This window comes from Paracoccus sp. L-17 (genome assembly GCF_056857655.1).
The window spans coordinates 54,666-168,318 of sequence record NZ_JBSXNM010000035.1 but is presented as its reverse complement, the minus strand read 5'-3'; the positions used below and the strand labels follow the sequence as shown (position 1 = coordinate 168,318).

Genomic DNA, 113,653 nt, shown 5'->3' with positions numbered 1-113,653 from the left:
CCTTGCGCGCGCTGGACGTGTTGAATTCGGCCGATCTGCTGGCCGCCGAGGACACGCGGGTAATGCGGCATCTGATGGCGATTCACGGCATTCCGCTGCGCGGCCGCCGGGTGCTGTCCTATCACGACCACAATGCCGAAAAGGCCCGCCCCGCGCTGATGGCGGCACTGGCCCGGGGCCAAAGCGTCGCCTATGCCTCGGATGCGGGCACGCCGCTGGTGGCGGATCCGGGCTACCGTCTGGCGCGCGAGGCCGCCGAAGCAGGCGCGCGGGTCCATGCGATCCCCGGCCCCTCGGCGCCGCTGGTTGCGCTGAGCCTGTCGGGCCTGCCCAGCGACCGGTTCCTGTTCGCGGGCTTTCCGCCCCATGCCAAGGCCGCGCGCGCCGCCTGGCTGCGGCAATGGGCCGGCGTGGATGCCACGCTGATCCTGTTCGAAAGCCCCAGGCGCGTTAAGCAAACATTGGCAGAATTGTGCGAGATTGACGCGAATCGGGTTACAGTGGTGGCAAGGGAACTGACCAAGAAGTTCGAAGAGGTGATCCGGGGCCGGGCGGAGGATCTGGCGGTCGATCCGCGGCTGGACGGGCTGAAGGGAGAGGTGGTCATGCTGCTGGACAGGCCAACAATGCGCGAGGCCGGCGAAGACGATCTGCGCGCGGCCCTGTTGCAGAGGCTGAGCCGAATGAGTGTGAAGGATGCCGCGCGCGAGGTGGCCGAGGAATTGGGAATGCCGCGGCGGGATGTGTATCAGTTTGCGCTGGCTCTGGGCGCTAAAGGGGAATGATGCTGGATATGGGGCTGGCCTTTGCGCAGCCATCAAGGCCCGGCCCACGGCGCGAACGCGGGCGCCGGGCCTGTCTGTCGGGTGCCATGGCGGAACAGGCGGTGGCGCGCAGACTGCGCGCGAAGGGATTTGAAATCCTGGCGGAGCGCTGGCGCGGGGCGGCGGGCGAGATCGATCTGATCTGCCGCGACGGCGACTGCGTGATCTTCGTCGAGGTCAAGCAGGCTGCCACCCATGAGGAGGCGGCATCGCGGCTGGGCGCGGGGCAGCAGGGCCGCATCTGCCGGGCGGCCTGTGACTATTGCGAAAGGCTGCCCCTTGGGCAACTGACCGAGATGCGTTTCGATGTTGCCCTGGTCGATGGTCAGGGCCGGGTCGCGATCCTTGAAAACGCCTTCGGCGACTGCTTCGCCTGAGACTTGCATCCGCCCGGTCGCCGCGCGACAAGCGGGCAAGCAAGGTCAGGGGATGCCGATGAGCCTTTATGTCGCGTTGCAGATGGATCCGGTTCAGCATGTCTCGGTCGATGCCGACAGCACCTTCCGGATCGGGCTGGAGGCGCAGGCGCGCGGGCATCGGCTGTTTCAGTATACCGTCGACCAGCTGCGCTATGACGAGGGTCGCGTGATCGCACGGGGCCGGCCCGTCAGCCTGCGCAGGAAACAGGGCGAGCACGTGACATTCGGCGATTGGGACGAGGTGGATCTGCGCGATTTCGACGTGGTCTGGCTGCGCCAGGATCCGCCTTTCGACATGGCTTATGTGACGTCGACGCATCTGCTGGACCGGGTGCATCCCGGCACATTGGTCGTGAACGACCCGTTCTGGGTGCGGAATTGCCCCGAAAAGCTGATGGTTCTGGATTTTCCCGATCTGACGCCGCCGACCATGATCGCGCGTGACCTCGCGGCCTTCCGCGCGTTCCGGGCACGCCACGGCGAGATCATCGTCAAGCCGCTTTACGGCAATGGCGGCGCCGGGGTGTTTCATCTGAAACCGGGCGATCCCAACCTGTCCGCATTGCTGGAAACCTTCGCCGGCATCAACCGTGAACCGATGATCGCGCAGAAATATCTTGCCGCCGTCAGCCGGGGCGACAAGCGCATCATCCTGGTCGATGGCGAACCTGTGGGCGCGATCAACCGCGTTCCGCAGGAAGGTGAGGCGCGGTCGAACATGCATGTCGGAGGGCGCGCCGAAAAGATTGGTCTGACCGCGCGGGAACGCGAGATCTGCAAGAGGATCGGTCCGATCCTGCGCGAAAAGGGGCTGATCTTCACCGGCATCGACGTGATCGACGGTTGGCTGACCGAGATCAACGTGACTTCGCCCACCGGCATTCAGGAACTGGAACGGTTCGACGGAATCAATGCCGCCGAGGCGATCTGGGTCGCGATCGAGCGGCGCTGGCGGAACGCTGAGGCCGTGGCAGGGGGCGTCCGCGCCTCACCCCCGAAGGTATCTGGAAAGAGCGTGGGGGCTCAGCCGCCCGCGACAAAGGGCAGGCGATAGCTGATCGCCTCGGCCAGATGCGGAGTCCGGATATCCGCCGACCCGTCGAGGTCGGCGATGGTGCGGGCGGTGCGCAGGATGCGGTGATAGCCGCGCGCGGTCAGGCCCAGTTTTTCGGATGCCTTGACGATCAGGGCGCGGCCTTCCTCGTCCGGCGTCGCGATCTGGTCGAGGATCGCGCCGGAGGCATCTGCATTCACACGCAATTTCTCGTGATTCTGAAATCGACGCGCCTGGATTTGACGTGCGGCGGCCACGCGGGCAGCAATGTCGGTCGATCTGTCTCCGGTCGGGGGCAGTTCAAGATCCAGGAAGCTGACGGCCGGAACCTCGAGGCGCAGATCGAAACGGTCCATCAGCGGGCCGGAGATTTTTCCCAGATAATCGGCGCCGCAATTCGGCACCCGCGCACAGGCGCGGGCGGCATCGGCCAGATAGCCGCAGCGGCAGGGATTGGCGGCCGCGACCAGCAGGAAACGGCAGGGATAGCGGACATGGGCGTTGGCGCGGGCAACGACGATCTCGCCGGTCTCGATCGGCTGGCGCAGGGTTTCCAGGACCGGTCGTGGAAATTCCGGAAATTCGTCCATGAACAGCACGCCGTTATGGGCAAGGCTGATCTGGCCGGGCTTCGCGCTGCGGCCGCCGCCGACAATCGCGGGCATCGAGGCCGTGTGATGCGGTTCGCAGAAGGGCGGATGGCGCAGGATGCCGCCATTGTCCAGAATGCCCGCCAGCGAATGGATCATCGAGGTTTCCAGCGCCTCGGCCGGGGACAGCGGCGGCATGATACCGGGCAGGCGGGCGGCCAGCATGGATTTGCCCGCGCCGGGAGGGCCGACCATCAGCAGGTGATGGCGGCCGGCGGCGGCGATTTCCAGCGCCCGCTTGGCCCGTTCCTGGCCCTTGACCTCGGACAGGCAGTTGGTCGCGGGGCTGGCCTCGATCAGGCCGGGCCGGGCGCGCGCCAGCGGCGCGCGGTCGGTCAGGTGATCGACCACCTCGCGCAGATTGCCGGGGGCGAGGACCGGCACGGCCTCGACCCAGGCCGCCTCGGCGCCGCAATCGCGAGGACAGATCAGGGCGCGGTCGTCCTCGGCCGCGGCCACGGCGGCGGGCAGGGCGCCCGCGACCGGCACGAGACGCCCGTCCAGCGCCAGTTCGCCCAGGGCAACGCAGCGGGCCAGTTCCTCTTTCGGGACGATTTCCAGCGCCGCCAGCACCGCCAGCGCGATGGGCAGGTCGAAGTGCGATCCTTCCTTCGGCAGGTCGGCGGGCGACAGGTTCACCGTCAGCCGGCGGTTCGGAAGTGCGATCGAAAGCGCGCCGAAGGCCGCCTTGACCCGTTCGCGCGCCTCGCTGACCGCCTTGTCGGGCAGGCCCACGATGCCAAAGCCCGGAAGACCGGCCGCGACCGAACATTGCACCTCGACCAGACGTGCCTCGACGCCTTCGAAGGCGACCGAATAGGCGATCGCGACCATGTTTCCCCCTGCGCTTGCCGGCAAGGGTTAACGCGGTGTCGATTAAGGATTGGTTAACAGCGGCGCTTTCCTTGCGGCAGGCCCGCGCCGGGTCTATCTGTTCCAGCGAACCTGCGAGGGCGAGATGACCGGCAAACGCATCCTTCTGATCATCGGCGGCGGCATCGCGGCCTACAAGATCCCGCAGCTGATCCGGCTGATCCGGGGCGAGGGCTGGACCGTCAGCCCGGTCCTGACCCGCGCGGGTGCAGAATTCACCACGGCGATGACGATTTCGGTCCTGGCGGGAGAGGCGGTTCATGACGGCCTGTTCGACATCGCCAAGGAGGCCGAGATCGGGCATATCCGGCTGACCCGTGACGCCGACCTGGTCGTCGTCGCGCCCGCGACGGCGGATCTGATGGCGAAGATGGCCCAGGGGCTGGCCGACGATCTGGCCTCGACGCTGCTGCTGGCATCCGACAAGGGGGTGCTGGTCGCGCCCGCGATGAACGTGCGGATGTGGAATCATCCCGCGACTCAGCGCAACCTGGCAGTCTTGCGCGCGGATGGCGTGGCGGTGATCGGGCCGGATGAGGGCGACATGGCCTGCGGCGAACACGGCCCGGGACGAATGGCCGAGCCCGAGGCGATCATGGCCGCGATCCGGGCCAGGCTGGATACCGGACCGCTGCTGCTGGAACCGCAGGCCCAGGTCGCCAGGGGCGTGCTGGCGGGGCGGCATGTGATCGTGACCTCGGGGCCGACGCATGAACCCATCGACCCGGTGCGCTATATCGCCAATCGCTCGTCGGGGGCGCAGGGGGCGGCGATTGCCGGGGCGCTGCGCGATCAGGGCGCGCGGGTCAGCTTCGTGACCGGACCGGCGGCGGTGCCGGCGCCCGCCGGGGTTGATGTGATCCGAATCGAGACCGCGCGCGAGATGCGCGACGCGGTCGAGGCGGCCTTGCCCGCCGATGCCGCCGTGATGGCCGCGGCGGTGGCCGATTGGCGGGTGGTCAATGCCGTCCCGCGAAAGATGAAGAAGGACGGATCCGGGCGTCCTCCGACCCTGGATCTGGCCGAGAATCCCGATATCCTGGCCTGGGTCAGCGGGCTGGACGGGCGGCGTCCGAAACTGGTCGTGGGCTTTGCCGCCGAGACGGATGACATCGTGGCCCATGCCACCGCCAAGAGGCTGCGCAAGGGCTGCGACTGGATCGTTGCGAACGATGTCAGCGATGGCACCGGGATCATGGGGGGGACCGAGAACGCGGTCACGCTGATCGACGAGACGGGCGCCGAGGAATGGCCCCGTCTGGGCAAGGACGAAGTTGCGCGCAGGCTGGCGCGGCGGATCGCCGAGGCGCTTGCATGAGGGATTACCTGGACTGGAACGCGACCACTCCGCTGCGCGGCGAGGCGATCGCCGCGATGCGCGAGGCGATGGAGATTTCGGGCAACCCGTCCTCGGTCCATGCCGAGGGCCGGGCCGCGAAGATGGCGCTGGAAAAGGCGCGCGAACAGGTGGCGGCGGCCCTGGGGGCCGAAGGGGCGGATGTGGTCTTTACCTCGGGGGCGACCGAGGCGGCGGCGATGGTCCTGGCCGGGCAGGGGATCGCCTGCGCGGCGGTGGAACACAGCGCGGTCAAGGTCTGGTGCGATCCGGTGCTGGCGGTCGATGGCGAAGGCGTCGTGACCGTTCCCGACCCCGCGCGGGCCAGTCTGCAACTGGCCAATAACGAAACCGGCGTGATCCAGTCGCTGCCCGACGGGCTGGCCAGCAGCGATCTGACCCAGGCGTTCGGAAAGGTGCCTTTTGCGTTCAACTGGTTGGGTGTCACCGCAGGCTTTGTCAGCGCGCACAAGCTGGGCGGGCCGAAGGGCGTCGGCGCGCTGATCGTGAAGAAGGGCACCGATGTCCAGGCGATGATTCGCGGCGGCGGGCAGGAACAGGGACGCCGGGCGGGCACCGAGAACCTGATCGGCATCGCCGGATTCGCCGCGGCGGCGGCGGCGGCGCAGAAGGATCTGGCTGCGGGCGAATGGGACCGTGTGGCCGCGTTGCGCGACGCGCTGGAGACGCGGCTGCTGCAGATCGCGCCCCGGGCCCGTATCGCCGGAAAAGGCGCGCGACGGTTGCCGAACACGACCTGCATTCTTACATCTGGGTGGAAGGGCGAAACGCAGGTCATGCAGATGGATCTGGCAGGCTTCGCGATCTCGGCGGGCTCGGCCTGTTCGTCGGGCAAGGTCCGGGCCAGCGGGGCCTTGCAGGCCATGGGTTACGACGACAAGGCGGCGCAATCGGCGATCCGGATTTCCATCAGTCCGGCTTTGGTCGAGGATCAGGTGAACCGATTTGCGGATGCTTGGGAAAAGGCGTATTCACGCTGGCGCGAACGGAATGGCTGAGTGAAACGCTTGGCCGCAGGAAGGATAGAGGATGAACCAGACCACCGATCTTGACGTCCGCGAGGGTGTGGACCGCGAAACGGTCGAGACTGTCCAGAACATGGGCAGCTACAAATACGGCTGGAACACCGAGATCGAGATGGATTACGCCCCCAAGGGGGTGAACGAGGATATCGTCCGTCTGATTTCGGACAAGAACGGCGAGCCCGAATGGATGACCGAGTGGCGGCTGGAGGCGTTTCGCCGCTGGCAGACCATGTCGGAACCCCGCTGGGCAATGCTGAACTATCCCCATATCGAGTATCAGGATCAGTATTACTATGCCCGCCCCAAGAGCATGGAGGTGAAGCCGAAATCGCTGGACGAGGTCGATCCCAAGCTGCTGGCGACCTATGAAAAGCTGGGTATCCCGCTGAAGGAACAGATGATTCTGGCCGGCGTCGAGGGTGCCGAGGCGGTGCCTGCCGAGGGCCGCAAGGTCGCTGTGGACGCGGTCTTCGACAGTGTCAGCGTCGGCACCACCTTCAAGGACGAACTGGCCAAGGCCGGCGTGATCTTCTGTTCCATCAGCGAGGCGATCCGCGAGCATCCCGAGCTGGTGAAGAAATATCTCGGCTCCGTCGTGCCGCAATCGGACAATTTCTTCGCGACGCTGAACAGTGCGGTCTTTTCGGACGGCAGCTTCGTCTATGTTCCACCGGGCGTGCGCTGCCCGATGGAATTGTCGACCTATTTCCGCATCAACGCCGAGAATACCGGTCAATTCGAACGGACGCTGATCATCGCGGACAAGGGATCTTACGTCAGCTATCTCGAAGGCTGCACCGCGCCCAAGCGCGACACCAGCCAGCTTCACGCGGCGGTTGTCGAAATCGTCGTCCTGGAGGATGCCGAGGTCAAGTATTCAACGGTCCAGAACTGGTTTCCCGGCGACGAGGATGGGAAGGGCGGCATCTACAACTTCGTCACCAAGCGCGCCGATTGCCGCGAGGCCCGTGCCAAGGTGATGTGGACACAGGTGGAAACCGGTTCCGCCATCACCTGGAAATACCCGTCCTGCATCCTGCGCGGCGAGGAAAGCCAGGGCGAATTCTATTCCATTGCCATCGCCAATAACTGGCAGCAGGCCGATACCGGGACCAAGATGATCCATCTTGGCAAGAACACCCGCTCACGCATTGTTTCGAAAGGGATTTCAGCCGGTCAGGCGCAGAATACCTATCGCGGCCTGGTGTCGATGCACCCGCGCGCCACCAACAGCCGCAATTACACCCAGTGTGACAGCCTGCTGATCGGCGACAAATGCGGCGCCCATACCGTGCCCTATATCGAGGTCAAGAACACTTCGTCCCGCGTCGAACATGAGGCGACGACCAGCAAGGTCGATGACGATCAGCTGTTCTATTGCCGGTCGCGCGGGATGGACGAGGAAGAGGCGGTCGCGCTGGTCGTGAACGGTTTCTGCCGCGAGGTGTTGCAGGCCCTGCCGATGGAATTCGCCATGGAAGCGCAGTCGCTGGTCGCGATCTCGCTTGAGGGCTCGGTCGGCTAGTCCGCCGCCTACAGGAATATGACGATGGTGCCGGCTGCGGCACCGCAGCCACCGTCTGATGAGGAAAAAATGCTGAAGATCGATAACTTGCACGTCAAACTTGAAGAAGAGGACAAGCAGATCCTGAAGGGTCTGAGCCTCGAGGTTCCGGCCGGTCAGGTCCATGCGATCATGGGGCCGAACGGGTCGGGCAAATCGACGCTGTCCTATGTCCTGTCGGGCCGCGACGGCTACGAGGTGACGGACGGCTCGGCCAGCCTCGACGGCGCCGATCTGCTGGACATGGAGCCCGAGGAGCGCGCTGCCGCCGGCCTGTTCCTGGCGTTTCAATATCCCGTGGAAATTCCGGGCGTCGGCAACATGACCTTCCTGCGCACCGCCGTGAACGCGCAGCGCAAGGCGCGCGGCGAGGAGGAAATGACTTCGGGCGAATTCCTCAAGGCCATCCGCGAGAAGGCCAGGGAATTGCAGATCGACGCCGAGATGCTGAAACGCCCGGTGAATGTGGGTTTTTCCGGCGGCGAGAAGAAGCGCAACGAGATCCTGCAGATGGCGATGCTGGCGCCGCGCATGTGCATCATGGACGAGACGGATTCCGGCCTTGACGTGGATGCGATGCGGCTGGTCGCGGACGGCGTGAATGCCTTGCGCAGCCCCGACCGCAGCTTTCTGGTCATCACTCACTACCAACGCCTGCTGAATCACATCCAGCCCGACATGGTTCATATCATGTCGAAAGGTCGCATCGTGAAAAGTGGTGGTCCTGATCTGGCCTTGCAGGTCGAGGAAGATGGCTATGGCGACCTTCTGGCGGAGGCCGGCTGATGGCTGACGTGGCGGTCAAGACCAAGGAGGTGACGCCGCAGGTCAGCGGCGCGCCGAAGGCCGAGGATGCGTTGCAGGCGCGGCTGGCGGCGCTGGATCTGCCCGCGGGCGGCTTTACCGCGGCTGCGCGCCGGGATGCGCTGGCGCGGTTGCGCGCCATGGGTCTGCCCGGCCCGCGCGATGAATATTGGCGCTATACCGATCCGGCCACGTTCAGTGCGGCGAAGGCCGGGGCGATCGGGATGGAAGCGGACGAAGGACCGGACGGACCCTTGTTCGACGATCTGGACCGGTTGAAGATCGTTTTCGTGGACGGGATCTTTGACGCCGATGCCTCGGACGATCTGGCGCTGGACGGGATCGAGATCGCGTCGCTGTCGCAGGCTGACGGGTCGGGCGAGCATTGGGCGGCCGACCTCTATGGCAGCCTGGAATCGGCCGGGCAGAAGCCCGTCGCGCGTCCCTTTGCGGCGCTGAATACGGCGGCGGCGAAAGACGGCGTGCTGATTCGCGTGACCGGAAGGCCGTCACGTCCGATACATCTGATCTATCGCCGCAGGGACGAGGCGGCCGACGCGACCTGGCATCACCTTGTTCGTGTCGAAGCGGGTGCCGAGGCGACGCTGCTGGAAACCGGCATGGCCGGCGCGCGCACGAATGGCGTGATCGAGGCCGATCTGGCCCGGGGCGCGCGGCTGCATCATGTCGCCGCCCGGCGCGTGGGTCACGAGGCCGTGGGTCTGTCACATATCTTTGCCCGCGTGGCGGCCGAGGCGCAGTTCAAGAGCTTTACCCTGTCGGTCAATGGAACGCTGATGCGGCACGAGGGCGTGATCGAGTTCGTCGGTGACGATGCGGTCGCCCATATCGCCGCGGCGGTTCTGGGCGATGGCAAAAGCGGCCGGTTCCATCATGACGACACCATCTTCATCACCCACGGGGCCGAGCGCTGCGAAAGCCGCCAGGTCTTCAAGAAGGTGCTGAAGAACGGCGCCGTGGGCGTTTTCCAGGGCAAGATTCTGGTCAGGCCCGGCGCGCAGAAGACCGATGGATACCAGATCAGCCAGGCGCTGCTGCTGGACGAACGCAGTCAGTTCCTGGCCAAGCCCGAGCTTGAAATCTATGCCGACGACGTTGTCTGCTCGCATGGATCGACGACCGGTGCGATCGACGAGGAGGCGATGTTCTATCTGCGCTCGCGCGGGGTGCCGAAGGATCGTGCCATCGTATTTCTGGTCCTGTCGTTTCTGGCCGATGCGTTGCAGGAGGTCGAGGATGACGGGTTGCGCGGCCAGATCAACGATCGGCTGGAAGCGTGGCTGACCCGGCACGCGACGCAATGAGGCGCGGCGGCATCCTGCCGCGCATCCTGCAAAGCTGGTGGGCGCCGCGCCGGGTGGTCCGCGGCCTGTCGGACATGCCCGAGCGTGTGAAACTGATCGTGCTGATGGCCGCAATGCTGATTTTCCTGATCGCGCAGGCCCCGGCCCACGCCCGCGCAGCGCAACTGGACCCCTCGGTGCCGCTGGAGGCGCGAATCGGCGGGTCTCTGCTGGCGGTCATGTTCCTGATGCCGCTTCTGGCCTATGCTGTGGCGGCGCTGGTGTCTTTGCTCTCGCGATTCTTTCCCAGGCGGCTGACCCCCGAGGATTCGCGGCTGGCCCTGTTCTGGGCGCTGCTGGCGGTTGCGCCGGCGATGCTGCTGGCGGGTCTGGTTGCGGGACTGATCGGGCCGGGACCGGCGCTGATCGTGACGAACGGCTTGACCGGAATCGGTTTTCTGGTGATCTGGGGCGCCGGCATGGTGGCTTTGGCGAGGAAAGCATGAATTTCGACGATCTGAAGCAACTTTTCGGTCTGACCTTCCGCGATCCGGACGGTGCGGCGGTCATGCTGATCCGCAGCGGGCTGCCGATGCCGGTCCGGTGGATGGCGCTGATCGTGGCGGTCTCTGTCTCGGCCATCCTGTCCTGGCTGTCGGCACAGCTTTTCGTCGTGCCCGAGGCCGAGGCGCAATCGATCATGACCATCAGTTCGCAGCCCCTCGTGATGGCCGGGCTGCAACTGGGTGCGATCGTCCTGGCCTCGCTTCTGATGACCGGCGTCGGGCGCATGTTCGGCGGCGAAGGCCGGTTCGAGGACGCGCTGCTGCTGACCGTCTGGATCGAGATCGTTCTGCTGGTCGTGCAACTGGTGCAGGTGGCGCTGTCGCTGCTGTCGCCCACGATCGCGGGCTTCCTCGGCCTGGCCGCGATCGTGCTGTTCCTGTGGCTGACGGTGCGCTTTACCAAGGTGCTGCATGGTTTCCGCAGCCCGCTGAAAGTCTTTCTGGGCCTGGTTGGCACCGCCTTCGTCGCGGGCTTTGCGCTGTCCTTCCTGGCCGCCGCCTTCGGGTTGATGCCGGATATGGCGCGATGACGTTCGATGTCGCAAGGGTCCGCGCCGATTTCCCCATCCTCGGCACCCAGGTCAACGGCCGCCCGCTGGTCTATCTGGACAGCGGCGCCAGCGCCCAGAAGCCGCGTCAGGTCATCGACGCGATCAGCCGCGCCTACGAGGGCGAATATGCAAATGTGCATCGCGGGCTGCATCACCTGTCCAACCTTGCCACCGACAATTACGAACGGGTCCGCGCCATCATCGCCCGGTTTCTGAACGTCCCGCGCGAGGACGAGATCATCTTTACCAGCGGCTCGACCGAGGGGATCAATCTGGTCAGCTATGGCTGGGCCGCGCCGCGCCTGCGGGCGGGCGACGAGATCGTCCTGTCGGTGCTGGAACACCACGCCAATATCGTGCCCTGGCATTTCCTGCGTGAACGGCAGGGCGTGGTTCTGAAATGGGTCGAACCGGAACCCGATGGCAGTTTGCCGCCGGAAAAGGTGCTGGCCGCAATCGGTCCGAAGACACGGCTGGTCGCGGTCACCCATATGTCCAACGTGACCGGAACCATTGTCGATGTGGGCGCCATCGCGCATGGCACCGATGTGCCGGTGCTGGTCGATGGCTCGCAGGCGGCGGTGCACATGCCGGTCGATCTGTCCGCGATCGGCTGCGATTTCTACTGCATCACCGGACACAAGCTCTACGGCCCCTCGGGATCGGGCGCGATCTGGATCCGGTCGGACCGGCAGGCCGAAATGCGCCCGTTCATGGGCGGGGGCGACATGATCCGGACGGTGACCCGCGAGGCGGTCGACTACGCCGATCCGCCGCTCCGCTTCGAGGCCGGAACGCCCGGCATCGTCAACCAGATCGGTCTGGGCGCTGCGCTGGAATACCTCATGGATCTGGGCATGGACAACATCGCCGCGCATGAACGGATCCTGCGCGATCATGCCCGCGACCGGCTGCGCAGCCTGAACTGGCTGAACGTGCAGGGGGACGCGCCGGGGAAGGGGGCGATCTTCTCGATGACGATGCAGGGCGCGCATGCCCACGATATCTCGACCATTCTCGACAAGAAGGGCATCGCGGTCCGCGCCGGCAGCCATTGTGCCATGCCGCTGATGGACTTCTACGGCATCAACGCCTCGGCCAGGGCCAGCTTCGCGATGTACAACACGACCGGCGATGTGGACGCGCTTGTCGAAGCTTTAAGCTTCTGCCGCGAGCTTTTCGCCTGATTCTTGCAAAGTTCCGGTCCGTCGCCAAAGATCGCCCGACATGTCTTGCGGTGCCGCGGCGAAATCGGGCATCGCTTGCGTCAACCCGAAGAGGAGGCAGCCACCATGTCCGAGATTCTGGTTCTTGGCGCCGGCATGGTCGGGGTCACCACCGCGCTGGCTTTGCAGGAACGCGGCCACGACGTGATGATCGTCGACCGCAACGCGCCGGGCCGCGAGACAAGCTATGGCAATGCCGGCCTGATCCAGACCGAGGCAGTCGAACCCTATGCGATGCCGCTGGCGCCCGGCGCATTGATCCAGATCGCGATGGGGCGGGGCTATGACGTCAAATGGAACATTCCCGGATTGCTGTCGCAAGCGGGCGCGGTTTGGGCCTATGCCCGCAATTCGCTTCCCGCGGCCCACAAGCGCGCCTCGCAGGTCTGGGGCAGGCTGATCCGGCAATCGACCGACCGACATGGCCCCCTGATCGCGGCCGCGGGCGCCGACAACATCATCCGCCGGGACGGCTATATCGAGATCCACCGCACGCCCAGGCGGATGGACAAGGCCCGCAAGGCGGCCGAACGTTTCCGGACCGAATTCGGCGTCGAGGCGAAATTGCTCGACGGCCGCCAATTGCGGGCGCTGGAACCCTCGATCAAGATCGCGGTCGAAGGCGCCACCCACTGGAGCGACAGCTGGAACTGTTCCGATCCCGGCGGGCTGGTGGCGCGCTATGCGGCGCTGTTCGAAAAGCGCGGCGGGCGGATCATCAATGGCGACGCGGGCGATCTGCACCGCAAGGGCGCGGCGTGGATCGCCGACGAGGGCGAAGGTGAACACGCCGTCGTGGCGCTTGGACCCTGGTCGCCGATGATGCTGGCGCGTTTCGGGCTGAAGGTGCCGATGGTCTACAAGCGCGGCTATCACCGTCACTACCACATGGATGCGCCGCCCCATCACCCGATCGCGGATTTCGGCAATTCCGTCGTGATGTCGCCGATGCGGCGCGGCCTGCGCATCGCGACCGCCGCCGAACTGACCAGCCATCCCCGGCTGCTGCCGCCGCAATTGAGCCACGGCGAAGAAGCCGCGAAGGAATTGTTCGACATCGGCGCCCCGGTCGAGGCCGAACCCTGGACCGGCCGCCGCCCATGCATGCCCGACATGCTTCCGGTCGTGGGTCGCGTCCCCGATCAGCCCAATCTCTGGGCGCATTTCGGTCATGGCCATCAGGGCTTCACCCTGGGGCCGGTCACCGCCGAAATCCTTGCGGATCAACTGAACGGTGGCCATGGCTGGCCGGAACTGCAACCGGACCGTCTGAAACGATGATGGGGCCCGGCTTCTTCGTTGTCCAAATACCCGCGGGGGTGAATTGGCCGCAGGCCAAGAGGGGGCGGACAGCCCCCGCCTGATGCAAACCATCCGCGCCCCGGTTGACTTTCGCGCCCGCGCCCACACCTTGTGACTCTGCCTCAGGAAGGGTCGTCCATGGGCCACAACAATACCAGCGCGCCCGTCGCGCGTTTCCCCGAAGTGACCCGCCCCAAGCTCGAGGGCGGAAGGCGTTTCGTCATGCACAGCGAATTCCGGCCCGCCGGCGATCAGCCGACGGCGATCGCGGAACTGGCGCGGGGCGTGACCGAGGGCGAACGCGATCAGGTGCTGCTGGGTGCGACGGGCACCGGCAAGACCTATACCATGGCCAAGGTGATCGAGGAGACGCAGCGCCCGGCGATCATCCTGGCGCCGAACAAGACGCTGGCCGCGCAGCTTTACGGCGAATTCAAGGGCTTCTTTCCCGAAAACGCGGTCGAGTATTTCGTCAGCTACTACGATTACTACCAGCCCGAAGCCTATGTCGCGCGCAGCGATACCTATATCGAAAAGGAATCGCAGATCAACGAGGCGATCGACCGCATGCGCCACAGCGCCACCCGCGCGCTTCTGGAACGCGACGACGTGATCATCGTGGCGTCGGTCAGTTGCATCTACGGCATCGGCTCGGTCGAGACCTATTCGGCGATGACGCAGGACATGGTGGTCGGCGAAAGCTATGACCAGCGCGAATTTCTGGGCCAGCTTGTCGCGCAGCAATACAGGCGTCTGGACGCGGCGTTCCAGCGCGGCGGCTTTCGCGTGCGCGGCGATGTGGTCGAGGTCTGGCCCGCCCACCTGGAAGACCGCGCGTGGCGGTTCGATTTCTTCGGTAACGAGTTGGAGTCGATCACCGAATTCGACCCCCTGACCGGGACCAGGGCGGACACGTTCCGCCAGATCCGGATCTATGCCAACAGCCACTACGTGACCCCGCGCCCGACCATGCAGCAGGCGATCAAGGGCATCAGGAAAGAGCTGCACGACCGCCTGAAGCAGCTTCAGGACGAAGGCAAGCTGCTGGAGGCGCAGCGGCTGGAACAGCGCACCAATTTCGATCTGGAAATGCTCGAGGCGACCGGCGTCTGCAACGGGATCGAGAATTACAGCCGCTACCTGACCGGCCGCGCGCCGGGCGAACCGCCGCCCACCCTGTTCGAATTCATCCCCGACAATGCCATCGTCTTCGCCGATGAATCCCATGTCAGCGTGCCGCAGATCGGCGGCATGTATCGCGGCGACTTCCGGCGCAAGTTCACCCTGGCCGAACACGGGTTCCGCCTGCCATCCTGCATGGACAACCGGCCCCTGAAATTCGAGGAATGGGACGCGATGCGCCCGCAATCGGTCTTCGTCAGCGCCACCCCCGCAACGTGGGAGATGGACCAGACCGGCGGCGTCTTCACCGAACAGGTGATCCGCCCGACCGGGCTCTTGGACCCGCAGATCGAGATTCGGCCCGTCGAGATGCAGGTGGACGATCTGCTGGACGAGGTGCGCCGGGTCACGGCGGCAGGCTATCGCACGCTGGTCACCACGCTGACCAAGCGGATGGCCGAGGATCTGACCGAATACCTGCACGAACAGGGTATCAAGGTCCGCTACATGCACAGCGACATCGACACGATCGAGCGGATCGAGATCCTGCGAGACCTCCGTCTCGGGGCTTTCGACGTGCTGATCGGCATCAACCTGTTGCGCGAGGGGCTGGACATTCCCGAATGTGGGCTGGTGGCGATCCTGGATGCCGACAAGGAAGGCTTCCTGCGCTCGGAAACCTCGCTGATCCAGACCACGGGGCGCGCGGCGCGGAATGTCGACGGCCGCGTCATCATGTATGCCGACCGCATCACCGGCAGCATGGAACGCGCCATCGCCGAGACCGAGCGGCGGCGCGAGAAACAGATCGCCTATAATCAGAAACACGGCATCACCCCCCAGACCGTGCGCAAGAATGTCGAGGATGTTCTGGCCGGGCTGTGGCAGGGCGATACCGATCAGTCGCGTATCACGACCAAAGTCGACAAGCCGATGGTCGGCGCCAATCTTCGGACCCATCTGGAGGCGCTGCGGACGCAGATGCGCAAGGCGGCCGAGAACCTGGAATTCGAGGAAGCCGCGCGTCTGCGCGACGAGGTCAAGCGACTCGAGGCGGTCGATCTGGCGATCTCGGACGATCCGCTTGCGCGTCAATCCGTCATCGAAGAGGCGGCTGCCGCAGCCGTCGGCTCGTCCGGCCGTTCGACCGCCGGCCGCGCCGGCCAACGCGGCGGAAACAAGCGATCGAAGCGGCGGCGCTGAGGCCGGGATAGATGCCGCGCCGCCGCTGCGACCCTTTGGATCGACGAACTGGAGTCGGATCCCGGCCCTGCGGTGCAGGAATGTCAGGCGGGGTGGCGTGACGGGGCGGTGCCATGGGCAGCAAGACGATGGCTGTTTCGGGTGAGAACGCCGCATCCCCGGCGGCGTTGGCAAGAGGATGACAGCAAGGGAAAGCCGATGCGAATGTTCACGATCCTGACGACTGCCGCGGCCATCGTGGCGCCCACTCTGGTAATGGCGTCTTCGGACGAAGCCTGGGACGAATTCCGCACCGATGTCCGCGATGCCTGCAGGGCGCTTGTCGATGCCCCGGAAGGCGCCGACGTCGCGATCGAGGTCAACCCGTTCGGGTCGGAAAGCTATGGCGCGGCGCTGGTCACGGTGGCCTACGAAACCGGAACGGACCGGATGATCTGCATCTACGACAAGCGGGACAAGAGCGCCCAGATGACCGCGCCCTTCCACCCTGGGAATGCCGCGCCCTGACGGGCCGCATCCGCCCTTTCGCAAGGGCAGGTCCGAAGGGGCTGGCACGGCATGATCGTGGATTGCTTCTGCGGCGCGATGGCCAGGCCGGCCTTCCCGGGTGCAATGGGTGATCTTCCATGCGCCGGATGTCGCGGCCCGAGGCAATCTCTTCGGTGCCCGCGTGGCGCGGATGGGACTGTCCCTGCGCACCGCCCCCGATGCGCCGACGCCCGCGCGGATCGCGGTGCGTCGCAGGGCTTGATCCGGGGCGGCGCATTGGCGATAAGCGGCGAAAGACATGTCGCCGGAAAGGTTCGATCCATGCGCGTCCGTATCTACCAGCCTTCCCGCAACGCGATGCAATCGGGATCGCGCAGCAGGGGATGGGTGCTGGAATTTCCGCAGGCCGACCCGCGCGAGATCGACCCGCTGATGGGCTGGACCAGCAGCGACGACACCCAGAGCCAGGTTCGCCTGCGCTTCCAGACCCGCAAACAGGCCGAGGATTATGCCCGCGACAAGGGCCTCGATTACGTCGTTCATGAGCCTCAGAAACGCGCGCCCAACATCCGCCCGCGCGGCTACGGCGAAAATTTCGCGACAGACCGCCGCGCGCCCTGGACGCATTGACGCCGTTGCAGATCGAGGCAAGGTTGGCCCCGCTGACGCAAGGTCGTCGGGAGCAACAAGGATCTGCAGGACCGCCTTTTTATTTCTGAAACAAGACGATATAAAACATATACCCAAATGCGTGGACACCTAAAGGTGTTTGTAGGATGTCTCTTTTTGTCGATAATGGCGGGGTGATTGGCAAAAACTGGCAATATCAGGCGAGATGCGACCCGTCCATGGCTGTCTGTCAGTATATCCTTTTCAGATTTTGGAAGGCCGTCTTGAGCCGGAGGCAGGTTCAGCGATAACGCGATTCGCTAGCATGGGGCGTTGGGATCACGGGGTCGGGGCGCATAATGCCTTGGCGGCGTGGCAGAGGGCGCGGGCCATGCGGCGTTCCTTCTGCTCTGCGGTGGTGATTTGCCGGCCGAACTAGGCGGCGATCAGCGCGGGAACCATGGGCCAGTTGCCGTGGTCCACTGGCGAGGACGTGATGGACGGGGACGACATCGACGTTGCCGCCTGCCTGCGCATCATCTTCCTGGGGACGTGGAGCAAGGACAAGAGCGTCAGCATCACCGTCGAGAGGGCGGGCTGATGCGCGGGCAGATACCGAACAGCTTCCAGCGCCATGCGCTGGAGCACTTGCCCGGTGCCGTGATGACAGGCAACTGGGTCAACTGGCGAGGCCAAGCGGTCATGTCATGGGCCGAAGTGGACAGGCTCGCCAAGGATGCTACACTGGCAGGGAAAGGAGGCCACACACATGAGTGAGAGAGTTCCGCCGACTGATGCGCAGCAGCAGATCTCGGCCTATGACCGGCAGCTTGCGGAAATAGACAAGCTTTTGGGCGAGGCCCGCAATTACAAGGCCGAGGCCCGCTGGTATGTATGGGTCGTGGCCAGCGGGGGGACGCTGGCAATCGTCGCCTTCGCCAAGCTGTTCCTCTAGCCTCACCAACGACAGCACATCATGGAGCAGCCCGCCCCTGCGAGGGGGCGGGCTGTTTCGTCGTGCGCTGTGCACGATTGCGAAGGAGACCAAGCAATGAAGATCACACTTTCCGACACCAAGCTGTTCGCCGCTGCCACCACGTCATGGCGGGGCCAGGGGATGGGCGCATGTATCTGATGACCGAAAGGTCTGGGGATCGCCTGCGTGACGGGCGCGTGTTCGGGTTCCGCCCGAAGGAAAGCATCTGGCATCTGAAGGACGTGGTCGAGAAGGCGGGGATCGAGCATGTCCCGCCCCATGCCAGCGGCCGGCACACGTTCGACTCTCGGTTGAATGAGAAAGGCTGATCGGCCAACGAGACATCGGTCATGTCCAAGGCGTGGTGTATCTGAGGCGGCCATCGGGTTTGTCGGTAGGGTCGGGTTGCGACGGCCAACCTGAACCGAGGGATGACCCCGATGACCAAACCCGTGACGGACCTGAGAGAGCTCGTAGAGAAGAGCGGCGATCCTCGACCTTCTCCGACGTCACCTCGAGTCCGAGCTTCTTCTTCAGCGCCCGGCCATCGCGCCTCGGACCGTGTGCGATTTATGCCGATGCCCGGATTATGCCGATGTAGATCTGTAAGCTGTTGTTTCTGTAGGAGTTCGCTGTGAAGGGCTCGGCATAATCAGACGGCTTCGAGGAAGGCGAGGAGTTTGTCTGTTGGCCGGAAGCGGCCGGGTTTCGCCGTGATTGGGGTCGTCCTTTCGATAGTGCGTTCCTTGCTCTGCAGATCCGCGTGCAAGTAGATCTGGGTCGTTTCGATTTGTTCGTGACCAAGCCAGAGCGCGATCACCGAGGTGTCGATCCCGGCGCGCAGCAGGCGCATTGCTGCGGAATGCCGCAGCACATGCATGGTCACCCGCTTGTGCGCCAGAGACGGACAGACCGCCGTTGCGTCCGCGACATACTTGGCCAGCCGGCTCTCAACCGCATCGCGGCTGAGGGTGCGTCCGGTGCGTGTCGGGAACAGCGAGTCCACGGGCCCGCCTGCGCGCTCGGCGATCCAGATTCGCAAGACGGCGACGGTGCCCGAGGTGAGCGGCGTGATCCGCTGCTTTCGCCCCTTGCCGGTGCAGCTGACATGCGCGCCGGCCCCGAGATGGAGGTCGGAGCAATTGAGCCCGATCAGTTCGGACGCCCGAAGGCCCGTCTGGACGGCGAGGCCGATGAGCGCCGTGTCGCGCCGCCCGGTCCAGGTCGCCCGGTCCGGCGCGGCCAGCAGGGCGTCGATCTCTGCCTCGGTCAGCCAGGTCACCAGCCGTCGCTCGAAGCGTTTCGGCGGGATTGCCAGCACCCGTTCGATGGTTGCGGCGTGTTCGGGATGGCGCAGGGCGGCGTAGCGGAACAGGGAGCGGATCGCGGCCAGTCTTGCGTTGCGGGTGCGCACCCCGTTCTGTCGTTCTCGCTCCAGATGGTCGAGGAAAGCGCCGATCAGGAGCGCATCGAGATCGTCGATGTCGAGCTTTCCCGGTGCCTTGCCGTGCCGCTCCGACGCGAAGACCAGGAGCAACCGCAGCGTGTCGCGATAGGCTTGAACCGTGTTCGGGCTGACCTGGCGCTGGCGGATGAGGCGGTCGGTGAAGAATGCCTGTAGGGTCGTGGCGAGCGTAGTCATGCGTCACCCGCCAAGTGGCGCTCGAGCCTTTCGCCGACCAGTGCCAGAAGTTCTGGCGCGGCCGACAGGTACCAGTAGGTGGCGCCGGGATCGGCATGACCAAGATAGGTGGACAGGATCGCGAGGCGGGAGCCGGGTCGTCTGTCCGGTAGTCGTCTGCGATGGTGCTGACGGCGAAGCTGTGTCGAAGATCGTGGATCCTGGGTCGGCATACTGCGGAACGCGGAACGATGGCGCAGTGATGCAGGAGCTTGTGGAAGACCCAGTGCACGGTTCCATAGCGCAGCCGTTTGCCGCGCGAGCTGATCAGCAGGACCGGCGGGCCCTCAGGACGGGGTCGGTCATCGAGGCGCAGATAGGCGTCGAGGGCTGCGACGGCCGTCGGGTGCAGCGGCAAGGCACGCGCCTTGTCGAACTTTCCGTGCCGGATCGTCACCATGCCGCCGCTCGCGTCGAAGTCGCCCTGATCGAGGCCGATTGCCTCGCCGATCCGCATGCCGGTCACCGCCAGCAGACCGATCAAGGTCCGGTAGGTCGCCTAGGGGGCGGGCGGCGGCGTCGGATCGCGGGAGACCATCGCGACATGTTCGAGCCTGCCGGCCGCGCCACTGAGGATGCGATCCCGCACCTGCCGGAAGCTCGGGTCGTAGCGCCGCTGGAAGCCCAGCATGCAGGCGATGCCGGTCGCTTCGACCGATTGGGTGGCTTCAGCCACCTGCGCGAAATCGAGGCTGACGGGCTTTTCGCAGAACACCGCCTTTCCCGCCTCGGCCGCGCGCAGAAGAAGCGGGGCGTGACTGTCGGTCGAGCTTGCGATGATGATGCCGTCGACCGTGGCGTCTGCGAAGACGGTATCGGCGTCGGTCAGACTCGCACCGGTGCGTGCTGCAATCTCTTCCGCGTGCGGGCCCGCGACCGGATCGACGATATAGGAAAGGCTCGCGCCGGGCGATGCCGCGGCGTTGAGCGCGTGAACCTGGCCGATGCGGCCCGCGCCGAAACAGGCGAGTTTGATCATGAGGGTCCTCCCTTCGTCGCGGCCGTTCTCCTCCGAAAGCCACCTGTCGCCTCTTTACGATTGCCGTCGTGGGGGCGATACATCGGCATTGATGAAATCTCATGAAGCGAGGCGTCATGAGATCGAAGGCGACCGCGCGCGATGTCGCCCGGGAGGTAGGCGCGTCGCTGGCGACCGTGGACAGGGTGCTGAACAATCGCGGCGGCGTCGCGCCCGAGAAGGAGCAGCGCGTGGTGCTCGCGGCGCGGCGTCTGAAGCTCGACCGTGCGCTCGATTTCCGCGCCGCGCGCACGCTCCGCATCGGTATCTTCGTGCAGCCGCCGTCGAATCCGTTTCACGCGGCGTTGGCCGAGGCGGCCGAGTGCCATAACCGGGGTCCAAATCCGTTCAACTTCGAGTTTTCGGTGCTGCATGTCGATCCTGGCGCACCGAACTGCACGGCGCGGACGATCCGAGAAATCGCCGGCCGCTTCGACGCCTTGATCATCTGCGCAGCCGAAGATCCCGAGATCGTCGTTGCCCTTCGCGGCTTTGCGGCGACGGACAAGCCCGTGGTCGCGCTCGCCACGGATTTCGGACCAGACGTGCTCCATATCCACGTAGGACCGGACGACTACCGCGCCGGGATGCTTGCCGGACACCTGATGGGCCGGTTCCTGAGCCGTGAGGGCGGCAAAGTGCTTGTCGTCGCCGGGATGAGCCTCATGGTCGGGCAGAGACAGCGGCGTGAAGGCTTTCGGGCCGCAATCGCCGAGGGCTTTTCCGCAATCCAGATCGTTGGGGAGGTCGAAAGCGGAGAGAACGGCGAGAAGGCCGGGCTGCTTGTGGCGCGGACGCTCTCGCGACATCCGGATCTCCGCGGTATCTACAACGCCTCGGCGGATGCTGCCGAGATCGCCGAGGCGCTGGCCCGTGTGCAGGATCGGGGCCGCCGCGTCTTCATCACGCACGGGCTGACCGAGGATCGTCGCCGCCTGCTGCGCGCCGGCGCCATCGATGCGATCATAGATCAGAACCCCGAACTCGAGTTGCGCATTGCCCTCGAGGCGCTGGCCGAACGTTTCGGACGCCTCGAGACCGGCCCCGAGACCACGATCACGCCCGTCTGCATCCACACATGCGAAAATTGCTGACCGAGCGACCTGTTTTCCTTGCGGCTCTCTCCGCATCAGCACTAAGCTGCTTTTGCATCAGGAGTGATTGAATGTCATCAAGACCGACCATCAAGGACATCGCTGCCGAAGCCGGCGTAAGCACCGCCACGGTGGACCGCGTCCTCAACGGACGGGTGCAGGTGCGCGAGGAGACGGTGCGCAAGGTTGCCAACGCAGCGCACAGGATCGGGTACCACGCAACGGGTCTCATCGATCAGCGGCTCGTTCCGACCATGCCGAAGATGACGTTTGGTTTCGTGCTGCACAAAGGGAAGCAGGAATTCTATCGGAATTTCGCGCGCGAGATCGAACAGGCGGTCGCAAATCGCCGCGATATCCACGGCAAAGCCCTTGTCCGCTTCGCCGCCGACCAGAACCCGGAAAGCTTCCTGCAGGAAATCGACGCGATATCCGGGGAGGTCGATGCGCTGGCGAGTTCCGCCGTCAATCACCAGAACATCAATCGCGAGGTCCAGCGTCTGCAAGGTCAGGGAATTCCCTGCTTTGCCCTGCTGAACGATTTCGCCCAAGGCGTCCGCGCGAATTATCTCGGGCTCAACAACATGCAGGTCGGCCGGATCGCCGCGTGGCTTATTAGTCATACTCAGAGCGAGCCGGGCAAGGTTGCCGTCTTCGTCGGCGGCAGCCGCTGGCACGGCCATCAACTGCGCGAGACTGGGTTCCGTAGCTATCTGCGCGAAAGCGCGCCCGATTTCGCCGTCGTCGACACGCTCGTGAACCTCGAGACGCGCACCGTCACCCACGAAGCGACCATCGACCTTCTCGCGCGCCATTCCGATCTGCGTGGAATCTACGTGGCCGGCGGCGGGATGGAGGGTGCCATCGCGGCCCTGCGCGAGGTTTGTCCTCCTGGGAAGGTGTCTCTCGTGGTGAACGAACTGACCGAGGAAAGCCGCGCCGGACTGGTGGACGGCTATGTCACGATGGTCATTGCGACGCCCCTCGCGCAGCTTTGTGCCGACCTGGTCGAGATGATGTTCAACGCGGTGCGCACAGGGTCTTCCGAGACCCCCGGCCAGCACTTCCTGGAACCCAGGCTCTATTTGCCGGAATCGATCTGAGCGACTTGATTTTATTACATCATATAGGCGGTTGAAAAATACGGCATAAATGATGTAAAATACATCGTTATGATTGACCGAATCTTCTCCCTAGTGTCATGAATGCCCGTGCTAAGGAGGCGTGGGGCTGAACCCACGGGCAAGGGGGAGGAGCCCGCGACAGGACCGCGTCTGACGATGCGGTTGCGGGTCGCTGAACTGGTGAGGACAAGCTCCGCTCCGACCTGAGGGCCATCCGCCTCCAAAGCACTTAACTTGCCGTTTGAGCGGCGAACCCGGCCGATCGGGAAAATCGGCTGGACACCACACGTGGGAGGAGACCCCGAGATGAAGAAGCTTTTCGCCGCCACCACGCTGGCGACCCTGATGTCCACATCTGCCATGGCAGAAACGATCGGCGTCTCGATGGCGCTGTTCGACGACAACTTCCTGACCGTTCTGCGCAACGGCATGATCGAGCAGGCCGAGGCGATGGATGGCGTCGATATTCAGGTCGAGGACGCTCAGAACGACGTGGCGCGCCAACTCGACCAGATCAAGAACTTCGTCGCCTCGGGCGTCGACGCGATCATCGTCAATCCGGTCGATACCTCCGCCACACAGGCGATGTCCGACGCGGCCGAACAGGCAGGCATTCCGCTCGTCTACGTGAACCGCCAGCCAGTCAACGTGGACACGCTACCCGACAACCAGGCCTTCGTCGCTTCCGACGAGCGCGAATCCGGCACGCTCGAGACCGTCGAGATCTGCGATATCCTCGCCGCTGCGGGCAAGGATCCGGCGAACGTTTACATCATGATGGGTGAGCTTTCTAACCAGGCTGCCGTTCAGCGCACCCAGGACATTGACGACGTGATCGCCAACGATCAATGCGCCGTCGAACTGAACGTCATCGACCGGCAGACCGCCAACTGGTCGCGCGACGAGGCGCAGGATCTGATGACCAACTGGCTCTCGACCGGCGAGCCCTTCGATGCCCTCATCTCGAACAATGACGAGATGGCGATCGGCGCCATTCAGGCCATGAAGGCGTCCGGCATCGCGATGGAGGATGTGGTGGTCGGCGGCATCGACGCGACCCAGGACGCACTTCTGGCCATGGCCGCCGGTGAACTCGATGTCAGCGTTTTTCAGGATGCTGCGGGCCAAGGCGCAGGCGCGCTCGACGCGGCGCTGAAGCTGGCCCGCGGAGAGGACGTGGACCAGAAGGTCTATGTTCCGTTCCAGCTCGTCACGCCGGAAAACATGACAGAGTTCACCAGCAAGAACTGACTGCCGCGCAGGGCTCCGGGACAGCGTTTAGTCACGTCCCGGAGAGCCGAGCATTCCGAAGTTCCTTCAAGGGAGTAAAATCCGCCAAATGGCCGACTCGTCGCATGGAACCGGCGGCCTGACCTTCGACATTTCGAAGCGCAGCCTGCCGCCCGAAGCCGGGGTCGCGATCGCCCTGGTTCTGATCGTCATCGTTTTCGAGCTTCTCGGACGATTGCTCATGAACGACAGCTTCCTGTTCAACACGCGCGAGAACGTGAGCGGCATCTTCAACCAGGCGCGACTGGAGATCATCATTCTTCAGGTGTCGATCATCGGCATCATCGCGCTCGGGGTCACCCAGGTGATCATCACCGGCGGGATCGACCTGTCGTCCGGCTCGGTGGTCGGAGCCACCGCGATGATCGCCATGAGCTTCGCGCAGGTCAGCGAAATCAACGGCCTCGAAAACACGCGGGCCGTCTTCTTCGATCAGGGTCTCGTCGACCTCCCGATCATCGTCCCGCTCTTCGTTGGCATCATCTGCGGACTGATCGCCGGGGCAATCAACGGGTTGCTCATCGCCTATACCGGTATCCCGCCCTTTATCGCCACGCTCGGCATGATGGTTTCTGCGCGCGGTGTGGCGAAGTGGTGGACCGCCGGCCAGCCGGTCTCCTTCCCCACGGAGAGTTACGCCGAGATCGGCGCGGGCATGATGCCGGTCGTCATCTTCATCCTCCTCGCCATGCTGTTCCACCTGCTTCTGCGATACACCGTCTACGGTAAGCACACATATGCGATCGGGTCGAACGAGGCCGCGGCGCGGATGTCCGGCATCAAGGTCGCCCGCCACAAGGTGCTGGTGTACACGATCGCAGGACTTCTTGCCGGGGTTGCCGCGCTGGTCCTGAGTTCCAAGAACCTGACCGCGCAGGCTGGTATGGGCACGATGTACGAACTGGACGCCATCGCGATGGCCGTCATCGGAGGCGTGTCGCTGTCAGGGGGGCGCGGCTCGATCCCCGGCACCGTTCTCGGAGCGCTGATCTTCGGCGTCATCATCTCCGGGTTCACGTTTCTCAGGCTCGACGCCTACTACCAGGAAATGGTCAAGGGCGCGATCATCGTCGGTGCCGTGGTCCTGGACCAGTGGCGGCAGCGCCGTTCCGCGGCTCGTAGATAAGGGAGGACGATATGGCCAGCGACATCCAGACCAATCTTGCCGGGGCAGAGGCCCCGTATTCGGAACAGCCCCTTGGCGACGTTATCCTGAAAACCGAGGGCCTGACCAAGTACTATGGCGGCGTCCACGCCTTGGTCGACTGCAACTTCGAGATCCGAAAGGGCGAGCATGTGGCGATCATGGGCGACAATGGGGCGGGGAAATCCACCTTCGTGCGCCAGATCACCGCGGTGGAACAGAGAACGGCCGGCAAAGTCTGGTTCGACGGACAATATGTCGAGTTCGATGGTCCTCTGGCAGCCCGCGAGGCCGGCATCGAGACGGTGTTCCAGACGCTCGCGCTCGCCGATCATCTCGACGTGCCGGACAACCTCTTTCTTGGCCGCGAAAAGACGTTTTGGAACTGGCTCGGGCCTTTCCGGGCGCTCGACTACAAGGGCATGCGCGAGGCGACGCGGCAGGGGTTGGAAAAGACGGGCGTGAAGATCCCGAACCTGTCGAACACGATCCAGAACATGTCCGGTGGTCAGCGGCAATGTGTGGCCATCGCCCGGACGGCCACTTTTCACTCGAAGCTCACCATCATGGACGAGCCCACTGCAGCGCTCGGCGTGCAGGAGACCGCGCAGGTGGAAAATATCATCCGCACGCTGAGGGAGCAGGGCGAGCCGCTCATCCTCATCAGCCACAACATGCGGCAGGTGATGGATCTCTGCGACCGGATCGTCGTCTGGCGGCGCGGCCGCGTCGTCGCGAACCTCCGCAAGAAAGAGACCGACGGCCAGGACGTGGTCGCCTACATCACCGGCGCCAAGACGCAGCCGGAATACGCGGACGCCGCCTGATTTCACCTCAACGGCCGGACCGAGATGTCCGGTCGGCCTGACCACCCGCCCGCGGCAAGACCCTGCGCCCTGCCAATGGCCGCCTGCACCCTGGAGGCACCCGAAATGAAGATCGCCCTCGACCCGTTCATGCACCGCCACCTCAGCCTCGAGGAGCTGCCTTCGAAGGTGGCCGAGCTTGGCTATGAACATATCGAACTCAGCCCGCGCGCAGATTTTCTCGAATGGTTCAAGGCGCCGCGCGTGTTCCCTGACCGCATCAAGCGGTTCAAGAAGGCGCTATCCGACGCCCAAGTAGAGGTCGCGACGCTCTTGCCCATGTATCGCTGGGCCTCGAACGACGAGGAGGAACGGAAGGCAGCCGTCCGCCACTGGAAACGCGCCATCGAGATCGCCGTGGAAATGGGCGTCGACACGATGAACAGCGAATTCGGCCGTGGCCCTCATCCTGACAAGGGCACCTGCTACTGCTGCCGCACCGGCAGCATGATCGAGGCCTGTGAGGACGCGTGGTGGCGATCAATGGAGGAACTGGTGCCGGTCCTGGAGAAGGAGGGCATCCAACTCAATATCGAACCCCATCCCGAGGACTGGGTCGAGACGTTGCAGCCGTCGGTGGACCTGATCCGCACGGTGAGTTCGAAGAACGTGCGCTTTCTCTACTGCACGCCGCACACCTTCTATTTCGGCGACGACACCGTGGCGATGCTGCGTGAATGCGCCGACGTGCTCGCACATGTCCACATCGCGGACACGTTCAATCACAAGGCCAGCTCGGGCCTTCGCTACATCATCAATCCGCCCGGCTCGTCTGCGCGCGTCCACCAGCACCTGAACATCGGTCAGGGCGAGGTGCCGTGGGACGATTTCTACAAGACTCTCGCCGAAATCGGTTTCGACGGGATCATGACCGCCTGCGTCTTCGCCTGGGAAGAGAAGGCCGACGAGAGCGGCAAGTTCATGCGCGCAGAGATGCAGCGCCTCATCGACAAGCATTTCAACTGAGGATCACGGAATGACCATTTCTCAGACCATCTCGGCCGACACCGGCACCCGGCTTGTCCGCATCGGTGTCATCGGCACCGGCATGATCGGCACCGACCATACCCGCCGCATCCAGGAGGTCCTGACCGGCGCCGAGGTCGTGGGTCTGTACGACTACGCGCCTGCTAACGCCGAAAAGCTCAAGGGCGCGCACGCGCCGAACGCGCAAATCTTCGATAGTGGCGAGGCGCTGATCGCGTCGGACGACATCGACGCCGTGCTTGTCTGCTCGACCGGTTCCACGCACGAGCAATATGTTCTGGCGGCGATCGCGGCCGGCAAGCCGGTGTTCTGCGAGAAGCCGCTGGCCACGACCGCCGAGGCCGCGAAAGGCATCGTCGATGCCGAGGTGAAGGGCGGCAAGCGCCTGGTTCAGGTCGGCTTCATGCGTCGCTTCGACCAGGGTTACAACATGCTCAAGCGCACGATGGAGGAAGGGCTGGGCGAACCGCTCATGATCCATTCCTGCCACCGCAATCCGGCCGTGCCCGAGCAATACGTGACGCCGATGGCGATCCACGACACCTTCATCCACGAGATCGACACGTTCCGCTGGCTTCTGGACGACGATTTCGTCTCGGCGCAGGTCATCTTTCCGCGCAAGACAAAGCACGCCCATGCCAAGGTCGCGGACCCGCAGATCGTGCTGCTCGAGACCTCGAAAGGGGTGCGGATCGACTGCGAGATCTTCGTCAACTGCCGCTACGGATATGACATCCAGTGCCAGATCGTCGCCGAGGAGGGGGTCGCGAACCTGCCCGAGCCGATGGCCATCGCCACACGCAAGGAGGCGCGCCTGGGTCAGTCGATCCTGACCGACTGGAAGGACCGGTTCAAATCCGCCTTCGACGCCGAGCTTCAGGACTTCGTCGATCGCGTGCCCGGCGGCACCACCGGCGGCCCGTCCGCATGGGACGGCTACGTCGCGGCGATCTCGTCCGATGCCTGCGTCGAGGCGCAGGAGACCGGCAAGATCGTGGACATCTCGCTGCCGGCGCGCCCGGCGCTCTACGATTGAGGGGCTCTCGTCATGGAATTTGCAATCAACCACATCTCGGCGTCGAAACTGTCGGTTCAGGATTTCTTCGCGATGGTCCGGCGTCTCGGCGCGGACAAGGTCGAAATCCGCAACGACATTCCCGACGTGATGAACACGGTGGCGCCCGAGGACATCAAGGCGGCGGCCGAGGCGGCGGGCGTCACGATCCTGTCGATCAACGCGCTCTATCCCTTCAACGTCTGGTCCGGCGATCTGCCGGCCCGGGCCGAGAAGATGGCCGACTATGCCGCAGCTTGCGGCGCCAAGGCGCTGGTGATGTGCCCGCTGAACGATGGCACGAAGGTGTCGCGCAATGACCTGGTCGAGGCGCTGAAGAACATGGCGACCATCCTGCGTGAGCGGGGCCTGACCGGCCTTGTCGAGCCTCTGGGCTTCCCGATCTCGTCCATGCGCTCCAAGGCCGAGGCCATCGCGGCCATCGAGGCGGCGGACGGCGCGGACGTCTACAAGCTGATGCACGACACCTTCCACCATCACCTCGCGGGCGAAACCGAGTTCTTCCCCGAATGGACCGGACTCGTACACATCTCGGGCGTGACCGACCCGGACGTGACCGTGGACGACATGCTGGACGCGCATCGCGTGCTGGTCGATGGCAAGGATCGGCTGGAGAACATCCCGCAGCTCAAGGCCCTTTTGGCCGCCGGTTACGACGGCCCGATCTCCTTCGAGCCCTTCGCCGAGGAGGTTCACGCCCTTGACGATCCCGAAGCGGCGTTGCGCGAAAGCATCGGTTTCGTGTCCGCGGGGGTAAAGGAAACCGCGTCGGCTCAGTGATCGGTGCGGACAGGCCGGGCGATATCCTCCTCCCAATATCGCCCGGCCACCCGATAGACGAATGAAGGAAATGCGGACATGAAGACCCTTGACGTCATCACAATCGGTCGGTCCTCGGTGGACCTCTACGGCGATCAGATCGGCGGACGGCTCGAGGATATGGGGTCGTTTTCCAAGTATATCGGCGGCTCGCCCACCAACATCGCCTGCGGGACGGCGCGGCTGGGCCTTAAGTCGGCCGTCGTCACTGGCGTCGGCGACGAGCATATGGGCCGCTTCATAATCGAACAGCTGGCCCGCGAGGGCGTGAACACCGATGGCGTGAAGGTCGATCCCGACAGGCTGACGGCGCTTGTCCTTCTGGGCATCCGCGACCAGGAGCGGTTCCCGTTGATCTTCTACCGGTCTGACTGCGCCGATATGGGCCTGACCGAGGACGACATCGATGACAGTTTCATTCGTAGCGCCCGCGCGGTGGTGGCGACCGGCACCCACCTTTCGCATCCCAAGGTGGAGGCAGCAACGCTCAAGGCGCTGAAGATCGCTCGTGAGGCCGGGCTGCAGACCGCGCTCGACATCGACTACCGACCGAACCTCTGGGGTGTCGCCGGTCACGGCGAAGGCGAGAGCCGCTTCGTCGAAAGCGCGGCGGTCACGGCCAAACTGCAGGAAAGCCTGCATTACTTCGACCTGATCGTCGGCACGGAGGAGGAATTCCACATCGCCGGCGGCTCGACCGACACGATTCAAGCGCTGCGCGCGGTGCGCAAGGTCTCGGGCGCGACGCTCGTCTGCAAGCGCGGTCCGATGGGGGCGTCGGCCTTCGTAGGCGACATTCCGGACAGCCTCGACGAGGGCCAGACCGGCCCGGGCTTTCCCATCGAGGTCTTCAACGTGCTGGGGGCCGGCGACGGCTTCATGTCGGGGCTGCTGAAGGGCTGGCTCGATGGCGAGGACTGGCCCACGGCGCTGAAATACGCCAATGCCTGCGGGGCTTTCGCTGTCTCCCGTCACGGCTGCACCCCGGCCTATCCGTCGTGGGAGGAGCTTCAGTTCTTCTTCGAGCGCGGCATCGTGCGCCCCGACTTGCGAAATGATGTTGACCTCGAACAGGTCCACTGGGCCACGAACCGCGCGGGCGACTGGACCTCGGTCAAGATCTTCGCCTTCGACCACCGGGTGCAGCTCGAGGAGATGGAGGGATACACCCTGGAGAAAGGATCGGCATTCAAGGAGCTGTGCCTTGATGCGGCGCTGCGGGTGCAAGACGGGCGACCCGGCTTCGGCATCCTTTGCGACAACCGCATCGGCCGCTCGGCCTTGCACAAGGCGTCGGGCACCGGGCTCTGGATCGGCAGGCCGACGGAGCTTCCGGGGTCCCGTCCCATCAAGTTCGAGCCGGAGCTGGGGGACGATCTCGGCGGCCTGCGCGAATGGGCCAAGGAGAATGTCGTGAAGCTTCTGGTGTTCTGCCACCCGGACGACGACGAAAAGACGGCAGGGATGCAAGTCGCACGGGTCAAGCGGCTCTTCACGGCCGCGCGGCGCAACAGCCTTGAATTCCTGCTCGAGATCATCCCGTCGAAGGTCGGGCCGGTCGATGACGAGACCTCGGCGACGCTGATCCAGACGTTCTATGACGCGGGGGTTTATCCCGACTGGTGGAAGCTCGAGCCGTTCAGGACCAGGTCCGCCTGGCACAACGCCGTCGACGCGATCGAGCGCAACGACCCGCGCACGCGCGGCATCGTGGTGCTGGGCCTCGACGCGCCCGAGGCCGAGCTGGCCGAAAGCTTCCGGCTCGCGGCTTCGTTCCCGCTGGTCCGGGGCTTTGCCGTCGGCAGGACCGTCTTCGGTCAGGTTGCCCGCGACTGGATGGCGGGCCGGATCGTCGACGCCGACGCCGTCGCGACCATGGCCGACAATTACGCGCGGCTCTGCCGCATCTGGGACGAGGCCCGTGCGGGCCTGATGGAGGAGGTGGAAGCATGACCGCAACGATCAAGCTGACGGCCGCGCAGGCCATGGTGAGATGGCTCTCGGTGCAGCTGACTGAAGACGGTGAGCGTTTCGTCGAGGGTGTCTGGGCGATCTTCGGACACGGCAATGTCGCGGGGGTCGGCGAGGCGCTGCATCGCTTCCGGGAAGTCATTCCGACGTGGCGCGGCCAGAACGAGCAGACCATGGCCCATGCCGCCATCGCCTATGCGAAGACCAAACGACGGCGGAAGGCGATGGCCATCACCTCCTCCATCGGGCCGGGTTCGACCAACATGGTCACCGCCTGCGGGCTAGCGCATGTGAACCGACTGCCGGTCCTCATGATCTGCGGCGATGTCTTCGCCAACCGTCGCCCCGACCCGGTGCTGCAGCAGATCGAGGATTTCGACGACGGCACGGTCTCGGCGAACGACTGCTTCCGCCCGGTCGCGCGCTATTTCGATCGCATCTCGCGGCCCGAACATCTTCTGACCGCGCTGCCGCGCGCGATGGCGATGATGACCGATCCGCAGAATTGCGGCCCTGCCGTGCTCGCCTTCTGCCAGGACGTGCAGGCCGAGGAATTCGACTACCCAGAGGACTTCTTCACGCCGCGCACATGGCGAATTCGGCGGCCGGAACCCGATCCGCGCGAGGTGGCCGACGTCGCCCGGATGATCGCCGAGGCCGAGTGCCCGGTGATCGTGTCGGGCGGTGGCGTGCTTTATTCCGGGGCCGACGAGACGCTTCGGACCTTCGCCGAGACGCACAACATTCCGGTGCTGGAAACCCAGGCCGGCAAGGGCGGCATCGTCGCGAGCCATCCACTGAACTTCGGCTCGCCGGGCGTGACCGGATCGGGCTGCGGTAACGAACTGGCAGCAAAGGCGGACCTGGTCATCGGAGTGGGCACGCGGTTCCAGGACTTCACCACCGGCTCGTGGACGGTTTTCGGCCGCGAGGGGCGCAAGCTCGTGTCGATCAACCTGCATCCCTATGACGCCTCCAAGCACCTTGCGACGCCGCTCGTCTCCGACGCGAAGGTCGCGCTCGAGAAGTTGACTGCTGCACTCGGTGATCTGCGCTTCGACGCGCATGACCCCTCGTCACGCGAGGACTGGATCGCCGAGGTCGGCCGCGTCACCGCGGCGCCGGAGCCCGACACGAACGCGTTGCCCACCGACGCACAGGTGATCGGCGCGGTGCAGCGCGTCGCGACCGACGAAACCGTGGCGATGTGCGCCGCCGGCACAATGCCCGGCGCTTTACAGGTGCTCTGGCAGGCTGCGCAGGGCGGCTATCACTTGGAATACGGCTATTCCTGCATGGGCTACGAGATCGCCGGCGCCATGGGCATCAAGCTCGCCGCGCCGGAGAAGGAGGTCATCTGTTTCGTCGGCGACGGCAGTTACATGATGGCCAATTCCGAGCTCGCCACCGCCGCCGCCCGCAAGGTGCCCTTCACGGTCGTTCTGACCGACAACTCGGGCTATGGCTGCATCAACCGGCTGCAGATCGAGTGCGGCGGGGCCGAATTCAACAACATGTACAAGGACAGCGACGTCTGGCCGAAGATCGACTTCGTCGCGCATGCCGCCGCAATGGGCGCCCATGCGGAGAAGGCCGCCGATATCGCGGATCTGGAACGCAAGATCGTCGAGGCCCGCAGCCGCGACGTGCCGAGCGTGATCCTGATCGAGACCGACGCGGTGCCCGGAACCGGGGCCGGTGGCCACTGGTGGGATGTCGCCGTGCCCCAGACTGGCGGACCCGAGCGGCTCGAAAACGCCCGCCGCCGCTACAACGCCAACGCGGCGCTTCAGAGAACCTTCAATTGATCTGTCCTTCGGGAGACACACCATGATCCTTTACGGCACGAACCCCATCGCGTGGTCCAACGACGACGACTGGTCGATTGGCGATCACCTGAGCCTCGACGACTGCCTGAGCGATTGCCGCGAGATCGGTTTCGACGGCATCGAGAAGGGGCACAAGATGCCCGGCGACGGCACGGAGCTGAAACAGGCGCTCGGAGCCTTTGGCCTGCGGTTCGCCGCGGGCTGGTTTTCGACCAACATCCTGACGAACGACATCGAGACCGAGAAGGCCCGCCTGAAAGAGTGGATCGCGTTCACCAAGGCGGCCGGCGGCGACCACATCAATGCCTGCGAGTGTTCGAACACGGTGCATGGCAGCGACGGAACCCCGGTGAACGTCCGCCCCATCATGACGGACGCCGAATGGGACCGCTTCTCGAAGGGCTACGAGGCGCTGTCGGCCTATGCGCACGAGCTTGGCGTCAAGATGGGCTATCACCACCATATGGGCACGATCATCGAAAGCGCGGCGGATATCGACCGCTTCATGGAGATGGCGGGCCCCGAGACGCGCCTTCTGCTCGATACCGGTCACGCATGGTTCGGCGGTGCCGATCCGGCCGAGGTTGCGCGGAAATACATGGGCCGCGTGAGCCACATTCATTGCAAGAACGTCCGCCCCGATATTGCCAGGCAAGTTCGCGAGCAGGGTCTGTCCTTTCTCGAAGGCGTGCGGCGCGGGGCCTTCACCGTGCCGGGCGACGACGAGGGCGCGGTGGACTTCGCGCCCGTTTTGAAGATCGCGGCCGAGCACGGCTACGACGGCTGGCTCGTGATCGAGGCGGAACAGGACAGCGCGGTGCGCGACCCCAAGCATTATCAAGCTCTCGGGCTGCGTTCGCTGAAGCGGATGGCGGCAGAGGCCGGCCTCGACACCGCACATGAAGCTGTTTGATCCCGACCACCCCTTCCTCGCCCCCGCCTGGCGGCGGGGGCTGATCGTCGCGCTTTGCCTGGGCTGGGCGATCTTCGAGTTGATCACCGGCGCGGTGTTCTGGGCGATCCTCTTCGGCGCGCTCGGGCTCTGGTGCCTCTACGAATTCTTCCTGTCCCCCAGGGCCCGGGCGCGGGGACGCGACCGCGAGGACGAGCGATGACCGATCTGCAAAGAAAACCCTTCGGCACGCATGGCAAGGTCCACGAGATCACGCCGCAATCGGCGGGCTGGCGCTATGTCGGCTTCTCACTCTACCGCCTGCGTGCGGGCGAGACGGCCGCCGAGGCGACGGGCGATCGCGAAGTCATCCTGGTGATGGTCGAGGGCAAGGCCGCCATCACCGGCGCCGGTCAGGACTGGGGCATATTGGGCGAGCGGATGAACGTGTTCGAAAAGACGCCGCCCCATTGCCTCTACCTGCCGAACGGCACCGACTGGCAGGCAGTGGCCGAGACCGACTGCGTGATCGCGGTCTGCTCGGCGCCCGGACAGGGCGGTCACGAGGCACGCCGCATCGGACCGGACGGCATCACCCTCACCGAACGCGGCAAGGGCACCAATACCCGCCACATCAACAACATCGCGATGGAAAACGAGGATTATTGCGACAGCCTGCTGGTAACCGAGGTTTTCACGCCCGCAGGCCACTGGTCGTCCTATCCCAGCCACCGCCACGACGAGGACGACTTCCCCCGCATCACCTACCTCGAAGAGACCTATTACCACCGGCTGAGCCCGGCCTCGGGGTTCGGCATCCAGCGGGTTTATACCGATGATGGCGGGCTCGACGAGACCATGGCGGTCTCGGACGGCGATGTGGTTCTGGTGCCCCGCGGACACCATCCCTGCGGCGCGCCTTACGGATTCGAGATGTACTACCTCAACGTGATGGCCGGACCGCTGCGCAAGTGGCGCTTCGTGCCAGCGCCGGAAGTCGAGTGGATCATGCAAGGCGACGCATGAAGCCGAAGACGTCAGGCGCGAACGAACAACCTGCGTTCTGCCCGCGCGGTCTGGTCGAGGAATTCGACCACCGCTTGCACCCGGCGGTCCGTCTTGAGGTTCTCGTGCCAGACCGTCCAGTAGCTGCATTCCACGCGGACCTCCGGAAGCAAGGGTTCGAGATCCAATCCGGCAACCATGAAATCGTGCAGCACTCCGATCCCAGCGCCCATGCGAACCGCCTCGACCTGGCCGATCGCGGTCGCCACCTCGATGGTCGATCGCCAGTCCGCGAGAATGTCCGAGGCATAGTTCAGTTCGGGCGTGTAGATCAGATCCTCCACGTAGCCGACAAGCTCGTGCCGGGCAAGATCCGCAACGCTGTCCGGCCGCCCCCGACTCGCGATGTAGCCTGTCGATGCGTAAAGCCCGAGCGTGTAGTCGGTCCCGCGCGGGCCGCGATCGGCGAGAGAGCAGAGGAACTCGTCCCAGAAGACCTCTGCCTCGCTGGGGCTGGACGGCGATGCCAAGAACCTCTCTGCGGCCGTCCAGGTTGACGGCGACCGCCACTATGGCCGCGACTCTGGCGATCCGGCCGCCACGCCGCACCTTGATGTAGGTGGCGTCGAGCCAGAGGTAGGGCCATTCGCCTTCAAGGGGCCGGCCCAGGAATGCATTGACCCGTTCATCGATCTCGCCGCAAAGCCGCGAGACCTGGCTCTTGGACACGCCGGTCATGCCCATGGCTTTGACCAGATCCACCGAGCGGGTCGAGAGTCCTTGGACATAAGCCTCCTGAATGACCGCCGTCACGGCCTTTTCCGCCGCTCTGCGGGGCTCCAGGAACTCGGGGAAGCACGTGTCCTTGCGCAGATTCGGGATCATCACGTCGACCCTCCCGGCGCGGGCCTCCCAGGCTCTGGACCGATAACCGCTGCGGTGGTTCACACGGTCGTCGCTGCGTTCGTGCGCCCCGGCGCCGCACAGCTGGTCGACATCCAGCGCCATGAGGCGGTCGGCCGCGAACCCGAGCATCTCGGCAAGCAGGTGGATGTCGGATGTCTCCGACAAAAGCGCGCGCAGCGCCGCGGTCTCTGATAGGCTGTCCTTGGTCATGGTTGATCTCCTCGGTCAAAGGTCGGGTCGGCAAACCAAACCTTGGCCGAAGAACAGCCGTGGCCGCCAAGCGACCCGCACGGACCTCGCTTCGCTACGCGAAGGCTCCGCGCTGCCCGCGCTACCTGCGGGAACTACACCAACTGTCGGGACACCACTTGTGCAAGGATCGACCATAGTCCATTTCGCTGTGTCTACCCCGTCACAGGTGCCCGAAAATCGACCGTAACTCCCCCCAAGGCGCTTACACCTGTTGGTATTTTTGTTGGTGTCGACGTAATTTCCTCTTTTTTCAATGCTGTCGCCTTCCCTACGGGCTGCCACCGTCACCTCTTTTTCCTCCGCGCCTCGAACAGCCTGTTGCTGTTTGTGCCGCATTGAACGCGCTGATGTGCGGCATGAGCGGCTTGGAAACCGGCTCAGCAATCGGGTCGGCGCTGTTCTGCATGATTTGCATAGCCGCCAATCGCTTGCCGGATCGGGTGAATTGCGGGTGGTTTTCGGTTGACTTCGGGCGGGCGGCGGCTAAAAGGCGGGCTTCAAACGAATTCCACGGGGTTTGCGCCGCGCTTTCCCCGAAGCAGGAGCAGTAACCATGGCGAAGCCGACGACCATCAAGATCCGGCTGAACTCGACCGCCGGGACCGGCCACTTCTATGTGACCAAGAAGAATGCCCGGACGATGACCGAAAAGATGACCGTTCGCAAATACGATCCGGTCGTGCGGCAGCATGTCGAATACAAGGAAGGCAAGATCAAGTAGCGATCATGCCTGTTGCCCGGGGCCAAGCCCGACTTCGATAGAAGCCGTCAGGCGCCGCGCGTCGGGACGTCCCGGAATTCGTCCGGAAACCGGAAGGGTGTTGCGATTGCGCGATGCCCTTTTTCCGTATTCCGCGCGGCAATTCCGGCCACGGGTGGCGGCGGTTGTTCAGCGGTTGGCCGGGAACCGGGCATCGGCGCCGCTATCCGGCCTCGCGAACCCGCTCCTCGACCACCTCGAAAGGGACCGAGGGCTCGTCCTTGGCTGCGCGGATGACCAGCGAGGTCTTGACGCTGGCCACATTCGGGGCCGCGGTCAGGCTGTTGGTGAGAAACCGCTGGAACGTGGGCAGATCGGGCGAGACGCATTTCAGGATGAAATCGATCTCGCCGTTCAGCATGTGACATTCGCGCACCAGCGGCCATGCCTTCACCAGCGTCTCGAAGGCCGAAAGGTCGCGTTCCGATTGCGCCGCAAGCCGGACCATCGCGAAGACCTGAACCTCGAAACCCAGTTCGCGGGGGTCGATATCGGCGTGGTAGCCGCGGATATAGCCCATCTCTTCCAGCGTCCGGACACGCCGCAGGCAGGGCGGGGCCGAGATGCCCACGCGACGCGCCAGTTCGACATTGGTCATCCGGCCATCGGCCTGCAATTCGGCCAGGATCTTGCGGTCGATGTCGTCCAGTCTCGCGCCTGCCATGCTGCTCTTTCTTGAAACGGGTTCCGGCGTTGCAGGAAACTACAATGCGGCCCGCGTTTACGCAACATTCTTTCCGGCCTCGGCCATGTTGCACAAGCCGAACCAAGGGATTACCTGATGCCTCAAATCGAAAGCGGGGCGCAAGATGAGTGATGACACGCATGTGAAACTTCTGATCATCGGGTCGGGACCGGCGGGCTATACCGCGGCCGTCTATGGTGCCCGCGCGATGCTGAACCCGATGCTGATCCAGGGGATGCAGCCGGGCGGCCAGCTGACCATCACCACCGAGGTCGAGAACTGGCCGGGCGAGACCGAAATCCAGGGTCCCGACCTGATGGTGAAGATGGAGTCCCATGCCAGGGCGATGGGCGCCGAGGTCGTCACCGATATCGTCACCAAGCTGGATCTGGGCCGCCGGCCTTTCACGGCCGAATGCGACAGCGGCGCGCGGATCACGGCGGATGCGGTGATTCTGGCGACCGGCGCACAGGCGCGCTGGCTGGGGCTGCCCAGCGAGGAAAGGTTCAAGGGGTTCGGCGTCAGCGCCTGCGCGACCTGCGACGGGTTCTTCTATCGCGGCCGCGAGGTGCTGGTCGTCGGCGGCGGCAATACAGCGGTCGAGGAGGCGCTGTTCCTGACCAAATTCGCCTCGAAGGTCACACTGGTCCATCGCCGCGACAGCCTGCGGGCAGAAAAAATCCTGCAAAACCGGCTATTCAAGAACCCGAAGGTCGAGATCGTCTGGGATCACGAACTGGCCGAGGTGACGGGGACCGAGAACCCGCTGGGGGTCAGCGGCGCCGTGCTGACATCCGTCAAGGATGGCGGGACGCGGCGGATCGCCGTGGACGGGGTTTTCATCGCCATCGGCCATGCGCCGTCCAGCGAACTTGTCAAGGACCAGCTTGACCTGCATTCCGGCGGCTATGTGAAGGTCGAGGCCGGGTCCACGCGGACCTCGATCCCCGGCGTCTTCGCGGCGGGCGACCTGACAGACCACATCTATCGGCAGGCCGTGACCAGCGCCGGAATGGGCTGCATGGCGGCGCTGGACGCCGAAGCCTGGCTGGCCGAACGTGACGAGGCGGGCGAACCCGATCCGGCCGGCGCCGAACTGCCCGAACAAGCCCCGGCCGGGTGATCTGCTGGCTTGCCTGCGGGTATCGTCGGTCAGGCGGCGGGACGCGCCCCTGCGCTGTTGGCGCGAAAAGTGCGGGCCCAGGTTGAAACTTGCCTGCGGGGCGGCTAAGCGCGACGGGTTCGTAGCCGGCCGGTTCTCGGCTGCCTGCCCACTTTCGTTCAGCCATCCGAGCCCTTGCACATGACCCATCCGAACCAGACGCCGATCCCCGAGCTTTATGTCTCGCCCGAAGCCGCCGCCGCATTGAAGGACGAGGCGGGCCACATGCCCAGCTGGGATCTGACGCAGCGCCAGATCTGCGATCTGGAACTGCTGATGAATGGCGGCTTCAATCCGCTGAAAGGGTTCATGACCCGGGCCGATTACGACGGTGTTGTCAGCGAGATGCGGCTGGCCTCGGGGGCGCTGTGGCCGATGCCCATCAACCTCGATGTCAGCGAGGCCTTCGCCGAAGGGCTGGAGCCGGGCACCGACATCGCGCTGCGCGACCAGGAAGGCGTCATCCTGGCGATCATGTCGGTCACCGACAAATGGCGGCCGAACAAGGCACGAGAGGCCAAAGAGGTCTTTGGCGCCGATGATCTGGCCCATCCGGCGGTGAACTATCTTCACAATGTGGCGGGGCCGGTCTATCTGGGCGGTCCGATCAAGGGCCTGCAGGCGCCGACCCATTACGATTTCCGCGGTCGCCGCAACACTCCCAACGAATTGCGCACCATGTTCAAGAAGCTGAACTGGCGGCGCGTCGTCGTGTTCCAGACCCGCAACCCGCTGCACCGCGCGCATCAGGAACTGACCTTCCGGGCCGCGAAAGAGGCGCAGGCCAACCTGATGATCCACCCGGTCGTCGGCATGACCAAGCCTGGCGACGTGGATCACTTTACCCGCGTCCGCTGCTACGAAGCGGTGCTGGACAAATATCCGCAGGCCACGACCACGCTGTCGCTGCTGAACCTGGCGATGCGGATGGGCGGCCCGCGCGAGGCGGTCTGGCACGGTCTGATCCGCGCCAATCACGGCGCCACCCATTTCATCGTCGGCCGTGACCATGCCGGCCCGGGCAAGAACAGCGCGGGCGAGGATTTCTACGGTCCCTACGAGGCGCAAGATCTGTTCCGCAAGTATCAGGACGAGATCGGCGTCGAGATGGTCGATTTCAAGCATATGGTCTATGTGCAGGAACGTGCCCAATACGAACCCGCCGACGAGATCGAGAAAGGCGTGACCGTCCTCAACATCAGCGGCACCGAACTGCGCCGCCGCCTGCGCGAGGGGCTGGATATCCCGGATTGGTTCAGCTTTCCCGAAGTGGTGCGCGAACTGCGCCGCAACTCGCCTCCGCGCGCGCAGCAAGGTTTTACGGTGTTCTTCACCGGCCTCAGCGGCAGCGGCAAATCGACCATTGCCAACGCGCTGATGGTCAAGCTGATGGAGATGGGCGGCCGTCCGGTCACGCTGCTGGATGGCGATGTGGTCCGCAAGCATCTGTCCAGCGAGCTTGGCTTTTCCAAGGAACATCGCGACATCAACATCAAGCGGATCGGCTATGTCGCCTCCGAGATCAGCAAGAACGGCGGGATCGCGATCTGCGCGCCGATCGCGCCCTATACCGCCACCCGCCGCGCCGTCCGCGAAATGACCGAGGCCTACGGCGCCTTCGTCGAAATCCATGTCGCGACCGATCTGGAAGAATGCGAACGCCGGGACCGCAAGGGGCTCTACAAGTTGGCGCGTGAGGGAAAGATCAAGGAATTCACCGGGATTTCCGATCCCTATGAAGAGCCGCAAAACCCGGAATTGCGCGTCGATACCAAGGATCGCGACGTTGATGGATGCGCCCATCAGGTGCTGCTGACGCTGGAAAGCATGGGATTGATCGGGCTGAACTGAGGCGGGCGCGGTCCGGCCATTTCACGGATTTCCGACGGCCGCATCAGGGTTTCGCGGCCGTCGCATCGATGCAAGTGGCGAATGTGGGGAGCAGACATCTTGTCCGGCCTGGTGATTTCCCTGACGACCATTCCGCCGCGTCTGCCGCGAATCCGGCCGACGCTGCTGGATCTGCTGAATCAGTCGGCGCCGGTGGACGAGATCCGGCTGTATCTGCCGCGGCGCCACCGCCGGTTTCCGCTGGCCGAAGCCGAGATTCCCGATTTGCCCAAAGGTATCCGGCTGATCCTGGTCGACGAGGATTTCGGACCCGCGACCAAGGTTCTGCCGGCCGCGCGGGATCTGGCGGGGCAGGATGTCGAACTGATCTTCTGCGACGACGATCAGGCCTATGATCCCGATTGGGCAGGCTGGTTCCTTGAGGCGCGCAGGCAGCATCCCGACGCCTGCCTGGTTCAGAAGGGATACAATCTCGAGGATCGGCCCGAAGGCACGAAATACTATCCGCGCCACGATCCCGCCCACCAGCCGCGCGCGCAGCGTTTCCGGCGCGACCTGCGCTATCGCCTGCGGCGCGCGGCAAGTCTGGGAACGTGGCGTAAAAAACCCTTTGTCAAAAGTGGCTATCTGGACATCCTCGAAGGCTATCGCGGTGCGATGATCCGTCCCGATTTCCTGCCTGCCGAGGCGTGGGACATCCCCGAGACGTTGTGGATGGTTGACGATCCCTGGCTGTCGGGCCATCTGTTGCGCAATGGCCATCCGATCTGGCTGATCGCCGAAGCGCCACAGCCGACCCGCAGCCACGACGCGCGGCTGCTGGACGGGCTGAAACATTTCGTCGACAACGGATGCGATCGGCGCCAGGCCGATACCATGGCGATCGAGTATTTCCGCCGCCGCTATGGTCTGTGGCCCGATGGCAAGCCGCCGCAGCAGGCACCGGACGAATTGCCGCCACGTCCCGCCTAGGGTCGGGTGGCGGCGCAAAGCGGGCCCGGTCCATGGGTCAGGTTCCTTGCCGAAGGCATCGAAAGGACAGGGCATGACGGATCGCGACGCCGCCACGACGCAGGACTTCAATCCCTGGGTGGCGACGATCCTGCTGCTTCTGGGCAATTTCATGAACCTGCTTGACATCACCATCGTGAATGTCGCGCTGCCTTCGATCCAGCGCGATCTGATGGCCTCGGCCAGCCAGATGGAATGGGTCTCGGCGGCCTATGTGCTGGCCTTCGCGGCCGGGCTGCTGCCGTTCGGCCGGTTCGGCGACAAGCTGGGCCGCAAGCGGCTGTTCCTGTGGGGCGTGGGGCTGTTCACGCTGGCATCGGCGGTTTGCGGGCTGGCCCGCGACATGCCCATGCTGATCGGATCGCGCGCGGTCCAGGGCCTGGGCGGCGCGATGATGGTGCCGCAGGTGATGGCGATCATGCATGTGATCTTTCCGCCCGACGACAAGGCGCGGGCCTTTGCGCTGTCCGCCGTCGTGATCAGTCTGGGGGCCGTGACCGGGCCGCTGCTGGGCGGCGCGCTGATCACGGCCGATCTGTGGGGACTGGACTGGCGGCCGATCTTCCTGGTCAATCTGCCGGTCGGCGCGCTGGTGATGGTGCTGGGCGGCCGCCTGATCCCGGCGCTGGATCCCGACCGGCAGATGAGCATCGACTGGCCGGGCGTCGGCCTGTTCGGGCTGACCATCACCATGATCGTGCTGCCGGTGATCGAGGGCGCACTGCTGGGCTGGCCCTGGTGGTGCATCGCCCTGCTGGCGGGCGCCCTGCCGATGGCCGCGCTGTTCGTCTGGCGGCAGCTTCGGCTGGCGCGATCCGGACGCACGCAGCTGCTGCCGGTCGCGCTGATGCGGAACAAGGGCTATCTGTCGGGCCTGCTGATGGTGCTGCTGCATTTTTCGGCGATTCCGGGAATGTTTCTGGTGCTGGCCATCTATTTCCAGACCGGATTCGGGCTGGATCCGTTCCAGTCCGGTCTTGCGACCGCGCCCTTTCCGCTGGGCGTGATGACGGGCAGCTTCATCACCGGGCGTTTCGGCGCCAGGGGGCTGGCTGTGCGGATGGGAGTGGGGGCGCTGGTGCTGCTGATCGGGATGGCGTTTCTGCGCCATGTCGCCGGCAACCCGCCGCAGCCCTTCTCGGCGCTGGCGTTCACGCTGCCACTGGCGTTTTGCGGTTTGGGCATGGGGCTGGCGATCTCGCCCCTGTTCCAGCTTGTCCTGCATGCCGTGCCCGAACGGGATGCGGGCGCCGGGGCGGGGGCGATGCAGGCGTTTCAGCAGGTCGGTTCGGCGGTGGGCATCGCGACCGTGTCCAGCCTGTTCTTCGTGCGGCTGAAGGCCGGGGGCGGACAGGATTATCCGGCCGCCATGAACCATGCGCTGACCTATCAGCTTTTCGCATTCACGGCGATCCTGATCATCCTCGGCCTGCGGCGCTGGACCATGGGGCCGCCCCGGCCCGGCAAGAACCCGCCGGCAGACACGCCGTTGGCGGAATGAGCGGCTGGCGTTCGTCGCTGGAAGTTTTCGCGTTGGACCGCGATGCCAGCCGGGTGCTGCTGCGTTGCGACCGGCTGATCGAAGCGCCGAACTGGCATCCGGACGGCTGGTTCCTGGTCAATGGCGGCGGCCATCTGTGGCGCGCGGATGCCCGGGGGCTTTGGCGCATCGATACCGGCGAACTGCATCGCTGCAACAACGATCACGGTTTCCTGCCCGACGGGCGGATCATCCTCTCCTGCCAAAGCGACAGCGGCGCAGGCATCCATGTTCTGGAACGGAACGGTCCGCGCGATCTTGGCCTTGCGCGCCCAAGCTGGTGGCATTCGGCGCATGGAAACCGGATCGCCTATGCCTGCGCGCGCGGCGGCGACCGGGTGGTGCGTGTTGCCGTCCTGGACATGGCAAGCGGGGTCGAGCGGGTCCTGACACCGGGCCTCGCCCATCACGACGGGCCGGATTTCTCGGCCTGCGGCGAATTCATCTGGTTCAATTCGGATGCGACCGGGCAGGCCCAGATCTGGCGGATGCGGGCTGATGGCAGCGAGGCCGCTCCGGTCTTTCGCGACGCAAACGTGAACTGGTTTCCGCATCCCTCGCCCTGCGGCAGGCACGTTCTGTATCTGGCCTATCCGCCGGGAACCCAAGGCCATCCCCGCGACCGGTCCGTCCAGTTGTGGCTGATGGATATCAACGGCGGCAACAGACGGCGCGTGGTCGATCTGCACGGCGGTCAGGGCAGCCTCAACGTTCCCTGCTGGGCACCCGATGGCAGCGCCTTCGCCTTCATGCGCTATGCGCGCGAACAGCCAGCACCGGGGCGTGCCCCGGTGCAGCCTGTCAATGGACGCTGACCGGCGACAATTCGTTCTGCCGGGCCAGCATGAAGGCCAGAGAACGGTCTCGCACCAGCGCCAGACGCTCGCCGTCGGCATCGTGGACGGCATACATCGTGTCGAGGTCGGGAACCTGTTCACGCACCTCTTCGGGCAGGGTGCTGGTCGCGATCTTGCGGATATAGACGGTATTGGCGCTGTTGCCTTCGCCGAAATCGAATTTGGTATCCATGATGATCCCCTTTATTTGCGGCTGATCGGAATGGTCTGGACGACCTGTTGCGGTGCCGTTCGCCTCAGGTCGATGTGAAGCAGCCCGTTCTCGATATCGGCCGAGACGACCTCGACCCCGTCGGCCAGAACGAAACTGCGCTGAAAGGCGCGCGAGGCGATGCCGCGATGCAGGAAGACGCGATCGTCATCGGCCGGTGCCATGCGGCCCCTGATGACAAGCTGCCGATCCTCGGTGGTGACGGCCAGATCGTCCTGGGCGAAACCCGCGACCGCCAGCGTGATGCGAAAGCCATCCGGCGCGACATGTTCGATGTTGTAGGGCGGATAGCCTTCCGATCCCTTGGCCGCCCGCTCGGCCAGCCGTTCAAGCTGGTCGAAACCCAGCAGATAGGGATGCGTCCCCAGTGAAATCTTGCTCATTTCTCAGCCCTTGTCCATGAAAGCGACTGTCGGAGGATCCCGACGCGGCAACCCTTCCGGTTTCAATATGTGAATGAATCGCCGCCGGCGCAAGGTTCGCGCCGGGTTCAGCGCCGCGCCCGCCCGGTCCGGGGCGGCTGACGCAAGCTTCTTGTTAACACAGCGGCCGCAAGGGGCTATAAGAAAGGAAAGCAGGCCTGTCAGCGAAGTGTCGCCCCATGAACATGCATCACGAAATGTCCCATGACCAGATCGCGCGGGCGCGGCTGACCGCGCTGCGCTGCGAGCATCGTGATCTTGACGAGGCGATCTCGGCGCTGTCGTCGCAACAGCTGACCTCGACGCTGACCCTGCAGAGACTGAAAAAGCAGAAACTGGCGCTGAAGGACCAGATCGCCCGCCTGGAAGACGAACTGACCCCGGACATCATCGCCTGATTGCGGCGTAGCGCCGCGCGCGCTATGGCGTTGTCCGGCCAGAAAAGGGGGCGGCGCATGGAAAAACCCGTTGGAATCATCATGGGCAGCCAGTCGGACTGGGCGACCATGCGCGAGGCGGCGACAATTCTGGACGATCTCGGGGTCGGCTTCGAGGTCCGGATCGTCAGCGCCCATCGGACGCCTGACCGGCTGTGGGATTATGGCAAGGGCGCAGTGACGCGCGGCCTGAAGGTGATCATCGCCGGGGCCGGCGGGGCGGCGCATCTGCCCGGAATGATGGCCTCCAAGACCCGGCTGCCTGTGATCGGCGTGCCGATCCAGACGCGGGCCCTGTCGGGTGTCGATTCGCTCTATTCCATCGTGCAGATGCCCAAGGGGTTTCCGGTCGCGACCATGGCCATCGGCGCGGCCGGGGCCGCCAATGCCGGGCTGATGGCGGCGGCGATCCTGGCGCTTGGCGATCCGGATCTTGCGCGGCGGCTGGAGGATTGGCGGGCCGCGCTGTCCGCCTCTATCCCCGAGGAGCCCGCCGATGAATGAGATTCGCAGCATCGGCATTCTCGGAGGCGGTCAACTGGGTCGGATGTTGTCGGTCGCGGCCAGCCGTCTTGGCCTGCGCTGCCATGTCTTCGACCCCGGCGCGGCGCCAGCGGGCGAAGTGGCATGGCGGCTGACGACCGCACCCTACGAAGATGACCACGCCCTTGCCGCCTTTGCCGAAAGCGTGGACGTGATCACCTACGAATTCGAGAACGTGCCGACCTCGGCACTGGATCTGCTGGAACGCCTGCGCCCGATACGCCCCGGCCGCCATGCGCTGGCGGTGTCGCAGGACAGGCTGGCCGAAAAGACCTTTCTGAACGAGATCGGGCTGGCCACGGCGCCTTTTGCCGATGTGCCCTCACAGGCCGATCTGGATGCCGCGACCCGGCGGATCGGGCGGCCCGCGATCCTGAAGACGCGACGCATGGGCTATGACGGCAAGGGCCAGGTCAGGATCGGCGGCGGGGCCGCCGAATGGACCGGCGCGCCTTCAATTCTGGAAGGTTTCGTCGATTTCTCGGCCGAGATCAGCGTCATCGTCGCGCGTGGTGCAGACGGGCAGGTGGCGGCCTATGATCCCGGCCTGAACGTCCATCGCGACGGCATCCTGCGATCCACGACGGTGCCTTGCGGGTTGCCCGCGCGCGCGACCACCGACGCGGTGCTGATCGCGGGCCGGATCGTCAACGCACTGGATTATGTCGGCGTGATGGGAGTCGAGCTGTTCGTGACGCCCGACGGGCTGATCGTGAACGAGATCGCGCCGCGCGTGCATAATTCGGGCCACTGGACGCAGGCCGGCTGCGCCGTCGATCAGTTCGAACAGCATATCCGCGCCGTGGCGGGCCTGCCCCTGGGCGATGGCAAGCGTTTCGCCGATGTGGTGATGGAGAACCTGATCGGCGATGATATCGGCCGCGTGCCGGATCTGCTGGTCGCACCGCGCACGCAGGTTCATCTCTATGGCAAGGGCGAGGCGCGGCCGGGCCGCAAGATGGGCCACCTGAACCGGATTGCGGAATGAGGGTTGCGCGCCCGAGGCTGGCGGTCCGCGCCGCGATCCTGCATCGTGACCGGCTGCTGATGGTCAACGCCTATCCGGGCGAACGCAGCGATCTGTGGTGCCTGCCCGGCGGCGGGGTCGAGCCGGGCCAGTCCCTGCCAGAAAACCTGATGCGCGAGGTGGCCGAGGAAACCGGTCTGCTGATCAGCGTCGGCGCGCCGTTTCTGGTAAACGAATTTCACGACCCGGCGCGCGGCTTTCATCAGGTCGACCTGCTGTTCCGCGCCACGCTGATCGCCACCGACGAGGTTTCGCTGGCCGATCCCGAAGGCGTGGTGAACCGTTTCCGCTGGGTCACGCAGGTCGAACTGGGCGCGTTGCGCCACAAGCCGGACAGCCTTGCCGCCGCCATCTGGGGCGATGCCGCGGCGCATTACGACCCCCTGGAAACCATCGTTCCCTGACTGGCCTCGGTCTTCGGCCAGGGACGATCAGCCCCGGCGTTTGCGGAACGCAAGCCTTACTCGGCCGCCTCGTTGATTGCGGTTTCGGAACCCGGCTTCATGCGAAAGCCGCGTTCGAGCTGGTCGAAGGGCGCGACCGGGTAATCGCCCGAGAAACAGGCATCGCAATATTGCGGGCTCTTGGTGTTGCGGCCTCCCGCCTCGCCGACCGCGCGGTAGAGCCCGTCCAGCGATACGAAGGCCAGGCTGTCGACGCCGATCCAGTCGCGCATTTCCTCGGGGCTCATCTGGGCCGCCAGCAGCTTGTCCCGCTCGGGCGTGTCCACGCCGTAGAAGCACGGCCAGGCGGTCGGAGGCGAGGCGATGCGGAAATGCACCTCGGCGGCGCCCGCGTCGATGATCATGTCCTTGATCTTGCGGCTGGTCGTGCCGCGCACCACGCTGTCGTCAACCAGAACCACCCGCTTGCCCGCGATCAGCGATCGGTTGACGTTCAGCTTCAGGCGCACGCCCATGTTGCGGATCTGTTCGGTCGGCTCGATGAAGGTCCGGCCCATATACTGGTTGCGGATGATTCCCATGCCATAGGGGATCCCGGATTCCTGCGCGAACCCGATCGCGGCCGGCGTGCCGCTGTCGGGGACCGGACAGACCAGATCCGCCTCGATCGGCGCCTCGCGGGCCAGTTCGACCCCGATCTGGCGCCGGGTCTCATAGACCGAGCGGCCGCCGATGATCGAATCGGGACGCGAGAAGTAGACATGTTCGAAGATGCAGAACCGGCCGGTCGAGGGCCCGAAGGGGCGAGAGCTTTCGACCTTGCCCTTGGTGATGACCACCATCTCGCCCGGTTCGATCTCGCGCACGAAATCGGCACCGATGATGTCCAGCGCGCAGGTTTCTGATGCCAGACAGAAGCCATCGTCGCCGACCTTGCCCAGAACCAGCGGCCGCACGCCCAGCGGATCACGCACGCCGATCAGCTTGGTCCGGGTCATCGCGATGACGCTGAACGCGCCCTCGACCCGGCGCAGCGCATCCTTCATCCGTTCGGGGATGTTGCGCTGGATCGACCGCGCCATCAGGTGGATGATGCATTCGCTGTCCGATGAGGACTGGAAGATGCTGCCGCGTTCGGTCAGCTCGCGGCGCAGGGCGGCGGCATTGGTGATGTTGCCGTTATGGGCGATGGCGCAGCCGCCCATCGAGAATTCGCCGAAGAACGGTTGCACGTCGCGGATCGCGGTATTGGCCTTGGTCCCGGCGGTGGAATAGCGCACATGCCCGATCGCCAGCGGTCCCGGCAGCGTCGCCATCACGTCGGTCTTGGTGAAATTGTCGCGCACATAGCCGAAGCGGTGGGCGCTGTTGAACCCGTGTTCGGGATCATGGGCGACGATGCCGCCGGCCTCCTGCCCGCGATGCTGCAACGCGTGCAGGCCGAGAGCGACGAAATTCGAGGCATCCGCCATCCCGATCGCGCCGAATACCCCGCATTCCTCGTGCAGGCGGTCCGAATCGAACGGATGGGCCAAGAATGGCTGCATCATGGCATCCTGACTGGCTTTGGACTGTCGAGGGCTATGTAGTGCGGGCCGGACCCAGAGTCACGCCCCGGCTATCCGCAGAAGCGGAATTTTCGTCACATCACCGACATCAGCGGCCATGGCCGGGCACGCCGCCTCAGTTCGAGGCCGGCGCCGCATCACCGGTCCGGGCCGGGGCGGTGTCCGGATCGACGGTTTCGGTCGTCGCGCCGCAGCCGCCGACCATCTGTTCGTAGCGGCTGACGATCCAGCCGGGCGCATCTTCGGGGATACGTTCGTCCATCTGGCCGCGCATCCGTTCGAACACCTGCGCCGAGCGTGAATTTTCGACCATCGCGACCTGCTGGCTGGTCATCACCCGGTCGTAGACGATGAAGACGATGGCGACCAGAAGGATGCCGCGCGCCACGCCGAACAGAAAGCCCATTCCCTGATCCACCCCGCCCAGGGCCGACCGTTGCACGACCGAGGAAAACAGCGGCGTGATGATCGAGAAGACGACCAGGGCGAGGGCGAAGACCACCGCGAAGCCCGCGATCGTGGCCAATTCGCAACTGTCGCCCAGGAAACGGTCCAGAACCGGAAGCTGGGCGATCATCGGCCGCACCGCAGCGGCGAAGAGAAAGGCCAGGATGGCCGCCGCGATCCAGCCCAGGATGGCCAGCGATTCGCGCACGAAGCCGCGCGACCATGCCAGTATCGCGGAAAGAATGATGACCGCCGCCACCACCGCGTCGATGATCGTGAAACCGTCCATGTAGTCCCGCCCCCGCGCCGGATATCGTTGCATTTTCAGGCGGTTCAGCCGGCGCCGAAGATCTCGCCCACAAATTCCGTCAGATCGGCGATGCGCCGCGTTCCCATGCCGCCGCGATCCGATCCGACCCCCTCGACCTTCTGGCCTTCGGGTAAGATCGCCTGTGAAAAACCAAGTTTCTGCGCCTCTTTCAACCTGTTTTCGGCCTGCGCGACGGGGCGCAGCGCGCCCGACAGGCTGATTTCGCCGAAAAGCACCGCCTCGGGCGGCAGCGCGCTGTCCTCGCGCGCCGACAGCAGGGCGCCGGCGATGGCCAGGTCGGCGGCCGGTTCGCTGACCCGCATCCCGCCGGCGACGTTCAGGAACACGTCGAGCCCGGCGAAGGGAATGCCGCAGCGGGCCTCCAGCACGGCAAGGATGGTGCTGACACGGCCGCTGTCAAGCCCGACCACGGTGCGGCGCGGCGAGGCAAGGGTGGAGGGCGCGACCAGGGCCTGAACCTCGGTCAGCACCGGCCGCGTGCCCTCGATCCCGGCAAAGACCGCGCTGCCGGGTGAAGGCTGGCCGCGTTCGGACAGAAACAGCGCCGAGGGGTTGGCAACCTCGGCCAGCCCCGCGCCGGTCATCTCGAACACGCCGATCTCGTCGGCGGGGCCGAAGCGGTTCTTGACGCTGCGCAGGATGCGGAACTGATGACCGCGCTCGCCCTCGAAATACAGCACGGTATCGACCATGTGTTCGACCACGCGCGGCCCGGCGATCTGGCCCTCCTTGGTGACGTGCCCGACCAGAACCACCGCCACGCCGCGCCGCTTGGCGAAGGTCACGAGCTCGTGCGCGGCGGCGCGCACCTGCGCCACGCTTCCGGGCGCGGCCTCGACATGATCGGACCACAGCGTCTGAACCGAATCGATGATGGCAAGATCCGGGCGTTCGCCGTCCAGCGTGGTCAGGATGTCGCGCAAGTTGGTTTCCGCCCCCAGCCGGACCGGCGCATCGGCCAGACCCAGCCTTTGCGCGCGCATCCTGACCTGTGCGCTGGCCTCCTCGCCGCTGATATAGACCGCATCGAGGCCGCGCCGCGCGAAGGCCGCAGCGCCCTGCAACAGCAGGGTCGATTTGCCGATGCCGGGATCGCCGCCGACCAGGATCGCGCTGCCGGGCACCAGTCCGCCACCCAGAACCCGGTCCAGTTCCGCCATCCCCGAGACGCTGCGCGGCGGCGGCGGCTCGTCGGTGGCAAGACCCGTCAGCGCAACGCGGCGCCCCTTGGCCGCGCCCAGACCGCGCCCCGGCCCGTGGCTCAGCGGAGCTTCCTCGACGATGCTGTTCCAGGCCCCGCAGGCATCGCAGCGCCCGGCCCATTTCTTGTGTGCGACGCCGCATTCGGTGCAGCTGAAGGCAGAGACGGATTTGGCCATGGGCGTCTTGTGCCATCTGGCCAGGGCGCCCGCAATACGCGTTGCAGCGGATCGCGCAGGCCCTTGGAGGGGTCGGCCTGCGCCCAGGCCCCGGTGCAGGAAAAAAGAACGGCGCGCCGGATTCGGCGCGCCGTGTGTAAGGTCCGGCATCGGAACCGATCAGGCCAGGCTATTGTCGATATCCTTGCAGGCCGCGACAAGACCCCTGACCGCCTCGACCGACTTGTCCAGCATCGCCTTTTCGTCCTTGTCCAGCTTGATGTCGATGACCTTCTCGATCCCGTTCGCGCCGATCACGGTCGGCACGCCGACATAGATCCCCTTCAGGCCATAGGCCCCGTCCACATTCGCCGCGCAGGGCAGCACACGCTTCTGATCCTTCAGATAGGCCTCGGCCATCTCGATGGCGCTGGTCGCGGGGGCATAGAAGGCGCTGCCGGTCTTCAGCAGGCTGACGATCTCGGCCCCGCCATCGCGGGTGCGCTGGACGATGGCATTCAGCTTGTCCTGCGTGGTCCAGCCCATCTTGACCAGATCGGGCAGCGGGATGCCCGCGACGGTCGAATAGCGGGTCAGAGGCACCATCGTGTCGCCGTGCCCGCCCAGCACGAAGGCGGATACGTCGCGCATCGAGACGCCGAATTCGAGGCTGAGGAAATGGCGGAAGCGGGCCGAATCCAGCACGCCGGCCATGCCGCAGACCTTGTTCGCGGGCAGGCCGCTGAATTTCTGCAGCGCCCAGACCATCGCGTCCAGCGGGTTGGTGATGCAGATGACGAAGGCGTCGGGCGCATGGGTCCTGATACCTTCACCGACCGATTTCATGACCTTGAGGTTGATCCCCAGCAGGTCGTCGCGGCTCATCCCCGGCTTGCGCGGAACGCCGGCGGTGACGATGCAGACATCGGCGCCGGCGATGTCTGCATAATCATTCGTGCCCTTCAGCGCCGCGTCGAAGCCTTCGGCCGGGCCCGATTCGGCGATGTCCAGCGCCTTGCCTTGCGGCGCGCCCTCGGCAATGTCGAACAGGACGACGTCGCCCAGTTCCTTCATCGCGGCCAGATGGGCCAGCGTGCCGCCGATCTGCCCCGCACCGATAAGTGCGATCTTGGGTCGGGCCATGGTTAACCTCCGATGTCATGGATGGAATCTCGCGGCGTTGGTTAAGCCCTCGACATCCGAATCGCAAGTCTCTGCCCGTGGCGTGCGGCATGGCAGCAGCCTTGGTCGCCGTTTCCGGATGCGGACCCAAGCGGCCGGCGAACCGGATCCGCAGGTCCGAAGGCAAAGGCGCCCCCATGGGCTGATATGGGGCTGATCCGGCCGGCGCGGGGGGGGCGATGCCGCGCCGCGGCAATTTTTTCCTTGCCATTTCTGGCTGCCAGAGGCAGTTTCGCGCAACATTATTTCCCGGAGGTCTGTCATGGCGCGCCCCTATCGTTCCGTCCTCTACATTCCGGCAGCCAACCGGCGCGCGATGGAAAAGGCGCAGGGGCTGCCGGCCGACGCAATCATCTTCGATCTTGAAGACGCGGTGGCGCCGCCGGAAAAGGTCGCGGCGCGAGAAGCACTGGGGGCGGCGCTGACCAGGGATTACGGAGCCCGTGCCCGGATCGTGCGGATCAACGCGCTGGCGAGCGAATGGGGCGATGACGATGCCCGCTTCTGCGCGGATCTGGTCGGATGCGCCGATGCGGTGCTGATCCCCAAGGTGGATACCGCGGCCGATCTGGATGCGGTCGCGGCGCTGTGCCCGGATCTGGCCCTCTGGGCGATGATGGAAACGCCGCTGGCGATGCTGAACGCGGCCGAGATCGCCGCCCATCCGCGCCTGCAGGGCATGGTCATGGGCACGAACGACCTGGCCAAGGAACTGAACAGCCGTTTTCGCCCCGACCGATTGCCGATGCAGACCGGGCTGGGGCTGTGTCTGCTGGCCGCGAAGGCCTTTCGAAAGGTGATCGTGGATGGCGTGTTCAACGCCTTCAGGGATGACGCGGGCCTGCGGGCCGAATGCGAACAGGGCCGCGACATGGGCTTTGACGGCAAGACCCTGATCCATCCGGCGCAGCTGGCCGTCGCGAACCAGGCCTTCGCCCCGACCGAGGCCGAGATCGCGCTGGCCCGACGCCAGATCGAGGCGTTCCGGCAGGCCGGCGCCGATGGCCGGGGCGTGGCCGTGGTGGATGGCCGGATCGTCGAGAACCTGCATGTCGAAACCGCCCGCAGCACCCTGGATCGCGCCGAGGCTATTGCAGCCATGGCCGGTTAGCGTCAACGTGAGGCCGATCCAGCCTATACGAAAGGAAGCCAGATGCTGATCCTGATCCTTGGCGTGGCCCTGTGGTGGGCTGCGCATCTGTGGAAACGCGTGGCGCCCGCCCAGAGGGCCGCGGTGGGAGACAAGGGCAAGGGGATGGTCGCCGCTGCCCTGATCGTTTCGGTGCTGCTGATGATCTGGGGATACAAGGCCGCCGACGGCCCGGTCTGGTGGGGCCCCTCGGCGGCGCTGGTCGGAATCAACAACCTGCTGGTGCTGATCGCCTTCTACCTGTTCGCGGCCAGCGGCATGAAGACGCGGGTGACGGCGATGACCCGCCATCCGCAACTGATCGGCTTTTCGCTGTGGGCGGTGGCGCATCTGCTGGTCAATGGTGATCTGCCCAGCCTCGTGCTGTTTGGCGGTCTGCTGGTCTGGGCGCTGGTCGAGATGGCGCTGATCAACCGCAGCCCCTGGAACCCGCCCGCCGGCCCGTTCCCGGCCCGCAAGGAGGCGATGGCCGCCGTCGGCGCAGTCGTCGTGCTGCTGGTGGTCGGTCTGATCCACGGCCTGATTGGCCCATGGCCCTTCGGAGGCTGAGATGACGACGCTTTACCGCTGCATTACCGATGATGACACCTCTCGCTTCTGCCACCGCGTCAGCGAGGCGCTGTCGAAGGGCTGGACCCTGCATGGCGGCCCCTCGATGGCCTTCGATCCGCAGAAGGGGGTGATGCGGATGGCGCAGGCGGTGACCAAGGACATCCACGCCGAATACCATTCCGAGATGAAGCTGGGACAGCAATGAGCAAGACCGATCCGGGCCGCTTCTTCGAGGATTACCGGGTCGGTCAGGTGATCCGCCACGCCGCGCCGCGCACCCTGGCCGAGGGCGAACGGGCCCTTTATCACGCGCTCTATCCGTCGCGGCATGCGTTGTATTCCAGCGACGATTTTGCCGCCGGTTGCGGCCTCGAAGGCAGTCCGCTGAATGATCTGATCGGCTTTCATGTCATCTTCGGCAAGACGGTCCCCGATATCAGCGTCAATGCCGTCGCCAATCTGGGCTATGCCCAGGGCCGCTGGCTCAACCCGGTCATGCCGGGCGACACGCTGCGCGCCGAATCCGAGGTGATCGGCCTCAGGCAGACCTCGAACGGGACATCGGGCGTGGTCTGGGTGCGCACGCGCGGACTGAACCAGATGGGCGAACCGGTGCTGGATTACGTCCGCTGGGTGATGGTGCGCAAACGGGCGCCCGACGCGCCGGCGCCCGACACCGTGGTGCCGGATCTGGATCCGGTCGTCGACCCGGCCGGTCTGGCGGTTCCCAAGGGTCTGGATTTTTCCGATTACGACTTCGAACTGGCCGGCGAGCCGCATCGTCTGGGCGATTACCATCCGGGCGAGCGAATCGACCACGTCGATGGCGTCACCATCGAAGAGGCCGAACATATGCTGGCCACGCGGCTGTGGCAGAACACCGCCAAGGTGCATTTCGACGCCACCTTCCGCAACGATGGCCGGCGGCTGATCTATGGCGGGCATGTCATCTCGATGGCCCGCGCCCTGTCCTTCAACGGGCTGGCCAATGCGCAGATGATCGTGGCGCTGAATGGCGGCGCCCATGCCAATCCCTGCTTTGCGGGCGACACGATCCGCGCCTGGTCCGAGGTGCTGGACAAGGCCGAGACCCGCGCGCCGGGCGTCGGCGCGATCCGGCTGCGGCTGGTCGCGACCAAGGGCGACAGCGCGGCCTTCGCGCTGAAGGGCGCGGATGGAAAATATCTGCCCGAGGTTCTGCTGGACCTCGACTACTGGGCCTTGATGCCGGTCTAGGATGCGGATTCTGGCCCGCCTGATCGCGGTATTCTGTCTGATCGGGCTGGCCGGCAGCCTTGCCGGGGCCTGGCATCCGGCCGGGGATTCGCTGGCCGTGTTCCGTCCGGCGCTGGCCGTCGCGCTGCTGCTGACGGCGCCTGTCCTGCGCGGGCGGGCCGGTTTGGCCGCAAGCGCCGTGGCACTGGTCGCGCTGGCGCCGATCCTGTGGGATCTGTGGCGGCCGGTGCAGGGGCCGGCGAACGGGATCGTGGTCTATCAGAAGAACCTGCGTTTCGATCTGGCCGATCCGGCGCCGATCATCGCCGATATCCGGGCCAGCGGCGCCGGAATCGTCTTTCTGGAAGAGGTCAGCTGGCGCAACCTTGCCGTGTCCGAACGGCTGAAAGCCGGGCTTCCCTATCAACTGATCTGTCCCGGAGACACCACCGGCGCCATCGCGATCCTGTCCCGCTGGCCGCTGGATCGTCGGGATTGCGTGCCGAAAAGCGGCCTGGCCTCGGCCCGCGCCCGCACCCCGATGGGGGCGGTGTCGGTCGCGGTGCTGCATCTGACCTGGCCCTGGCCCTACGGGCAGGCGGCGCAGCTGGACACGCTGATGCCGAAGATAAGAGGCATCGCGCAGCCGGCACTGGTCGGAGGAGATTTCAACATGGTTCCTTGGTCCCGCGCGGTCCGCGCGATCGCATCCGCGACCGGCACGGCGCCGCTCGGCCCGCTGCGCACGACGTTCATGCTGAAAGGGATCTATCCGATGGCGATCGACCATGTGCTGATCCCGCGGGGCTGGGCGGGCCGCGGCGGGACACGGCCGCGATTGGGCTCGGATCATCGCGGTGTGCTGACGCGGATCGGGCCGTGACAGGCGCCAGGCCGGGCTGTGCGGCCGGGAAGCGGGCAGGTGGCGCCAATGCGAGACATTGCGGCATTCCTGCTGTGATCACGCAGGCCGTGGCCGTGATCACAAACCGCGAATTCGACTTCTTTTCCACCGAAGCTCTGGTAACTGCGGATGACAGGTGGCACAAACGCGGTCAGTAACGGCACCAATCGCCAGCCCGTGCGGCCAGCCATCGCGCCCGCGCCGGGTCTGACAGAACCGACAAAGGAGGGCCGCATCATGGCCGATGTGAACCGGGGCAACCGGCCGCTTTCCCCCCATCTTCAGGTCTACAGGCTGCCCATCGCGGCGATCGCCTCGATCATGACGCGCATCACCGGGCACGCCCTTGTCGCGGGGATCGTGCTGCTGGTCTGGTGGCTGGTGGCCGCCGTCGCCAGCCCGGGCGCGTTTGCCGCCGCCGATTGGGTGATGCGGTCGTGGATCGGCTTCATCGTGATGACGGGATCGGCCTGGGCGCTGTGGTTTCACGCGCTGTCGGGTGTGCGCCACCTGTTCTACGATGCCGGTTACGGGCTGGAAATCGACGAGGCGAAAAGAAATTCCTGGGTGATCATCGTGGGGTCGGTCGTGATGACGCTGATCTCGCTGATCCTGTTCTTCATCGGCTGACCGAGGGCAACCATGCGCTACATCACCCCCCGCAAGGCCGCCGAAGGTCTTGGCAGCGCCCATAGCGGCACCGCACATCACTGGGCCATGACGGTCAGCGCCTGTGCGCTGGTCCTGCTGACCCCGGCCTTCATGCTGGTGGTCGGCAGCGCGATCGGCCTGCCGCGCGAGGGCGTCGCGGCCTATTTCGGGCGCCCCTATCCGGCGATCATCACCGCGCTGTTCATCGTCGTGGGCATGCTGCACTTCATCAAGGGCACGCGGATCATGATCGATGACTATCTGAAGCATACCGAGCGCAAGGTCGCGATCATCGTCTCGGTCATCTTCGGCTGGGCCGTGATCGCGGCCGCCCTCTTCGCGCTGGCGAAGATGGCCCTTGTGACCATCGTGATCTGAGGAAACCATGGCTGCTTACGAAATCCAGACGCATGATTATGACGTGGTCGTGGTCGGCGCCGGCGGTGCCGGGCTGCGCGCGACGCTGGGCATGGCCGAACAGGGCCTGCGCACGGCCTGCGTGACCAAGGTTTTTCCGACCCGCTCGCATACCGTCGCGGCGCAGGGCGGGATCGCGGCCAGCCTGTCGAACATGGGGCCCGACAACTGGCAGTGGCACATGTATGACACGGTCAAGGGCAGCGACTGGCTGGGCGATACCGACGCGATGGAATACCTGGCCCGCGAGGCGCCCAAGGCCGTCTACGAACTGGAACATTACGGCGTGCCCTTCAGCCGCACCGAAGAGGGCAGGATCTACCAGCGGCCGTTCGGCGGCCACACCACCGAATTCGGCGAGGGCCCCCCGGTCCAGCGCACCTGCGCTGCCGCCGACCGGACCGGCCACGCGATCCTGCACACGCTTTATGGTCAGTCGCTGAAGGAAAACGCGGAATTCTTCATCGAATATTTCGCACTGGACCTGGTCATCACCGATGGCCGCTGCACCGGTGTCGTCTGCTGGAAGCTGGACGACGGCACGATGCATGTCTTCAATGCCAAGATGGTGGTGCTGGCGACCGGCGGCTATGGCCGCGCCTATTTCAGCGCCACCAGCGCCCATACCTGCACCGGCGATGGCGGCGGTATGGTGGCGCGTGCGGGCCTGCCGCTGCAAGACATGGAATTCGTGCAGTTCCATCCGACCGGCATCTATGGCTCGGGCTGCCTGATCACCGAAGGCGCGCGCGGCGAAGGTGGCTATCTGACCAACAGCGAGGGCGAACGCTTCATGGAGCGTTACGCCCCAACCTACAAGGATCTGGCCAGCCGCGATGTGGTCAGCCGCTGCATGACGATGGAGATCCGCGAGGGTCGCGGCGTCGGCGAGGAAAGCGACCACATCTTCCTGAACCTGATGCATCTGCCGCCCGAGACGCTGCATGAACGGCTGCCGGGCATCAGCGAAAGCGCCAGGATTTTCGCCGGCGTCGATGTCACGCGCGAACCGATCCCGGTTCTGCCGACCGTTCACTACAACATGGGCGGGATCCCCACGAATTACTGGGGTGAGGTGCTGAACCCGGCCGAGGGCGCCCCCGACGCCGTATTCCCCGGTCTGATGGCGGTGGGCGAGGCCGGCTGTGCCAGCGTCCATGGCGCGAACCGGCTTGGCTCGAACAGCCTGATCGACCTGGTGGTCTTCGGCCGCGCGGCCGCGATCCGGGCGGGGCAGGTCATCGACCGCGAGGGCCCGATCCCCGCGACCAACCAGGCGCAGGTGGACCACGCGCTGGAGCGGTTCGACAAAATCCGCAATGCCGATGGCGGCACGCCGACGGCGGAGTTGCGCAACGAGATGCAGCGCACCATGCAGGCCGACGCGGCGGTGTTCCGCACCGACAAGACGCTGGCCGATGGCGTCCGGAAGATGGAGGCAATCGCCGCAAAGCTGGATGATCTGAAGGTGACCGATCGTGGCCTGATCTGGAACACCGACCTGATGGAGACGCTGGAACTGACCAACCTGATGCCCAACGCGCTGGCCACGATCGTGGCCGCCGAGGCGCGCAAGGAAAGCCGTGGCGCCCATGCGCACGAGGATTACCCTGAGCGGGATGACGCCACCTGGCGCAAGCATTCGCTTGCAAGGGTAGAGGGGAACACGGTTAAACTCGACTACCGCCCCGTCCATCTGGAACCTCTGACGAAAGAGGCAGAAGGCGGGATCGACCTGAAGAAGATTGCTCCGAAGAAGAGGGTTTACTGATGCGTTTCAAGATCATTGCCGCCTCGGGCCTCGCCGCGCTGACGCTGGCAGGCTGCGTCGCACCGATGCCGACCGCGACCGTTTCCACGCCGACCGCACCGGTCGTGACCACCCCGACCACCCTCGACGCCGCCTCGCGTCAGGTGGCGCGCAGCGTCGTCAACAGCGAGATGCAGAAGCGTTTGCCGGGCGTGAACACGGCGCCCTATACCGATTGCGTCATGTCGAACGCCACCACGGCGGAACTGATCGACATCGCGCAGGCCACGCGCAATGGCGTGGCGGGCACGGCCGACAGCGTCGCTTCGATCGTCTCGCGTCCCGCAACCACGCAATGCATCGCCAACGCCGCGCAGACGGCCTGAGCCGATGCGCGCCTGGGCGGCCCCGTTCCGGTCCGTGCCGCTGCTGGCGGCGCTGGCAGCCTGTGCTCCGATACCGGTGGAGCAGGCGGAACGGGTCTGCCTGCGCGATGCCGAACTGGCCCAGGCTCCGCGCGGCGAAGTCGCCCTGGGGGTGGGCAGCGGTGGCGGAGGTTCGCGCCTCGGCGGTTCGGTCGATCTGGAAATTTCCAGCGATTACATCATGCAGCGCGATCCCTCGGACGTGTTCAACCGCTGCGTGGTGAATCGATCGGGACAGATGCCGACGCGGGTTCTGGCCGACCAGCCTGGCTGGCGGGGCTAGGCCGATGACGGCAGCGCCGACGAAATCCGACCAGCGCCGCCTGATCCTGCATCTGGGCGTGCAGAAGACGGGCAGCACCGCGATCCAGCGCCATCTGAACCGCAACGCCGCCGCGCTGGCCCGGCGGCTGATCGTGCGCACCCCCGAGGAGGGCTCGCCCATGCGGCCTTTGGGACGCGCGGCGATTGCCTATTCGCTGGGACCCACCGAGGACCGCGAGATCGCGCTGCGGATCGCCTTCGAGGATGTGCTGGAGACGCTGCCCGCCAATGACCTGCCGGTGCTTCTGAGCCACGAAAACCTGGCCGGCGCGATGCCCGGCAATGGCGGTGAGACGCGGCTTTATCCGCAATTGCCGCGGATCGCGGGTCTGCTGTCGCGCTGCGCGGCGGGCTTTGCGGTGGATTTCGTCATCTACACACGCAGCATGACGGCGTGGAAGGCCAGCGTCTGGGCGCAGGCCGTACGCACCGACGGCTATCAGCACGGTTTCGAGGATTTCCTGAACCGGACCGATGCGATGCCTGGCTGGGGCGATCTGATCCGCCGGATGGCCGATGTCCTGGGGCCTGATCGTTTGTGCCGCTTCAAGCTGGAAGACGAGCCCGATCCCGGTCGTCCGGGGCGGCTATTGCTGCACCATGCCGGGCTGGACGATGCCATTATCGAGGCGCTTGCCCCGCTGGATGGGCCTGCGATGCAGCGACTCAATGCCGGTTCGACCGAATTCCTGAGGCGGCTCAACGGCCTGACGCTTAATCCTCATGCGCGCGGAAAGGTGGTCGATCTGGTCGCCCGCGCGCAAAACCTGTTCATCGCCGAGGTGCCTGGAAAAGGCACGTCCTGAAAGGAGCATCCGATGGTCCAGTTCACCCTGCCCAAGAACAGCCAGATCCGGGTCGGCAAGACCTGGCCCAGGCCCGAGGGCGCGACCAATGTGAAGAAGTTCCAGATCTATCGCTGGGATCCCGAGGCGGGCGAGAACCCCCGTCTGGACACCTATTTCGTCGATCTCGACAAATGCGGACCGATGATTCTGGACGCGCTGATCAAGATCAAGAACGAGATTGACCCGACGCTGTCGTTCCGGCGGTCCTGCCGAGAAGGGATTTGCGGATCCTGCGCCATGGTCATCGGCGGCGGCAATCATCTGGCCTGCATCTACGGAATCGACGAGGTTCCGGGCGACATCGCCATCTATCCGCTGCCGCATATGCCGGTGGTCAAGGATCTGATCCCCGACCTGACGCATTTCTATGCCCAGCACGCTTCGGTCAATCCCTACCTGGTCACCAAATCGCCGACGCCGGGAAAAGAGTGGAAACAGTCGATCGAGGATCGCAAGAAGCTGGACGGGCTATATGAGTGCATCCTCTGCGCGTCCTGTTCGACCGCCTGTCCGTCCTATTGGTGGAACGGCGACCGCTATCTGGGTCCGGCCGCGCTGCTGACGGCCTATCGCTGGATCGTCGACAGCCGCGACGAGGCGACCGGTGAGCGGCTGGACGAGCTGGAGGATCCGTTCAAGCTGTATCGCTGCCACACGATCATGAACTGCACCAATACCTGTCCGAAGGGGCTGAATCCGGCCAAGGCCATCGCCTCGATCAAGCACATGATGGTTGACCGGGTGGTCTGATTGCGTCCCGCGACAGCCGGGGGGCTGTCTGCCCCCCGGACCCCCCGAAGGTATTTGGAAAGAGTGCGAGGGCCGGTCAGGTCCCGGCCTTGTCAGCCTTCGATCTTCGTGAAATCAGCGATCTCGCGGCCCGCGTTGCGGATGCGCGACAGCAGGTTCAGGCGGTTGCGGCGCAGGATCTGGTTGTCGCTGTTGACCTGGACGGCCTCGAAGAAGGCGTCGATGGGCGCGCGCAGCGCGGCGATGGCGGTCATGGCGGCGGGGAAGTCTTCGTCCGCGATGGCCCGTCTGATCGCGGGTTCGGCTTTGTCGAGGGCGGCAAAGAGGGCGCGTTCCTGATCGGTTTCCGCGAATTTCGCGTCCGCGCCGAAGCTGTATTCGACGCCGTCCTTCTCCTCGGCCTGCGCGAGGATGTTTCCGGCGCGCTTGAGGCCCTGGGTCAGGTTCCGGCCGTCTTCGGTTTGCAGCATGGCGTTCAGCGCCGTGGCGCGGTTGACGACCAGCACGAGGTCGTCATTGCCGGGTTGGGCCAGGACCGCGTCGATGATGTCGTGGCGGATGCCCTGATCGCGCAGATGGACCTTGAGGCGGTCGTGGAGGAAGGCGAGGAGGTTGTGCGACGTATGGTTAAGGGTGCCCGGGCGGTCAGGGTCAAGTTTGACCCTATCAGGGCTTTGCGCCTTTGCCTTCTCAACGGCCGCGTTCCAATCGATTTTTGAATTCCGATCATTCAACGCCTTTGCAAAGATTTTTTGAGCATGTTTTGCCAATCGTCCGTCTTCCGCGACGATGGTCTCCCATGCAAGATCGACGGCCTTGGTTCGCTCCTCTCCAATAGTGTTGAGCTGATGAGAAAAATTGGCCAAGAGACCGGTTTTTGCAGCGTCCAGTAGATGACTTCTAACAACATTGTTAACGATCAATCGAATAGTCCCCAACGCCGCCCTTCTCAGCGCAAAGGGATCCTTCGAGCCGGTCGGCTTCTCGTCGATCGCCCAGAACCCGGTCAGCGTGTCGATCTTGTCGGCGAGTGCGACGGCCACGGAGACCGGGGCGGTGGGCACCGCGTCGGATGGGCCGAGTGGCGAGTAGTGGTCGCGGGCGGCGTCGGCCACCGCGTCGGGATAACCGGCGGCCTGCGCGTAATATCGGCCCATGATGCCTTGCAGTTCGGGGAATTCGCCGACCATGGCGCTCTGCAGGTCGAGTTTCGCGACCCGGGCCGCGGTTTCCGCCTGATCGGGGTCGGCGCCGACCATGGGCGCGATCTCGCGAGCCAGTGCGGCGACGCGGGCGATGCGGTCGGCCTGGCTGCCCATCTTGTTATGGAAGGTCACGGATTTCAGGCCCTCGGCCCAAGCGTTCATGCCCGATTTTGCCTCGCGCAGGTCGTTTTCCCAGAAGAAGGCCGCGTCGGAGAGGCGGGCGGCGAGAACACGCTGATTGCCAGCCAGGATCGTTTCGCCGTCATCGGGGGTGGCGATATTGGCGACGGTCACAAAGCCCTCGATCCGGCCGGTTTTCGGGTTGCGGGCCGAGAAGAATTTCTGGTGCTCCTTCATCGAGGTTTGCAGCACCTCGGGCGGCAGGTCCAGGAAACGATCCTCGATCACGCCCATCAGCGGCACCGGCCATTCGACGAGGCCCGCGACCTCGGACAGCAGCGTATCATCGGGGACGATCTGCCAGCCGCGTGCGAAGGCCAGATTCTCGGCCTGCTGGCGGATTTCGGCCTCGCGCTCGGCCGGGTCCAGCATGACATGGGCGCGGCGCAGCCTGGCGACGTAGTCATCGAAGCCGGTGACGGTGAAGGCGTCGGGCGACAGGAAGCGGTGACCGCGTGTGCTGTTGCCGGACGCGATGCCGTCGATGTTCAGCGGCACGGTGGTCGCGCCGGATTCGTCGCTGAGGATGCAGAGGATCGAATGCAGCGGGCGGACCCAACGCAGAGAGCCCGTGCCCCAACGCATGGATTTGGGCCAGGGGAAATCGCGGATCGTGGTTTCCAGAACCTCGGCCACGATCTCGGATGCCGGGCGACCCTTGCGGGCGATGACGGCGAACCAGACCTGACCCTTCTTGTCGTCGCGGACTTGCAATTGGTCGCGCGTCAGGCCCGCCCCGCGCAGAAAGCCCTCCAGCGCCTTTTCGGGCGCGTCGGTGCGGGGGCCCTTGCGTTCCTCGCGCGTGTCGGGGCTTTGGGCGCTGAGCCCCTCGACGGTCAGGGCAAGGCGCCGGGGCGTCGAAAAGGCGCCCGCGCTGGCATAGGTCAGCCCGGCCTGGACCAGCCCGTCGGTGACCAGCCGCTTCAGATCATCGCGCGCGCGGGCCTGCATCCGGGCGGGGATTTCCTCGGAAAAGAGTTCGATCAGCAGATCGGGCATCAGTCCATCACTCCGCGTTCCGGGGTCTTGTCGTTGAATTGCTGCCAGCCATAGGCCCGGCCATCGGGATAGATCGCCAGCACGCGGTCCACATCGGGACGGATCTCGGACTGGCTGAGAAATGCCCTTGCGGCACCCGATTCCAGATCGGCGCCGATCCGGGCGGCGTCGTAGCAGTCGAACCAGAACGGGCCGTTCAGCGGCGTGGCGGCCGGGAAGGGCACGGCATCGGCGGGCAGATCGCCCTGGATCCGGAAACAGGCCCGCCAGCGGATCGGTGAACTATCGGCGTCGATGGCCTGAAAATCGGTCATGTTCAGCCGCGACGGTCCCTCGGCGGTCTGGATCGGCACCGCCGCATCCGGGCTGGCCGGATCGATCGGCTCGTAATAGCCGTATTGCTGCGCATACCAGACCCCGGCCCCCGAGGCGAGGGCCGTCAGCGCAAGCCCGATCGTCGCGATCCTGCCCCAGTTCATGCCGATGCCCCCGCTGCTTCGGTCGTCAGGAACAGATCGGCGCAGGCGCGGGCCAGTGCGCGGACGCGGCCGATATAGGCCTGCCGCTCGGTCACGGAAATGACGCCGCGCGCGTCCAGCAGGTTGAAGATATGGCTGGCCTTGATGCACTGGTCATAGGCCGGATGCGCCATCGGGATGCGGCGGCCGGCGCTGTCGGTTTCGGACGCCGCGATGATGCGGGCGCATTCGGCCTCGGCATCCTTGAAATGCTGAAACAGCGTTTCGGTATCGGCCTGATCGAAGTTCCAGCGCGAATATTCCTGTTCGGTCTGGCGGAAGATGTCGCCATAGGTCAGCGCAATCGCGGCCCCGGGATCGTTGAAGGGCATGTCCATGACATGTTCCGCGCCCAGCACATACATGGCCAGCCGTTCCAGCCCATAGGTCAGTTCGCCCGAGACGGGGCGGCAATCATGCCCGCCGACCTGCTGGAAATAGGTGAACTGGCTGACCTCCATGCCGTCGCACCAGACTTCCCAGCCAAGGCCCCAGGCGCCCAGGGTCGGGGATTCCCAGTCGTCCTCGACAAAGCGTATGTCATGGATCATCGGGTCCAGCCCGATGGCTTTCAGGCTGCCCAGATACAGGTTCTGCAGATCGGGCGGGCTGGGCTTGATGATGACCTGATACTGATAATAATGCTGAAGGCGGTTCGGGTTTTCGCCGTAGCGGCCGTCGGTGGGTCGGCGCGAGGGCTGGACATAGGCCGCCGCCCATGACCGCTGTCCCAGCGCGCGCAGGGTCGTGGCCGGATGGAAGGTGCCGGCGCCGACCTCCATGTCATAGGGTTGCAGCACGGCGCAGCCCTGACCGGCCCAGTAGGTCTGCAGGCGCAGGATGATTTCCTGAAAGCTGCGCGGAGGCTTTGGGCTGGTCATCGGGCCGTCCTTTTGCATAGATCGGGCTTGGGCTTTCGCGCCTTCTAGGCGCAGGGTAGGACAGGGTCAATAAAGGGCCCGCGGACAGGCGCCATCGGGCGCGCGACAAGGAGACCGGAATGCGGCGACTGGCTTTCATGATGGCTGCGGTTCTGGCGGCCGGGGCGGCCTCGGCGCAGGAGGCGGTGATCCGGATCGAGGCCAAGCGCGGCGCGGCGCAGGCAGCGCAGGCTGCGGCAAAATGGCGCGAGTCATTCGACGACGTGGTGACCTTTCCGTTGACGGGCGGCTGGATCGCCATCGCCCTTGGGCCGCAGGAACGATCCCAGGCCGAGGCGCGGCTGGCCGGGCTGAAGGCCGCGAACCGCGTGCCCGGCGACAGTTTCGTGGCCGAACCGGCGGCCGGCATCGCGCTGTCTCCGGTTGCGGCCGATGCGGTCGCGACACCATCTCCGGTGCCGGAAGATGGCGGACCCCTAACAGGGGCCTCGCAGGATGCGGCAAGGCCCGCCGCGACCACAAGCGAAGGCGAGGCCGCCACCCCGGATCGCACGCCGATGCCGGAAGCCGGCAGCTATCTGCGGCTGGAATCCCTGCGTGGTGATGCGGAAAGCCGCGCGGTGCTGTCGAAATGGCGCGAAACCTTTCCCGAAGCCGGGCTGATGGCTCTGCCCGGTGGCTGGCGGACGATCACGCTGGGGCCGCTGCCCGCGGAGGCGGCGGCGGAATGGCTGGCCGCGTTCAAGGCCTCGGGCGATGTGCCCAGGGATGCCTTTCTTTCGCAGGCCTCGGATCTGGGCGAGGTGATCGAGCCCGGCGCGGATCCGGACCTGCCGGCATCCGCGGGCGCGCAGGAGATGCCGCCCGTGGATGAGATCCAGCGCGCCTTGCGTTGGGCCGGCCGCTATGATGGCGCGGTCGACGGGCAATGGGGGCCGGATACGCGCAAGGCAGTCGCGCGCGAGGTCGCCGAGGGGCGTCTGTCGCCCGATCCCGGAACGGCGATGCGCAGACTGATCGAACGCCGGGACGCGTGGCGCAGGACGATGGGGCTGACGACGCTGACCGATGAACAGACCGGCCTGTCGGTCAGCGCCCCGATGGACAAGCTGGCTTTCGAACGGGCCGAACGGGCCTTGTCGATCTACGGACCCAGGCAGGATTCCGGTGTCGCGCTGATCCTGTTCAGCCAGCCCGGCGGACAGCAGGAATTGCTGGACCTGTCGGGGTTGGTGACGGCGCTTGGCTGGGTGCCGCATCCGACACGGATGATCGAGCCGGGCCATATCCTGCTGAAGGGGGCCAACATGGCCCAGAGCGCCATGGCCGAAGGCTGGGTGCGCGACGGCCGGGCCGAGGGCTTCGTCCTGATCTGGCCTGCCGGCGATCAGGAAAACCAGGCCCGTGTCGCGGCCGAGCTTTCCGACAGTTTCGCGCGGGTGGCCCCCGCTAAGAACGACGGACGCGACCCTTTCGCGGTATCGCCCTGAACGGACCGGGCCGATCGCGGTCTCCTTCGGGAGAAACCGTCTGTCCGCTGGCATGACCGCAGGGTGGCAAGGCCCGAATTTTTGGCAATGCTGGTCCGGCGCGCGGCCGGATCCCGGCGGGGCTTGCAAAAGGGTGTCCTTGCGTTAGTGTGAACCAATTCATGATTGGTTCAGGATTTCATGACACCCGACCGGATTGCCGCCGACAGCCACGCGCTTCTTCACCTTCAGCAGGCCACCTTGCGCCTGCCACGGCACCAGGCCGCGCTGCTGGACGATGTGTCGCTGTCCGTTTCGCGGGGTGAAACCCTGTGCATCGTCGGCGAATCGGGCTGCGGCAAAAGCCTGACCTCGCTGGCGATGATGGGGTTGCTTTCGCCGAACCTGCGCGACGGGCTGTCGGGACGCATGGTCTTCGAGGGGGACGAGATCGCCTTGACCGACCGCAAGGCGCTGGCCGGGCTGCGGGGTCGGCGGATCGGCATGATCTTTCAGGAACCGATGTCCAGCCTCAACCCCGCCCATCGCATCGGCGACCAGATCGCGGAAGCATGGCGGCGGCACAATCCCGGCGACGGGCGCGATCGGGCGCTGGCCATGCTGCGCCGTGTGGGCATCCCGGCCGCGGAACGCCGGATGCGCGACTATCCGCATCAGATGTCGGGCGGGATGCGGCAGCGGGTGATGATCGCGATGGCGCTGGTCAACAATCCCGACCTGCTGATCGCGGACGAACCGACCACGGCGCTGGATGTGACCATTCAGGCCCAGATCCTGGATCTGATCGCGGAATTGCAGGCGGGCGGCGAGATGGGCACGATCCTGATCACGCATGATCTGGGCGTGGTCGCCGAGGTTGCGACCAGCGTCGCTGTCATGTATGCGGGACGCATCGTCGAGACCGGTCCGGCCGAGGCGATCTTTCGCGATCCGCAACATCCCTATACGATCGGTCTGATGTCCTCGGTCCCCGCGCTGCGCGGTCCGCGCCGCAGGCTGGCCACGGTGCCCGGTATCGTGCCCTCGATCGAAACCATGCCCCGGGGCTGCCGCTTTTCGACCCGCTGTCCCTTCGCGCGGCCAATCTGCGCAACCACGCCGGATCTGACAGAGGTCGCACCCGACCATCGCACGGCCTGCCATTTCGCGCCGCTGGAAACCCGGCTGGAGGGCGCCGCATGACCCGTCCCATCGTCGAGGTCGAGGGCCTGACCAAACGGTTCGCAGTCGGTGGTGGGCTATTGCAGAAACCGCGTCCGCTGCATGCCGTGGACGGCGTCGACCTGCACGTGAACGAGGGCCAGACCTTTGCCATCGTCGGCGAATCGGGCTGTGGAAAATCGACCCTGGCGCGTCTTCTGATGCGACTGCTGGAACCCTCGGAGGGCCGGATCCGCGTGGCTGGCCGCGACATTTCCGACCTCGCCGGCGCCGATCTGCGCGCCCTGCGTCGTGATGTGCAGTTCATCTTCCAGGATCCGTTCTCATCGCTCAATCCGCGCCTTTCGGTGGGGCGTCTCGTGGGCGAGCCGCTGGAGGCGCACCGACCCGAGATGAGCAGCCGTGACCGCCGGTCCGAGGTCGCGCGCCTCCTGGCGCAGGTCGGCCTGCGCCCCGAGCATATGGATCGCTATCCGCATGAATTCAGCGGTGGCCAGCGCCAGCGCATCGGCATCGCGCGGGCGCTGGCTTCGGGACCGAAAGTCCTGATCGGGGACGAGCCCGTCAGTGCGCTGGATGTCAGCGTTCAGGCGCAGGTGGTGAACCTTCTTGGGGATCTGCGCGACCGGCTGGGGCTGACGCTGATCGTCATCGCCCATGATCTTGCGGTGATCCGGCAGATGAGCGATCGCGTCGGTGTCATGTATCTGGGCCGCATCGTCGAAACCGGCCCGACCGACACGATCTTCGAAGCCCCGCGACATCCCTATACGCGCGCGCTGCTGGCGGCGATCCCCGGACCCGATGGCGGCCATGGCGGGCCGGGCCTGTCGGGCGAGACGCCAAGCCCGCTGGACCCGCCCTCGGGCTGCCATTTCCGCACCCGCTGCCCTCATGCGCAAAGTCGCTGCGCCGAGATCCGGCCGGCGCTGGAAGAGACCGGACAGGGCAGTCAGGTGGCCTGTCTGCGCTGGCGCGAGATTGCCGGCGATGGACAGGCCGCGCCACCCCGGTCGGCCCGCAGCGACGGCGCCGAGATCCGCTTTCGTCTCTATCGCGAGGCTTTGGCGCAAAAGGAAAACATCAAGAAAACCCAACAGGAGACAAAGACATGAACATTCGCAGAACCCTGCTGCTGGCGGCCCTGCTTGGCACCAGCGCGATGGCCGCGCAGGCCCAGACCCTGCGCATCGGGCTGGAAAGCGATCCTGATGCGCTGGATCCGGACAAGAGCCGCACCTTCGTCGGGCGGATCGTGTTCACCGCCCTGTGCGACAAGCTGATCGACGTGACGCCGGATCTGAAACTGGTGCCGCAACTGGCCACGGAATGGAGCGTCAGCGAGGATGGCAAGACAGTGGACATGACCCTGCGCGAAGGCGTCGTCTTCCATGATGGCACGCCCTTCGACGGCGAGGCGGTCAAGGCGAATATCGAGCGCTCGCAAACGCTGGAGGACAGCGTGCGCAAATCCGAAGTCAGTTCGATCACCGAGGTCGAGGTGGTCGATCCGACCCATGTCAGGCTGCGCTTGTCGGCCCCCGACGCGCCGCTTCTGGCGCAGCTGGCCGACCGGTCGGGGATGATGATGTCGCCGGCGGCGTTCGATGACGATTTCAGCGCCCAGCCAGTCTGTTCGGGGCCGTTCAAGTTCAAGAACCGCGTCGCGCAGGACAAGATCGAGCTTGAGAAATTCGCCGATTACTGGAACGCCGACCAGATCAAGGTCGATGCCGTAAGCTACCTGCCGATCCCGGATTCGACCGTGCGGCTGGCCAACCTGCAATCGGGCGATCTGGACCTGATCAACCGACTTGCCGCCACCGATGTCGAAGCGGTCAAGAGCGCCGGGAACCTGAAATACGAACGCGCCGACGGGCTGGGCTATCAGGGGATCACCTTCAACACCAACAACGGCGCCAAGGCCGACAACCCCTTCGGGCAGGATCCGAAGCTGCGTCAGGCCCTGTCGCTGGCCATCGACCGCAACGCCATCAACCAGGTGGTCTTTGCCGGCCTGAATGCGCCGGCCAGCCAGTTCGTGCCGGCCGTCAGCCCGTTCTTCGATCCGGCCTATCCGGTCCCCGAACGCGATGTCGAGAAGGCCAAGGCGCTGCTGGCAGAGGCCGGTATCGAGGGCGGAATCGATCTGGAACTGCAATTTCCCAACCGTCCCGAAAGCCAGCAGGTCGTGCAGATGATTCAGGCCATGGCGGCCGAGGCGGGCATCAACATCACCCTTACCGCCAAGGAATTCGCCACCATGCTGGCCGATCAGGCGGCGGGCGATTTTCAGGCGTCCCAGGTGGGCTGGTCCGGTCGGATCGACCCGGACGGAAACATCTACGGCTTCGTCACCACCGGCGGCGGCTTCAATGACGGCAAGTATTCGAACCCCGAGATCGACCGTATCCTGGGCGAGGCCCGCGCCGTCAGCGACGAGGCCGCCCGCAAGGATCTGTACAAGCAGGCCAACCAGATCCTGCAGACGGATCTGCCGTTGTTCTATCTCTATAACGAGGCGTGGCTCTATGGCGTCTCGGACAAGGTCGCGGGCTTCACGCCCAGCCCGGACGGGATGATCCGGCTGGAAGGCGTCAGCCTGTCCGAATGAGGCCCGGCCGGGGCGGCGTCGCCGCCGCCCCGGCCCTTTCCGAAAGGCGCCGCCATGCTGACCTATCTTGCCCGCCGCGTGATGATCGCGATCCCGACGCTGATCCTGATCTCGATTTTCGTCTTCGCGTTGCAGAAGATGCTGCCCGGCGATCCGGTGCTGGCGCTGGCCGGCGATGACCGCGACCCCGAGACGCTGGCGCGGCTGCGTGAATTGTATCACCTGAACGATCCGATCTGGATGCAATATCTGCAATGGGTGAAGAACGCCCTTCAGGGCGATCTGGGGCGTTCGATCCGGACCGGGCTGCCGGTCAGCGACATGATCGCCCAGAAGCTGCCGGTGACGATCCAGCTTGCGGTGATGTCGATGATCTTCGCCGCCGCGATCGGGATCCCGGCGGGGATCATCTCGGCGGTGAAGAAGGGCACGATCACCGATTACGCAGCCAATGTGATCGCGTTGTCGGGCCTGTCGATCCCCAATTTCTGGCTGGGGATCATGCTGATCCTGCTGGTTTCGGTGAAATGGCGGCTGCTGCCGGCCTCGGGCTATGTGCCGCTGAGCGAGGATCCGGTGCAGTCGATCCGCACCATGCTGATGCCTGCCTTCGTGCTGGGCACCGCGCTGGCGGCGTCGCTGATGCGGCACACGCGATCGGCGATGCTGGGGGTGTTGAGGCAGGACTACGTCCGCACCGCCCGCGCCAAGGGTCTGGCCGAACGCAGGGTGATCATGCACCACGCCTTCCGAAACGCCCTGACGCCGGTCGTCACGCTGATGGCGCTGCTGTTTGGCGAACTCATCGCGGGGGCTGTGCTGACCGAACAGATCTTCACCATCCCGGGCTTCGGCAAGATGGTGGTCGATGCCGTCTTCAACCGCGATTACGCGGTGGTGCAGGCGGTGGTTCTTGTCACCGCGCTGGGCTTTATCCTGATGAATCTTCTGGCCGACCTGGCCTATGTGGCACTGAACCCGCGGCTGAGGACCGGCTGATGAACGAGACCGCCGCGACCGATCCCGTCCTGTCGAAACGCCCGCAAAGCCGCGTCTGGCGCAAGCTGCGCGGCCATCGCAGCGCCATGTTCGGCGCGGTGCTTGTGGGAATGTTCGTCCTGCTGGCGCTGGCGGCGCCGATCCTGCCCGTGCCCGATCCCGCCGCCGTCGACTGGACCGCGATCCGGCAACCGCCCTCGGCCGCGCACTGGCTGGGCACGGACGAGTTGGGCCGCGATCAGTTGTCGCGGATGATCTGGGGCGCGCGCGCCTCGTTGATGGCGGGGGTGGTATCCGTCGGCATTGCCATCGTGATCGGCGTGCCTCTGGGGATCATTGCCGGGTATTTCGGCGGCTGGACCGATGCCGTGATCTCGCGCTGCACCGAGGCGCTGCTGGCGATCCCGTTCCTGATTCTCGCCATCGCGCTGGCGGCGTTCCTGGGGCCCTCGCTGACCAATGCGATGATCGCCATCGGGATCGCGGCCACGCCGGTCTTCATCCGACTGACGCGAGGCCAGGCAATCAACGTGGCATCCGAGGATTACGTCGAAAGCGCCCATGCCATCGGCCTGTCCACGGGCGTCATCCTGCGCCGCTATATCTTTCCCAATGTCCTGCCGCCGATCCTGGTGCAAGCCACGCTGACCGTCGCCAGCGCCATCATCGCCGAGGCATCGCTGTCCTTTCTGGGGCTGGGCCAGCAGCCGCCCGCGCCAAGCTGGGGGGCAATGCTGAACGTGGCCAAGGGCTTCATGACGCAGGCGCCCTGGATGGCGCTGTGGCCCGGCATCGCGATCTTTCTGGTGGTGCTGGGATTTAACCTTCTGGGCGACGGTCTGCGCGACGCGCTGGACCCGCGCGAGGATTGATCGACAGGAACAGGCATGAACAATTTCACCACACGACCCGATATCCGCGGCACCTTCGGCACCGTCACCTCGACCCATTGGCTGGCCTCGGCGACCGGGATGGGCATTCTGGAACGCGGCGGCAATGCCTTTGACGCGGCGGTGGCGACGGCGCTGGTCCTGCAGGTGGTCGAGCCGCATCTGAACGGACCGGCCGGCGATCTGCCCGCCATCGTCCATCTGGCCGAGACCGGCGAAACCCGCGTGCTCTGTGCGCAGGGCGTGGCGCCGAAGGCCGCCACGATGGACCATTACCGCAGCCTGTTCGGCGACGGACTGATCCCCGGATCGGGGCTGCTGGCGACGGTGGTGCCGGGCGCCTTCGATGGCTGGATGCTGATGTTGCGCGATCACGGCAGCATGGAGGTGTCGGAGGTTCTGGCACCGGCCATCGCCTATGCGCGGGACGGCCATCCGGTGCTGCCGCGCGTGGCCGATACCATTGCCGGTCTGGCCGATTTCTTCCGCGCGGAATGGCCCAGCAGCGCCGCCACCTGGTTGCCCGGCGATGCCAAGCCGCAGCCCTGGTCGCTGTTTCGCAATCCCGATCTTGCCGCCGCCTATCAGCGGATCGCGGACGAGGCCAGGGGCGACACCCGCGCGGCCCGGATCGACGCGGCCCGCAGCATCTGGTCACGGGGTTTCGTGGCCGACGCGATCGGCGATTATCTGGCCGGGGCAAGCGTGATGGATGTCTCGGGAAGCGCGCATTCCGGCGTGCTGTCGCGGCAGGATCTGGCGGAATGGAAGGCGACATGGGAAACGACGCTGTCGCTGGATTATCATGGCTGGACCATCCACAAGACCCATAGCTGGTCACAGGGGCCGGTGCTGTTGCAAGCGCTTCAGATCCTCAAGCATTTCGATCTGGCGGCGCTGGATCCGCTGGGCGCGGATTTCGTTCATGTCGTGGCCGAGGCGATGAAGCTGGCCTATGCCGACCGCGAGGCCTATTACGGCGATCCCGATTTCTTCGAAATTCCCATGGCGACGCTGCTGTCCGAGGATTATGCTGCGGAACGCGCGGCTCTGATCGGCGAGAAAGCCAGCCTGGAACAGCGCCCTGGCCGCCTGCCGGGTCTGGAGCATCTGGCCGACGACGCCATCGCCCGCGCCGCGCATGATTTCGATGCCGCGCGCGGGGTCAGCGCCGGCGAGCCGACGATGGCGCATCTGACCGAACGGCGCGGGGATACCGTTCACCTGGACGTGATCGACCGCTGGGGAAACATGGTCAGCGCCACGCCCTCGGGCGGATGGCTGCAATCCAGCCCGGTGATCCCGGGCCTGGGTTTTCCGCTGAACAGCCGCGCCCAGATGTTCTGGCTGCGCGATGGCTTGCCGAGCTCGCTGCGGCCGGGGGCGCGGCCGCGCACGACGCTGACGCCGTCGATGGCGGAAAAGGGCGGCACCCGGATCGCCTTTGGCACGCCCGGCGGCGACCAGCAGGATCAGTGGCAACTGATCTGGTTCCTGCGCTATGTCCATCACGGGCTGTCGATGCAGCAGGGAATGGACGCGCCGCTGTTTCACATCATGCATTTCCAGTCCAGCTTCTATCCGCGCGAGGCCAAGCCCGGTGAATTGATGGTCGAGCCGAATTTCGGCGATGCGGTGATCGAGTCTCTGCGTGCGCGGGGCCATATCGTTACCGTGGCCGAACCCTGGAGCATCGGCCGCCTGACGGCCGCGAGGCGCGAACCCGACGGGATGCTGACCGCCGCCGCCACGCCCCGGCTGATGCAGGCCTATGCGGTGGGCCGCTGATGACCTGGTCCCTGATCGCCCGCGATCCCGCGTCCGGCGCGCTTGGTATCGCCGTCGCCAGTCGCTTTTTCGCCTGCGGATCGCTGGTGCCGCATGTCGGTCCGGCAGCCGCCTTCGCCACGCAGGCCTTCGTCAACCCGGTCTGGGGCACCGAGGGGCTGCGCCGCCTGGGCGCGGGCGAGGCGGCCGATGCCCTCCTGGCCGATCTGGTTGCGCGCGATGCGGGGGCGGCGCAGCGGCAGGCCCATGCGCTGGATGCGCGGGGCGGCGGCGCGGCCCATACCGGCGCGGAATGCGTGCCCTGGGCGGGACATGTGACGGGTCAGGGCCTTTCGGTCGCGGGCAACATGCTGGAGGGGCCGCAGGTGATCGAGGACACGGCGCGCGTCTTCGCAGACCGCGCCGACCTGGACTTTCCCGACCGGATGCTGGCCGCGATGCAGGCGGGCGAGGATGCGGGCGGCGACCGTCGCGGGCGGCAGGCGGCCGGGCTGCGCATCCATCGCGGTCAGGCCCATCCCTGGCTGGATCTGCGGGCCGATGATCATGCCGATCCGCTGGCCGAACTGCGCCGATTGCTGGCGGTGGCGCGCGAACGCTATCTGATGGTCGCCGAGATCATGCCGACCGCGGAAAATTTCAGCGGCGCCCCGGATCGCAGCGATACCGACCGCCGCATCGCAGAGGCGGAACGGGCGCGGATCGCGACCGGCCGCGCCAGCGCCTCGTTCGCGACGACGAAAGGCTAGCGAGATGGAGGCAATCACCACAGCCGCGCTGCTGGAACTGGCCGCCGTCGCCGTGGGCGCGGGCATCGGCGGCGGCATTCTTGCCGGCTTGCTGGGGGTCGGCGGCGGGATCGTCATCGTTCCCGCGCTCTATTTCGCGCTGAACCTGACCGGCATGGATCCGGGCCTGACGATGAAGGTCGCGGTCGGCACCTCGCTGGCGACCATCGTGTTCACCTCGCTGGCCTCGGGTCTGGGTCATCACCGCAAGGGCGCCATCGACACCGCGCTGCTGAAACTATGGGCGCCGTCGATCCTGGTGGGTGTGGTCATCGGCAGTGTTCTGGGCGGCTATGTCTCGGGCAAGGTGCTGATCGCAGTCTTTGCCGTGGTGGCACTGGCGGTTTCGGCCGACATGATCCTGCGCAAGGGGCGCGCCGATCCCGAACCCAAGGGCTTTTCCAGACCCGTCTGGGCGGCCTTCGGGGTCTTCGCCGGCGGGGTCAGCGCGATGATGGGGATCGGCGGCGGCACGATCGGCGTGCCGCTGCTGAATTTCCTCGGCTACGACATCCGCCGCGCGGTCGGCACCTCGGCCGCGATCGGTTTCCTGATCGGGCTGCCCGGCGCGGTGATCTATGCGCTGACCGGGCTGGGCCAACAGGGGCTGCCGCCGTTTTCGCTGGGTTATGTAAACCTGCTGGCTGCGATCGTGATCATTCCGCTGACCACCAGTTTCTCGCAACTGGGCGTCAGGCTGGCCCACTCGATCCCCCGGCGGGCACTGCGCCTTGCCTTCGGCGCGTTCCTGCTGCTGACCGCGATCCGCATGTTCATCGACCTCTTTTCGGGCTAGGACATGGAGCCGCCGACCGACGACCCGGCAGCGGTCATCGCCGCCCTTGCGCCGATCCTGACCGAGGCCGCCAAGACCGGCGGCCGGCTGCCGCCCGAACGTCGGCTGGCCGAGATTCTGGGCATCCCCCGTCGCCGGCTGCGTCTGGCGCTGGACGAATTGCAGCGGCGCGGGGCGGTCTTTCGCCGCCACGGGCAGGGCACCTTCGTCACCCCGCCGCCCCGCCCCGATGCCGGACGCCACCGCCTGCTGGCCGGCAGGCTGAGCCTTGATCAGCTGATGGATGTCCGTCGCCAGATCGAGCCGCGGCTGGCCGAACTGGCGGCGACCCGTGCCGGGGCCGGGGATCTGGCGCAGCTGGAAATCCTGATGCGGCAATCGCGCGAAGCCGTGCAGCCGCAGGAATACGACCTGGCCGACGAGGTGTTTCACTACCGAATCGCCGAACTGGCGGGCAATGCGCTGTTTCTGGAAGTCTATGATCTGATCCGGCAGATGCGGCGCGAGGCCGGCTGGCGCGAACGCAGAGAGGAAACCAACGTGCCCGGTTTCCTGAGGCTTCTGGGCCAGCAGCATCAGCATATCTTCGACGCCATCGCCGCTGGCGACGCAGCGGGCGCGGGTCAGGCGCAGCGGGACCATCTCGATTTCGTCGCCAGCGCCATCGACAGCGATTGAGACCGGCTTGACAGATCTGTCGGCTTGCCTAGCTTCGGGGCGATGCGACCCGATTTCGATGATTGTTTTCCGCTGCGCGTCGCGCGCGTCCATGAGGTTTGCGGGGCCGGCGCGACGGCCTTTGCCGCCATCGCCGCCGCCCCGGCGCAAGGTCCGGTCCTGTGGCTGCGCGAGGCATGGCGCGGCGACATGCTCAATCCGCTGGGACTTGCGCCGTTCATCGATCCGTCGCGTCTGCTGGTGGCGCGCAGCGCGAACCAGACCGACAGCCTTGCGGCCGCCGAAGAGGCCTTGCGTGACGGCGCCATTCCCTTCGTGGTGGCCCAGATCACCCGCCCGCTGAACCTGCGCGAAGGGCGGCGACTGCAACTGGCTGCCGGGGCGGGGGGCACGACCGGCCTGTGCATCATCCCCGAAAACATGGGCAGCAATGCCGCCGAGACGCGCTGGCGGGCGGTCCCGATCCTGGATGACGGGCGGGGGGACTCGACTCTGATGCAATGGGAAATTATCAAGAACAAATCAGGAACAATCGGGGCCTGGCATGTTCGATGGGATCCGGAAGCGCGTGGTCTGCATGTGGTTTCCCCGGCTGGCGAGCGACCGGGCCCTGCGGGCACGCCCGGTTGAGGCGCCCTTCGCGCTGATCGTGAGCCGGAACAATGCCGAGCGTCTGGCCTGCGTGAACGTCGCGGCCGAAAGCCGTGGTCTGTGGCCCGGCATGAACCTTGCCGATGCCCGTGCCTTCTGTCCCGATCTGGTCACCCGGACCGGCGATCCCCAGGGCGATCGGGCATTCCTGGTCGCCCTGCGCCGCTGGGCCACGCGCTATTGCCCCTGGGTCGGGCTGGACGGGACTGACGGATTGGTTCTGGACATCACCGGCGCGGCGCATCTGTGGGGCGGCGAGGCGGCGATGCTGGCCGACATGCGCGCCCGCGCCGCCCGGGCCGGGCTGACGCTGCGCCTCGGCGCGGGCGACACGCGCGGCGCGGCATGGGCGCTGGCCCGGCATGGCGAGGGGATCGCGCCCGCGGGCCGGCCGCTTGCGGCCCTTGCCCCGCTGCCGGTCGCCGGGCTGCGGCTGGATGCGGATATGGTGATGGCGCTGCAACGTCTTGGCCTGCGCCGTATCGGCGATCTGGCGGGGACGGCGCGCGCGCCCCTGGCCCGCCGCTTTGGCCCCGGCCTGCTGATGCGGCTGGATCAGGCGATGGGCGAGGCAGCCGAGCCGATCACCCCCGAAGCCGATCCCGTTCGCTATGCCCTGCGCCTGAACCTGCCCGATCCGGTCGGCCTTCTGGACGACGTGATGGCGGCTGTCGGTCAACTTCTGGGTCCGCTCTGCGACCGGCTGAAGGCACAAGAGACCGGCGCGCGGCGGTTGATCCTGACCCTGCGCCGCGTTGATCAGGTCAGCCGTCAGGTGGAATTGCGCCTTGCCGCCCCGATGCGCGAGACGGCCCGAATCCTGCCCCTGTTCGAACGCGGCATCGCCGAGGTCGATGCCGGTTTCGGCATCGATCAGATCCGGCTGGAGGCGACCCTGGTCCAGCCGCTGCCGATCCAGCAGATCGGGTCTGCGACCGCCACCGGCAGTCATGACAGCCAAGACGGCCAAGACAGGCTGGACGACCTGATGACCCGGATCGGAACCCGGATCGGGCTGGAAAACCTGCTGCGTTTCCTGCCCGCCGACAGCCACATTCCCGAACGCGGCTTCGTAGCCGCCGCAGCCGCCCACAGCCGCGCCGAGACCGGCTGGTCCGCGCCGCGCCCGCGCCCGGTGATCCTGTTTCCGCCCGAACCCGTTGCCGCTTCGGGCGCGCGTCCCCCGGCCCGGTTTCGCTGGCGGCGGATGATCTTTGCCACGGCCCGCGCCACCGGCCCGGAACGGATCGCGCCGGAATGGTGGCTGGATGATCCCGCCTGGCGGTCGGGGCTGCGCGATTACTGGCGGCTTGAAACCCGGCAGGGCAGGCGGCTGTGGCTGTTCCACACGCCGCAGGATCCCGGCTGGTTCGTCCAGGGGGAATTCGCATGAGCTATGCCGAACTGGCCGTGACCACGAATTTCACCTTCCTGACCGGCGCCTCGCATCCCGAGGAACTGGTCGCCCGCGCCGCCGAACTGGGCCTTGCCGCCATCGCCATCACCGACCGCAATTCCGTCGCCGGCGTGGTGCGCGCCCATACCGCGCTGAAAGAAATGCGGCGCGAACTGGGCAAGGCCACGATCCGCTCGACCGTGCAGGTCGACACCTGCTCGCATCAGCCGGTGGGGGAATGGAAAACCGTCGGGGCCGCGGACCGGCTGTTGCCGAAACTGATCGTCGGCAGCCGTCTGGTGGCCGAGGATTGTCCGGTCGAATGGCTGGCCCTGCCGACCGACCGACCCGCATGGCACCGGCTGTCGCGGCTGCTGAGCCGTGGCAAGCGGCGGGCCGCCAAGGGCGAATGCCGGCTGATGCTGAACGATCTGCTGACCGGCTGCCGGGGCTTGATCCTGATCGCGCTGCCGCCAACCGAGCCGCACCGGGCGATCGCGCCGGTGCAGGCGATGGCCCGGCGCTATCCGGGGCGGGTCTTTCTGGGCGCCGCGCCGCGTTACGACGGCAGCGATCAGGCCTGGTTCGATACCTGCGCGGCGCTGGCCCACAGGGTGGCGGCCCCGATGGTCGCGGTGGGTGACGTGCTGATGCACCGCGCCGCCCGGCGCCGTCTGGCCGATGTGTTGACCTGTCTGCGCGAGGGGATCAGCATCGACCGCATCGGCAGCCGTGCCCTGCCCAATGCCGAGCGCCGCCTGAAATCCCCCGCCGAGATGGACCGTCTCTTTGCCCGTCACCCGGCCGCGATCCGTCGCACGACCCAGATCGCCTCGCTGTGCTGCTTCGATCTCGACCAGCTCGGCTACGATTATCCCGACGAGGTGGCCGCAGACGAGGCGCCTCAGGACAGGCTGGTCCGGCTGACCCGCGAGGGTCTGGCGCGGCGCTATCCGGGTGGCGCGCCGCAGCGGGTCCATGATCTGATCGACAAGGAACTGGCCCTGGTGGAGGAACTGAAATACGCCGCCTATTTCCTGACCGTCCACGACATCGTGGCCGAGGCACGCCGACGCGGCATCCTGTGCCAGGGGCGCGGCTCGGCCGCCAATTCGATCCTGTGCTACCTGCTGGGCATCACCGATGTCAGCCCCGATCTGATCGGCATGGTCTTCGAACGCTTCATCTCGCGCCATCGCGGCGAGCCGCCCGATATCGACGTGGATTTCGAACATGAGCGCCGCGAAGAGATGATCCAGTGGATCTACGGGAAATATGGCCGCCATCGCGCGGGCCTTTGCGCCACGGTGATCCATTTCCGTTCGCGCGCGGCGATCCGCGAGGTGGGCAAGGTGATGGGATTGTCCGGGGACGTGACCGCCGCGCTGTCGGGCCAGATCTGGGGGATGTCGAACGCGGGCGCGGATCCCGAACGGATGCGCGAACTGGGTCTTGATCCGCGGGATCGCCGCCTGTCGCAGACGATCCGCCTGATCCGCGAGATCATCGGTTTTCCGCGCCATCTGTCCCAGCATGTCGGCGGTTTCGTCATCACCCGGGGGCGGCTGGACGAATTGTGTCCGGTCGAGAATGCGGCGATGGAGGACCGCACCGTCATCGGCTGGGACAAGGACGATATCGACGCGCTGAACATCCTGAAGGTCGATGTCCTGTCGCTGGGGATGCTGACCTGCATCCGCAAGAGCTTTGACCTTCTGGAAAGCCACGAAGGCATCCGTCACAGCCTCGGTTCGGTGCCGCAGGGGGACGAGCCGACCTACCGGATGCTGCAACAGGCCAATGCGGTGGGCGTCTTTCAGGTCGAAAGCCGGGCGCAGATGAATTTCCTGCCGCGGATGAAGCCGCGTGAATTCTACGACCTGGTGATCGAGGTCGCCATCGTCCGCCCCGGCCCGATCCAGGGCGGCATGGTCAAACCCTATATCCGCCGCCGTCAGGGGCTGGAGAAAGCCGAACCTTTCGGCCCGGCCTTGGCCGAGGTGACGCGGCGGACCCTGGGGGTGCCCCTGTTTCAGGAACAGGCCATGCAGATCGCCATCGTCGGTGCGGGCTATAGCGCCGAAGAGGCCGACCGCCTGCGCCGCTCGCTGGCCTCGTTCCGGCGCATGGGCACGATCGGCGAGCATCGCGAACGCTTTGTGCAGGGGATGCTGTCGAACGGCTATGACCGTGGGGTGGCAGAACAATGTTTCTCGCAGATCGAGGGGTTTGCCGATTACGGCTTTCCCGAAAGCCACGCGGCGGCCTTCGCGATGCTGACCTATGTCTCGTCATGGCTGAAATGCCATCATCCGGCGATCTTTGCCTGCGCGTTGCTGAATTCGCAGCCGATGGGGTTTTACGCCCCCGCCCAGATCGTCCGGGACGCGCGCGAGAACGGGGTCGAGATCCGCCCCGTCTGCGTCAATTCCAGCCTCTGGGACAACCGGCTGGAACGGCGCGCCGATGGCGCATGGGCACTGCGGCTGGGATTTCGCCAGATCCGGGGCTTTCGCGACGGCGATGCCCGGCGGATCCAAGAATGTCGCGGCAACGGCTATACCGATGTCGAAAGCCTGTGGCTGCGCGCCGGAATTCCGCCCGCCGTGCTGGAACGGCTGGCCGAGGCCGACGCCTTCGCCGCCATCGGCCTGACCCGGCGTGACGCGCTGTGGCAGGTCCGTGCGATCCGGGCACCCGCGCCGCTGCCGCTGTTTTCCGATCCGCTGGATGGCGAGGCCACTTGCGAGCCGCAGGTTGCGCTGCCCGCCATGCATCTGGGCGAGGAGGTGGTCGAGGATTACGTCGCCCTGCGCCTGTCGCTGCGCGCCCATCCGATGGAATTGCTGCGCCCGCGCCTGCCGGGCCTGATCCCGAACCGTGATCTGCCACGGGTTCCGCCGCGCCGGGTTTCGGTCTGCGGCCTCGTCATCACCCGCCAGCGCCCCGGCACGGCATCGGGCGTGATCTTCCTGACGCTGGAGGACGAGACCGGGGTGGCCAATGTCGTCGTCTGGCGGCGCATCCATGACCGTTTCCGCCGCGCGGTGATGGGCGGGCGGCTGTTGCGAGTCACCGGGCGGCTGGAACGCGAAGGCATCGTGGTGCATCTGATCGCCGATCGGATCGAGGATCTGTCCCATCGCCTTGCCGAACTGGGCCATCCGCTTGAGGGTGCGGTCGGCACGACCTCGCCCCGCGCGGACATCGCGCCGCGCCCGAAACATCAACCCGCCCATGCCGGCCATCCCCGCGATCAGGCGAAACGACTTTTCCCCAGCCGGGATTTTCATTGAAAGCAGCATCGCGGCTTTGCCCGGGTCCTGGCCCGCTTGTGTCGGATGATGCACGCCGACGCATCGATGCCACCGCGACCGGTGATGGCCGACGATCAGCCTGCCTCGCGGCGTTCCCCATGCCCCAGGATTTCCGCCCCCGAGGCCGGGATCATGACATGGCCCTCGACGCGGTTCCGGCCGCTGCGCTTGCCCTGGTAAAGCATGGCGTCGGCGGTCGAGATCCACAATTCCATCGACAATTCGGACGAGCAGCGACCGCTGGCGACGCCGATGCTGACGGTCACGACAGGGCTGACATCAGAGCCGCCGTTGCCGATACCCAGAGCCTCGACCCTCCGGCGCATGTCCTCGGCCACCTCCAGCGCGCCATCGTGATCGGTGCGCGGCAGGATGCAGGCGAATTCCTCGCCGCCATAGCGCAGGCAGGTATCGCCGCTTCGCCGGACCGCGCCGCCTAGTGCCGAAGCCACCTTGCGCAAGCACTGGTCCCCTTCAAGATGCCCATAAAGATCGTTGAACTGTTTGAAGAAATCGATATCCAGCATGATGAAGGACAGCCAGTCGCCCTCGCGAGAGAGGCGGCGCAGTTCGGTCTGAAGCAGCTTTTCCAGAAGCCGGCGGTTGCCAAGACCCGTCAGCCCGTCCGTCATCGCCAGATTGGCCAACTGGTCTCGCATCCGCTTCAATTCGATATGGTTGTCCACACGGCTGCGCAGGGCAACCGGCTGAATCGGTTTGGTGACATAATCGATGGCCCCGGCGGCCAGACCGCGCACCTCGTCCTCGGTGTGGTAAAGGCCGGTGGTGAAGATCACCGGTATGTCGGCCGTGGCGGGGTCGTCTTTCAGCTTTCTGCACACCTCGTAGCCATCCAAGCCCGGCATCACGATATCCAGCAAGATCAGATCCGGCGTCACCCGCTGAACGACCCGCAACGCATCTTCCCCCGAACGGGAAAAGCAGATCTCGTAATCCTCGCCCAGGACAGCGCCCATGATCTCGATATTCGCGATCTCGTCGTCCACGATCATGATGACCGGTTTGCTCATGTTGCGACCTCACCATTGTCGGGACCGGTTTCGGGCTGCGTGCCGTCCAGAAGGCGCAGCGCCTCGGCATAATCCAGTCGCAGCAGAGCCTGAAGCACGGGATGGGCGTCACGCGTGCCGGCGTCCAGGCCCAGGGCATCGGCAAAGGCGTGAAAACCGGCTCGTGCCGAAAGGCTCCTGCGACACAGTTGTTGGCGCAGCGCATCCCGGGCGGCCCGAGCCTCGGCCGAGGCGTGCGAAGCCGCGTTGATCCGCGCGGCAGCCGGGGCGTCGGCACTTGCCTGCGACGGCGCGGGCTGAAGGCTGTTTGCCGCGGCGATGGCCGGCGCCATCCTGTCCGCCAGTTCCGCGATCAACCCGGCCACGGCGCCGGATTCGCCGGCGCCAAGCGCCGCCTCGATCTGCCCGGCCAGATCCGGCACCTCGGCCAGTTCCAGCGATCCGGCGACGCTTTTCAGGGTGTGGGCCAGCCGCGCCGCATCCTCGATCCGCCCAGCCCGGATCATGGCGCGCAGATCGTCGCCGACACGGCCGTAGCTTTCCCCGAAACTGACGATCAGACGCCGCAACAATGCGGCCTTTCCGTTCACGCGACGAAGCGCGCGGTCCAGGCCGAAGGGCGGCAGTTGTGCAGGCAGGACGGGCACCAAGCCGGTCGCACCGGCACGTGTCCGCTCTTTCCGGACCGCCTGCGGTCCGGTCTTCAGCCAGGTTCCAAGAACCCTGATCAACTGATCGGGATCCACGGGTTTCGAGATGTGGTCGTTCATGCCGGCTCCAAGGCAGCGCTGCCGCTCTTCTTCGTAGGCGTGGGCGGTCAGGGCGATGATCGGCAGGCAATCGGCCGAATGTGTCTGCCGGATCAGCTTCGTGGCCGCCACGCCGTCCATCTCGGGCATCTGCACATCCATCAGCACGGCCGCGTAGCCATGATCCTCATCCAGAATCCTGCGACAGGCGATGACACCGTTTTCGGCGCAATCGACGACCAGACCCGCGTCGTTCAGCAACTCCACCGCGATCTCGCGATTGATCGCGTTATCCTCGACCAGCAGAACGCAAAGGCCCTGCATCGCTTGCGGAAGGTGCAGACCGGCGGACGAAGCGCGCAGGTCGGCGCCGGAACTGACGGGCGGCGCGGCGGGCGGAATCAACTGGTTCAGCATGTCCAGCAGGCCGTGTGCATCAAGCGGTTTGCGCAGGACTGCGCTGATCGCGGCACGATCCTGGTCCCGGATGAATTCGTCGATCGGATAGGCGGTGACGATCAGCGTTGTCGGCATTACCGCCAGATGCGGGCTGGATTGCATCGCCCGGACCGTCTGCAAGCCATCCATTCCTGGCATCTTCCAGTCCAGAAGAACCAGATCATAGGGGTTGCCGGCCATTGCCTCGCGTTCCAGCATTGCCAGCGCCTCGGAGCCCGACGGGACCAGATCGCCCCGCATGTTCCAGCGGGTCAGGGTCGCGTCGATGAAATCGCGCGAGGCCGGGTTGTCGTCAGCCACCAGCACCCGCAACGCCCGCAGGCGATCATGGGGCAGTGGCGCCTGACAGCTTGCATCGGCCCCGATCCCAAGCCGCATCGTGAAGGTGAAGACACTGCCCAGGCCCGGGGTGCTTTGAACCTCGATCCGGCCGTCCATCTGTTCGACGATCTGGCGGCAGATGGCCAGGCCCAGTCCGGTCCCTCCGAAGCGCCGGGTGGTGGAACTGTCGGCCTGCATGAACGAGGCGAAGATATGCGTCTGCTGGGCGGCTGTCATCCCGATGCCGGTATCGCTGACCGCGCATTCGATACAAACCCCGTCCGCATCGCTCCTGATCTGTCGGACCGAGATGGTGATGCCACCCTTTTCGGTGAACTTGATCGCGTTGCTGAGCAGGTTCAGCACGACCTGATTCAGGCGCAACTCGTCGCCTGTGACCAGCGCAGGAATGCGATCGTCGATCCGCGCCGCCAATGAAAGGCCCCGGGCCCGCGCGCTTTCCTCGACAAGCTGGATCTGGCTGCCGATCGCGGCGCGAAGGTCGAAATCATGCGATTCCAGCGTCAGCTTGCCGGCCTCGTTCTTCGAGAAATCGAGGACGTCGTTGATCAGTCGCAGCAGCGAGACGCCGGCATCGTTCAGCTTGGCCACGTGGTCGCGCTGGCGTGGTTCCAGGCGCGAACGCTGCAACAGGTGGCAAAATCCCAGGACGGCGTTGATCGGTGTGCGAATCTCGTGACTGATATTGGCCAGGAACATGCTTTTCGCGCGGCTGGATTCCTCGACCAGGCGATTGCGATCTTCCAGCGCGACGCTTTTGGCGATCAGTTCATCGCTCATCACGCTGATCCGCTCGAAGGCCTTGCGAACCATGTCGATCACCCACAGCAGCACCAGCATCTGGAAAATGACGATGACGGCGTGCAGGACGACGCGCGCCAGATCGCCGTCGCTGGGAAACACCGCATAGGGCAGGAAATAGAGCAGCAGCAGATGGTGCAGCGCCGTGCCGGTTCCCGAAAATACGATTACCGCGCGGTCGAACCAGGCGATGTTCAATGCGATGACGGCAAAGAAATACATGTGCATGTCCATCTGCCAGGGGTGACCGGCAAACAGGATCAGCAGAAAGGCCGGCTCTCCGATCAGCACGATGCCTGACAGGTTGCGCGTGACCGCGCCCGTGCCGCAACGCAGCCAGGCGATGTGATAGATCAGCGCGAGTCCCGCCCCAATCAGCATGGCGGCCGGCACCGACATGACCTTGTTCCATGCCGCCGCCGCGCCCAGCACCGGCACATGCGCCCACAGCAGCCAGACCAGAAGCGCGCCGAAACGTTCGCGCAAGCGATGAATTTCGGCGTTCATCACAGATCTCTTCCGGGGGGACCGAAACAGCCCAGCAGCTTGGGCGAGGGCAGAACGATCCAGGCGCCTTCGGCACGGACGGCCTCCGCGAAACCCGGATCGTCTGATGCGGCAAGGGCTATTCCGGGAAGTCCGCCGAAGCCCACGATGCCGCCGCGCGCGCGATAGACCATGTCCAGGATCGCCCCGGTCGCCGTCCCGGGGCGTGCCAGGATCAGATATTGCCCGGGAACGGTGCTGGTCAGAATGGTGGCCGTCGCCAGTCCTGCCAGCCCCAGCACCAGCAGGACCAGAGCGGGCAGGGCATCGGCCCAACCGCTGCTCTGTTCGCCGGGGGCGGGTGCCCCGGTTTCCACGATTTCATCCGTCACTGCCCACCCATTCGCGCTGCCGAGACTTGCAATGTTTGCACACTAGCGCAGGGGGGCTGTCCGATCCGTTAATGGCTGGCCGGAAAACCATGAAAGTTTGTCGCGCTTCGGACGGGCGCGGCGGCGCGGTCGTCGCGCACCGGTTGCGATCGGACGGGCGGCGGCGCGATTCGCGCGCGCGACCGGCGGGTTTCGCTCAGAAGGCGAGGCGCAAGGGATCGGTTCTCTGCAAGATAGAAATGAACAGCGAAAAGCCGCGGAAACCCGGCCGAACACCAAATCTTGTAAGGACATCGGCCATGTGGGGATTAGGCTTGCGGGGTCAGGTGAAAGGTAGCTTCATGTTCAGACGATATCCCCTCTTGATTGCTCTCAGCGTCGGCCTGGCGCTTGCAACCTCCGTCAGCGCTCAGCAGACGAATGCAGACACATTGAAGATTTATTTTCAGACCGGCAGCGCCGGCATCTCCTCCGATGGGCGCGGCACGCTTGATCAGGCGGCGCGCCTGTTCCGGGACGGCAACCCCATCGTCATGATCGTGGCCGGGGGGGCGGATACGGTCGGCAAGCCCGATTACAATCTTCGCCTGTCGATCTGGCGCGCGCAGGCCGTGGCCGACGGCCTGGTGGAAAGAGGCATTCCCGTCGATCGGTTGCAGGTCCTGGGACGCGGCACGAGCGAATTGGCCGTCGAGACCGATGACGGGATCGCCAAACGAGAAAATCGCGTTGTCGAAATTTCTTGGCGATAGAGGCTGCCAGTCGGTCTGGGCCGGTGCGCTGTCTCTATCCCTTGGCCTGGCGCTGTCCGCCGGGGCGGATCCGCTTGGAGATGGCCAGCAGGCTTTCGAGGCTCGCGACTTCGCCCGCGCCGATGCGGTGTGGCAGGCCGCGGCGGACGAGGGTTCGGCCGAGGCGATGGTGCGGCTGGGGCTGTTGCGCGATCTGGGCCTGGGCGGGCCGCGCGATGCCGCCGCCGCGCTGGCTCTGTATCTGAAGGCCGCCAGACTTGGACTGGCCGAGGCGCAATTCAACGCGGCGGTGCTGCTGGATTCCGGCGACGGCGTGGCGCGCGATCCCCGGGCGGCAGCGGGTTGGTATGGTCGGGCCGCGGCGAACGGGCATGTCAGGGCACGCTATAACCTGGGGCTTATCCTTGCTGCGGGTGACGGGGTGCCGAGGAACGCGGATCTTGCCCGCTACTGGCTGGAGGATGTGGGCGGCGGCCTGCCGGCGGCGGCGGATCGGCTGGCAAATCTGGCGCCGCCCCCGCCCGGACAGCGCCGACTGGAGCCGCCGATCCCGCTTTCGGCCGGGCTGGTCCCGCGGGATCCGGCCCGGTCCGGACCGATCAGGGCCGAGATGGCATGGGCCGGCGCGCCTGCGGCCCGGGCTCTGCCTTTCCGGGTTGAAATCGCCCGGAGAGACAGGCCGTCCGACCCGGCGCGGATGGTGTTTTCCGACGATGTCCCGGGCTCGGCGCTGCGCGTCGATCTGGCCGGCACGACAGGGCGGCTGGTCTGGCGGGTGTCGCGCGTCGGCCCTGCCGCGTCACGCTATGCCGCGATGCCGTGGCAGGTTTTCGATCAGGCCGGTGACGAAGGCGAGGCGCCGTCCGGATTGATCCGGATCCAGGTTTCGCCCGGCGACGCCGCGGCGTCGCGTTTCGCGCGCGATCTGATCCGCGTGTTCGACGCGACGGGATATTGGACCGAGATCGTGGAAACCGCAGCGCCGCCCGACGCCGGCAGCGCGGTCAGCTATGCCTACGATGCCGATGCTGCTCTGGCCCGCGACATTGCGCTGTCGCTGCCGGGCCTGGGCGCGGGCAGCCTGTCTTTCGTCACCGATCCGCAGCGGTCTCCGGGAATGGTGGTGCTGCGCCTGATCGGTGGCCCGGCAAGCTGACCGGAACCATGATGATCGGGGCGTCAATGAAAAAGGCCGGGCGATTGCCCGGCCTTTTCCCGTGTCTTTGCAAAATTGCGCCTTATTCGCGTCCGCCCATGAATTGCAGCAGGAACATGAACAGGTTCAGGAAGTCGAGATAGAGCTGCAAGGCGCCCATGATCGCGGATTTGCCGAGGAAATCCTGATCCGAACCCGCCAGCCGCAGGTAGGTATTCTTGATGTTCTGCGTGTCATAGGCGGTCAGACCGGCGAAAATCAGCACACCCAAGGCCGAGATCGCGAATTGCATCCCCGAGGATTGCAGGAAGATGTTCACGATCGAGGCGACGATCAGGCCGATCACACCCATGATCAGGAAGCTGCCCCAGCCCGAGATGTCCTTCTTCGTGGTATAGCCCCACAGCGAAAGTCCCGAGAAGGCGATCGCCGTCACCAGGAAGGTCTGCACGATCGAGAACGGCGTATAGACCAGGAAGATCGAACTGATCGACAGCCCCATCAGCGCCGCGAAACCGTAGAACATCATTGTCGCGGCCTGCACCGACAGGCGATTCAGGGCGGCGCCGAAGGCGAAGACCATCAGCAAGGGCGCGAAGACGATCACCCATTTCAGGGGCGAGGCATAGATTGCGGTGCCCAATTGCGTCAACTGGCCGGCGGAATCGACCGCGGCGCTGCTGATGCCATAGGCTGCGACGGCGGTTACACCCATGCCGACCGCCATCAGCCCATAAACCTTGTTCATGTAGGCCCGCAGCCCTTCATCGACCGCACCCGTCCGGGTGCCGACGCTCTGGGCCGAGCGGTACGTATTGTAATCTGCCATCTACGTCTCCCTTTTGCGGTTGGGCTCAACGGCCCCAAGTCATGCCGATCATATTGGCAGACCCGGCCCGCGATTCAATATGCCGCGCGTATCACATCTGCGCTGTTTACAGGGTTATCACGACTTTTCCAACGGATTTGCGTCGCCGCAGCATCTCGAAGCCCTCGTCCAGCCGCTCCAGCGGCAGGCTGCTGCCCGCGACCGGCTTCAGCCGGCCGGCCTCGAACAAGGCCAGAAGCGCCGTCATGCTGTCGCGCCGGGCTTGCGGATCCAGGCTGGCATAGCCGCCCCAGTAGAAGCCGTGAATGGCGATGTTCTTGACCAGCGCGTGATTCAGCGCAAGGACCGGGGGCTGGCCGCCGGCGAAGCCTATGGCCAGAAAGCGACCGCCGCGCTTCAGGGCGCCGAAGGCTGCGGCGCCGGGCCGGTCGCCGACCGGATCATAGACCACGTCGATCCCCCCGCAATCGCGCAGCGCGGCCTTCAGATCCGGGCAATCGTCGCTGTCGATGACCAGATCCGCACCGGCGGCGCGCACCGCCTGCAACCTTTCGCGCCCGCGGGCAACCCCGATGACGCGCGCACCCATCGCCCGGCCGATCTCGACCGCGGTCAATCCGACGCCACCCGCGGCGCCCAGCACCGCCAGCGTTTCGCCCGGTTTCAGCTTTGCCCGCATGGTCAGGGCCAGATGGCTGGTGCCGTAGGCGATCTGGAAACCGGCCGCCTGTTCGTCGCGCATCGCATCGGGCAGGGGCAGGCAGGCATCCGCAGGCACCGCAACGATCTGGGCCATCGTGCCCGGATGCAGCACCGCCACCCGGTCGCCACGCTGCAACCCGCAGCCGTCGGGCGCCGCGACGACCTGGCCCGCACCCTCCAGCCCCGGAACATAGGGCGGCGTGGCCTTTTCCTGGTATTGGCCGCTTGCCTTCAGCAGATCGGCAAAGTTCAGCGCGGCGGCGCCGATCCGCACCAGAACCTCGTCCGGGCCGGCCGCGGGCGGGCCGGCGTCGCGCAGCACGGGCACCTGTCCCAAAGCGGTGATTTCGGCGATTCGAATCGTCTCGGCCATTTCTGTCTCTCCATAATTAACGCAATGACTTCATCCCGTTGTGCCAACCTGTCCAAATGGACAGGACTACGGAAACCCCGACCTGTCTTTTTGGTCAGAAACGGGCCTGTTAACCATGTTGACACTCGATAATTGTGACACCTTGGGCTACTGCCTCTTTAGATTGAGCGAGGTAGGACGATGAAGCACGGTGTTGATGTTCATGTTGGTAAGCGTATCCGCCATCGTCGCTGGATGATCGGAATGACCCAGCAGCAGCTTGCTGACAAGGTCGGGATCAAGTTCCAGCAGATCCAGAAATACGAGACCGGGATGAACCGGGTCTCGGCGTCCCGGTTGTGGGACATCGCCCGCGCGGTGGATGTCCCCGTCAGCTTCTTCTTCGAGGGCCTTCATGAAGGCGCGCTGGCCGATGAGGTCACGGGCGACATTCTGGCCGACAAGGAGGCGCTGCAACTGGTTCGCGCCTATTATGCGATGCCGGCCGCGCAGCGTCGGCAGATCTTCGAACTGGCGCGGGTTCTGTCGGACGCTGCCTGAAAGGCAGAAGACGGCCAGGAAAACCGCCGCTGACCGGCTGGTGTCACGGTCCGTCTTGCACCGGCCGCCGCCGGGGGTGGCGGGTCCGGGCCGATGCGGCTAGACCTCGTGACGCAATGTCACGGGGGCGCCGATGGAAGACAGGCAGCAGATCATCGAGACCGCGCACCTGATGGCCGATGCCGCAAGGCGCGCGATCCTGCCGCTGTTCCGAACCGGCATTCTGGCCGAAAACAAGCGCCCGGCCGGTTTCGATCCCGTAACCGAGGCCGACCGTGCCGCAGAGACCGCCATGCGCAGGGTTCTGGCCGAACGCCGCCCGGACGATTCCGTGCTTGGCGAGGAATTCGGATCGCGGCACGGCAGCAGCGGTCTGACCTGGATCCTCGATCCGATCGACGGCACCCGCGCCTTTCTGTGCGGGGCGCCAAGCTGGGGTGTCCTGATCGGCCTGCGCGACGCGGGCGGGATCCGATACGGGCTGATCGACCAGCCCTATCTCGGCGAACGTTTCGAAGGCGGCTTCGGGATCGCCCGTCTGACCCATCGCGGCGGCACCTCGCCGCTGCGCGCCCGCACACGGGTCGCGCTGAACCACGCCCTGCTGATGACCACCTTCCCCGAAATCGGCACCGGGGCCGAGGCCGCCGCTTTCCGCCGCGTCTCGCAACAAGCGCGGCTGACGCGCTATGGTCTGGACTGCTATGCCTACGCGCTTCTGGCGATGGGGCAGATCGACCTGGTGATCGAGGCGGGCCTGCAAGCCTATGACATCGCCGGACCGCTGGCGGTGGTCCAGGCGGCGGGCGGGATCGTGACCGACTGGCAGGGCGGCTCTGCCGCCGGGGGCGGGCAGGTGGTCGCCGCCGGCAGCCCGGAATTGCACCGCGAGGCGCTTGACCTGTTGAACCGCTAGCGCGCCCGACCTAATCAGTCACGGAACCTCGAACGGCAGGAGACGAGGCATGGCCGACGACGACAAGAGCCCGGAAACGGACCACGAGATCGCCGCCGACGCCGCTGATCGCGACGACGAGGATTTCCAGCTGCGCGACGACCTGCTGGATCGCATCCACGCCGCCATCGAGGACGAGGATTCGGCACGTCTGAACGACCTGCTGGAGCCGATGCACGCCGCCGACATCGCCGACGTGATCGAGCAGCTTTCCAGCGCCGAGCGTCGCGCCTTTCTGCATCTCTATTCCGGCGAGATCGACGGCGAGATCCTGTCCGAAATCGACGAGGGCATCCGCGAAGAGGTGCTGGAACAGTTGCCCCGCGCGGTGCTGGTCGAGGCTGTCCGCGAGATGGACAGCGACGATGTCGTCGACCTGATCGAGGATCTGGACGAATCCGGCCGGGCCGAAATTCTCGCCGCGCTGGATGACAGCGACCGGGCGGCGGTCCAGCAATCGCTGGGCTATCCCGAATATTCCGCCGGCCGACTGATGCAGTCCGAGACCGTGACCGCCCCCGAGCACTGGACCGTCGGCGAGGCGATCGACTTTCTGCGAAGCGAGGAGTGGCTGCCGGAACAGTTCTACCACGTGATTCTTGTCGATCCGCGCCGCCATCCGACAGGATATGTCGCGCTTGGCCGCCTTCTGGCCTCGCCCCGTGCCACCGCCCTGAGCGACATCACCGAGGACAGTTTCCGCACCGTGAGCGCCTATGCCGAGGAAGGCGACGTGGCCTATGCCTTCAACCAGTATCACCTGATCTCGGCCCCGGTCGTGGATCGGGACGAAAGGCTGGTCGGCGTGATCACCATGGATGACGCGATGAACGTCATGGATGAGGAACACGAGGAAGACATCCTGCGCCTTGCCGGCGTGGGCGAGGATTCGGCGATCACCGATACCGTGGTCGAGACCCTGCGCCAGCGGCTGCCCTGGTTGCTGGTCAATCTTTTCACCGCCATCGTCGCCTCGCTGGTCATCGCGATCTTCGAGGCGACGATCCAGCAGATTGTCGCGCTGGCGGTGCTGATGCCGATTGTCGCCTCGATGGGCGGGAATGCCGGCACCCAGACCCTGACCGTCGCGGTCCGCGCGCTGGCCACCAAAAGCCTGACCGGCAGCAATGTCTGGCGCGTGGTCCGGCGCGAGGCGATCGTCGGGGTGATGAACGGGCTGGCCTTTGCGCTGGTGATGGGCGTGGTGGCGTGGTTCTGGTTCGACGGCGTGTCGCTGGCCGCCGTCATCGGCATCGCGATGATCGTCAATCTTGCCGTTGCCGCCCTTGCCGGCATCCTGATCCCGCTGGCTCTGGAACGGGTGGGCGCCGATCCGGCGCTGGCCTCGGGCACCTTCGTGACCACCGTGACCGACGTCGTGGGCTTCTTCGCCTTCCTCGGTCTTGCCTCGGCCGTGCTGCTGTGAGCGCCGCCGCAAAGGCCGCGCTGCGGGCGCGGGCGCTGGCCGCGCGGCTGGCGGGCCAGGGCGACGCGACGGGGATCACCCGCCATCTGACACAGGCGCTGGCGCCCCATGCGGGGGCCGGGCTGGCGGGCTACTGGCCGATGCGCGGCGAGGCCGATCCGCGCCCGGCCATGATGGCCCATTCGGGCCCGCTGGCCCTGCCCGTGGTGACGGGCAGGGGGGTCGCGCTGATCTTTCGTGCCTGGGACGGCGGCGCGCTGGAACCCGGTCCCTATGGCACCGCCCATCCGCCCGAATCGGCACCCGTCCTGACGCCCTCGGTTCTGATCGTGCCGTTGGCCGCCTTCGACAAGGCCGGCAACCGAATCGGCTATGGCGGCGGCTATTACGACCGCAGCCTGCAATTGCTGCGCGCCGCGGGCCCGGTCTGCGCGATCGGGTTGGCCTTCGCGACGCAGGAATTGCCCGAAATCCCGGCAGAGCCCTTCGATCAGCCGCTGGATCTGATCGTCACCGACCAGGCGATCCGGCATCCAGATCGCTGAATTCTGTCATTGTGGCCTTGTCGCATCAGCTGTGCACAACCTCTGGATGAATCGCGGATAAGGCTGTGGAAAAGTTCCGGATAAAATTCCGTATGTGATTGACGATAAATAACTTATTTGGCTCCTCTGAGGGGCGGACAACTTGCGGCGAGCAAAGCTGTGAGCGAATCCACGGCGACGCCGAACCGGGTCTGTCAACGCCCAATCTTTCGCGCATATGGTAAAAAAATAGTTGAAACCGACCAAATCTGGCGTCAGTTTGTATTTCACGGCGAAGGTGGCACAAGATGTGGTGGCGGCTGCCACCGGCACCACGAAACACCGGGCCGGACCCTGATCGAAAGCCTTGCAGGCGCTTGCCGCGCCTGACTGCCTTCTGCCGCAAGTGGAAGGCTGGGGATGCATGTCCATGGTACCGGGGCAGGGGCGCGGGGACAGCGATACGAGCATGAACGAGGGGCAGGCATGAAAATCGAGCGGCGTTTCACCACCGAGGAATCCGGGGCCTATGGCGCGGTGGACTTCACCATGACAACCAGCGAGATCCGCAACCCGGACGGCAAGATCGTCTTTCGCAATGATCAGGTCGAGGTGCCGAAGGGCTGGAGCCAGGTCGCCAGCGACGTGATCGCGCAGAAATATTTCCGCAAGGCCGGCGTGCCCCTGCTGCTGAAGCGGGTCAGGGAAAAGGGCGTGCCGGATTTCCTGTGGCGCAGCGTGGCCGATACCGATGCGCTGGAGGCCCTGCCCGAAAGCCAGCGCTACGGCGGCGAGACCAGCGCCAGACAGGTCTTTGACCGTCTGGCCGGGGCCTGGGCCTATTGGGGTTGGAAAGGCGGGTATTTTTCCAACGAAGAAGACGCCCGCGCCTATTATGACGAGATGCGCTTCACGCTGGCCCGACAGATGGCCGCGCCCAACAGCCCGCAATGGTTCAATACCGGCCTGCACTGGGCCTATGGCATCGACGGCCCGTCGCAGGGGCATTTCTATGTCGATTTCAGGACCGGCAAGCTGGTCAAGTCGGCCAGCGCCTATGAACATCCCCAGCCCCATGCCTGCTTCATCCAGTCGGTTGGCGACGATCTGGTGAACGAGGGCGGGATCATGGATCTGTGGGTCCGCGAGGCGCGCCTGTTCAAATATGGCAGCGGCACCGGCACCAATTTCTCCAGTCTGCGCGGCGAGGGCGAAAGCCTGTCGGGCGGCGGCAGGTCCAGCGGCCTGATGGGTTTTCTGAAGATCGGCGACCGGGCGGCCGGCGCGATCAAGTCGGGCGGCACCACCCGCCGCGCCGCCAAGATGGTGATCTGCGACATGGATCACCCCGATATCGAAGCCTTCATCAACTGGAAGGTCATCGAGGAACAGAAGGTCGCCAGCCTCGTCGCCGGGTCCAAGGCCCACGAGGCGAAGCTGAACGACATCTTCGCCGCCATCGGCGCCTGGGACGGCAGCATCGAGGATGCGACCGACCCGGCCGTCAATGACGGTCTGAAAGCTGCGATCCGGGGTGCCAAGAAGGCGATGATACCCGAAACCTATATCAACCGCGTGCTGCAATATGCCCGTCAGGGTTTCGACAGTATCGAATTCCCGACCTACGATACCGACTGGGACAGCGAGGCCTATGTCAGCGTCTCGGGACAGAACAGCAACAATTCGGTCCGCGTCACCGACGCCTTCCTGAACGCGGTCCGCGATGACAGGCCGTGGGAGCTGCTGCGCCGCACCGATGGCAAGGTCGCCAGGACCGTCAGCGCCCGCGAATTGTGGGATCAGGTCGGTCATGCCGCCTGGGCCTGCGCCGATCCGGGAATCCAGTTCCACGATACCGTCAATGCCTGGCATACCTGCCCCGAGGACGGCGCCATCCGCGGATCGAACCCGTGCAGCGAATACATGTTCCTCGACGACACGGCCTGCAACCTGGCCTCGATGAACCTTCTGAGCTTCTGGACCGGCGAGCGTTTCGACGCCGATGCCTATGTCCACGCCACGCGGCTGTGGACCGTGACGCTGGAGATCAGCGTGCTGATGGCGCAATTCCCCAGCAAGGAGATCGCGCAGCGCAGCTATGATTACCGCACGCTGGGCCTGGGCTATGCCAATATCGGCGGCCTGCTGATGAACATGGGCCTGGGTTATGACAGTGATCAGGGCCGCGCGCTGTGCGGCGCGCTGACCGCGATCATGACCGGCATTGCCTATGCCACCTCGGCCGAGATGGCGTCGGAGCTGGGGGCGTTTCCCGGATACGGGCGCAACGCCGAGCACATGCTGCGCGTGATTCGCAACCACCGCGCCGCGGCCCACGGAACCGAGGCCTATCACGGCATCAATGTCCGCCCCGTGGCGCTGGATGCCGGCAATTGCCCCGATCCGCGTCTGGTCGCACTGGCCCGCGAGGCCTGGGACGAAGCGCTGACGCTGGGCGAGGATCACGGGTTCCGCAACGCCCAGTCGACCGTCATTGCGCCAACCGGCACGATCGGGCTGGTCATGGATTGCGACACGACCGGAATCGAGCCCGACTTCGCACTGGTCAAGTTCAAGAAGCTGGCCGGAGGCGGCTATTTCAAGATCATCAACCAGTCGGTCCCGGCCGCGCTTGACACATTGGGCTATGCATCCGCCCAGATCGAGGAAATCATCGCCTATGCGGTGGGCCATGCCAGCCTTGGCAATTGCCCCGGCATCAATCACACCGCGCTGGCCGGGCACGGTTTCGGCCCGCGCGAGATCGAGAAGGTCGAGGCCGCCCTGGCCACGGCGTTCGATATCCGCTTCGTCTTCAACCAATGGACACTGGGCGAGGATTTCTGCAGGCAGACGCTGGGCATCCCGGCCGACAAGCTGAACGATCCCGCCTTTGATCTGCTGCGGCATCTGGGCTTCTCGAAGCAGCAGATCGACGCCGCCAACGATCACGTCTGCGGAACGATGACGCTGGAAGGCGCGCCTTTCCTGAAGGATGAACATCTGCCGGTCTTCGACTGCGCCAATCCCTGCGGCAAGCGCGGCAAGCGGTATCTGTCCGTGGACAGCCACATCCACATGATGGCCGCCGCGCAATCCTTCATCTCGGGCGCGATCAGCAAGACGATCAACATGCCCAACAGCGCCACCATCGCCGACGCGCTGGCCGCCTACGAGCTGTCGCACAGCCTCGGCATCAAGGCCAATGCCCTGTACCGCGACGGATCCAAGCTGTCGCAGCCGCTGGCCGCGGCCCTGGTCGAAGACGACGAGGAGGCCGAGGAAATCCTCGCCACCGGCAGCGCCCGTGAAAAGGCCACAATCGTCGCCGAAAAGATCGTCGAGCGGATCATCGTCAAGGAGGCCGTGCGCAGCCACCGCGAGAAACTGCCGCAGCGGCGCAAGGGCTATACCCAGAAGGCCATCGTCGGCGGCCACAAGGTCTATCTGAGGACCGGCGAATACGATGATGGCGGCCTGGGCGAGATCTTCATCGACATGCACAAGGAAGGCGCGGGCTTCCGGGCGATGATGAACAATTTCGCCATCGCCGTATCGGTCGGCCTGCAATACGGCGTGCCGCTGGAGGAATTTGTCGATGCCTTTACCTTCACCCGGTTCGAACCGGCGGGGATGGTTCAGGGCAATGACAGCATCAAGAACGCCACCTCGATCCTGGATTACGTGTTCCGCGAACTGGCGGTCAGCTATCTCGACCGCACCGATCTGGCCCATGTGAAGCCGGAAGGGGCGTCATTCGACGATCTTGGTGGCGGCGAACACGAGGGTCAGAACCTGGCCCCGGTGACCGAGCAGGCCGAACTGAAATCGCTGACCATGCTGAAGCAGATCAGCAGCGCCGGATATTTGCGCAAACGCTTGCCGCAGGACCTGATGGTGCTGCAGGGCGGCGCTTCGAGGACGGCGGTCGCCACCGGCATGGCCGAAGGCGGCGCCGGCTTTCAGGCCGCCCCGGTCGCGGCTGCGCCGATCGACCAGCGCAAAAAGGCCAAGATGCAGGGCTACGAGGGCGATCCTTGCGGCGAATGCGGCAATTACACGCTGGTCCGCAACGGCACCTGCATGAAGTGCAACACCTGCGGCGGCACCTCAGGTTGTAGCTGAACCGACTGCGCGGGGCCTGTCGCAGGCCACGCATTGCCATGTCAGGCCAGGTCGCGGGTTTCCCTCCTCCCTCTCGCGCCCCTATCGAAGCAGATGCGTCCGGCAAGAGGCGCAGCCTGACCCCAGCCCCCCGCGCCGTGGCAGCGAGACGCGGGGGGTCTTTCATTCGCGAATGGCCGGATGCCGGCCTGGACTGGCCGGTCCTGACCCCGGCTGATCCGGACCGCTAGAGCGCCAGCGCCATCCCGCCGAGCGCGCCCGTGATCACGACCTGCCAGGCCGGTCGCCGCCACAAGGACAGCATCAGGAACAGGGTCACCGCCAGCGCGAAATCCCCGGATTGCGTGACGCCGCCTGTAAAGACCGGATCATAAAGCGCCGCGCCCAGCACGCCCACGACCGCCGCGTTCGCGCCGGCGCCGGCGTGGCGCGCCCGGTGACTGGCCGAAATCGCCGACCAGAAGGGCAGGGCGGCCGCCATCAGCAGAAATCCCGGCAGGAAGATCGCGATCAGGCCGATGATCGCGCCCGCCGGGCCGCCCGCGATCTGTCCCAGCCAGCCGGCAAAGGTGAAAAGCGGCCCCGGCATGGCCTGCGCCGCGCCATAGCCGGCCAGGAAACTGGCCTCGGGCACCAAGCCGCCCTGCACGGTTCCCGCTTCGAGCAGTGGCAGCACCACATGGCCGCCGCCGAAAACCAATGCCCCCGCGCGGTAAAAGACCTCCGCGATCCGGGCCGGAATGCCCGCACCGACCAGCAGCGGCGAAAGCAGCAGCAAGACCCCGAACAGGATCGCGCACAGCGCCGCGTTGCGCCGCGACGGGCCGCGCAGCGGCTGCTGAGGCTGTGCCTCGGCCAGGCGTGCCACCCGCAGCAGCAGACCCGCAAGCGCACCGCCGGCGATGACCACGACCTGCATCCAGGCGGCGGTCGGCATCGCCGACAGCGACGCCAGCGCGGCCAGCGCGATCCCCGCCCGCGCGCCCGACGGCGCCAGCATGCGCGCCATGCCGAAAACCGCATGGGCCACGATCGCCACGGCGGTAATCTTCAGCCCGGCAATCAGGCCGCCGGCCAGCCCCTCGTCGGGCGGCGCCGCGCCGACCGTCGCCGCCAGCAGAATCATCGCCAGCGCCGAGGGCAGGGTAAAGGCCAGCGTCGCCGTCAACGCCCCCGTCGCGCCGCCGCGCTGCCAGCCCAGGGCAAAGGCGGTCTGGGACGAGGCGGGACCAGGCAGAAACTGGCTCAGCGCGACGATCTCGGCATAGCGGGCATCAGTGATCCAGTTGCGGCGGAGGACCAGATCCTCGCGGAAATAGGCCAGATGGGCGATGGGGCCGCCGAAACTGGTCAGGCCGAGGCGCAGAAAAGCGCGGGCGATTTCGGGCAGGCGGTGCGAATCGGTCATCGGCGCGATCATAATGGTAACGCGTGGCGGGAAAATGCCTGGTGGATCGTGGCGCTGCCGTGGATGGATCGCGCGTGATGAAGAGGGGGAAAGACGATGCAGGACCAACCCGATGATGCAGGGGCACGCCGCGCCGCGATCCCTGTCGACTGTTATCCCGTCGAGACACTGCCGCAGCCGGATCTGCCCGGCCTTCTGGCCGCGCGAAACGGCTGGCGGCAGGTGGACGAAATCGTGGTCCCGCCTCGTGAGGCGCGCTGTTTCACGGTGCCCGCCGGCCATTTCTTCCGCATCCTCTGCATCGAGGGACCCCAGGTCGGGGATCTGAACCTGTGGTCGGCGGATCTGTCGGAACGCTTCTATTCCGGCAAGACCCGGGCCCTGCATGGCAGCCATCTGAGCACGGGCGACCGGTTGTGGTCCTCGTTCCCAGGCCTGCGGCCGATGGCCACGATCACCGAGGACACGCTGGCCTGGTATGGCATCGACGATTTCGGCGGCAGCGTCCACGATGTGATCGGCACACGCTGCGATCCCTATACGCATAATTTGCTGACGGGCGGGCATTATCATCATTGCTGCCATTCCAACCTGATCCGCGCACTGGCCGGGGCGCGGGGCCTGACGCCGGAACAGGCCGAGGCCCATGTTCACGATGTGCTGAACGTCTTCATGTGCACCGGCTTCGCCCGTGATTCCGGGCGATATTTCATGAAGGCCAGCCCCGTCCGGCCCGGCGATTATCTGGAATTCTTCGCCGAAATCGACCTGCTGGGGGCGCTGTCCGCCTGTCCGGGCGGGGATTGTTCGGCCGAACATTCCTCGGATGCGGCGCGCTGCTATCCGCTTTCGGTGCAGATGTTCCGGCCCGCCCGGACGCCCGCAGGCTGGTCGCCGCCGCCACCGAACGGCTATGACCGCAGCCATGGCGCGCGCTGAGGCGCGTAAATGCAACTTATGCGTGCAAAGGCTGCATTCGGCTGTAGCGCGGGGCGGAAAACCGCGCTATTCTCTGTCTCAGATCCGGGAAAACCGGACGAGGCAGAGGCAGTGACGGCGGTATTCCCATGACCGAGATGGTCTTTGGCACGACCCCCGCGAGGGCGGGGGATCCGATTCTTCCACGCTGGTGGCGGACCCTGGACAGGTGGGCGCTGGCCTGCGTGGTGGGGCTTTTTGCGACAGGCCTTCTTCTGGGGCTGGCGGCATCGGTGCCGCTGGCCGAAAAGAACGACCTGCCGCGATTCTACTATGTCCAGCGCCAGGCGATCTTTGGCGGTCTGGCGCTGCTGGTGATGCTGGTCGTCTCGATGCTGTCGCCGCGGCAGGTCCGGCGGCTGGGCGTGCTTGGCTTCATCGCGGCCTTCGCATTGCTCGGGGCGCTGCCTTTCTTCGGCACCGATTTCGGCAAGGGCGCGACGCGCTGGCTGAGCCTGGGCTTTGTCTCGATCCAGCCGTCGGAGTTCCTGAAGCCGGGCTTCGTCGCGCTCTCGGCCTGGTTCATGGCCGCCAGCCAGGAGGTCGGAGGCCCGCCGGGCCGGTTGTATTCCTTTTTCACGGCGATGGTGGTGGTCCTGCTTCTGGCCCTGCAACCCGATTTCGGGCAGGCCTCGCTGGTGCTGTTTGCCTGGCTGGTGATGTATTTCGTGGCCGGGGCGCCGATGGTGCTTTTGCTGGGCGTTACCGGCATCGCTGGCCTGGGCGGTCTTTTCGCCTATGGGGCTTCGGAACACTTCGCCCGCCGGATCAACGGATTCCTGAACCCCGAGATCGATCCCCGCACGCAGATCGGCTATGCCACCAACGCGATTCAGGAAGGCGGCTTCTTCGGCGTCGGCGTGGGCGAAGGCACCGTCAAGTGGTCGCTGCCCGACGCCCATACCGACTTCATCATCGCGGTGGCGGCCGAGGAATATGGCACGATCATGGTTCTGGCGATCATCCTGCTTTACGCCACCATCGTCAGCCGCTCGCTGTTGCGTCTGCTGCGGGAACGCGATCCCTTCGCCCGCATCGCGGGCACCGGGCTGGCCTGCGCCTTTGGCGTGCAGGCGCTGATCAACATGGGCGTCGCGGTCCGGCTGCTGCCGGCCAAGGGCATGACGCTGCCCTTCGTCAGCTATGGCGGTTCATCGGTGATCGCATCCGGCATCACGATGGGAATGCTGCTGGCGCTGACCCGGGCCCGCCCACAGGGCGAAATGGCCGAGATCCTGCGGCGAGGCCGCTGATGGCCGCACCGCTTGCGCTGATCGCGGCCGGCGGCACGGGCGGGCACATGTTTCCCGCCCAGGCCCTGGCCGAGCTGATGCTGGCCGAGGGCTGGCGCGTCGCATTGTCCACCGACGAACGCGGCGCGCGCTATGCCGGGGCCTTTCCCGACGCGGTCCAGCGCAGCATCGTTCCCGCAGCCACCACGGCGCGCGGGGGCATTCCTGGCAAGCTGACCGCGCCCTTCACGATCGCTGCAGGCATCATGGCCGCGCGCCGCGCCTTTGCCGGCGACCGGCCCTCGGTCGTCATAGGCTTCGGCGGCTATCCGACGATTCCCGCCCTGTCGGCGGCGCTCAGCATGGGGCTGCCGCGCATGATCCACGAACAGAACGGCGTCATGGGCCGCGTGAACCGCCTTTTCGCGGCGCGTGTCCATCGCATCGCCTGCGGTATCTGGCCGACCGCGCTGCCGCGAGGGGTCGCGGGCATCCATACCGGCAATCCGGTCCGCGCCTCGGTCCTGGACCACGCGGCCAGTCCCTATGCCGATCCCGATGAAGGCGGTCTGAACCTCGTGGTCATCGGCGGAAGTCAGGGCGCGCGCGTCCTGTCCGACATGGTTCCCGCCGCCATTGCCGTTTTGCCCGCCGATCTGCGCACCCGGCTGCGCCTAAGCCATCAGGCCCGCTCCGAGGACGCGGATCGGGTCGCCGCCGCCTATGATGCGGCGGGCGTAACGGCGGATGTGCAGCCCTTCTTCGCCGATGTTCCCGAAAGGCTGGCGCGGGCGCAACTGGTCATCAGCCGTGCCGGTGCCTCGTCCATCGCCGACATCACGGTGATCGGCCGGCCCGCCATCCTGATCCCCTTCGCCGCTGCCGCGGGCGACCACCAATCCGCCAATGCGCGGGCCCTGGCCGATGCCGGCGCCGCGCTGCTGCGTGCCGAATCGACGCTTGACCCCGAAACCCTTGCGCGCGACATGCAGGCGATCCTGACCGATCCCGCGTGTGCGCGCGCCATGGCATCGGCCGCGCTGTCGCTGGCCCGTCCCGATGCCGCGCGCCGCCTTTACGACCTTGTCACGGAGATTGCCTGATGAATGCCGCCACCAAACTGCCCGGTGAACTTGGTCCCATTCACTTCGTGGGCATCGGCGGAATCGGCATGTCGGGGATCGCCGAGGTGCTGATGACGCTGGGCTACCGCGTCCAGGGCAGCGATGCGAAACGCTCGAAGATCACCGACCGCCTGGAAACCCTGGGTGCGACCGTATTCGAAGGGCAGCGCGCCGAAAACCTGGGCGAGGCCGGCGTGGTGGTCATCTCGACCGCGATCAAGAAGGGCAACCCCGAACTGGAAGAGGCCCGCCGCCGCGGCCTGCCGGTCGTCCGCCGGGCCGAGATGCTGGCCGAACTGATGCGGATGAAATCCAACATCTGCATCGCCGGCACCCATGGCAAGACCACCACCACCACCATGGTCGCGACATTGCTGGACGCGGGCAACCTGGACCCGACCGTCATCAATGGCGGCGTCATCCACGCCTATGGCAGCAATGCGCGGGCGGGCGCGGGCGAATGGATGGTGGTCGAGGCCGACGAAAGCGACGGCAGCTTCAATCGCCTGCCCACCGACATCGCCATCATCACCAATATCGACCCCGAACACATGGAACATTGGGGCAGCTTCGATGCGCTGCGGCAGGGCTTTTACAATTTTGCATCCTCGATCCCGTTCTATGGTCTTGCGGTCTGCTGCACCGATCATGCCGAGGTTCAGTCGCTGGTCGGCCGGCTGACCGAACGCCGCGTCGTGACCTTCGGATTCAATGCCCAGGCCGATGTGCGGGCGATGAACCTGACCTATGACAAGGGCATCGCGCATTTCGACATCGCGCTGCAGGGCGAAGGCCCCAACGACAAGGGCGCGGTCGAGATGATCGAGCGCTGCACCTTGCCGATGCCGGGCGACCACAACGTCTCGAACTGCCTCGCCGCCGTCGCCGTGGCGCGCCATCTGGGCATGAAGAAGGCCGAGATCCGCGAGGCGCTGGCGAAATTCGGCGGCGTGGGGCGGCGATTCACCCGTGTGGGCGAGGTCGGCGGCGTCACCATCATCGACGATTACGGCCACCACCCGGTAGAAATCGCGGCGGTGCTGAAAGCCGCCCGCCAGGCGACCGAGGGTCGGGTGATCGCGGTCCACCAGCCGCACCGTTTTTCGCGATTGTCCAGCCTCTTTGACGATTTCTGCACCTGTTTCAACGAGGCCGACGTGGTCGCCATCGCCGATGTCTATGCCGCCGGCGAAGATCCGATCCCCGGCGCCACCCGCGACGATCTGGTGGCCGGATTGATCGCCCATGGTCACCGCCACGCGCGCGCGATCCTGAACGAGGATGATCTGGAACGGCTGGTCCGCGAACAGGCGCGGCCGGGCGATATGGTGGTCTGCCTGGGCGCGGGCACGATCTCGGGCTGGGCCAATGCGCTTCCGGCGCGTCTGCAAGGACGGGCCGCGTGACACTGCTTGCCATCGGTTCGGTCGCGGCGGCCGCCGCCTGGGTTCTGCTGGCCAGCCTGATCCCGTACTTGCGCCAAAGGCATCGTTTTGTCGCCTTCTGGACGATGATCGTGCTGGGCGTGCCGGTTCTGGGCTGGCTGACGCTGTATTGGGGTCCGCTCGTCGGTGTGGGGGCCTTTGCCCTTGGACTGTGGTTGTTGCTGCGTCAGCCCCTGCGCGATTGCGGCACCCACGGCCTGCCCGACGCGCGCCACGGCCAGCCGCCGGCCCCGCCCCAGCCCTGACACCGATCGCCCGGGCAACCGGAACGGCGCCGCGGCAGCCCGCGGTCATGCCGGCGCCGGCAGGTCGGGGGCGCGTGCGCGCCGACATGGTCGATCGCCCGGGCTTTCGCGAAGCCGCTGCCGGCAAGCCGGTCTCAGCAGTTCGGCACGTTCACTGCCAGTCCGCCCAGCGAGGTTTCCTTGTATTTCTCGGACATGTCGCGTCCGGTCTGACGCATGGTCTCGATGGCCGCGTCCAGGGGCACGAAATGCGTGCCATCGCCGCGCAGCGACAGGCTGGCCGCGCTGACCGCCTTGATCGCACCCAGGCCGTTGCGTTCGATGCAGGGCACCTGGACCAGCCCCTTCACCGGGTCGCAGGTCATGCCCAGATGATGTTCCAGCGCGATCTCGGCTGCGTTCTCGACCTGGCCAGGGGTGCCACCGAGGACCGCCGCCAGCCCGGCGGCCGCCATTGCCGAGGCGCTGCCGACCTCGGCCTGGCAGCCGCATTCCGCGCCCGAGATCGAGGCATTGTGCTTGATCAAGCCGCCGATCGCCGCTGCGGTCAGCAGGAAATCGGGCAGATCGCGTTCGGTCGCGCCGGGAACATGATCCAGCCAGTAGCGGATCACGGCGGGAACCGTGCCCGCCGCGCCGTTGGTGGGCGCGGTGACGACCTGTCCTCCGGCGGCGTTTTCCTCGTTCACGGCCATGGCATAGGTGGACATCCAGTCATTGATGACGTGCGGCGCGGTCAGGTTCATACCACGTTCCGCCATCAGCTTTTCGTGGATGCCGCGCGCGCGGCGGCGCACGTTCAGCCCGCCCGGCAGGTTTCCCGTGGCCGACAAGCCGCGATCCATGCAGTCGCGCATGACCCGCCAGATCCGGTCCAGCCCCTCGCGCAGTTCGGATTCGCTGCGGAAGGCCAGTTCGTTGGCGCGCTTCATGGCGGCAATGGAAATGCCCGATTTTTCAGCCATGGCCAGCATTTCGGCGGCGCTGGCGAAGGGAAAGGGCACTTTCGACACCGCGTCGCTGCGATCCTCGTTGCCTTTTCGCGCCAGTTCCTCGTCGGTCAGAACGAAGCCGCCGCCGACCGAATAATAGATTCGGTGAAAGATCACATCGCCCTGCGCGTCCCTTGCCGACAGGGTCATGCCGTTGGCGTGGCCGGGCAGCGGCTTGTCATAATCGAATTGCAGATCGCGTTCGGGATCGAAGGCCATCTCGGGCAGGCCGGGCGGCGTCAGGGTCCGGGTTTCGCGGTTGCGGGCCAGCGCGGCCTCGGCCGCCTCGGCCTGCATCGTCGCAGGCTCGAAGCCCGCAAGGCCCAGGATCGTGGCGCGATCCGTGGCATGACCCTTGCCGGTAAAGGCCAGGCTGCCATGCAGGCTGGCCGTCAGCCCGTGGGCGCGGAAGGGCTGGTCGCGCAGCGCGGCCAGAAACCGCGCGGCCGCCACCATCGGCCCCATCGTATGCGACGAGGACGGGCCGACACCCACCTTGAACAGATCGAACACCGACAGAAACATCCCGCCCCCTTGGCCAAGCTGGCCCGATCCAATCACGCGCGACGTCCGATGGCCAGTCAGGATGCGACCCGCAGGGCCCCCGCTTGCGACACCAGCGGTCGCCTGGACCTGCCTTCTAAACGGGCGGAATGCGTATTATGAAGGCAGTTGCGCCGGTGTCGTCTCGGGCGCAAGTGATCATCGCCGCAGCATCCTTGCGACTGCCCCAAGCAAGGTGAAGGAACAACAGAATGCAGCAGCCCGAACCGATCCGCCTTGGCGACACGCGACTGGGACCGCCGGTGTTTCTTGCGCCCATGGCGGGAATCACCGATCTGCCCTTTCGCCGGGCGGTGGCGCGACACGGCGCCGGGCTGATGGTCAGCGAAATGGTCGCCTCGACCGAGATGGTGACACCCCGCCCCTCGACCCGCGCCGCCATCCGCGCCAAGGCGCTGACCGAAGGCGCGCTGCCCGTCAGCGTCCAGATCGCCGGCCGCGAGGCAGGCCCCATGGCCGAGACCGCGCGCATCGTCGAGGGAATGGGCGCGGCCATCATCGACATCAACATGGGCTGCCCGGCCAAGAAGGTGACCGGCGGGCTTTCGGGCGCGGCGCTGATGCGCGATCCGGATCATGCGCTGACCCTGATCGAAGCGGTGGTGCGCGCGGTGTCGGTGCCGGTAACGCTGAAGATGCGGCTGGGCTGGGACGAGGATTGCCTGAATGCGGCCGAATTGTCGCGTCGCGCATCCGATGCGGGGGTCCGGATGCTGACCGTTCACGGCCGGACGCGGACGCAGTTCTACAAGGGCCGCGCGGATTGGGCGCGAATCCGCGCCGTGGCCGACATCGCGGGCCGCCCGCCACTGGTCGCCAATGGCGATGTGGTGGATGCGGCCAGCGCGCGGGCGGCGCTGGCGGCCTCGGGGGCCGAGGCGGTGATGGTCGGTCGCGGGGCGCAGGGCGCGCCCTGGCGGCTGGCGCGGATCGCGCACGAGCTTTGGGGCACGCCCGCGCCGCAAATCCCGCAAGGCCCGGCCCTGGCCGACGCGGTCGAACATCATTATCACGATATCCTGGACTTCTACGGGGCCGAGCTGGGTCTGCGCGTCGCGCGCAAGCATCTGGGCTGGTATGCCGAGGCCGCAAGTGCACCGCTGCGGGCCGAGATGCTGCGCGCAGACAGCCCGGCCGCCGCCACGGCGCTGATCCGCCGCGCCTTTGCCGAGGCCGTGCCCGACGGCGGATCCGCGTCCTTTCGCGGGGACCGCGCCGCATGACCAGCCCGCGCCCGGCCGATTTCCGCGAGGCCGCGCCGGGGCCGGGATGGATGGTCATGCCTCTGCCGGCGCTGATCCTGGACGCCAAGGGCCGGGTGGCGGCAATGAACGATTCGGCCGAGATCTGGCTCAACGTCTCGCGCAATTCGACCATCGGCAAGGCGCTGGAGGGTGAATCGATGGGCAAGCGGGTGCGCATCCGCCCCTCGCTCAGGGCGCTGATCGGTCGGGTGCTGCGGGGCGACGAGGCGCTGTATCACGCCGATGTGCTGTTCGAGATCGGCGATCGTGCGGGTGGGCATCAGGATCGCCGCGCCGCCGTCCATGCCGCGCCGGCGGGCGAGGCCGGCGGCGCCGTCATGCTGCTGCTTGTGCCGCTGGACGACCATGGAATGCAGTATCAGAACCGCGCCGTGCGCACCGCCGCACGCAGCGCCATCGGCATGTCCGAGATGCTGGCCCACGAGATCAAGAATCCGCTGGCAGGCATCCGGGGCGCGGCGCAGATCATGGGCATGAACGCCTCGGCCGAGGATCGCGAGATGGCCGAGATGATCGTCAGCGAGACCCGCCGCATCGCGGCCCTGCTGGAACAGGTGGAACGGTTCGGCGATACCTCGCCGCCCGAACTGCGGCCGGTCAACATCCACGACGTGCTGGAAAAGGTGCGCCGCTCGGCCCAGGTGGGCTTTGGCAGGCGGGTACAGATCGTGGCCGATTACGACCCGTCGCTGCCGCCCGCCCTGGCCGATCCCGACCAGCTGACGCAGGTCTGTCTGAACCTCGTCAAGAACGCGGCCGAGGCGTTGAAAGGCACCGAATTGCCGGTGATAAGGCTGCACAGCCATTATGACCATATTTTGCGCCTGCCACCCGATGAAGCCGACCCGACGGGTCGGCCGCTGCCCCTGCAGATCGCGATCGAGGATAACGGACCCGGACTGCCCTTGGCGATCGCCGATCAGATCTTCGAGCCTTTCGTCTCGGGCCGCGAGAACGGCACCGGACTTGGCCTGGCGCTGGTCAGCAAGATCATCACCGACCACGGCGCGCTGATCCGCGTGGACAGCCGCCCCGGCCGCACCGTATTCCGCATCTCGCTTCCCAAGGCATAAGGACCGACGCCATGGACGGAACCGTTCTGATCGCCGACGACGACCGCACCATCCGCACGGTGCTGACCCAGGCGCTGACCCGCGCGGGCTGCCGGGTTCACGCGACCGGCAGCCTGGCGCAATTGTCGAAATGGGTCGAGGAGGGGCGCGGCGATCTGGTCATCACCGACGTGATGATGCCCGATGGCAACGGCATCGACCGCATCCCCGCCATCCGGCAGGCGCGGCCCGATCTGCCGGTGATCGTGATCTCGGCCCAGAACACCATCGTCACCGCGATCCGTGCGACCGAGGCCGAGGCGTTCGAATATCTGCCCAAGCCCTTCGATCTGCCCGACCTGATGAGCAAGGCGAACCTTGCCCTGTCACGCCGCCCGCGCAAATCGGAACCCGCACCCGAACCTGACCCCGCGCCGCGCCAGGGCGCCGATCCGGCGATGCCGCTGATCGGTCATGCGCCCGCCATGCAAAACCTGTTCCGCATGGTCGCGCGCATCCTGAACGCCGATCTGCCGGTCCTGATCGCGGGCGAGCCGGGCGTCGGCAAGACCACCATCGCGCGGTCCTTTCACGACCTGTCGGACCGGCGCGGCCGGGGGCTGGCGGTGCTGACCTCGGCCGATGCCGGACCAGAGGCGATTGGCCGCGCCTCCGAGAAGGCGCGCGGAGGCTCGATCGTGATCGAGAACCCGGCAGGCTTCGATCAGGGCGCGCAGGCCCGTCTGATCGGGCTGATCGAGGCGATGGAAACCGGCCCCGATCGGGCGCAGGCTCCGCGCATCGTGGCCACGACCGGCCCTGATCCGCAGACCGATGTGGCATCGGGACGACTGCGATCGGATCTCTATTACCGGCTTGCCGGCGTCACCGTCTCGGTGCCTCCGCTGCGCGCACGGGTCGATGACATCCTGCCGCTGGCCGCGCATCTGCTGGCACGCGCCGCGGCCCAGGGCCTGCCCGAACGCAGCCTTTCCGACGAGGCGGCGGCGGCCCTGCGCGCCCATCCCTTCCCCGGCAATGTCCGCGAGCTGGAAAACATGATGCGCAGGCTGGCCCTGATCGCCGCCGGCCCGGTCGTCACCGCCGTCGAAATGCGCGAGGCGCTGAACCAGCAGGGGGGCGGCGCAGGCATGGCCTCTGTCGCGACCGAAACCGCCGCGCTCCGCGACGGCGCGCCGGGCACTGCCGCCGCGGTTCCGCTGCCGCCGGGCAATGCGCGGCTGTCGGATTCGGTCGAGGCGCATCTGCAACGCTATTTCGATCTGCACGGCGACGCGCTGCCGCCGCCGGGTCTGTATGACCGCATCCTGCGCGAGATCGAGCGTCCGTTGCTTCAGGTCGCGCTGGATGCGACGGGGGGAAATCAGCTGAGATGCGCCGATCTTCTGGGCATCAACCGCAATACGCTGCGCAAGAAGCTGACCGAGTTGAATATCGAGGTGACACGGCGCCGCAAACTGATGTAAAACCGCCACAGGGTGCCGCGCCGCAGTTACGGCCCGGCAACAGCAAAGCCGCGAGAGACGGCGAGTGGGGGTTATGGCAGGGTCCGCATCAGGGCTGAGCTGGGACAGGTTGGCGCGCATCCGCTTGCCGCGGCAATGGCGTGGTTTCCTGACCTGGTCCGTTCTCGGGCTGGGCGCGGTGCTGGCCGTGGCAACGATGACCGTGCTTGGTCCATTCAGCCAGGGCGCGGCCAGCCGGATGCTGCGGCTGATCCTGCTGCTGGATCTTGTTTATCTGATCGTTCTTCTGGGTCTTGTCGTGCTGCGCATGGCACGGCTGATCGCGGCCAGGCGGGCTTCGGCGGCAGGATCCCGTCTTCATGCACGGCTGGTGGCGATCTTCGCGGGTCTGGCGCTGGTGCCGACGGTGCTGGTCGCGCTGTTCGCGGGTTTTCTGGTCAATATCGGTCTCGAGGGCTGGTTCTCGGGGCGGGTGCAGCAGGTGGTGACGACCTCGCAGGCCGCGGCCGAGGCCTATCAGGAAGAACATCGTCGCGATCTGACCGAGGACGCGCGCGCGCTGGCCGGGGTGCTGACGCAGGCCGGACGTGTCAATCCGATGATCGAGGATGCCGAGATGCGGCAATTGCTGGTCCAGGGCCAGGCCCTGATCCAGCGCGGGCTGCGCGAGGCCTATATCATCAACGGCGCGGGCGAGATCCGCGCGCGCGGCGAACGCAGCTATCTGTTCTGGTACGAACAGCCGACGGCGGAGGATCTGGATCGCGCGCAGCGCGACGGGCTGGTGCTGCTGGAGGACTGGAAGAACAACGAATTCCGCGCGCTGGTGGCGCTGCCGCCGCTGGTTGACCGCTATCTCTATGTCACGCGGGACGTGGACGGCAACCTTCTGGGATTGCTTGACGATACCCGCGCGACGGTGGGCGATTACCGCCAACTGGAACAGACGCGCGGGCAGGTTCTGTTCGAATTCTCGCTGGTCTATCTGGGCTTCGCGCTGCTGCTGGTCGCGGCCGCGATCTGGATGGGGCTGTGGTTCGCCAGCCGCCTGTCGCGGCCCATCGGCGCGCTGGCCCTGGCCAGCGAACGGGTCGGGCGCGGCGATCTGGACGTCCAGGTGCCCGAGCCCGATACCGGCGACGAGATCCAGACCCTGGGCGAAAGCTTCAACCGCATGACCCGGCAATTGAAGGCGCAGCGGCAGGAACTGGTGGACAGCTATCGGGCCAGCGACGATCAGCGTCGGCTTTTCGACAATGTGCTGACTTCGGTCACTTCCGGGGTGATCGGACTGGACGCGGCGGGCGAGATCGATTTCGTCAACCGCTCGGCCACGCGGTTGCTGGGGCTGGATCCCGGCGGCGACATCGACGCGCTCTTGTCCGAGGCGGTGCCGGAATTCGCGCCGCTGTTCGACCGGTTGTCGGCATCGGTGGCCGAGGCCGTGCAGGACGAGGTCCGGCTGGCGCGCGAGGGGCGCATCGAAAGCCTGCTGGTCCGCATGGCGGTGCGGCGCGGAGCCGACGGCAATCTGGAAGGCTATGTCGTGGCCTTCGATGACGTGACTGAACTGGTCAGCGCGCAGCGCATGGCCGCCTGGGGTGACGTGGCCCGGCGCGTGGCCCACGAGATCAAGAACCCGCTGACCCCGATCCAGCTTTCGGCCGAACGCCTGCGGCGCAAGTTCACACCGCTCGCGGCCCCCGAGGACAAGGCCGCGCTGGATCAGTATGTCGAGGTGATCATCCGCCAGACCAGCGATCTGCGCCGGATCGTGGACGAATTCAGCCGCTTCGCGCGGATGCCCGAACCAGACCGGGCGGAGACGGATCTGGCGGCGCTTCTGCGCGAGGTCGTGCTGCTGCAGCAGGACGCGCTTGGCGGCGCACTGGAGGTCAGCATCCCCGATCAGCCGGTGGTCGTGGATTGCGATCCCGGAATGTTGCGTCAGGCGCTGACGAATCTTCTGAAGAATGCCGGCGAGGCGGTCGAGGAACGCGCAACGACCGCGCCCCGGGGCTGGACCGCGCATATCGCGGTCACCTTGCGCGCCGATGCCGACATGGTTGCGATCGCGATCGCCGATAACGGCCCCGGCCTGCCCGCCGATCGGTCGCGCCTGTTCGAACCCTATGTGACGCTGAAGGCGCAGGGAACCGGGCTTGGCCTGCCCATCGTGAAGAAGATCGTCGAGGAACATGGCGGCAGCCTGTCGCTGACGGATGCGCCCGATCATCCGGGCGCGGTTGCCGAAATCCGGCTGCCGCGCGAACGGCACCCGGTTCGCGGCACGGGGCGCAAGGGCCGCGACAAGGAAACCAGAGAAACTGACGAGGCGGGAACGATATGAGCGACATTCTGATCGTCGACGACGAACGCGACATTCGCGAACTGATCGCGGACATCCTGAGGGACGAGGGCTTCGAGACACGTCTCGCGGCAAATTCAGACGAGGCCGTCGGCGCGCTGAACGCCGCCGAACCCGCGCTGATGATCCTCGATATCTGGCTCAAGGACAGCCGGATGGACGGGATCGACATCCTGAAACAGGTCCGGCGCAACAACCCGGACGTGCCGGTCATCATCATCTCGGGACACGGCAATATCGAGATCGCGGTGGCCGCGATCCGGCAGGGCGCCTATGATTTCATCGAGAAGCCGTTCAACATCGACCAGTTGATGGTGGTCATCAACCGGGCCATGGAAACCAGCCGCCTCCGGCGCGAGAACAGCAGCCTGCGCCGGGGCGGCGACCGGACCGCCGAGATGCTGGGCCAATCCGCGTCCTTCAAACGTCTGCGCGACAATCTGGACAAGGTCGCCAGATCGAACGGACGGGTGATGCTGTCGGGCGAGCCGGGAACGGGCAAGGAAATCTCGGCCCGCTATATCCATGCCCACAGTCCGCGCGCCAATGCGGCCTTCATCACCGTTCCTTGCGCCACGATCGAACCAGACCGGATGGAAGAGGTTCTGTTCGGCCGCGAAACGCCCGACCGCGGGATCGAGCCGGGCCTTCTGGAACAGGCCCATGGCGGGGTGATCTATTTCGACGAGGTCGGCGACATGCCGCTGGGCACCCAGTCCAAGATCTTGCGGGTGCTGACGGAACAGCAATTCGCGCGGTCTGGCGGGTCCGACAAGGTGCGGGTCGACCTGCGGGTGATTTCCTCGACCAACCGCGATCTGCCTGTCGAGATCGAGGCCGGCCGCTTTCGGCAAGAGCTTTACGACAGGCTGAACGTGGTGCCGGTCGCGGTGCCGTCGCTGGCCGAACGACGCGACGACATCGCGCTGCTGGCCCGTGCCTTCATCGAACAATGCCACAAGACGCAGGGCCTGACCCCGCGCGATCTGCCCGAGGATACGGTCGCGGCGCTGCAATCGATGCGATGGCCGGGCAATATCCGCCAGTTGCGCAACGTCATCGAACGGGTTCTGATCCTTGCCGAGGGCAGCGGTCCGATCCAGCCCTCGGAACTGGAGCCGCAGGGGGCTACGCCCGACAACAGCGACGCGCTGAGCCTTGGTCCGCAGATCACCGCCATGCCGCTGCGCGAGGCGCGCGAGATGTTTGAACGGGAATATCTTCTGGCCCAGATCAACCGCTTTGGCGGCAATATCAGCCGCACCGCGCAATTCGTGGGAATGGAGCGCAGCGCCCTGCACCGCAAGCTGAAATCGCTGGGCGTGGTCGGCGGAATGCGCGCCGAGGACGAGGTCATGACGGGCAAATAGGTGCCGCGGTCAAGCGCGAGAAACGGCGCGGGCCTGACGGGCCTTTGCGGGCTGTTCTGCGAGAAGGGAAAGAACGACGACAGGAAACGCGGTCGATGGCACGCTGCCAAACATCGCCATCGACCGCGCCCAAGTCAGCCCGACGGGAAATGGCGTTCTGGGGAAGCAAACATGATGCGGCGCGATGTCCGTCCCAGGGAGCAGACGAAACCGTGGTCGGACAAGGTTGGCATTCTCCATCTCCTTATCGATGTCGGGCGGCTCGGTCCGGAACGCCGTTTCGGCGTTCGGCAACACGATCCGCTTCGTCGCCTGCCCCCGGCAAGGGGTCGGCTGTCAGCGGCCGGGTGCCTGCGCTGAAGCGGCTGAATTCGCCGCCGGATCGTCCCGAGGTCAGCATCTTTGCAACGCGGCCCACGTTGCAGGTTCTCAGACAAGTCATGGTTAATGCAGCAGAGAGGCCAAGACAAGAAAGACTCGACATTTTGGCAACTTTTGGTTGCATTTTGCAGACCCTGCAAGCCCACGCCACGCCCGGCGGCGAAGGGAAGGTTGCACCGCGCCTGCGGCGGGCTTAGGCAGGTGTGCGGCGCTTTTGCGACGGCTTGAGGAACGGGCATGAAGATCATCATCTGCGGGGCAGGGCAGGTCGGCTGGCAGATCGCGCGGCATCTTTCCGGCGAACGCAACGATGTCACCGTGATCGACAATAACGGCGAACTGATCCGGCGCGCGACCGATGCGCTGGATGTCCAGGGCGTCACCGGATTTGCCAGCCATCCCGACGTGCTGGATCGCGCCGGCGCGCGCGACGCCGACCTGATCATCGCCGCGACCCATTCGGACGAGGTGAACATGGTCACCTGCCAGGTCGCCCATTCGGTCTTTCAGGTTCCGCGCAAGATCGCCCGGCTGCGTTCGGGTGCCTATCTGGATGCGATCTATTCCGATCTCTACCGCACCGATCATCTGCCCATTGATGTCGTCATCAGCCCCGAACGCGAGGTCGCCAAGGCCGCGCTGCAACGGTTGTCGGCGCCCTCGACCTTCGATGTCGAGACCTTCATGAGCGGCAAGATCCAGCTTCTGGGCATTGTCCTGGAAGAGGATTGTCCGGCGCTGAACACGCCTTTGCGCCAGTTGAACGAGATCTTTTCCAGCCTGCGCGCCATCGTCACCGGGGTCCGCCGGGGCGGGCGGCTGTTCACGCCGGATCCGGGCGACCAGCTTTTCGCGGGCGATCAGGTCTATATCTTCAGCCATTTCGAGGATGTCGCGCGGACGCTGGAAATCTTCGGAAAGCCGCCACAGAAGCAGGAAAGGGTCGCCATCATCGGCGCGGGCAATGTCGGGCTTGCCGTGGCCCGGACGCTTGAGGCGCGGCCGGGCCGGATCCGCGCCAAGCTGATCGAACATGACCGCGCACGGGCCGAATACGCTGCCGACCGGCTGGAACGGACCATCGTGCTGAACGGCG

General features: G+C 65.7%; 106 protein-coding genes and 2 pseudogenes (2 of these 108 only partly in view). 85 read left to right on the top strand and 23 right to left on the bottom strand.

Going from position 1 to position 113,653, the window contains the following annotated elements:
* The 3 genes in view from rsmI to gshB are tightly spaced (at most 58 nt apart) and all read left to right on the top strand, a layout consistent with a single transcriptional unit that may run on beyond the window.
* On the top strand, positions 1-785 hold the 3' portion of the coding sequence (gene rsmI, locus AC13CR_RS08625) for a 16S rRNA (cytidine(1402)-2'-O)-methyltransferase (protein ID WP_292950842.1). Its footprint begins 142 nt before the window's first position; only the last 785 of its 927 coding nucleotides appear in the window; the start codon falls outside the window, past its left edge; its stop codon occupies positions 783-785.
* Entirely contained in the window at positions 782-1,201 is a 420-nt protein-coding gene (locus AC13CR_RS08620) for a YraN family protein (protein ID WP_292950844.1), read from the top strand. The genes rsmI and AC13CR_RS08620 overlap by 4 nt, the downstream gene beginning before the upstream one ends.
* 58 nt (positions 1,202-1,259) lie before the next feature.
* On the top strand, positions 1,260-2,297 hold the full coding sequence (gene gshB / locus AC13CR_RS08615) for a glutathione synthase (protein ID WP_292950846.1): 1,038 nt from the start codon (positions 1,260-1,262) through the stop codon (positions 2,295-2,297).
* On the opposite strand, the gene AC13CR_RS08610 is transcribed toward gshB, so the two are convergent.
* A complete protein-coding gene (locus AC13CR_RS08610; RefSeq protein ID WP_482900904.1) occupies positions 2,267-3,781 on the bottom strand; it encodes a YifB family Mg chelatase-like AAA ATPase in 1,515 nt (504 codons plus the stop codon). The genes gshB and AC13CR_RS08610 overlap by 31 nt on opposite strands.
* A gap of 124 nt (positions 3,782-3,905) precedes the next feature.
* On the opposite strand from AC13CR_RS08610, the gene coaBC reads away from it, so the two are divergent.
* The 16 genes from coaBC (at position 3,906) to AC13CR_RS08530 (ending at position 18,247) form a co-directional block, all read left to right on the top strand.
* The gene (coaBC, locus tag AC13CR_RS08605; protein ID WP_292978679.1) at positions 3,906-5,138 is read left to right on the top strand and encodes a bifunctional phosphopantothenoylcysteine decarboxylase/phosphopantothenate--cysteine ligase CoaBC; all 1,233 of its coding nucleotides are present in this window, start codon (positions 3,906-3,908) and stop codon (positions 5,136-5,138) included.
* A complete protein-coding gene (locus tag AC13CR_RS08600) occupies positions 5,135-6,175 on the top strand; it encodes a cysteine desulfurase family protein (protein ID WP_292950850.1) in 1,041 nt (346 codons plus the stop codon). The genes coaBC and AC13CR_RS08600 overlap by 4 nt, the downstream gene beginning before the upstream one ends.
* Positions 6,176-6,206: 31 nt before the next feature.
* Entirely contained in the window at positions 6,207-7,727 is a 1,521-nt protein-coding gene (gene sufB, locus AC13CR_RS08595; protein WP_292950852.1) for a Fe-S cluster assembly protein SufB, read from the top strand.
* 69 nt (positions 7,728-7,796) lie between these two features.
* Positions 7,797-8,552 carry a Fe-S cluster assembly ATPase SufC gene (sufC, locus tag AC13CR_RS08590; protein WP_293013627.1) on the top strand — a complete coding sequence of 252 codons (756 nt, stop codon included), beginning with the start codon at positions 7,797-7,799 and terminating at the stop codon, positions 8,550-8,552.
* Entirely contained in the window at positions 8,552-9,895 is a 1,344-nt protein-coding gene (locus AC13CR_RS08585) for a SufB/SufD family protein (RefSeq protein WP_292950856.1), read from the top strand. Before sufC ends, AC13CR_RS08585 begins: the two co-directional genes overlap by 1 nt.
* The gene (locus AC13CR_RS08580) at positions 9,868-10,380 is read left to right on the top strand and encodes a hypothetical protein (RefSeq protein ID WP_292978661.1); all 513 of its coding nucleotides are present in this window, start codon (positions 9,868-9,870) and stop codon (positions 10,378-10,380) included. Before AC13CR_RS08585 ends, AC13CR_RS08580 begins: the two co-directional genes overlap by 28 nt.
* A complete protein-coding gene (locus AC13CR_RS08575; RefSeq protein ID WP_292950860.1) occupies positions 10,377-10,970 on the top strand; it encodes a YIP1 family protein in 594 nt (197 codons plus the stop codon). Before AC13CR_RS08580 ends, AC13CR_RS08575 begins: the two co-directional genes overlap by 4 nt.
* A complete protein-coding gene (locus AC13CR_RS08570; RefSeq protein WP_292950862.1) occupies positions 10,967-12,178 on the top strand; it encodes a cysteine desulfurase in 1,212 nt (403 codons plus the stop codon). The genes AC13CR_RS08575 and AC13CR_RS08570 overlap by 4 nt, the downstream gene beginning before the upstream one ends.
* Positions 12,179-12,283: 105 nt before the next feature.
* Positions 12,284-13,498 carry an NAD(P)/FAD-dependent oxidoreductase gene (locus tag AC13CR_RS08565; RefSeq protein ID WP_292950864.1) on the top strand — a complete coding sequence of 405 codons (1,215 nt, stop codon included), beginning with the start codon at positions 12,284-12,286 and terminating at the stop codon, positions 13,496-13,498.
* Positions 13,499-13,657: 159 nt separating this feature from the next.
* Positions 13,658-15,844, top strand: coding sequence for an excinuclease ABC subunit UvrB (gene uvrB / locus AC13CR_RS08560; RefSeq protein ID WP_292950866.1), 2,187 nt, complete (start codon positions 13,658-13,660; stop codon positions 15,842-15,844).
* Between the two features lie 198 nt (positions 15,845-16,042).
* Positions 16,043-16,351 carry a hypothetical protein gene (locus AC13CR_RS08555; protein WP_292950868.1) on the top strand — a complete coding sequence of 103 codons (309 nt, stop codon included), beginning with the start codon at positions 16,043-16,045 and terminating at the stop codon, positions 16,349-16,351.
* A 100-nt stretch (positions 16,352-16,451) separates the two neighbouring features.
* A complete protein-coding gene (locus tag AC13CR_RS08550; RefSeq protein ID WP_292978659.1) occupies positions 16,452-16,595 on the top strand; it encodes a hypothetical protein in 144 nt (47 codons plus the stop codon).
* Positions 16,596-16,654: 59 nt separating this feature from the next.
* Positions 16,655-16,963 (top strand): ETC complex I subunit, encoded by a 309-nt coding sequence (locus tag AC13CR_RS08545; RefSeq protein ID WP_292950870.1) that lies wholly within the window; start codon positions 16,655-16,657, stop codon positions 16,961-16,963.
* Positions 16,964-17,402: 439 nt separating this feature from the next.
* Positions 17,403-17,543, top strand: coding sequence for a hypothetical protein (locus AC13CR_RS08540; protein ID WP_292950872.1), 141 nt, complete (start codon positions 17,403-17,405; stop codon positions 17,541-17,543).
* 168 nt (positions 17,544-17,711) lie between these two features.
* A complete protein-coding gene (locus AC13CR_RS08535; RefSeq protein ID WP_292950874.1) occupies positions 17,712-17,897 on the top strand; it encodes a hypothetical protein in 186 nt (61 codons plus the stop codon).
* Positions 17,898-18,067: 170 nt separating this feature from the next.
* Positions 18,068-18,247: a site-specific integrase gene (locus AC13CR_RS08530; protein ID WP_446233346.1), complete on the top strand. Its 180-nt coding sequence runs from the start codon at positions 18,068-18,070 to the stop codon at positions 18,245-18,247.
* Between the two features lie 323 nt (positions 18,248-18,570).
* On the opposite strand, the gene AC13CR_RS08525 is transcribed toward AC13CR_RS08530, so the two are convergent.
* From AC13CR_RS08525 to AC13CR_RS08515, 3 genes and pseudogenes are all read right to left on the bottom strand, one after another.
* Positions 18,571-19,560, bottom strand: coding sequence for a tyrosine-type recombinase/integrase (locus AC13CR_RS08525; protein ID WP_446232323.1), 990 nt, complete (start codon positions 19,558-19,560; stop codon positions 18,571-18,573).
* A gap of 181 nt (positions 19,561-19,741) precedes the next feature.
* Positions 19,742-20,083: pseudogene (locus AC13CR_RS08520) on the bottom strand (tyrosine-type recombinase/integrase); the annotation flags it as partial.
* A 15-nt stretch (positions 20,084-20,098) separates the two neighbouring features.
* Positions 20,099-20,578 (bottom strand): Gfo/Idh/MocA family oxidoreductase, encoded by a 480-nt coding sequence (locus AC13CR_RS08515; RefSeq protein WP_293013643.1) that lies wholly within the window; start codon positions 20,576-20,578, stop codon positions 20,099-20,101.
* Between the two features lie 116 nt (positions 20,579-20,694).
* Between AC13CR_RS08515 and AC13CR_RS08510 the strand changes: the two genes are divergently transcribed.
* From AC13CR_RS08510 to iolB, 13 genes are all read left to right on the top strand, one after another.
* On the top strand, positions 20,695-21,711 hold the full coding sequence (locus AC13CR_RS08510) for a LacI family DNA-binding transcriptional regulator (protein WP_293767369.1): 1,017 nt from the start codon (positions 20,695-20,697) through the stop codon (positions 21,709-21,711).
* 71 nt (positions 21,712-21,782) lie between these two features.
* Positions 21,783-22,814 (top strand): LacI family DNA-binding transcriptional regulator, encoded by a 1,032-nt coding sequence (locus AC13CR_RS08505; RefSeq protein ID WP_293767371.1) that lies wholly within the window; start codon positions 21,783-21,785, stop codon positions 22,812-22,814.
* 327 nt (positions 22,815-23,141) lie between these two features.
* Entirely contained in the window at positions 23,142-24,086 is a 945-nt protein-coding gene (locus tag AC13CR_RS08500) for a sugar ABC transporter substrate-binding protein (RefSeq protein WP_293013652.1), read from the top strand.
* Positions 24,087-24,174: 88 nt separating this feature from the next.
* Positions 24,175-25,251 (top strand): ABC transporter permease, encoded by a 1,077-nt coding sequence (locus AC13CR_RS08495; protein ID WP_293767373.1) that lies wholly within the window; start codon positions 24,175-24,177, stop codon positions 25,249-25,251.
* Positions 25,252-25,262: 11 nt separating this feature from the next.
* A complete protein-coding gene (locus AC13CR_RS08490; protein ID WP_446233386.1) occupies positions 25,263-26,096 on the top strand; it encodes an ATP-binding cassette domain-containing protein in 834 nt (277 codons plus the stop codon).
* A 105-nt stretch (positions 26,097-26,201) separates the two neighbouring features.
* Entirely contained in the window at positions 26,202-27,101 is a 900-nt protein-coding gene (locus AC13CR_RS08485; RefSeq protein ID WP_293013659.1) for a sugar phosphate isomerase/epimerase family protein, read from the top strand.
* Between the two features lie 10 nt (positions 27,102-27,111).
* A complete protein-coding gene (locus tag AC13CR_RS08480) occupies positions 27,112-28,158 on the top strand; it encodes a Gfo/Idh/MocA family protein (RefSeq protein WP_293013662.1) in 1,047 nt (348 codons plus the stop codon).
* A gap of 12 nt (positions 28,159-28,170) precedes the next feature.
* Positions 28,171-28,977 carry a TIM barrel protein gene (locus AC13CR_RS08475; RefSeq protein WP_293013665.1) on the top strand — a complete coding sequence of 269 codons (807 nt, stop codon included), beginning with the start codon at positions 28,171-28,173 and terminating at the stop codon, positions 28,975-28,977.
* 78 nt (positions 28,978-29,055) lie between these two features.
* Positions 29,056-30,969 (top strand): bifunctional 5-dehydro-2-deoxygluconokinase/5-dehydro-2-deoxyphosphogluconate aldolase, encoded by a 1,914-nt coding sequence (locus AC13CR_RS08470; protein ID WP_482900903.1) that lies wholly within the window; start codon positions 29,056-29,058, stop codon positions 30,967-30,969.
* Positions 30,966-32,795 (top strand): 3D-(3,5/4)-trihydroxycyclohexane-1,2-dione acylhydrolase (decyclizing), encoded by a 1,830-nt coding sequence (gene iolD / locus AC13CR_RS08465; RefSeq protein ID WP_446236452.1) that lies wholly within the window; start codon positions 30,966-30,968, stop codon positions 32,793-32,795. Before AC13CR_RS08470 ends, iolD begins: the two co-directional genes overlap by 4 nt.
* Complete coding sequence (gene iolE / locus AC13CR_RS08460) at positions 32,701-33,729, top strand: myo-inosose-2 dehydratase (protein ID WP_482900902.1); 1,029 nt, start codon at positions 32,701-32,703, stop codon at positions 33,727-33,729. The genes iolD and iolE overlap by 95 nt, the downstream gene beginning before the upstream one ends.
* Positions 33,716-33,931, top strand: coding sequence for a hypothetical protein (locus AC13CR_RS08455; protein ID WP_292958138.1), 216 nt, complete (start codon positions 33,716-33,718; stop codon positions 33,929-33,931). The genes iolE and AC13CR_RS08455 overlap by 14 nt, the downstream gene beginning before the upstream one ends.
* Entirely contained in the window at positions 33,928-34,734 is an 807-nt protein-coding gene (gene iolB / locus AC13CR_RS08450; RefSeq protein WP_482900901.1) for a 5-deoxy-glucuronate isomerase, read from the top strand. The genes AC13CR_RS08455 and iolB overlap by 4 nt, the downstream gene beginning before the upstream one ends.
* An 11-nt stretch (positions 34,735-34,745) precedes the next feature.
* Here iolB and AC13CR_RS08445 read toward each other — a convergent pair whose 3' ends face one another.
* Complete coding sequence (locus AC13CR_RS08445; protein WP_446232183.1) at positions 34,746-35,120, bottom strand: LysR substrate-binding domain-containing protein; 375 nt, start codon at positions 35,118-35,120, stop codon at positions 34,746-34,748.
* Positions 35,118-35,829, bottom strand: a pseudogene (locus AC13CR_RS08440) (IS256 family transposase); the annotation flags it as partial. The gene AC13CR_RS08445 and the pseudogene AC13CR_RS08440, both read right to left, overlap by 3 nt.
* Before the next feature lie 595 nt (positions 35,830-36,424).
* On the opposite strand from AC13CR_RS08440, the gene rpmG reads away from it, so the two are divergent.
* The gene (gene rpmG / locus AC13CR_RS08435; protein ID WP_022707377.1) at positions 36,425-36,592 is read left to right on the top strand and encodes a 50S ribosomal protein L33; all 168 of its coding nucleotides are present in this window, start codon (positions 36,425-36,427) and stop codon (positions 36,590-36,592) included.
* A 202-nt stretch (positions 36,593-36,794) separates the two neighbouring features.
* Here rpmG and AC13CR_RS08430 read toward each other — a convergent pair whose 3' ends face one another.
* Positions 36,795-37,295: an Lrp/AsnC family transcriptional regulator gene (locus AC13CR_RS08430; RefSeq protein ID WP_292958128.1), complete on the bottom strand. Its 501-nt coding sequence runs from the start codon at positions 37,293-37,295 to the stop codon at positions 36,795-36,797.
* A 145-nt stretch (positions 37,296-37,440) separates the two neighbouring features.
* Here AC13CR_RS08430 and trxB point away from each other — a divergent pair, with 145 nt between their 5' ends.
* From trxB to AC13CR_RS08405, 5 genes are all read left to right on the top strand, one after another.
* Complete coding sequence (trxB, locus tag AC13CR_RS08425; protein ID WP_292958126.1) at positions 37,441-38,439, top strand: thioredoxin-disulfide reductase; 999 nt, start codon at positions 37,441-37,443, stop codon at positions 38,437-38,439.
* 180 nt (positions 38,440-38,619) lie between these two features.
* Positions 38,620-40,329: a bifunctional sulfate adenylyltransferase/adenylylsulfate kinase gene (locus tag AC13CR_RS08420; protein WP_292978211.1), complete on the top strand. Its 1,710-nt coding sequence runs from the start codon at positions 38,620-38,622 to the stop codon at positions 40,327-40,329.
* Between the two features lie 111 nt (positions 40,330-40,440).
* The gene (locus AC13CR_RS08415; protein WP_292958122.1) at positions 40,441-41,301 is read left to right on the top strand and encodes a glycosyltransferase family A protein; all 861 of its coding nucleotides are present in this window, start codon (positions 40,441-40,443) and stop codon (positions 41,299-41,301) included.
* 73 nt (positions 41,302-41,374) lie between these two features.
* Positions 41,375-42,841 (top strand): MFS transporter, encoded by a 1,467-nt coding sequence (locus AC13CR_RS08410; protein ID WP_292958120.1) that lies wholly within the window; start codon positions 41,375-41,377, stop codon positions 42,839-42,841.
* A complete protein-coding gene (locus AC13CR_RS08405; protein WP_292958118.1) occupies positions 42,838-43,695 on the top strand; it encodes a TolB family protein in 858 nt (285 codons plus the stop codon). Before AC13CR_RS08410 ends, AC13CR_RS08405 begins: the two co-directional genes overlap by 4 nt.
* Here the strand turns inward: AC13CR_RS08405 and AC13CR_RS08400 are convergent.
* The gene (locus AC13CR_RS08400) at positions 43,682-43,909 is read right to left on the bottom strand and encodes a DUF1150 family protein (RefSeq protein ID WP_335661755.1); all 228 of its coding nucleotides are present in this window, start codon (positions 43,907-43,909) and stop codon (positions 43,682-43,684) included. The genes AC13CR_RS08405 and AC13CR_RS08400 overlap by 14 nt on opposite strands.
* Positions 43,910-43,920: 11 nt before the next feature.
* Positions 43,921-44,331 (bottom strand): Hsp20 family protein, encoded by a 411-nt coding sequence (locus AC13CR_RS08395; RefSeq protein WP_292958114.1) that lies wholly within the window; start codon positions 44,329-44,331, stop codon positions 43,921-43,923.
* Positions 44,332-44,549: 218 nt separating this feature from the next.
* Between AC13CR_RS08395 and AC13CR_RS08390 the strand changes: the two genes are divergently transcribed.
* From AC13CR_RS08390 to AC13CR_RS08375, 4 genes are read left to right on the top strand one after another with little or no spacing between them, the layout of a single operon-like run.
* Positions 44,550-44,768 carry a YdcH family protein gene (locus AC13CR_RS08390; protein WP_292958112.1) on the top strand — a complete coding sequence of 73 codons (219 nt, stop codon included), beginning with the start codon at positions 44,550-44,552 and terminating at the stop codon, positions 44,766-44,768.
* Between the two features lie 57 nt (positions 44,769-44,825).
* The gene (purE, locus tag AC13CR_RS08385) at positions 44,826-45,311 is read left to right on the top strand and encodes a 5-(carboxyamino)imidazole ribonucleotide mutase (protein WP_292958110.1); all 486 of its coding nucleotides are present in this window, start codon (positions 44,826-44,828) and stop codon (positions 45,309-45,311) included.
* Positions 45,304-46,338, top strand: a complete 1,035-nt coding sequence (locus AC13CR_RS08380) for a 5-(carboxyamino)imidazole ribonucleotide synthase (RefSeq protein WP_446233642.1) — start codon at positions 45,304-45,306, stop codon at positions 46,336-46,338. Before purE ends, AC13CR_RS08380 begins: the two co-directional genes overlap by 8 nt.
* The gene (locus AC13CR_RS08375) at positions 46,335-46,781 is read left to right on the top strand and encodes an NUDIX domain-containing protein (RefSeq protein ID WP_292951340.1); all 447 of its coding nucleotides are present in this window, start codon (positions 46,335-46,337) and stop codon (positions 46,779-46,781) included. The genes AC13CR_RS08380 and AC13CR_RS08375 overlap by 4 nt, the downstream gene beginning before the upstream one ends.
* 56 nt (positions 46,782-46,837) lie before the next feature.
* Here AC13CR_RS08375 and purF read toward each other — a convergent pair whose 3' ends face one another.
* From purF to mdh, 4 genes are all read right to left on the bottom strand, one after another.
* Positions 46,838-48,328, bottom strand: coding sequence for an amidophosphoribosyltransferase (gene purF / locus AC13CR_RS08370; RefSeq protein WP_292951343.1), 1,491 nt, complete (start codon positions 48,326-48,328; stop codon positions 46,838-46,840).
* Between the two features lie 136 nt (positions 48,329-48,464).
* A complete protein-coding gene (locus AC13CR_RS08365; protein WP_292951466.1) occupies positions 48,465-49,085 on the bottom strand; it encodes a CvpA family protein in 621 nt (206 codons plus the stop codon).
* A 44-nt stretch (positions 49,086-49,129) separates the two neighbouring features.
* Positions 49,130-50,506, bottom strand: coding sequence for a DNA repair protein RadA (gene radA / locus AC13CR_RS08360; RefSeq protein ID WP_292951346.1), 1,377 nt, complete (start codon positions 50,504-50,506; stop codon positions 49,130-49,132).
* Positions 50,507-50,665: 159 nt separating this feature from the next.
* A complete protein-coding gene (gene mdh / locus AC13CR_RS08355) occupies positions 50,666-51,628 on the bottom strand; it encodes a malate dehydrogenase (protein WP_292951349.1) in 963 nt (320 codons plus the stop codon).
* 301 nt (positions 51,629-51,929) lie between these two features.
* Here mdh and AC13CR_RS08350 point away from each other — a divergent pair, with 301 nt between their 5' ends.
* The 12 genes from AC13CR_RS08350 (at position 51,930) to AC13CR_RS08295 (ending at position 60,653) form a co-directional block, all read left to right on the top strand.
* Complete coding sequence (locus AC13CR_RS08350) at positions 51,930-52,778, top strand: HpcH/HpaI aldolase/citrate lyase family protein (RefSeq protein WP_292951352.1); 849 nt, start codon at positions 51,930-51,932, stop codon at positions 52,776-52,778.
* A 42-nt stretch (positions 52,779-52,820) separates the two neighbouring features.
* A complete protein-coding gene (locus AC13CR_RS08345; RefSeq protein WP_446236454.1) occupies positions 52,821-53,366 on the top strand; it encodes an NnrU family protein in 546 nt (181 codons plus the stop codon).
* A gap of 1 nt (position 53,367) precedes the next feature.
* Entirely contained in the window at positions 53,368-53,574 is a 207-nt protein-coding gene (locus AC13CR_RS08340) for a DUF1737 domain-containing protein (protein ID WP_292951358.1), read from the top strand.
* A complete protein-coding gene (locus tag AC13CR_RS08335; RefSeq protein WP_292978194.1) occupies positions 53,571-54,605 on the top strand; it encodes a MaoC family dehydratase in 1,035 nt (344 codons plus the stop codon). The genes AC13CR_RS08340 and AC13CR_RS08335 overlap by 4 nt, the downstream gene beginning before the upstream one ends.
* A gap of 1 nt (position 54,606) precedes the next feature.
* Positions 54,607-55,467: an endonuclease/exonuclease/phosphatase family protein gene (locus AC13CR_RS08330; protein ID WP_292951364.1), complete on the top strand. Its 861-nt coding sequence runs from the start codon at positions 54,607-54,609 to the stop codon at positions 55,465-55,467.
* 258 nt (positions 55,468-55,725) lie between these two features.
* A complete protein-coding gene (gene sdhC / locus AC13CR_RS08325) occupies positions 55,726-56,118 on the top strand; it encodes a succinate dehydrogenase, cytochrome b556 subunit (RefSeq protein WP_292951367.1) in 393 nt (130 codons plus the stop codon).
* 12 nt (positions 56,119-56,130) lie between these two features.
* Entirely contained in the window at positions 56,131-56,517 is a 387-nt protein-coding gene (gene sdhD, locus AC13CR_RS08320) for a succinate dehydrogenase, hydrophobic membrane anchor protein (RefSeq protein ID WP_446233875.1), read from the top strand.
* 7 nt (positions 56,518-56,524) lie between these two features.
* Positions 56,525-58,327, top strand: coding sequence for a succinate dehydrogenase flavoprotein subunit (sdhA, locus tag AC13CR_RS08315; RefSeq protein WP_292951373.1), 1,803 nt, complete (start codon positions 56,525-56,527; stop codon positions 58,325-58,327).
* Positions 58,327-58,692 carry a hypothetical protein gene (locus AC13CR_RS08310; protein WP_292951376.1) on the top strand — a complete coding sequence of 122 codons (366 nt, stop codon included), beginning with the start codon at positions 58,327-58,329 and terminating at the stop codon, positions 58,690-58,692. The genes sdhA and AC13CR_RS08310 overlap by 1 nt, the downstream gene beginning before the upstream one ends.
* A gap of 4 nt (positions 58,693-58,696) precedes the next feature.
* A complete protein-coding gene (locus tag AC13CR_RS08305; RefSeq protein WP_292951379.1) occupies positions 58,697-59,014 on the top strand; it encodes a hypothetical protein in 318 nt (105 codons plus the stop codon).
* A 4-nt stretch (positions 59,015-59,018) separates the two neighbouring features.
* On the top strand, positions 59,019-59,861 hold the full coding sequence (locus tag AC13CR_RS08300) for a hypothetical protein (RefSeq protein ID WP_292951382.1): 843 nt from the start codon (positions 59,019-59,021) through the stop codon (positions 59,859-59,861).
* Between the two features lie 12 nt (positions 59,862-59,873).
* The gene (locus AC13CR_RS08295; RefSeq protein WP_292951385.1) at positions 59,874-60,653 is read left to right on the top strand and encodes a succinate dehydrogenase iron-sulfur subunit; all 780 of its coding nucleotides are present in this window, start codon (positions 59,874-59,876) and stop codon (positions 60,651-60,653) included.
* A 92-nt stretch (positions 60,654-60,745) separates the two neighbouring features.
* Here the strand turns inward: AC13CR_RS08295 and glyS are convergent, their stop codons facing one another.
* From glyS to AC13CR_RS08280, 3 genes are read right to left on the bottom strand one after another with little or no spacing between them, the layout of a single operon-like run.
* A complete protein-coding gene (gene glyS, locus AC13CR_RS08290) occupies positions 60,746-63,037 on the bottom strand; it encodes a glycine--tRNA ligase subunit beta (protein ID WP_292951388.1) in 2,292 nt (763 codons plus the stop codon).
* On the bottom strand, positions 63,037-63,516 hold the full coding sequence (locus tag AC13CR_RS08285) for a DUF6446 family protein (RefSeq protein WP_292951391.1): 480 nt from the start codon (positions 63,514-63,516) through the stop codon (positions 63,037-63,039). The genes glyS and AC13CR_RS08285 overlap by 1 nt, the downstream gene beginning before the upstream one ends.
* Positions 63,513-64,436 (bottom strand): glycine--tRNA ligase subunit alpha, encoded by a 924-nt coding sequence (locus AC13CR_RS08280; protein WP_292951394.1) that lies wholly within the window; start codon positions 64,434-64,436, stop codon positions 63,513-63,515. Before AC13CR_RS08280 ends, AC13CR_RS08285 begins: the two co-directional genes overlap by 4 nt.
* Positions 64,437-64,555: 119 nt before the next feature.
* Here AC13CR_RS08280 and AC13CR_RS08275 point away from each other — a divergent pair, with 119 nt between their 5' ends.
* The 13 genes from AC13CR_RS08275 to AC13CR_RS08215 all read left to right on the top strand — a co-directional run bounded on the left by AC13CR_RS08275 (position 64,556) and on the right by AC13CR_RS08215 (position 80,983).
* Positions 64,556-65,926 carry a peptidoglycan-binding domain-containing protein gene (locus AC13CR_RS08275; protein WP_446236455.1) on the top strand — a complete coding sequence of 457 codons (1,371 nt, stop codon included), beginning with the start codon at positions 64,556-64,558 and terminating at the stop codon, positions 65,924-65,926.
* Between the two features lie 180 nt (positions 65,927-66,106).
* Positions 66,107-67,108 carry an ABC transporter ATP-binding protein gene (locus AC13CR_RS08270; RefSeq protein WP_292951400.1) on the top strand — a complete coding sequence of 334 codons (1,002 nt, stop codon included), beginning with the start codon at positions 66,107-66,109 and terminating at the stop codon, positions 67,106-67,108.
* Positions 67,105-68,202 (top strand): ABC transporter ATP-binding protein, encoded by a 1,098-nt coding sequence (locus tag AC13CR_RS08265; RefSeq protein WP_446237260.1) that lies wholly within the window; start codon positions 67,105-67,107, stop codon positions 68,200-68,202. The genes AC13CR_RS08270 and AC13CR_RS08265 overlap by 4 nt, the downstream gene beginning before the upstream one ends.
* Positions 68,199-69,701 (top strand): ABC transporter substrate-binding protein, encoded by a 1,503-nt coding sequence (locus AC13CR_RS08260; RefSeq protein WP_292951405.1) that lies wholly within the window; start codon positions 68,199-68,201, stop codon positions 69,699-69,701. Before AC13CR_RS08265 ends, AC13CR_RS08260 begins: the two co-directional genes overlap by 4 nt.
* A 54-nt stretch (positions 69,702-69,755) precedes the next feature.
* A complete protein-coding gene (locus tag AC13CR_RS08255; protein WP_292951406.1) occupies positions 69,756-70,700 on the top strand; it encodes an ABC transporter permease in 945 nt (314 codons plus the stop codon).
* Positions 70,700-71,572, top strand: coding sequence for an ABC transporter permease (locus AC13CR_RS08250; RefSeq protein ID WP_292951408.1), 873 nt, complete (start codon positions 70,700-70,702; stop codon positions 71,570-71,572). The genes AC13CR_RS08255 and AC13CR_RS08250 overlap by 1 nt, the downstream gene beginning before the upstream one ends.
* Before the next feature lie 15 nt (positions 71,573-71,587).
* Positions 71,588-73,378 carry a gamma-glutamyltransferase family protein gene (locus AC13CR_RS08245; protein WP_482900900.1) on the top strand — a complete coding sequence of 597 codons (1,791 nt, stop codon included), beginning with the start codon at positions 71,588-71,590 and terminating at the stop codon, positions 73,376-73,378.
* On the top strand, positions 73,378-74,127 hold the full coding sequence (locus AC13CR_RS08240; protein ID WP_292951413.1) for a DUF1028 domain-containing protein: 750 nt from the start codon (positions 73,378-73,380) through the stop codon (positions 74,125-74,127). Before AC13CR_RS08245 ends, AC13CR_RS08240 begins: the two co-directional genes overlap by 1 nt.
* A 4-nt stretch (positions 74,128-74,131) precedes the next feature.
* On the top strand, positions 74,132-74,962 hold the full coding sequence (locus tag AC13CR_RS08235; protein ID WP_292951416.1) for a sulfite exporter TauE/SafE family protein: 831 nt from the start codon (positions 74,132-74,134) through the stop codon (positions 74,960-74,962).
* A gap of 3 nt (positions 74,963-74,965) precedes the next feature.
* The gene (locus AC13CR_RS08230) at positions 74,966-75,640 is read left to right on the top strand and encodes a FadR/GntR family transcriptional regulator (protein ID WP_292951419.1); all 675 of its coding nucleotides are present in this window, start codon (positions 74,966-74,968) and stop codon (positions 75,638-75,640) included.
* Between the two features lie 42 nt (positions 75,641-75,682).
* Positions 75,683-76,270 carry an ImuA family protein gene (locus AC13CR_RS08225; RefSeq protein ID WP_292951422.1) on the top strand — a complete coding sequence of 196 codons (588 nt, stop codon included), beginning with the start codon at positions 75,683-75,685 and terminating at the stop codon, positions 76,268-76,270.
* Positions 76,185-77,684 (top strand): Y-family DNA polymerase, encoded by a 1,500-nt coding sequence (locus AC13CR_RS08220; RefSeq protein WP_292951425.1) that lies wholly within the window; start codon positions 76,185-76,187, stop codon positions 77,682-77,684. Before AC13CR_RS08225 ends, AC13CR_RS08220 begins: the two co-directional genes overlap by 86 nt.
* Positions 77,681-80,983: an error-prone DNA polymerase gene (locus AC13CR_RS08215; protein ID WP_292951428.1), complete on the top strand. Its 3,303-nt coding sequence runs from the start codon at positions 77,681-77,683 to the stop codon at positions 80,981-80,983. Before AC13CR_RS08220 ends, AC13CR_RS08215 begins: the two co-directional genes overlap by 4 nt.
* A 95-nt stretch (positions 80,984-81,078) precedes the next feature.
* Here the strand turns inward: AC13CR_RS08215 and AC13CR_RS08210 are convergent, their stop codons facing one another.
* Genes AC13CR_RS08210 through AC13CR_RS08200 form a run of 3 tightly spaced genes read right to left on the bottom strand, consistent with a single transcriptional unit; the run spans position 81,079 to position 85,264 of the window.
* Positions 81,079-82,035, bottom strand: a complete 957-nt coding sequence (locus AC13CR_RS08210; RefSeq protein WP_292951431.1) for a diguanylate cyclase — start codon at positions 82,033-82,035, stop codon at positions 81,079-81,081.
* Positions 82,032-84,893 (bottom strand): response regulator, encoded by a 2,862-nt coding sequence (locus AC13CR_RS08205; protein WP_446236457.1) that lies wholly within the window; start codon positions 84,891-84,893, stop codon positions 82,032-82,034. The genes AC13CR_RS08210 and AC13CR_RS08205 overlap by 4 nt, the downstream gene beginning before the upstream one ends.
* Positions 84,893-85,264 carry a hypothetical protein gene (locus AC13CR_RS08200; protein ID WP_292951437.1) on the bottom strand — a complete coding sequence of 124 codons (372 nt, stop codon included), beginning with the start codon at positions 85,262-85,264 and terminating at the stop codon, positions 84,893-84,895. The genes AC13CR_RS08205 and AC13CR_RS08200 overlap by 1 nt, the downstream gene beginning before the upstream one ends.
* 71 nt (positions 85,265-85,335) lie before the next feature.
* Here AC13CR_RS08200 and AC13CR_RS08195 point away from each other — a divergent pair, with 71 nt between their 5' ends.
* Together AC13CR_RS08195 and AC13CR_RS08190 are read left to right on the top strand one after the other, a co-directional pair.
* A complete protein-coding gene (locus AC13CR_RS08195; protein WP_482919993.1) occupies positions 85,336-86,016 on the top strand; it encodes an OmpA family protein in 681 nt (226 codons plus the stop codon).
* Positions 85,994-87,172 (top strand): tetratricopeptide repeat protein, encoded by a 1,179-nt coding sequence (locus AC13CR_RS08190; protein WP_292951443.1) that lies wholly within the window; start codon positions 85,994-85,996, stop codon positions 87,170-87,172. The genes AC13CR_RS08195 and AC13CR_RS08190 overlap by 23 nt, the downstream gene beginning before the upstream one ends.
* An 82-nt stretch (positions 87,173-87,254) precedes the next feature.
* Here AC13CR_RS08190 and AC13CR_RS08185 read toward each other — a convergent pair whose 3' ends face one another.
* Together AC13CR_RS08185 and AC13CR_RS08180 are read right to left on the bottom strand one after the other, a co-directional pair.
* Positions 87,255-88,001 (bottom strand): Bax inhibitor-1/YccA family protein, encoded by a 747-nt coding sequence (locus tag AC13CR_RS08185; RefSeq protein ID WP_292951446.1) that lies wholly within the window; start codon positions 87,999-88,001, stop codon positions 87,255-87,257.
* 106 nt (positions 88,002-88,107) lie between these two features.
* Complete coding sequence (locus tag AC13CR_RS08180; RefSeq protein ID WP_292951449.1) at positions 88,108-89,076, bottom strand: NADPH:quinone oxidoreductase family protein; 969 nt, start codon at positions 89,074-89,076, stop codon at positions 88,108-88,110.
* A gap of 180 nt (positions 89,077-89,256) precedes the next feature.
* Here AC13CR_RS08180 and AC13CR_RS08175 point away from each other — a divergent pair, with 180 nt between their 5' ends.
* The 5 genes from AC13CR_RS08175 to AC13CR_RS08155 all read left to right on the top strand — a co-directional run bounded on the left by AC13CR_RS08175 (position 89,257) and on the right by AC13CR_RS08155 (position 96,646).
* The gene (locus AC13CR_RS08175) at positions 89,257-89,616 is read left to right on the top strand and encodes a helix-turn-helix domain-containing protein (protein ID WP_292951452.1); all 360 of its coding nucleotides are present in this window, start codon (positions 89,257-89,259) and stop codon (positions 89,614-89,616) included.
* Between the two features lie 133 nt (positions 89,617-89,749).
* Positions 89,750-90,532: an inositol monophosphatase family protein gene (locus AC13CR_RS08170; protein ID WP_292951455.1), complete on the top strand. Its 783-nt coding sequence runs from the start codon at positions 89,750-89,752 to the stop codon at positions 90,530-90,532.
* Positions 90,533-90,581: 49 nt separating this feature from the next.
* Positions 90,582-91,997, top strand: coding sequence for a magnesium transporter (mgtE, locus tag AC13CR_RS08165; RefSeq protein ID WP_292951457.1), 1,416 nt, complete (start codon positions 90,582-90,584; stop codon positions 91,995-91,997).
* On the top strand, positions 91,994-92,542 hold the full coding sequence (locus tag AC13CR_RS08160; RefSeq protein ID WP_292951460.1) for a 5-formyltetrahydrofolate cyclo-ligase: 549 nt from the start codon (positions 91,994-91,996) through the stop codon (positions 92,540-92,542). Before mgtE ends, AC13CR_RS08160 begins: the two co-directional genes overlap by 4 nt.
* Positions 92,543-93,007: 465 nt before the next feature.
* Entirely contained in the window at positions 93,008-96,646 is a 3,639-nt protein-coding gene (locus AC13CR_RS08155) for a vitamin B12-dependent ribonucleotide reductase (protein ID WP_446232601.1), read from the top strand.
* A 226-nt stretch (positions 96,647-96,872) separates the two neighbouring features.
* Here the strand turns inward: AC13CR_RS08155 and chrA are convergent, their stop codons facing one another.
* Entirely contained in the window at positions 96,873-98,054 is a 1,182-nt protein-coding gene (chrA, locus tag AC13CR_RS08150; RefSeq protein WP_292978573.1) for a chromate efflux transporter, read from the bottom strand.
* Positions 98,055-98,150: 96 nt separating this feature from the next.
* Between chrA and AC13CR_RS08145 the strand changes: the two genes are divergently transcribed.
* From AC13CR_RS08145 to AC13CR_RS08125, 5 genes are all read left to right on the top strand, one after another.
* Positions 98,151-98,993: an urea carboxylase-associated family protein gene (locus tag AC13CR_RS08145; RefSeq protein ID WP_292955851.1), complete on the top strand. Its 843-nt coding sequence runs from the start codon at positions 98,151-98,153 to the stop codon at positions 98,991-98,993.
* A gap of 128 nt (positions 98,994-99,121) precedes the next feature.
* The gene (ftsW, locus tag AC13CR_RS08140) at positions 99,122-100,285 is read left to right on the top strand and encodes a putative lipid II flippase FtsW (RefSeq protein WP_292955848.1); all 1,164 of its coding nucleotides are present in this window, start codon (positions 99,122-99,124) and stop codon (positions 100,283-100,285) included.
* A complete protein-coding gene (locus AC13CR_RS08135; protein WP_446236291.1) occupies positions 100,285-101,367 on the top strand; it encodes a UDP-N-acetylglucosamine--N-acetylmuramyl-(pentapeptide) pyrophosphoryl-undecaprenol N-acetylglucosamine transferase in 1,083 nt (360 codons plus the stop codon). Before ftsW ends, AC13CR_RS08135 begins: the two co-directional genes overlap by 1 nt.
* The gene (gene murC / locus AC13CR_RS08130; protein WP_292955842.1) at positions 101,367-102,794 is read left to right on the top strand and encodes a UDP-N-acetylmuramate--L-alanine ligase; all 1,428 of its coding nucleotides are present in this window, start codon (positions 101,367-101,369) and stop codon (positions 102,792-102,794) included. The genes AC13CR_RS08135 and murC overlap by 1 nt, the downstream gene beginning before the upstream one ends.
* Positions 102,791-103,078, top strand: a complete 288-nt coding sequence (locus tag AC13CR_RS08125; protein WP_292955839.1) for a DUF2484 family protein — start codon at positions 102,791-102,793, stop codon at positions 103,076-103,078. Before murC ends, AC13CR_RS08125 begins: the two co-directional genes overlap by 4 nt.
* A gap of 134 nt (positions 103,079-103,212) precedes the next feature.
* Here AC13CR_RS08125 and AC13CR_RS08120 read toward each other — a convergent pair whose 3' ends face one another.
* Positions 103,213-104,595, bottom strand: a complete 1,383-nt coding sequence (locus AC13CR_RS08120) for an L-serine ammonia-lyase (protein WP_292955836.1) — start codon at positions 104,593-104,595, stop codon at positions 103,213-103,215.
* Between the two features lie 230 nt (positions 104,596-104,825).
* On the opposite strand from AC13CR_RS08120, the gene dusB reads away from it, so the two are divergent.
* The 6 genes from dusB to trkA form a co-directional block, all read left to right on the top strand.
* Positions 104,826-105,857, top strand: a complete 1,032-nt coding sequence (gene dusB, locus AC13CR_RS08115) for a tRNA dihydrouridine synthase DusB (protein ID WP_292955833.1) — start codon at positions 104,826-104,828, stop codon at positions 105,855-105,857.
* Positions 105,854-106,972, top strand: coding sequence for a two-component system sensor histidine kinase NtrB (locus AC13CR_RS08110; RefSeq protein WP_292955830.1), 1,119 nt, complete (start codon positions 105,854-105,856; stop codon positions 106,970-106,972). The genes dusB and AC13CR_RS08110 overlap by 4 nt, the downstream gene beginning before the upstream one ends.
* A gap of 11 nt (positions 106,973-106,983) precedes the next feature.
* Entirely contained in the window at positions 106,984-108,438 is a 1,455-nt protein-coding gene (locus tag AC13CR_RS08105; RefSeq protein WP_292955827.1) for a response regulator, read from the top strand.
* 73 nt (positions 108,439-108,511) lie between these two features.
* Positions 108,512-110,788: a sensor histidine kinase NtrY-like gene (locus tag AC13CR_RS08100; protein WP_292955824.1), complete on the top strand. Its 2,277-nt coding sequence runs from the start codon at positions 108,512-108,514 to the stop codon at positions 110,786-110,788.
* On the top strand, positions 110,785-112,176 hold the full coding sequence (ntrX, locus tag AC13CR_RS08095; protein WP_292955821.1) for a nitrogen assimilation response regulator NtrX: 1,392 nt from the start codon (positions 110,785-110,787) through the stop codon (positions 112,174-112,176). The genes AC13CR_RS08100 and ntrX overlap by 4 nt, the downstream gene beginning before the upstream one ends.
* A gap of 618 nt (positions 112,177-112,794) precedes the next feature.
* Positions 112,795-113,653: the 5' portion of a Trk system potassium transporter TrkA gene (gene trkA / locus AC13CR_RS08090; protein ID WP_292955818.1), read on the top strand. The gene runs 518 nt beyond the window's last position; the window shows 859 of its 1,377 coding nt (coding positions 1-859); the start codon lies at positions 112,795-112,797; the stop codon falls past the right edge of the window.

Excerpts from the sequence above, each read along its gene's own strand:
- AC13CR_RS08620 (WP_292950844.1), top strand. The coding sequence starts at position 782 with ATGATGCTGGATATGGGGCTGGCCTTTGCGCAGCCATCAAGGCCCGGC.
- gshB (WP_292950846.1), top strand. The coding sequence starts at position 1,260 with ATGAGCCTTTATGTCGCGTTGCAGATGGATCCGGTTCAGCATGTCTCG.
- AC13CR_RS08610 (WP_482900904.1), bottom strand. The coding sequence starts at position 3,781 with ATGGTCGCGATCGCCTATTCGGTCGCCTTCGAAGGCGTCGAGGCACGT.
- coaBC (WP_292978679.1), top strand. The coding sequence starts at position 3,906 with ATGACCGGCAAACGCATCCTTCTGATCATCGGCGGCGGCATCGCGGCC.
- AC13CR_RS08600 (WP_292950850.1), top strand. The coding sequence starts at position 5,135 with ATGAGGGATTACCTGGACTGGAACGCGACCACTCCGCTGCGCGGCGAG.
- sufB (WP_292950852.1), top strand. The coding sequence starts at position 6,207 with ATGAACCAGACCACCGATCTTGACGTCCGCGAGGGTGTGGACCGCGAA.
- sufC (WP_293013627.1), top strand. The coding sequence starts at position 7,797 with ATGCTGAAGATCGATAACTTGCACGTCAAACTTGAAGAAGAGGACAAG.
- AC13CR_RS08585 (WP_292950856.1), top strand. The coding sequence starts at position 8,552 with ATGGCTGACGTGGCGGTCAAGACCAAGGAGGTGACGCCGCAGGTCAGC.
- AC13CR_RS08575 (WP_292950860.1), top strand. The coding sequence starts at position 10,377 with ATGAATTTCGACGATCTGAAGCAACTTTTCGGTCTGACCTTCCGCGAT.
- AC13CR_RS08570 (WP_292950862.1), top strand. The coding sequence starts at position 10,967 with ATGACGTTCGATGTCGCAAGGGTCCGCGCCGATTTCCCCATCCTCGGC.
- AC13CR_RS08565 (WP_292950864.1), top strand. The coding sequence starts at position 12,284 with ATGTCCGAGATTCTGGTTCTTGGCGCCGGCATGGTCGGGGTCACCACC.
- uvrB (WP_292950866.1), top strand. The coding sequence starts at position 13,658 with ATGGGCCACAACAATACCAGCGCGCCCGTCGCGCGTTTCCCCGAAGTG.
- AC13CR_RS08555 (WP_292950868.1), top strand. The coding sequence starts at position 16,043 with ATGCGAATGTTCACGATCCTGACGACTGCCGCGGCCATCGTGGCGCCC.
- AC13CR_RS08545 (WP_292950870.1), top strand. The coding sequence starts at position 16,655 with ATGCGCGTCCGTATCTACCAGCCTTCCCGCAACGCGATGCAATCGGGA.
- AC13CR_RS08540 (WP_292950872.1), top strand. The coding sequence starts at position 17,403 with ATGGGCCAGTTGCCGTGGTCCACTGGCGAGGACGTGATGGACGGGGAC.
- AC13CR_RS08535 (WP_292950874.1), top strand. The coding sequence starts at position 17,712 with ATGAGTGAGAGAGTTCCGCCGACTGATGCGCAGCAGCAGATCTCGGCC.
- AC13CR_RS08530 (WP_446233346.1), top strand. The coding sequence starts at position 18,068 with ATGTATCTGATGACCGAAAGGTCTGGGGATCGCCTGCGTGACGGGCGC.
- AC13CR_RS08525 (WP_446232323.1), bottom strand. The coding sequence starts at position 19,560 with ATGACTACGCTCGCCACGACCCTACAGGCATTCTTCACCGACCGCCTC.
- AC13CR_RS08515 (WP_293013643.1), bottom strand. The coding sequence starts at position 20,578 with ATGATCAAACTCGCCTGTTTCGGCGCGGGCCGCATCGGCCAGGTTCAC.
- AC13CR_RS08510 (WP_293767369.1), top strand. The coding sequence starts at position 20,695 with ATGAGATCGAAGGCGACCGCGCGCGATGTCGCCCGGGAGGTAGGCGCG.
- AC13CR_RS08505 (WP_293767371.1), top strand. The coding sequence starts at position 21,783 with ATGTCATCAAGACCGACCATCAAGGACATCGCTGCCGAAGCCGGCGTA.
- AC13CR_RS08500 (WP_293013652.1), top strand. The coding sequence starts at position 23,142 with ATGAAGAAGCTTTTCGCCGCCACCACGCTGGCGACCCTGATGTCCACA.
- AC13CR_RS08495 (WP_293767373.1), top strand. The coding sequence starts at position 24,175 with ATGGCCGACTCGTCGCATGGAACCGGCGGCCTGACCTTCGACATTTCG.
- AC13CR_RS08490 (WP_446233386.1), top strand. The coding sequence starts at position 25,263 with ATGGCCAGCGACATCCAGACCAATCTTGCCGGGGCAGAGGCCCCGTAT.
- AC13CR_RS08485 (WP_293013659.1), top strand. The coding sequence starts at position 26,202 with ATGAAGATCGCCCTCGACCCGTTCATGCACCGCCACCTCAGCCTCGAG.
- AC13CR_RS08480 (WP_293013662.1), top strand. The coding sequence starts at position 27,112 with ATGACCATTTCTCAGACCATCTCGGCCGACACCGGCACCCGGCTTGTC.
- AC13CR_RS08475 (WP_293013665.1), top strand. The coding sequence starts at position 28,171 with ATGGAATTTGCAATCAACCACATCTCGGCGTCGAAACTGTCGGTTCAG.
- AC13CR_RS08470 (WP_482900903.1), top strand. The coding sequence starts at position 29,056 with ATGAAGACCCTTGACGTCATCACAATCGGTCGGTCCTCGGTGGACCTC.
- iolD (WP_446236452.1), top strand. The coding sequence starts at position 30,966 with ATGACCGCAACGATCAAGCTGACGGCCGCGCAGGCCATGGTGAGATGG.
- iolE (WP_482900902.1), top strand. The coding sequence starts at position 32,701 with ATGTCGCCGTGCCCCAGACTGGCGGACCCGAGCGGCTCGAAAACGCCC.
- AC13CR_RS08455 (WP_292958138.1), top strand. The coding sequence starts at position 33,716 with ATGAAGCTGTTTGATCCCGACCACCCCTTCCTCGCCCCCGCCTGGCGG.
- iolB (WP_482900901.1), top strand. The coding sequence starts at position 33,928 with ATGACCGATCTGCAAAGAAAACCCTTCGGCACGCATGGCAAGGTCCAC.
- rpmG (WP_022707377.1), top strand. The coding sequence starts at position 36,425 with ATGGCGAAGCCGACGACCATCAAGATCCGGCTGAACTCGACCGCCGGG.
- AC13CR_RS08430 (WP_292958128.1), bottom strand. The coding sequence starts at position 37,295 with ATGGCAGGCGCGAGACTGGACGACATCGACCGCAAGATCCTGGCCGAA.
- trxB (WP_292958126.1), top strand. The coding sequence starts at position 37,441 with ATGAGTGATGACACGCATGTGAAACTTCTGATCATCGGGTCGGGACCG.
- AC13CR_RS08420 (WP_292978211.1), top strand. The coding sequence starts at position 38,620 with ATGACCCATCCGAACCAGACGCCGATCCCCGAGCTTTATGTCTCGCCC.
- AC13CR_RS08410 (WP_292958120.1), top strand. The coding sequence starts at position 41,375 with ATGACGGATCGCGACGCCGCCACGACGCAGGACTTCAATCCCTGGGTG.
- AC13CR_RS08405 (WP_292958118.1), top strand. The coding sequence starts at position 42,838 with ATGAGCGGCTGGCGTTCGTCGCTGGAAGTTTTCGCGTTGGACCGCGAT.
- AC13CR_RS08400 (WP_335661755.1), bottom strand. The coding sequence starts at position 43,909 with ATGGATACCAAATTCGATTTCGGCGAAGGCAACAGCGCCAATACCGTC.
- AC13CR_RS08395 (WP_292958114.1), bottom strand. The coding sequence starts at position 44,331 with ATGAGCAAGATTTCACTGGGGACGCATCCCTATCTGCTGGGTTTCGAC.
- AC13CR_RS08390 (WP_292958112.1), top strand. The coding sequence starts at position 44,550 with ATGAACATGCATCACGAAATGTCCCATGACCAGATCGCGCGGGCGCGG.
- purE (WP_292958110.1), top strand. The coding sequence starts at position 44,826 with ATGGAAAAACCCGTTGGAATCATCATGGGCAGCCAGTCGGACTGGGCG.
- AC13CR_RS08380 (WP_446233642.1), top strand. The coding sequence starts at position 45,304 with ATGAATGAGATTCGCAGCATCGGCATTCTCGGAGGCGGTCAACTGGGT.
- AC13CR_RS08375 (WP_292951340.1), top strand. The coding sequence starts at position 46,335 with ATGAGGGTTGCGCGCCCGAGGCTGGCGGTCCGCGCCGCGATCCTGCAT.
- purF (WP_292951343.1), bottom strand. The coding sequence starts at position 48,328 with ATGCAGCCATTCTTGGCCCATCCGTTCGATTCGGACCGCCTGCACGAG.
- AC13CR_RS08365 (WP_292951466.1), bottom strand. The coding sequence starts at position 49,085 with ATGGACGGTTTCACGATCATCGACGCGGTGGTGGCGGCGGTCATCATT.
- radA (WP_292951346.1), bottom strand. The coding sequence starts at position 50,506 with ATGGCCAAATCCGTCTCTGCCTTCAGCTGCACCGAATGCGGCGTCGCA.
- mdh (WP_292951349.1), bottom strand. The coding sequence starts at position 51,628 with ATGGCCCGACCCAAGATCGCACTTATCGGTGCGGGGCAGATCGGCGGC.
- AC13CR_RS08350 (WP_292951352.1), top strand. The coding sequence starts at position 51,930 with ATGGCGCGCCCCTATCGTTCCGTCCTCTACATTCCGGCAGCCAACCGG.
- AC13CR_RS08345 (WP_446236454.1), top strand. The coding sequence starts at position 52,821 with ATGCTGATCCTGATCCTTGGCGTGGCCCTGTGGTGGGCTGCGCATCTG.
- AC13CR_RS08340 (WP_292951358.1), top strand. The coding sequence starts at position 53,368 with ATGACGACGCTTTACCGCTGCATTACCGATGATGACACCTCTCGCTTC.
- AC13CR_RS08335 (WP_292978194.1), top strand. The coding sequence starts at position 53,571 with ATGAGCAAGACCGATCCGGGCCGCTTCTTCGAGGATTACCGGGTCGGT.
- AC13CR_RS08330 (WP_292951364.1), top strand. The coding sequence starts at position 54,607 with ATGCGGATTCTGGCCCGCCTGATCGCGGTATTCTGTCTGATCGGGCTG.
- sdhC (WP_292951367.1), top strand. The coding sequence starts at position 55,726 with ATGGCCGATGTGAACCGGGGCAACCGGCCGCTTTCCCCCCATCTTCAG.
- sdhD (WP_446233875.1), top strand. The coding sequence starts at position 56,131 with ATGCGCTACATCACCCCCCGCAAGGCCGCCGAAGGTCTTGGCAGCGCC.
- sdhA (WP_292951373.1), top strand. The coding sequence starts at position 56,525 with ATGGCTGCTTACGAAATCCAGACGCATGATTATGACGTGGTCGTGGTC.
- AC13CR_RS08310 (WP_292951376.1), top strand. The coding sequence starts at position 58,327 with ATGCGTTTCAAGATCATTGCCGCCTCGGGCCTCGCCGCGCTGACGCTG.
- AC13CR_RS08305 (WP_292951379.1), top strand. The coding sequence starts at position 58,697 with ATGCGCGCCTGGGCGGCCCCGTTCCGGTCCGTGCCGCTGCTGGCGGCG.
- AC13CR_RS08300 (WP_292951382.1), top strand. The coding sequence starts at position 59,019 with ATGACGGCAGCGCCGACGAAATCCGACCAGCGCCGCCTGATCCTGCAT.
- AC13CR_RS08295 (WP_292951385.1), top strand. The coding sequence starts at position 59,874 with ATGGTCCAGTTCACCCTGCCCAAGAACAGCCAGATCCGGGTCGGCAAG.
- glyS (WP_292951388.1), bottom strand. The coding sequence starts at position 63,037 with ATGCCCGATCTGCTGATCGAACTCTTTTCCGAGGAAATCCCCGCCCGG.
- AC13CR_RS08285 (WP_292951391.1), bottom strand. The coding sequence starts at position 63,516 with ATGAACTGGGGCAGGATCGCGACGATCGGGCTTGCGCTGACGGCCCTC.
- AC13CR_RS08280 (WP_292951394.1), bottom strand. The coding sequence starts at position 64,436 with ATGACCAGCCCAAAGCCTCCGCGCAGCTTTCAGGAAATCATCCTGCGC.
- AC13CR_RS08275 (WP_446236455.1), top strand. The coding sequence starts at position 64,556 with ATGCGGCGACTGGCTTTCATGATGGCTGCGGTTCTGGCGGCCGGGGCG.
- AC13CR_RS08270 (WP_292951400.1), top strand. The coding sequence starts at position 66,107 with ATGACACCCGACCGGATTGCCGCCGACAGCCACGCGCTTCTTCACCTT.
- AC13CR_RS08265 (WP_446237260.1), top strand. The coding sequence starts at position 67,105 with ATGACCCGTCCCATCGTCGAGGTCGAGGGCCTGACCAAACGGTTCGCA.
- AC13CR_RS08260 (WP_292951405.1), top strand. The coding sequence starts at position 68,199 with ATGAACATTCGCAGAACCCTGCTGCTGGCGGCCCTGCTTGGCACCAGC.
- AC13CR_RS08255 (WP_292951406.1), top strand. The coding sequence starts at position 69,756 with ATGCTGACCTATCTTGCCCGCCGCGTGATGATCGCGATCCCGACGCTG.
- AC13CR_RS08250 (WP_292951408.1), top strand. The coding sequence starts at position 70,700 with ATGAACGAGACCGCCGCGACCGATCCCGTCCTGTCGAAACGCCCGCAA.
- AC13CR_RS08245 (WP_482900900.1), top strand. The coding sequence starts at position 71,588 with ATGAACAATTTCACCACACGACCCGATATCCGCGGCACCTTCGGCACC.
- AC13CR_RS08240 (WP_292951413.1), top strand. The coding sequence starts at position 73,378 with ATGACCTGGTCCCTGATCGCCCGCGATCCCGCGTCCGGCGCGCTTGGT.
- AC13CR_RS08235 (WP_292951416.1), top strand. The coding sequence starts at position 74,132 with ATGGAGGCAATCACCACAGCCGCGCTGCTGGAACTGGCCGCCGTCGCC.
- AC13CR_RS08230 (WP_292951419.1), top strand. The coding sequence starts at position 74,966 with ATGGAGCCGCCGACCGACGACCCGGCAGCGGTCATCGCCGCCCTTGCG.
- AC13CR_RS08225 (WP_292951422.1), top strand. The coding sequence starts at position 75,683 with ATGCGACCCGATTTCGATGATTGTTTTCCGCTGCGCGTCGCGCGCGTC.
- AC13CR_RS08220 (WP_292951425.1), top strand. The coding sequence starts at position 76,185 with ATGTTCGATGGGATCCGGAAGCGCGTGGTCTGCATGTGGTTTCCCCGG.
- AC13CR_RS08215 (WP_292951428.1), top strand. The coding sequence starts at position 77,681 with ATGAGCTATGCCGAACTGGCCGTGACCACGAATTTCACCTTCCTGACC.
- AC13CR_RS08210 (WP_292951431.1), bottom strand. The coding sequence starts at position 82,035 with ATGAGCAAACCGGTCATCATGATCGTGGACGACGAGATCGCGAATATC.
- AC13CR_RS08205 (WP_446236457.1), bottom strand. The coding sequence starts at position 84,893 with ATGAACGCCGAAATTCATCGCTTGCGCGAACGTTTCGGCGCGCTTCTG.
- AC13CR_RS08195 (WP_482919993.1), top strand. The coding sequence starts at position 85,336 with ATGGCTGGCCGGAAAACCATGAAAGTTTGTCGCGCTTCGGACGGGCGC.
- AC13CR_RS08185 (WP_292951446.1), bottom strand. The coding sequence starts at position 88,001 with ATGGCAGATTACAATACGTACCGCTCGGCCCAGAGCGTCGGCACCCGG.
- AC13CR_RS08180 (WP_292951449.1), bottom strand. The coding sequence starts at position 89,076 with ATGGCCGAGACGATTCGAATCGCCGAAATCACCGCTTTGGGACAGGTG.
- AC13CR_RS08175 (WP_292951452.1), top strand. The coding sequence starts at position 89,257 with ATGAAGCACGGTGTTGATGTTCATGTTGGTAAGCGTATCCGCCATCGT.
- AC13CR_RS08170 (WP_292951455.1), top strand. The coding sequence starts at position 89,750 with ATGGAAGACAGGCAGCAGATCATCGAGACCGCGCACCTGATGGCCGAT.
- mgtE (WP_292951457.1), top strand. The coding sequence starts at position 90,582 with ATGGCCGACGACGACAAGAGCCCGGAAACGGACCACGAGATCGCCGCC.
- AC13CR_RS08155 (WP_446232601.1), top strand. The coding sequence starts at position 93,008 with ATGAAAATCGAGCGGCGTTTCACCACCGAGGAATCCGGGGCCTATGGC.
- chrA (WP_292978573.1), bottom strand. The coding sequence starts at position 98,054 with ATGACCGATTCGCACCGCCTGCCCGAAATCGCCCGCGCTTTTCTGCGC.
- AC13CR_RS08145 (WP_292955851.1), top strand. The coding sequence starts at position 98,151 with ATGCAGGACCAACCCGATGATGCAGGGGCACGCCGCGCCGCGATCCCT.
- ftsW (WP_292955848.1), top strand. The coding sequence starts at position 99,122 with ATGACCGAGATGGTCTTTGGCACGACCCCCGCGAGGGCGGGGGATCCG.
- AC13CR_RS08135 (WP_446236291.1), top strand. The coding sequence starts at position 100,285 with ATGGCCGCACCGCTTGCGCTGATCGCGGCCGGCGGCACGGGCGGGCAC.
- murC (WP_292955842.1), top strand. The coding sequence starts at position 101,367 with ATGAATGCCGCCACCAAACTGCCCGGTGAACTTGGTCCCATTCACTTC.
- AC13CR_RS08120 (WP_292955836.1), bottom strand. The coding sequence starts at position 104,595 with ATGTTTCTGTCGGTGTTCGATCTGTTCAAGGTGGGTGTCGGCCCGTCC.
- dusB (WP_292955833.1), top strand. The coding sequence starts at position 104,826 with ATGCAGCAGCCCGAACCGATCCGCCTTGGCGACACGCGACTGGGACCG.
- AC13CR_RS08110 (WP_292955830.1), top strand. The coding sequence starts at position 105,854 with ATGACCAGCCCGCGCCCGGCCGATTTCCGCGAGGCCGCGCCGGGGCCG.
- AC13CR_RS08105 (WP_292955827.1), top strand. The coding sequence starts at position 106,984 with ATGGACGGAACCGTTCTGATCGCCGACGACGACCGCACCATCCGCACG.
- AC13CR_RS08100 (WP_292955824.1), top strand. The coding sequence starts at position 108,512 with ATGGCAGGGTCCGCATCAGGGCTGAGCTGGGACAGGTTGGCGCGCATC.
- ntrX (WP_292955821.1), top strand. The coding sequence starts at position 110,785 with ATGAGCGACATTCTGATCGTCGACGACGAACGCGACATTCGCGAACTG.